Consider the following 114,823-nt stretch of genomic DNA (forward strand, 5'->3'; position numbering starts at 1 on the left):
GGAAATCTCTCCGCCGCCAGCAGTGCCATACCAATCGCCACACCTGCCTGGGGTGTCAGTGCCAGACCGATGTTGCCTGGTAGCGCCTGGTGTTTTGCGCGGCTGAAGGTCACTGCAAGATAGCCCCCCAACACCCGGCCGGCCAGGCGCAGGGCAATATAGGCAAGGGTCAGCAGTATGGCGTCATCCGCCTTGTACAGATCAATGCTGGCCCCGGACAGCACAAAGAAGAACACCAGGAATGGCCATTCAATATGCTCAATCTCCTGGAACGACCGGGTATGGTGGTAGGACAGATTGGCTACCAGGCAGCCGGCGATCATGGACGCCAGCAAAGCGGATACGCCGAGCAACGAGGAGAGCCCCGCGAGCAGGAGTATCAACGCGATCGCTTCAACCTGGGTGGGCTCGCCAGGCCTGAGGCGGCCGGTGAGCCATGCGGCTGGCAGGCCGATGGCGACACCTGCCAGGACGGCACCGCCCAGTTCCCATAGTGCATGTAGCAAAGCCAGCTGGCCGTCGCCGCCAACCACCCAGCCCAGAACCGCCATGCTCAGGCCGAAAACGACAATACCCCAGCCATCATCAATAGCAACAATGCCCAGCAATACCCTGGGTACCACTCCTTTTTCCCTGGTCTCGCGAATGGTTTCACTCACAGCGGCAGGATCCGTTGCCACTGAAATGGCAGCCAGTGATACTGCAACCACAAGGGGGAACCCCAGCACCAGCAAGCCGGCACCAACCACCAGGCCGCCCCCGATAATCACAAACAGTGAAATAATCAATATCAGCGGACCGGTATTGCGAAGCCGGTCGAGCTTCAGTTCGCTGCCCAGCAGAAAAGCCACCATCACCAACGCCAGATGGATCAAAGGCTCACTCAGTCCCCCCAGCAAATCAGCACCCGGATGACCAAGCCACACCTGTTGAACAAAGGCAATGCCAATCCCCACCACCATCAGGATGGAGATCCGCGGGACGCGCGTGCGGTCGGCAATGGTGTCGGCGAAAATGCTGACCGACAGAATAACGCCCAGCAGAATGATGTTGATGGTGGCCTGGGAAGCCTCAACGGGGACCCAGTGGGGGAGGTACTCAATCATCTGATCGTCTCTACGTCTTTTTTTGTGAATTCAGTTTGTCGCTCGCGGCAACAGCCGCCAGCTTTCCCAGCTTCTGCCCGCTGACGAGATGCCTGAAGATCTGGGAGGTTACGTAAGGTGCCAAACCATCCATATTGGGTGCGCCAGCACCGCCGGCCATATCATGGCAATTGACAGTGCGGGTTTCAAAAGACAGCCGTGTCAGGTTCGTCGTATTGGGCACGCTCGCATGGAGGTGGGCACCTGAGAAGCACAGCAGATCACCGGGTAGCAGACTGACTACCAGGGCGTCGTCCCAGCCTGGGGCTCTGGCGGCTGTCGGCAGAAGCGGGTAACCGGGAACGCTTTTTTCCCGGTGCGCCTGCACCATGTCCTGAAAATTCCAGTCATCACTATCATTCTCGACGATACGGCTAAAAAAGCTCGGGAACAGCACAAGCGTTCTCTCCGGCGTGGTGTCGTAGAGAGGGGCCCACCAGTTAATCTGTGCCTGTAGATTGGAGCCCCAGGTGTCCCTGTGGGCGCGTAGCGGTTCCGTTCGCTCGCCCTCTGATCCCGACCGCGGTGGCTGGACTCGAATGACGACTCCGTCACCGTACGTTTCGTTCAGATCGGTATCGATTGCAGCCAGCACCTGACGCCACGCTAGGTGTACGTCATCGTCTTTCCTGATCGCTGCGTGCAGATTTTCAGCGGCCCGATCAATCTCGGGGGAAGACATTGATTGGTGCGCCCTGGTCGGATCATCACCGAAATAGTCGACGCAATATGCTCGTAACCTGTCGGTGAGCTGACCCATCGCATCAAAACCCCGGAAAACAATCAGTTCGCCCTGGTAGATTCTGCTGTTTCGTTCGGCCTCCGGGAGAGGTGTTGCCAGTTGGTATAAAGCAGTCATGGTCTGAAATCTTATCCAGGATAATGGCGGGTCAGATGCCCCACAAACAACAAACGACCCAACTGACTACACCCGACCCTGTCGCCGGAGTACAATTGAATGGCAGGTGCAGCGCTGACCAAAGGGTGTGGCAAGTATAGCAGCACGGATTGTTCTAACAGGGAATGGTTATGGCGACAAGCAGGACGACCCCGGATCACCGCGATGCGATTATGCTCCTTGCCCGTGCGGGTTATGGGGCGCGGGGTATTGTCTATCTGCTGGTGGGTGGGCTGGCAGCTCTGGCTGTACTGGGACAGGGCGGCCAGACCACCGGTAGCCGTGGAGTACTGCAGCGTGTCATGCTGGCGCCCTGGGGAGATGTTCTGATCGGGATCATGGTTGTCGGCCTGCTGGGGTTTGCCCTGTGGCGCGGTATCCAGGCGATCAAGGATACCGATCATCACGGCACCACCGCCAAGGGCCTTTTGGTCCGTTCCGGTCTCTTCGCAAGTTCCATATCTCACATCATGCTGGCAGTCTTTGCGGCCAGCCTGATTTTCACTCTGGGAGGTTCCTCCGGTGGCTCAGGGAGTGGGGCGGCAGGCATAGCCACCTGGCTGATGAGCCAGTCCTACGGTCGATGGCTGGTTGCCGCGGTTGGAGTTGCACTTGCGGGAGCCGGGTTCGCTCACGAGATCAAGGCATGGAAAACGCAATTTGATCGCCACTTCAACATGCCCACGCGGGTCAAGTATTGGGCCTATCCCATCTGCCGGTTCGGCCTGGTGATCCGCGGACTGGTGTTCGTCATTGTCGGGGTCTTTTTCATTATGGCCGCCTACCAGCTGGATCCTGACGAGGCCGGTGGTATTGCCGAGGTCTTCACTATGCTGAGCACTCAGGCCTTTGGCCAGAGCCTGCTGGTGCTGGTGGCTTCCGGTCTGTTTGCGTTTGGTATCTACAGCTGGCTGGAAGCGGTGTATCGCCGCATCGAACCCTAGGCCGGAGCGCACATTGATGGTATTCAAATCCAGGCGCGCACAGCGTTGGTTTCAGCGTATCAACGGCTCCAACCACATGCTCTGGTTTCTGGCAGTGGTGTCTTTCCTGGAAACCATCATTGTTCCCATCCCGATAGAACTGGTGCTGATCCCGCTGATGGCCCTCAACCGCGATCGTATCTGGCGGTTGGCTGCGGTGACCACTCTTGGTTGTCTGGTGGCAGCATTGGTCGGTTACGGGGTGGGGATGGCGCTGTATCAGTCTGTGGGCGTCTGGTTCATCGAGAGTATGGGCATGCAGGGTGGCTACGAGTCGTTCCAGGCATTTTTCGATCAGTACGGCTTTGTCGCCATACTGGCTCTCGGCATAGTACCTGTTCCCTTTCAGATCGCCATGATCACTGCCGGCGTTTCTGGCTACCCCATTTACCTGTTCGTGCTGGCGGCCTTGATCGCCCGCGGTATTCGCTATTACGGCCTGGCGTGGCTGATTCTGAGGTTTGGCAGGGGAGCGGAAGAGTTGTGGCGGCGCCATGCGATCACTGCCAGTCTCGGGGCTGCCGCGGTTGTCATTACCATTTCGCTAGCGTTACAGACGCTTGCGGATCGCATAATCTAGGGCGGCCTTGCAGACACCGGCTGCTACCCCCAACATTGGACGTAAAGCCTCTTTAAACGGAGAAAAGCCAAAGTCCATGGAACCCATCACCAAGAAACCCTGCATTGACCTGTGCGAATTCAACAAGAAAGACATCTGTAAAGCCTGCGGGCGAACGCGGCAGGAGAAGAAAGAGTGGAAAAAGCTGTCCGCCGACGAGAAGCACGCGATTTGGGCGCGCATTCTCGAGTCGCACGGCTCAGGCAAGGGCAAAAAGCCCAAGGCATTGCGGGAACTTTACGAAAAGGCCAAGCGCAAACAGCGTGAAAAGGACTGACAATCAACCAGCCTTTTCACGGCGCATTCAGCTGAAAGTTGCATTTAAAGGCCTTCATCGCACCCGTAACCATGTAACTCAAGCCCCTCACGCAGGTAGTCTGCGAGTAGAGGGTGATCCATGAGGTATTGCGCAGTTTCCGGTGACCATTGTTCCTTTGCCTGCTGCACGATGCTGTCCCATTCATCCAGGGCGTAATCGCCTCTGCCCAGCCAGAGCAGGGCAACCACTTCATGTTGCTGATCGGGCTCCAGATCCTTGATGATGGTTTCGAACTCGTCGTAACTGGTATTGTCTTTATGGTCAGCCAGCATGTGCTGGGACCAGTCGTCCGCCGCGCCGTTACCCTCGTCCGGAATGCTGACGGGTTCCCGGACATTATAGGCCTGAGCCAGTTCAATCAGTCTGCAAACGGTGTCTGGATTAACGTTTAGCATATTGTTCCTCCCCGGTTCTGATTTCTGGTTTTCCCCTGTAACTATGCTTGGTCCGGCCGCAGGCAGTTTCAATGGCTGAGGCCGAACTGCTTTCCGACTGCCTTGAAATTCGCCAGGCATCATCCGATGAAGCGCGCGAAATACACAACGCCGAAGCCCAGATAGAAAAGCCCTGCCAGACCCATGCTGATCGTGGCTAGCCAGCCCGGTTTTAAAGCCGCTGGCAATCGCAGTTGATTCACCAGCAGTGCCGTCAGGACGATAAACGGTGTATGTGCGGCTGCAATGATGCCCGAGACAGACATGACTTCCACGGGATCTCGGAACAGGAGAATGATCAGTGCCGGCACCAGTCCGGTGATCACGACAATAAAAAGCCGTTTAAGGAAAATCCGCTCCAGCGTTTGCCAACCGGTTCTGGCCTCCAGCCACCGCAGCGAGCCCAGCATGAAACCCGGTGTATCGGCGTGGCGCCTGTGCCGTATAAGAATGAGAGTCATGTCGGCAAAGCTGCGCCCCCAGCCATCCTGGTTGGCCAGCACGCTTCCTCCAAGGGCAATAAAAATAGCTGCCAGCATCAGCCAGGTTCCGGTTGTGCCCCAGATGTCGGCGTATAAACGGGTCAGGTCGCTGGCGACGTTGGTGCCTTCCGGCATGAGACCCTCCGGGGCCAGGAGTTCCGCGCCCAGAACCAGGAACGAGCAGATGACGGTTGCGCCGGCAACGACCCCCAATAGTGCGGTCCGTGTCATGATCCTTATCCATGCCCGTGCGCGATATATGTCGAGCTCCGGAGGCTGGAACTCCGTCTTGGCTTTTCTGTCCTCTGCCTCTGCTTCGGCGGGGATTTCGTCATCTTTTTCATGTCCTTCCAGGCCACCGCCATAGCCCCTGGTAGCGGTCCAGTAACCGAACCAGACAATACCCATGGAGCCGGCGAGAATAGTGCCAACCCACGGCATGATCACGTAAAGGTCAGCGTCGGATGGCCATGATGCGGCAAGCCCCGGGGAAACCTCGGACAGCCCAGGAAACACCAGCGCGGCTGCAACCACGGTAATCACAAGCAGCGCCCCCGCCAGAACGCGGGAAACCTTCTCGATAAACAGATATCGCCCGGTGGTGGTCAGCAGAGTACACAGACCCACGGTAGCGAGTGCGTAAACGGTCATCCCGCCCGGCAGAAAGGTTCCGGCCGCGCTGCCGACCACTGCGGACAGCCCGGCAATGCCAACGGACGCGGCAAGAAGCTGTGGTACGAAAATCAGCCATACAGCCCAGTTCCGCGGACCGGGGAGGGTATGCATGCCCTCCAGCATGGTACAACCGCTGACAATGGAGAACCGGGCCATTTCCCGAATCATGACCCACATGAAGAATACAACCAGAATCAGCAGCCATAGCAGCTCGTATTGGTAGGCGGCAGCCACCCGTGGAGTAAAAAGAATAGAACCGGTCCCAACCGCAGACAACATCCACAGCAGCCCGGGGCCATACCACCGAATGCGGGCGAGGCCTTCCGGAGCAAACGGGAATTTTTCTCGAAACATCTTACGAGTCAAAAGGTTTCTCCTCAGGTAACAATAAATCTTTCCGGGGCTGACACAACTCTGGCGAAATGTCCGGGTCTGACTGCAGCCGCCCAAGGTACCAATATCTTTTAGCTGTTGAAATCAGGGCAAACGGCCTCAGGATTGCCAGTAAGCTGTTATTCATTACGCAATTTGAAGGAGTGCTTGATGCAATCCAGTATCAATATCGTCGACCACAACATCAAAACCATTAATACCTGGCTCAATGACATCTCCAATGAGCTTGACGGCATAGGTGAGGAAGAGGCCTGGGCCCGGCTGAAAGCGGTACTGCAAACCCTGAGGGATCGTATTACGGTGACTGAGGCTGCCGATTTTGCCGCCCAACTGCCAATCATTGTCCGTGGTCTTTATTTCGAGGGATGGCATCCCGCGGAAACGCCGCATAAATGGCGGGACAGAGCGGACTACATGGATGCCTTCAACCATAAACTGGAAGGCGAAGCCAACGGCGAGGAAACCCTGAAAGCTGTCCTGAGGGTTCTTGATCGCCACCTGGACAGTAACGAACTGATCCAGATCAAGGAGATGCACCCGAAAGAATTGTGGGATCTCTGGCCGCAATAATCAGTTTACCTTTCGACTCTTTTCCGTTTAAGGGGGCTCTGGCGCCACGCCGGGGCGCCTGAATTCCGGAACCCGCCTCAGACACTGAAAACGCGTTTCAAATTCTCCATACTCGCTAAACAGACCAGTTGGAGGATGAAACCCGTCATGCCGACTATATTCTAAAAGACCCAGCACAAAAGCAGGTTGTTTGCCGGACTGTGGAATGCGGGTTACAGGGACTTTCAATACGAGTGGTGCTGCACTGATTGCTTGAATCCAGGAAAGGAGGAAAGTCATGGAGATGCCCACGTTCGATGAGCTCAAGGATCTGGCTGAGCGCGACCCGGAAGGTTTCGAGGTATTGCGCGCGGAATTGATAGAGGACTGCATTCGTCGCAGTTCGGGGTGCAATCAACGGCGGCTGCGCGGACTCCAGTTTGTGATAGAGGCGCGGCGGCGGGTAGCTGGCAGCCCCATGAAAGCACTGCTGGACATTCAGGCCATGATGTACGATTCGTTGCTCGGGCTGCAGCAGGCCCTGCATGTGCCGGAACGCCCCCCTGAACCGTCAGCACCAGCCACCGCCCGTGTCCTGCAATTCGGAGAGTCAAAGCCCTCCGCGGATTAATGGTTCCCCTATCTGCCAGTTACAGGCGTTTGGCTCGGCTGGCGAGCGCGATCATCCAGATGCCCGTGAAAATGAAGTCGATACCCAGCAGCAGGCCCAGGAACCAGGGGTAGGCTTTGCTAAGCTGTAACAGGACCAACAGCCCCAGGGCCAGGGACAACAGCCCCCCGACAAGGAGCCAGCCCCAGCCCAGGGCGGGCTTCACCTGAAACGCAAACGTCGTTTTAAGGATGCCGGTAACGAGAAAAAATGCAGCAACCAGGGTTGTCAGGGTTATTACGCCTGCCAGAGGATAAAAGAGCATCAGCAGACCGACAATCAGTGCAAGGGCTGAGAGTCCCAGGCTGAGAAAGAAACCTGCCCAGCGGGGAATGGAAAAGGACTGCACCGCCTGCGCGATGCCCGCGATGACAAACAGGATGCCTATGGCAATTTCCAGGGACATGGTGGCAACAAAGGGAAAGGCAATGGCGGCAATCCCGAGCACCAGAAAAACCACGCCAAGCCCTGTGAACCAGCGGGTATGATGCTTGATATCATTAATCAGATTGGTCTGGACGCTCACCTCGTAACGCCTGGTTTCCATGTGATACTCCTTTCTTGACGATGATAGGGGTAGCCGAAGGGTCCGCCACTTACAATTTGTTATGGCTTCAATGGCTGGTATTTCAACCGCGCGGACTGTTCCGGTTTTCCCCAAAGCCTTATGATACCGAAGCTTACACTCCCGGCGATGGGCGCAAGTCTGTCTTGAGAATTTAAAAAGAGGAACTGATGTCGCTTCAGAATCGTTTGCACCGTTATGCGCAATCCCTTCGCAGTGGGCTTCATGTGCTGGCGGCTCCTGTAAAAGGCGATAATGGGAGGGGCGGCCTGTTTATTCAGTCCTACCGGGGCTATGGCTCCCGCAATCGCGTGTGCCTGATAGGAAGGGTTTTCCGGCAGCCCCATTTCGGGGCATCGTGGCGGGAGGACCGGCTGCGCCGGGACCTCATCGACCTGACCCGCAGGCTCCTGCGCAAGCCTATTGTCGGAGCCCGCGTGCGGATACGGTACAAGGACACCAACACCATCGTCCATACCGACCGTCATGGCTACTTTCGCGTCGATATGGAGCTGGGTACCATGCCCTCAGACGTTGCCTGGCATGAGATGGAACTGTCTCTGGACAGTCCCGTTGACGAGCGAGCCACTACCACCGGCGAATTCTTCACCCCGCTGTCGAGCGCCCGTTACGGTGTGATCAGCGACATTGACGATACCGTGGTCTACACAGGCGTTGCCAATACCGCCATGATGATGTGCCGCCTGTTTGCACAGGGTGCCGAAAGCCGTGTGGTTTTTCCCGGTGTGCCGGCCCTGTATCAGGCATTTCATGCCGGCAGCGATGAGAAGGAGCGAAACCCGCTGTTCTATGTTTCCCGGGCTCCCTGGAGCATCTACCAGGTACTGGTGGAGGTGTTCCACCGCAACCGGCTCCCCAATGGACCGATCCTGATCCTGCGGGAATGGGGAATGAAGCGCGGCAGTCTGCTGCCACGGAGGGCCAAGGACCACAAGCAGGACGCAATTTGCCACATCCTTGAGGTATACCCGGACATGCGATTTATCCTGGTTGGCGATTCCGGGCAACGTGACCCGGAGATCTACAACCACATTCTGCGTGAACATCCCGGTCGTATCCTGGGTATTTATATTCGCGACGTCAGCAATACGCCGGAGCGTTCCGAGGCCATCGACAGGCTGGCCCGGGAAGCCCGTGAGGCGGGCTGTGATCTGATACTGGCAGCCGACAATCTGGCGATGGCAGAGCATGCGGCCGGGCAGGGGCTTATTGCCGACCACGCAGTGAGGGGGGTGCGCGAAGAGCAGGAACGCGCCCAACAGAACGAAGACTGATTCTGGCAAGGCCCAACTGATCGTTCATGACTAAGATTCGCTGATCGGACTCTCCAGATAGAATTCATCGAACCCTGCCACGGACTGCAGACCATTTATATCCAATAACTCCAGATGGGCGTTGCCCGTATTCAAAAGGCCTTCCTGACGAAATTCCTGGAATGTCCGGCTCACATGCACCGCACTGAGGCCCAGGGCATCGGCCAGTACACTCTGACTCAGGGGCAGAGACAAGTGGTTCTCGACAAAAGCATTGGTTCGCAGAAGACGGTACGAAAGTTCCACAAGAAAATGCGCCAGCTTCTCCCGGGCCGAGCGGCGGCCGAGATTCACCAGCCTCTCCAGCAGAATCGCCTGGTCCCTTGAGGTAATCATGAACATGACGCTGCACAGCACCAATGAGCTGGAAAAAATATGGTCCAGATGGTGCCTCGGAAAGGCGCAGAGTTCGGCATCACTGAGCATGACGACGCTGGTGATGCGCTTGCGGAAGGAAAATTCCCGCAGTCCCACAATATCTCCGGGCACGTAGACATCCAGTACCTGCCTGGTTCCGTCTTCCAGGTCGCGGAAAGAACAGGCCCAGCCTTTGCTGAGGGTGTAGAAGCTGTCGGACTGATCACCCTGCTGCCACAGAATGGTATTTTTGGGCCACTTTTCCGGACCCTCTTCCAGGGAAAGTAAAAGCTGCTGGCTATTTTCATCGAGCTCCGCATAGGACTCGAAGTGCTTGACGATACAGCTATCGTCGGAATCGTTGCTCATTTTATTTCCTCATTTGACACCGCACAGTTGCTTGGCCCCTCGTGGAGTATGAATGCACCCGCACTTCGACCCTATAACCTAGGTTATCTCTTGCCCGCTTGCTCCCATGCTACCGTCAATTCGACATTTAACGTAACAAAATCAATGAGGATTGAGCAGCAATGTTACAGACAACCGATTTCTATCCGACCCGGGAAGGCTATACCAAAGGACGCTTCCCCAGGAATGAGCCGGTGATTCACGCAGACGCTGTCCAACGTGCTGAAGGACCGCTGAGCGAAAACGAGCTGGGAAAATATGAACGCGACGGGTTCCTGTCTCTGGAAGGTTACTTTTCGCCGGAGGCGGTTGCGCCTTTCTTTGATGAGCTGGATCAGATCGAAAAGGATCCGGTGATGTGCCAGAAGGACCAGGTGATCATGGACCCGGACCAGAAAAAGGTTCGTTCGGTCTTCGACATGCATAATCTCTCCAGTGCTTTCGATCGGATGACCCGCGACCCCCATCTGCTGTCCATGGTGCAGCAACTGCTCGGAAGTGATGTGTATATCCATCAGTCCCGCATCAACGACAAGTCCGGCTTCTGTGGCAATGGTTTCGAATGGCATTCGGATTTCGAGACCTGGCACAGCGAGGACGGCATGCCGGCCATGAGGGCAGTCAGTGCCTCCATTATGCTGACCGACAACAATGCCTTTAACGGGCCCCTGATGCTGATCCCGGGGTCACACCAGTCTTTCGTTCCCTGCCCGGGGGAGACTCCGGATAACAACTGGACCGAGTCACTCAAGAATCAGACGGTTGGCGTACCTCCCCGTGAGGCAGTCGCCGACCTTGCTAACGCCCGGGGCATCGAGCAACCCCTTGGGCCAGCCGGCTCGCTGCTGTTGTTCGAGTGCAATACCCTGCACGCGTCCAATGCCAATATGTCGCCATGGCCGCGGTCGAACCTGTTCTTTGTCTACAACAGCGTTGATAACCGCCTGGAAAAACCGTTCTCCGGCAAGTCACCGAGGCCAGGTTTCCTGGGTGCAAGGGAGAATACCCGTCCGCTCACGCCCGTTTCCGACTGAACTGGAAACGACGGTAGTTTGCGGCTTCTGCAGTGTTGACAACAGGAGGGCAAAGTATGCTTAGCTAAATTGGTGTATTTGAAGTTCGTATTCAGTCTCAATTCATATCACGGATATTTCGTGAGGAGGAAGATATGAAATTCATCGCAAAAAACAGAACTCTACTACAAGCAACAAGTGCAATTGGTGCAGCCACTGCAATTACATTAGCGGCACCAGCAGCGGCACAGGTTGAAGGTAAGCCTGATGGCAGCTGGGTGTCATTGAGCGGTCAGGTGGCATCACATACTCCCAGCGAATTTACGTTGGATTATGGAGAAGGCACGATAACCGTCGAAACTGATGACTGGGACAGTATCGGCGATGCCTGGATGATAAACGAAGGCGACAGCGTTACCGTTTATGGTCGGGTCGACGATGGTTTTTACCAGAACCGAAGAATCGAAGCCGGTAGTGTATATGTTGAGGATCTGGACACCGTGATTACCGCCCCGTCGGCGGCCGATGAGGAAGAGGTGTTGCCGGTAACCTATACTTATCTCAGTGTGCCTGCTGACTACGATTTCCAGGTCGCTGGTACCGTTACCTCGGTTTCCGGCCGTGAATTTACCGTAGATACCGGGGACAGAGAGGTCTCGGTTGACACCATGCAAATGGGTTACAACCCACTGGATGATGTCGGTTTAGTGCAGATCGAGGAGGGCGACTTTGTCAGCGTTTCGGGTGATCTTGACCTGGGCGTCTTCGATGAAACCGAGATTTCCGCTGAGACTATCGTCTCCTACAACTAAAACGTCACTGGCAGGCTATTGGCCCTGGAGTGCGAAAAGGGCGCGCTCCAGGGCCAGCGCCTTTATACCTTCGCGATTATTTAACCACAATCCGATTACTGACATCATCCACGCTGCTGTTTTCCCGCACCAATTCTTCGGCGCGCTGCCGTTGAGTGGCCGTTTCCACAAAGCCCTCCAGCAGGATCTCGCTCTCGTCGATTGTGATGTTGATGGCAGAACCGGCCAGGTCCTCCGTCTCAAGCAGAACAGCCTTCAGCCGCACCGCTTCTGCGGTATCCTGTCTCGCCATGACGGAGCCATCGAACCCAGCGCAACCACTGGTGAGCATTAGCCAGAGCACAAGATAACGACTGTCAGCGTTCATTGTTTTCAGACTTATTTTTGCCTTCCGGGTTTTCACTGATGGCCTCCATACTCCGGCCTATCAGTCCGTCGCAGTACGGAAGTTCGTTTCCCGTGCCAAGGTCGAGCAGAGGCAGAAGGGCAGCAACTGGAGTGGTGACGGCAGCCAGAGCGACACTGCTGGCTAACTGCACGGCCATATTCCCGGTCTGCAGCCCGGGCTCCGGGTCATTGAAGGTGCCGCCAAGATGAAGCGGACTGCGCGCCGACAGAACGCTGACATCCTTGGGATGGGCAAAAATGGTGATATCCAGGCGCTCGTTGTTGAAGTTTACGGTACCGATACCCGAAAAGCTGGTATCTGTGGTATCCACAGCGAGAGTGTCGAACCTGACGACACCGTCCCGGGTTTGCAGATCAGCGTAGGCACAGTCTATGGGGATAGGATCCCGCCCACGCGCCCAGCTCAGAAAGGACTGGGTGGCATCCAGCCCGGCCAGTTCGACCATTAGGGCATCCAGCTTGCCCTGGGTCATCAGCATGACCATGCCGCCATCCGCGGAGCCGAGCAGGTCTGCGATGGAGCTGCCGTTCACCCAGAACTTGCCCTGACCGGCGACAGTGCCCACGCTGTCATTAGCCAGGTCCCAGTTACTAAGCGCCTTGTCGAGATTAACCGCCTGCACCTCCACCTGCAGTGTCCCTTCCGGAGGCGCCGGTCTGGAATCGATGTCGAGATTGAAGTCCACCTGACCATCTCCTACCCCGAAACCCAGCGGCTCGAACAAGGCACGGCCGTCTGCGAGCTCGAAATCGATGACCACGTTGCTCAGGGGGATACCCGCAGCCCGCACGGATTTTCCCCGGTAACGGACCTCCGCGGATAGATCCTGCCAGGCAGATGTGATGAGGGATTGGTCAGGCAGCACGAACCGTTTCCCATCGCCCCCTGTTGAGTCCGTTTGCGACTCCCTGTCAGCAGAGTCCGGTTCCGCACCTGCAAGTACTCCAAGATCCTCCAGCTCGACGGAATCGGAGTATAATTCTCCCGTCAGGTGCGGAGGGCTCGAACTGATATCCAGACCAACCTGTCCACCCAGGTCACTGTCACCAACTACCCCATCCATATTTTTGAATGTCCAGCGGTCATCCCTGTAGGACAGATCGCCCGCCAGAGAGTAAGGGGGCAGATCTGGCAGCGGTACACCCAGCAGGCGGCTAAGGCGGTTCGGGTTGGGGCCTTCCAGATCAAGCAAGAGATCCAGGCCCTTCAGCGCAAACGGCCTCAGAACCGTGCCCCGAACCTCGATTTGGCTATCAACCACAGCGCTTGTAAGTTCAAGTGAGTAGGGGCGATCCGGATGCCGCGCTGCTAAAAGGGGATCGCCGCGAAACCGTAGCGTAAAGGGCGAGCCGTCATACACACCATCACCGTCGATCAAGAAGGTCTGCTCATTGGCCTCAGGGGAATCCAGGCCTTCGGTGCGAAGGCTCAAGGTCATATCCGTGTCGGCTTCCGGGTCGGTAAACGTCAGTTGCGAGGGCTCGAAAAAGAGGCGGCCAATAAAGGGCAGGACCAGATCCTCCTGCTGATCCACCGCAAGGGACTCGGTCATACCCAGGTGAAGCCGTCCGGAAAGTTTGCCCAGGCGATCCTCAAGGGGTGTAAAGGTGTCTCCGAGCAGGCTCAGGGAGATGTTCTCGAACGTGGCGTCAATGATGCCCGAGGCAGGCTGATCGGCGGCATCCAGAGCCACTGAGCTGCGCCAATGGCCCCTGGCGATATCGAAGTCCAGTGGTTCGACCCGGAGCCTGGCGGAATCCAGACTGGCGGACAGTGTCAGGTTTGTCACCTCCGGCGTCTCCGGGAGCACCAGCGCTCCTGCCCGCAGATTCAGTTGGCCATCGAATCTGCGCAGGGCTGACAGGGGCGAATCAGCGCTCCGTGGCTCTGCCAGGCCGGTTGCTGCCGGGGTGCGCTGAGAGCTTTGCGCCATAAACTGCGCGAGTTCAATGCGATCAGCCTGAAGGTCAACATTCACTACGAGCCGGTCCGTAGTGCGAAAGTGGAACTCGCCGTCCAGGTAGCTGACCCCGATGTGGCCATCCAGGGAAGTGACAGACCACAGTTCCCCGTCACGGCTCAACCGCCCCGACAGTCGGTACGCCGGCAGGGTGGGCAATGGTACTCCAATCCAGTCTTCCAGATCCTGACCGTCATCGCCCTGGAGCACAAGATTACCGCCGAAGCTTTCGGGTGTCAGGAGCGCTCCCAGCTGTGTGTCTGCCCAGGCGAACAGTTCACCGCTTTGAGCCTGCGCCTGTAGCCGGTAGTTTGTGAGATCTTCCGCCAGCTCCGTCAGGGGGGCACCCTCGAGGGTCATGTCCAGTGGCTTGCCCTGGAAGCGCCCGGTTAACGAGAGTACCGGAGCCTGGGGGTCTCCGGCCTGCTGCAGGTTGAGGTCCAGGTCACTGCCAGCCGCCGTGTCCGGACCCCTGGTCCGGTAGGACGCCCTGGCAACCTCAACGTCGAGGTGCTCCAGAAGAGTTTTCAGCTTCAGGGAGGGAGTCTGCTGCATCTTGCTGAGACCGAGTTCGAGTTCGGCATCCAGGGTTGTTGCGGGTTCTGCGTTCTGGCCAGTGCCATCCAACCCCACTTGTTGCAGGTCCAGCCGGGCCTTCGCGTTGAGAAATCCGGCGTTGCTGACCAGGTGGGCCCTGGCTTCGCCCCGGCCCCTGGCCACGTCAAAACTCAGAGTCTCCAGTATCAGTTCGTGCTGGCCCGGACGCAGCCGGGCCTCTACGTTGCTGAATGTTGCCGGCTTCAGGATGAGCTCGTCGACCGCGAGACGGATGTCCCCCCTCAGGTCTGGCAGCACTGGTATGGATACCGCCGTGGGCTCTTCGCTTGCCCGGGATTCAGGCAGTGCCGCCAGAATCTCGGTGACGTTGATGGAGGGTGAATGCAGTTTTCCGGTTATCGACAGTGGGCTGGAACCGGTATCCACATCAATATTGCCGTCGATACGGACCTCGCCCGCCCGGGCCTGAATATCAGATAACCCCCACTGGCTATTGGCAAACCCGGGGTCTGCCGCGGCCGAAAGTTCGACGGGCACAACCAGGCGTTCGCCGCCTGACCATATTCCGGCCTCCCCGTTCAGGGACAACCTGTCACCGTCCAGCACCAGCGAGGCGAGGGATAACATCTGCGGCCGTTCCGTTTCAGGTGGGGAGTAACGGATCTTTGCGTCATGGACATTGAGCTGCTCGACAGCGAGGGGCAGACCGGCGCCTCCGTCAGCCTTGCCTGAATCTGTCATTTCAGGTAGAACCCAGTTGCCCGGCTTGTCCTCGCGGCTTTCGAGGTTGAGTGTGGGTTCCGTTACCGTTAAGGATTTCAGGGCTGGCTCGCCCCTGAAGAGACTGGTGATGGAGGGTTCAAGCTCAAGGCTCCCAACGGTGAGCATTTCCGGGGTCTGCGCCCAGTCGGCATTGGCCAGCGTCATTTTGCCCACTTCAAGGTGTGGGCGGGGCAGGACGCTCACCGAAATGTCACCGGTAATCTCCATGTCACGGCCAGTCATGGCTTCAACCTGATCGGTGATGGGCCCCTTCAGGAAATTCCAAGACATCAATTCAATGGCAAGAACCGCGACCACCAGCAGCGCCAGGAAAGCGGCCAGCGCCCACTGCAGAACTCTCAACGTTATTTTTAAAGGGGTGCGGTTCTTCGTCATATCCATGACTGGTTCGGTCTTGAGCAATGGGTGAAAATCCAGAGCGGATTGTGACTATATTTCCTTTACCTTAGTTGAAGTTTGCGGGTGCCGTCGTTTTTCATAAGAATGCTCCCGGATAAAGGTTCAGCCAGAGCCGAACACACGGCTGGCCTCTTCCACGACGATTCCGTGGCGCCTTGCCAGTTTGACCCGATCATCATCGTAGCCGCCACCGATCACTGTCGCCACCGGAATACCGCGACGTTTCAGTTCGCTTAGCACCTGATAATCCCGCTCCCGAATGCCGGGTTCCGAGATGTTCAGCTTGCCTAAAGGGTCACCCTGAAACACATCCACTCCTGCATCGTAGAGGACAATGTCTGGCCTCGACAACTCAAGCGCCTTCTGCAGAGTCTCACTGACCACCGCCAGATAGTCTCTGTCACCCATTCCATCCGGTAAGGCCACATCTAGATCGCTGACCTGCTTCTGGAACGGGAAATTGCGCTCGCAGTGAATGGAGCAGGTAAATGCCCCTGGTTCAACGGCCAGCAAGGCGGCGGTGCCATCCCCCTGATGCACATCAACGTCGAAAATGAGTACCCGCTTTATGCCGCCCTGCCGGAGAAGTACGTTGGCGGCGATGGCAAGATCGTTCAGTATGCAGAAGCCGGCGGCATAGTCGAAATGCGCGTGGTGGGTACCACCGGCCAGGTGGCAGGCAACACCATGTTGCAGCGCCAGCTGCGCTGTCAGAACCGTGCCGGACGGTGCCAGAAACGTACGCCTGACCAGCCCCGGGCTCCAGGGAAGATTCATCTGCCTGGTTTCCCGGGCCGAGAGCCGGTTGCCGGCGAAGCGGGCAAGGTAATCCGGGGAGTGAGTCTGCGTCAGCCAGGCCTGGCGACAGGGCGCAGGACGGTAGCTGTTGCCAGCAGTAAGCAGCCCTTGTGAGCGCATGTGATCGGCCAGCAGCCCGAACTTCTCCATGGGGAAGCGGTGCCTTTCCGGGAAAGGAAAGCTGTAGTCAGGGTGGTGAACTAAGGGAATGGGCATGCGGTTTTCCGGTGGCGATGGGTTTGGCGAAGATGTACGGGGCCGGTTGCAGCTGGGATTGCATCTCACTCACACTGGGCTGGTCTGTAAAACGTTCCGTATTTTAACCTGTTCGCGACTTCCAACATCCCGAAGAAAGGTGCCTTTGTGTCCACCAGTGTGCAGATGAGTGATATTCACCTCGCCTACCCAACAGAGTCGGGCACCGTTTCGGTACTCAATAATGCCTCCCTCACGGTTCCGCCCGGCGAGACCCTGGCCATTACCGGCCCTTCCGGCAGCGGTAAAACCTCTCTGCTTCTGCTGCTTTCAGGCCTTCAGCGCCCGGACAGGGGCGAAATCCTGGTGGGTAGTCGGCGCCTGGGGGATATGGATTCCAACACGCTGGCCGACTGGCGCAGTGAGCACCTTGGTATCATCTTCCAGTCGTTCCATCTGCTACCCGGCCTCACCGCGCTTGGCAACGTCAGCCTGCCGCTGGAAATTGCCGGGCAGGGCAGCGCCCGCGAGCAGGCCCTTGCAATGCTGGATGCCGTGGGCCTGAGCCACCGATTGCAGCATTACCCGGGGCAGCTTTCCGGCGGTGAGCAGCAGCGAGTGGCGATTGCCCGGGCACTGGTCCACCAGCCCAGCCTGCTGCTGGGTGACGAGCCAACAGGCAACCTGGACCAGGAAACCGGCGAAAAGGTGCTCTCGCTGCTGTTCGACCTTCACAAGGAGAGCCGGTCCACACTGATACTGGTAACCCACGACGAACGCGTTGCCGGACGTTGTCAGCACCGGGTGCGGATGGAAGGCGGTCGCCTGTATGACGTCTGATGCCGCGAATCCCCTGTGGATGCTGAAATTCGCGATCACCGATTTGCGATCGCGCATCTCTGCTCTCAAGGTCTTCCTCGCCTGCCTTATCCTTGGCGTTACCCTGGTGGCAGCGACGGCAAGTCTTTACCGGGTCATCGAGCAGAGCCTGCTGGCCGATACCCGCGCGCTGCTGGGTGGCGACGTCGAGCTTGAGGCCAGTAAGCCGTTACCGGATGACGTCCTCGAGTGGATCGGCCGTACCGGTAGACTCTCGCTGGTCAGGGAGTTCGACACCATTGTCAGTGGCAGCGACGGTGAAGGCTTCTTCAGGGCCGATATACTGGTTCCCGACGCAGCCTATCCACTCTACGGCGAGCTGCAACTGACGCCAGACAGGCCACGCACCGAGCTTAATGCAAAAAACGACGGTCTCTGGGGCGCCGTCATCGACCCCATGCTGGCCGAGCGCCTGGGCCAGTCAGTTGGCGACGAAATCGGGATCGGTGCAGCCACCTTTCGCATCAGCGGTCTGATTCAGGCGCAGCCCGATCGCAGCCTGAATGCCAACTGGCGCGGCCTGCCAATCATGATTTCCGAACAGGCGCTGGAGGCAACGCAACTGATCCGGCCAGGCAGCCGGGTCGACTACGAGTACCGGGTACAGACCGACCAGAATCTGCCCGTCTGGCTGGAGGAATTCGAACAGGCGTTCCCGGAGACAGACTGGGACACCACCACCTTTGCCGAGCGCAGCGAACGGATTTCGGAGCGACTTGACCAGATTGCAACGGCGCTCATACTGATCGCGTTCACCACGCTGTTCATCGGCGGCCTGGGAGTTGCCAACAGCATCCATGCTTACCTGGATGAAAAACTGGGTACCATTGCCACGCTGCAGACCCTGGGCCTTCGCCGCAGACGATTGGTCGGAATCTACCTTTTCCAGATTGGCATATTGGGCAGCCTGGCCGGTCTTGTCGGCGGTGGCATCGGGCTGGGGCTTTCGGCAGTGGCAATCAGCATGGCTGGCGAGGCCTACGGGCTGGCCGGGCCGGGTGGTGCCGGTGACTGGATTTCCCTGTGGTTTGTGCCGTTGATCCTGAGCTGGCTGTTTGCGGTGCTGACGGCCTATGTGTTCGCGTTGCCGGCGCTGGCCAGGGCTCTTGCAGCTCCACCGGCCGGGCTTTTCCGGGGCCAGGTTCAGGCCGCCAGCCATGAACCGCAGAGCTGGCGGATAGCGAGCTATCTGCTGCTGGCCGTTTACATTTCCGCGACCCTGTTATGGTTGCCGTCTCCGCAATTGGGATTCCTGTTCCTGCTCGCTGTCATGGTGCTCTGGGCTTTGCTGGAAGGTCTGATCAAGGCACTGCGCCGCGGGTCCAAAGCGCTGGAGGATAGCGGCTTTGCCGATCGTAACTTTGCCCGTCGGCTGGCGCTGGCCAATCTCCACCGGCCGGATTCGCCGCTGCGGGCCACACTGCTTTCGTTGGGCACGGCGCTGACCTTGGTGGTGGCCTGTACCCTGATCGTGGCCACGCTGCTGCGAGCCTTGGAAACCACCATACCAGCGGATTCACCTGCGCTGATTCTGTACGAGGTGTTCCCGGATCAGATGGACTCACTGGAGTCCGGCCTTGCCTCCCTTGATGCCTCCAGCAGGGTTGAGCTGCTGCCACTGGTTCGCGCCCGTATGGCGAGTATTAACTCTGAACCCTTATCTGAAGTGCTGGCGGACAGCCCTCAGGCGAGGCGAGAGGCCATGGGTGATGAATACAAGCTCAGCTACCTGTCGGGGAATCCGGAAGGCCTTGAGCTGGTTGCAGGTAGCTGGTGGGATTCACCGGCGCCAGAGGGAGAGCCCGCCTTCATGGCCATGGAGGATCGCGAAGCCAACGAACTCGGGCTGACGGTGGGCGACCAGATAGAGTTTACCGCCCAGGACCAGCCAATGGCGGTCGAAATCCGGGCGATCTACCGGCAAAAAGGCCTGCAGACCCGTTTCTGGTTCGAGGGTATCCTTCAGGACGGCGCACTGGATGAGTTGATCAACCTGTATGTCGGTGCGGTCTATCAGAGCGACCAGGCCGCAAAAGAATCGCAGCAATGGCTCGCCAGAAACATCCCCAACGTCATCACGCTGCGCACGGCGGACTGGCTTGAAACCGCCGGTGACCTGCTCAACAAGGCGGCGGCCGGGCTGGCAACGGTTGCCGCCGTCAGTCTTATGGCCAGCCTGCTTGTGCTGTCGAGCGTGGTCAGTGTCAGTCGCAGGCGACAGCTGTATGAGGCCAACCTGCTGCATTGCCTAGGTGCCAGGCATCAGGCCATTCGGCTATCCATGCTGCTTGAAACCGGGTTGCTGACCTTGCTTGCGACAGTTTTTGCGACAGCACTCGGGGCCCTGATCGCCCTGCCACTGGCGGACCTGGCGCTGAAACTGCCGGCAGGAGATCTGTGGTGGCTCGGGGCTCTGGTCGCGGGTACCGTCAGCTCAATGGCTTTGCTGGGCGGCCTGGTACCTACATTGAGGGCCATGCGGCTTGATCCGGCGGATTTATTGCGGGATGGGTGAGTGGTCAGAGGTGAGCGGGGAGGCATTCAGGACCCTCCCCGGTCAGGCACCACTAGGACTCGGCGGCAACCGCCTCCACAAGTCGGCTGCAGAAAGCATCCAGGTCATCCGGCTTACGGCTTGTGATCAGACCGCCTTCGTGGCATAGCTCCCGATCAACCCAATGGCCGCCGGCATTGTTGATATCGGTTCGAAGGCTGGGGAAGGATGTCAGCGTTTTGCCCCGGACTACATCCGCCTCTATCAACAGCCAGGGGGCGTGACAGATGGCAGCCACAGGCCTGCCTTCTTCCACGAAGCGGGCGATCATGGACACGGCGTCCTTGTCCAGGCGCAACGCATCCGGATTTGCGACGCCGCCCGGCAGCACCAGTGCAGCGTAGTCTTCAACCGCTGCCTGCTGGACGGTTTTGTCCACGTTGAAGCTGTCAGCCTTATCCAGATGATTGTATCCATCAATGCTGCCGGACTTGATCGAAATCAGCTCAACCTTCGCTCCCGCTGACTCCAGCTCTTCCCTGGGACGGGTTAACTCGATTTGCTCTACACCGTCAGTTGCCAGCATGGCGACGGTTTTTCCTTCAAGGGGCTTACTCATACCTCTATCTCCATTCTGATGTGGTATTGGTATTACGCTTGAAAGCCTGTGTGTTTAATGTAACACGTGTGTGGAGCGGGCCGGAAACCTGGCTAGAGCGGTCGGGCAAACACCTGGGTCCAGAAAGGGGAGTGCGGCGAGCCCGGCGCCTCAACCCTCGCTGCGCCCATTTCGGTGAATTCGGCATTCATGATGTTGGCGCAGTGTCCCGGACTTGAAAGCCACCCCTCAATGACATGATCAACCGAGTTCTGGCCGCTCGCAATGTTTTCGCCCACCGCCGACCAGCTGTAACCTCTGTCACTCACCCGCCTGCCGGTCTGGACGCCGTCTGGACCGGTATGGCTGAAGAATTCCAGTTCCACCATGGCTTCCGCATGGGCGCGGGCAGCGTCTTCGAGCTTGCAGTTCCAGGCCAGGGGTGGCGCTGCCTCAAAGCTCCTGTCGCCGCATTGTCGGGGCTGGCTACGCGCTTCATTGACCTGATTCAGCAAAGCGCGATCGGTTTCGTCCATCTCGCAGACGTCGGCCACAGCAAGCCCGGAAAATCCGAGAAGAACCGGCAGGGCAACGGCGATTAAGGAGTGGCGTGATGGCCAAGTTATAACACACATAGGTTTACCTATCATCGACTCCGGTGCGGGCCGAATTTTCTGCTGCTGAAATTTCAGTTACGGTCCTTCAGAACCGTATAAATCCGGTATGCCGCCCCGTCCTCGCCCGGGTTCCTCACCACGTCCTCAAGCAGCTCAAGAACCCGTTTCTCATCGTTGCTTCGCAAACCGGGCCAATACACATAGGGCACCAGATCCGGATTCCTGATAAAGAAGAGGGCGGTCTCTTCCGGCTTGTCGGCCACGTCTCCCCGCAGGCCTACGGTGAAGCGATCGCCCTCGCTATCTCTCAAGGTCACCAGCAGTGAGTTGTCCTGCTCGATGAACCGGGTTTCCTCGACAGAAACAGGCTCGGAGAGACCGGGAACCGATGTTATGTAGTATTGAAAGCCGAGAAACGCCAACAGCACGACAATCAGTGTCGCCAGGGCAATGGACTTGATCATCAACAGGGTTCCGAATCGGTCAAAAAGGGGGTGTATGGTAACTCCGGCCACGGACGGATTCATCCCGAAACGGAGAGAATCCGGACTTTAGCCCGGAACTGACACTGGTTTCCGGGGCGGTTCTCTCGATCGTATTCACCAGGGTTTGAGCGCCAGCCAGAAGAAACCCGGACAATCCGAGAAGAACCAGCAGGGCAAGGGCATACGATAAACGGGGAAATAAGGACGTCATAGCGCACACCTGGTGCTGAACCTGTCCCGGTTTGTTATCAAAAAAACGGCCTGCGCGGGGAGCGAGGCCGGTGCAAAAAGGCGTTGCGGGTCCATAGCCATACTGCTAAAGAGGGGCCGTTAATAGCCCCAATCCTGAGCTTTGATCGCGCCTCATCTCTGCGGCGCATGATGTGACATCCTGTCCAGGCTGTTCCTTTGCCTCATCTGATCCCACAATAGGCTATTGGCTTTGTCCGGTCTGTTCGGTGGCGCACCAAGCGTAAAAACAGGGAGCTCAGCTATGGCCGGTAGCAGTCTCTCGGACACCGGATGGCAGGCAGGCATTCGGGGCGAGCGACGAACCATTTGCCCAGCAGCCCGGAATTTCTCAGCGAACGACGCCCGCGGTGCCTGAATCAATCAGAGCCTGAATCTCCTCCTGCGAATAACCGCAATCTGACAGCAGAGCTCTGGTGTGCTGCCCCAGAGCCGGAGCACCCCGTAGCTCCTGATCTTGTTCTTGCGAGAATTGCGACGGCGCACGGCTCTGGCGAATCGGTCCGGCTTGCGGGTGTTCGTAGTTCACCAGCAGGCCATTCGCCTTGACCTGGGGATGGGCCAGCACTTGGCTGCGGGTCAGGACCGGTGCGCAGGGCACCTGTTCTTTCTCAAGCCGCGCCAGCCAATGCTCCGCGGAATCTGTTCTGATTACCGACTGAATCAGGTCGAGCCTGGCGTCGATGTTTTCCTGCCGCAGCTCTGCGGTGAGAAACCTCGGATCCCCGGCCCATTCAGGCCGGTTGAGTGCGCGTATAATTGCCTGCCACTCGCGGTCACTCTGCACCGCAATCGTGATGTAGCCGGTAGTCGTCTCATAGATCAGGTCCTGGAAGCTCGCCGCCTCCTGTTGCGGAAGCTCCGCGCCTACAAAGGTCTGGCTGCCCATGTCCGAACTCCAGAGAAACGCGATGATGGCATCCAGCATGGATAATCTGACGTGCCGTGCCTCACCGGTGCGCTCGCGGGCAAAGAGGGCAGCGGTAATTGCCTGGGCTGCGGTAACACCGGTGAGCTTGTCCGGCAGGATGGTTCGGACCAGTTGCGGGCGATAACCGTCAGAGCCGGCCTGCACGGTGGCCAGGCCGGAAAGTCCCTGAATCAGCGGGTCATAAACCGGGCGCTGGGCATAGGGGCCGGAATCACCGAAACCGCTGATTGACACCATAATCAGGTTGGGTGCCACCTTGCGCAGTTCGTCCTCTCCCAGACCCATACGTTCGATAACCCCGGGCCGGAAATTCTGCACAAACACGTCGGCCGTCGCCACCAGCTTCAAAAGCGCTTCGCGGCCCTCCGGCTCTTTCAGGTTCAGTGCCACCGACTTCTTGTTGCGGTTGTTGTTCAGAAACAAAGCAGACATATCGCCCCGCCGGTTGGCCGCGGAACGGGTGAAGTCCCCACCCGCCGGATTCTCAACCTTGATCACCTCCGCGCCCTGATCCGCCAACATCATGGTCGCCAGAGGGCCGGATATCATCGCGGTCAGATCGATAATGCGAACGCCATCGAGAGGGCCGGTCATAGTAGTACTCCTGTTGTTGGAAAGATCAGTTGTTGGGCCTTTTGATCCGAAAATCGGGCGACGTTCCTGGCGAGGTTTTTCCAGGGCAGTTCAAACTCTTTATCGTTTTTTCCTTCAGCCAAATCGTCTCACCCTGATACGGGTGTTCTCTCCAGTTTTCCGTCACCTCGATACAAAAGCCGGGCAAATCAGGCAGACGTTTGATCAAGGTTCTTGGGTAGCCCTCGGGCTTCTCACCGATGATGGCAGAGTCCGAGTCTTTCACATTGAGGGCGGGTTGCGGCAGTGTGCAACCCATAAGGACCATGCCCACAAGCACGGTAAGAACGAGCTTCATCGGAGCAACCTTCTGATGTTTCGGCATACTAGTAATGCCCCCTTGAAATACCAGCCCCGCAGCCAAACTACCTATTAAGGGAAGCCGGCCCCCAAAAGTTGTCCATCACGGTTTCTACTGCCACTCACTGAGGAATCATAATGTCTTTTGACAACCACTATACGCCCGAATCCATAAGCCCGGAGGAGCTCGCCCATACCCAAGGCCCTTTGTTGATTGAATTCGGCACAAACTGGTGTGGATTCTGCCAGTCAGCGCAGCGACACATTGAGGCCGCCATGGAGCGCCATTCCGGGGTTGAACATGTAAAAGTGGAGGATGGAAAAGGTCGCCGGCTGGGCCGGACGCTTGGTGTGAAGTTGTGGCCGACTCTGATCTTTTTCAGGGATGGGCATGAAATCACCCGCCTTATCCGCCCTGATAACCGCGAGGATATCGAAACCGCACTGGCGCATATTCAAGATCGCTGAGTCAGACCGGGAAATCACGTAAGCGTAGCTCCGGGTAACACCCAGAGTGCACACGATCAGGGTCAGGTTTCTCGATACGCATCCAGGGCGGCAAAATTGTTCTCATGGTCTTTGCGGCCAATAACATCTGCAGCTACTCTGTTGTTGCTGAATCCCTTTGTCACGTAATCTGGACCAACGCATTGGCGTTCTTCTGATCCATGCCATTTGGATGAGAGAGCAAAGGCAACTCATGTTTTTTGGACTTTGGCTTTCGTAATGAACTATGGCGTGGATTTTCCGAAGCTCACGGACGCAAAGACTCATGCTCGGCAATATGTCTTAAACTCCCTGCTCTTCATACTCACGTTCTGGGCTCTGAATCAGGTGGCCTACCTGTTTACAGTGAACGAGGGCGTGAGTCTGTTCTACCCGCCTTCCGCCTATGCGATGTTTTTGATTTTTCTTTTGGGAGGGAAATATCTACCTGTTCATTTTTTGGCAATCTATCTGGGTGGCCTGCCTTATCGAGATATCTTTAATTATAACCTTGAGATGTTCATTCCGGATTTAAGGCAGTTTGTCATTTATGGTGTAGCCGGTCTGATACTAAGAAAAACAAACTCGCCGCAAAAGATCATCAATGCGAAGTTTTTTTACTCGGTAATGGTTGCCTCGCTTCTAACGGCGCTCGTATCGACTGTTATATTTTTGGTAGGCATAGGCTCAAATACCCTCTCCTTTTCGTCGCTTATTGATAGGTCATCCTCGTTTTTTGTCGGCAACCTCACGGGCGCTATCACTGCGATTCCTATATTTTTACTATTCTATCAATTCTGGAAGCATGGCTGGCAGGAGTTAATCTCATCGCTTTTGCAAAATATTTTAAAGCCGCAAAAAGTATTTGCGCTGCTAATTATTATTATATTGACTGCCCTGGTCATTCAGTTCGGGAAAATGGACGAGCAGTATTCAAGATATTACTACCTGATTTTAATCCCGGTCGTCTGGAGTACGGTTAAGTGGGGGCTTGGTAACGGACTGGTTTTCGCATTTATAGGTAACCTTTTTGCCCTGTCGCTATTCATTTTTTCAGGCTATTCGCACTACGGAATTTTCGAAGTGCAGATCATGTTTGCCATTTCCATAGTCACGGTCATATTGGTTGGTCTTGTTCAGGATGAAAGGGATATTTTCTACCACCGAGCTATGTACGATGACCTGACGGGTTTAGCGAATATGAGGATTTTCAGGGAGGTCTGCTTTACTTCCATCGCAAGAGCAAAAAGAAAGGGGCATAAAAGCTCCGTCCTGTTCATTGATGTTGATGGGTTTAAATCGGTAAATGATACCTTTGGCCACAAAGTGGGGGACGAAATATTGCACAAACTGGGGCAGGAAATAAAAGGCTGTGTGCGCGATTCAGATATTGTTGCCCGTTTTGGCGGTGATGAATTCGTAGTCTTTCTCGATGAGATTTCCGACGAGGAGGCCGCTGGGGTTTCTGAAAAAATAATCGAACAGCTGGCTTTCCTGTCCCGGATTCATACTGATGCCGTTGAACTTGGCGCCAGCATTGGTATTTCACTATATCCTCGAGATGGAACTGATATCGACACTTTGATACGTAAATCTGATGACGCGATGTACGTTGCAAAAAAAGACGGTAAGAATTCATATCGCATTTACGGCGATCATCACAGATAACAAGATTGACGAGTATATGGTGCCTTGGAGACTGGATATCCCTATGGGAGAGGTTACCGGCAATCTAGAGCCAGCGGCGAACCCGTTGCTCATAGGCGCGGAATTGGTCACCGAACAACGCCCGCAGGGCCCGTTCTTCAGGAGCAATCTGGAAGTGATTCATATACACCACAAAAAACACCACTCCGAGTAACCCCCAGCCAGACCCCAGGTACACCCCCCAGGCCAGCAACCAGAGCGCAAATCCCATATACATCGGGTTACGGGAATACCGGTAAATGCCGGAGCAGACCAGAGCTGAACTGGCCTCGGGCGTGCGTGGGTCTACCGTGGTTCTGGCACGCCGGAAAGCCACCAGGCCCGCTACCGGAAACAGTGCACCAACTACGAAAAGCACGCCAGCGGCAACTTTGCGGAGGGTATCGTCCAGCGGTACGGGTGAAGTCAGAGTAGCAATGCCCCACATGGCAGCACCGACGAACAGCACCAGAAGCAGGGGAGGTACGCGTTTTTCAAGCATGGGAATCAACCCTCTTCCTTCAAAACCAAGCTGACCAACTTGTGAACCACTGGCGACACTGCAATTATGGTGGGAAAGGCGACTGCAAACGCGAACAGCCAGGCATTCAGCCAGATGGAAAGGATATTGCTGACCCAACCCACGTTAAAAACACTGATTACCAGCGACATGATGCCGGACATCAGCAGTGACATAAAAAACGAAAATACGATTCTGTGATATTTGCGAGCAATCATTCTTTATCTCTTCACGACATTCGTGGGAGCTCAGCAAGGTTTTCTCAGGGTAGGGTCGCTGGCTTTCGTGCACCTGGTCACATCGCCCTTGCAAACAGCCCGAAGGGCAGGGCCTTCAGCACATAACTGAGCGGCGTCCACGGCCACCAGGGCACATACGCGCGGCGTTTTTCGGACTCGATGGCCTTCACCAATGCTTTCACGCCGGTTTCCAGGTCCACCCGGAAGGGCGCACTCTTCGTGTCTCGGTTGATGTCGGTGAGAATGTAGCCGGGCATGATGTTGCTGACGTTAATGGGTTTATCCTTGGTATCCAGTTGCAGGCCTTCGGCCAATGAAGCCACGGCGGCCTTGGTGGCAGCGTACACGTTAATCGGGCCGCGGAAACCGCGAACGCCGCTGACCGATGAGATCAGCACCAGATGTCCGCTGTTCTGTTCCCGGAAGATCTCCATGGCCGCCTCGCTCTGGGCAATGGCGGCGATAAAGTTGGTTTCTGCCGTCTGGCGGTTGGCCGTAAAGTGCCCGCGCCCAATGGGCTGGGAACTGCCGATGCCGGCGTTGACAACCACACGGTCAACACTGCCAAGCTCATCCCGGAAGCCGCGGAAAACCTCGAATACCTGTTCGTAGTCGCACACATCCAGGCTGCGGACCAGCACCCGAATATCGGGGTAGGCTTGCTGCAATTCCCGCTGCAGGGCCTCGAGTTTATCCGCCCTCCGCGCACAGAGCGCCAGATTACAGCCCTTGGCAGCCCATTCGCGGGCCATACCTTCACCGAGGCCGGTGCTGGCACCGGTAATCAGAATATTCTTTCGCATGGGTTGTACCTTGTGTGATTCAGGTTATTTGTGCCCGAGCTAGCATGATTGAGTGGTTTAGGAATGGGCCGAAAAGGCCCTGACCTGATACCCGCCTGATGCCGTGACAGGCTGCTACAAATCAGCCTCGCAACTGATCAGATCCAAGTTTGCTGCTTTGGTACGTAGAGGGACCAGGGCCTGGTACGCGGCGGAGTTGTGCCATTCAACCACCGACTCCATGTCCGGAAAGCGAATCACCACGGTATCGGTGTGAGGGTGTTGCCCGCTCAGCACTTTCGCCCGCGTGCCACGAAGTACAAGCTCGGCACCCCAGGGAGAAAGCGTGGAAGGTATTTTACCCCGGTATTCTTCCCATTTGGCTGGGTCTTTTACAGTGATTTGACCAATTACGTAGGCTGTCATTTTGTTCTCTAAGGCTCTCAGAGCAATCAGCAGTGTAGAGTAGTTCTCTTCCGCTTTCTCGGGCAAAAGGTTACAACTCCAGTACAAGGTTTCTGCCACCAAGAAAAAGTACCCAAGCCGTTAACGCAGCCCAGTGAATGATCACTGAAACCCAGATAGACCGGGGAAAGGACATAGGCGTAGCCATAGGTAACCCCCATAGCGCCTACGATAACCGGAAACCACGGCGGTGATTGGCGAATCCAGCCACTCGAACTGAAATAGATCGTCGCTGAAACCGACGTACATCGCTAAAATTGCGAACACTGACACCAGTGCCCAGGCCTTCAGCGGAGCCTCAAAAGGGGGGCCAGCAAACTCTGGCCGGGGTTGTTACCGAGGTATCTTCCAGGCTTTACTGAAATCATAGTGCTGCGGACTCACAAAATAGGTCTGTTCCGGTTTTAACACGACGCAGCCGTCGGGCACGGTCGGCTGAACCATACCCGACGGGCCTGCTTCAGCCACCGTTACGCTCTATACCGCATTCCGCATCCAGGGCGGCGTTCCTTTCCTCATTAACCGGAATGGTCAGCGCACCCTCGGCGGGCGCACCGAGGAGCACGGCAACCACCACGGTTTCCTCGTTGCGGCTCGGGTTGAGTGCCGTGTGGATGGTGTCGCCCGGATCCACCAGCGCATCCCCTGGGCCGTACTCGCGATCCACACAGTCTTCCGCGAAGATGAACACGAACTCGCCCTCGGTAACAGTGATAAGGACCGTGCCGGGGTGGGTGTGCCAGGGGAACACGGCTCCTGGCTAAATGGTGAACCGCACCACCGTGAGATGCGATGCATCGTCAAACGAGACAGCCTGTTCCGGCAGCCCCTCCAGGTCCTGGGTGATATTGATCGAGACATCACCGTCGAAGGCGTGCCGCTGGGTCAATGGCTCTGCCGCGATGGGCTTCGGTTCAGCTGCCTTGGCGGCGGCAGCTACAATCAAGGCCATGAGGGCCGCAGTAATTCCTGTTACTTTCAGCATACGCATCATAAAACATCTCCTGTTCACTCTTTTTGAAAACAAGCACACGCGTCGTTAGCTTCAGGGCGTCTGGTCGATTCGCCAATCGATGGTCACCTTCGTGCCGGCCTTGAGGGTTTTAAACACGACGCAACGGCGCTCCTCTGCTGACTTGGTTACGGGATCAGCATAGGTGGAGGCAGCCACCTGTTCATGAGGTGACTGTCCCGAATGGCGTGAATGAAATTGAGAAAAGCGGGACGAACGTCCCAAGGAACAAGCTGACCGATTTTCAGGAGATTACTCGATGCCGAAGCCGGCGTTACGGGCTTCAATTACCAGTTCGGGGCGAGTAGAGACGGCCAACTTCGCGCTGATATTGCTGACGTGGTTGCGCACGGTTTTCGGTGCCAGCGACAGCGCGCTGGCAATGGCCGCATTCGACTGACCTCGTGCAACGTGATTCAGCACGACCCGCTCGCGGCGGGTCAGTTCATGAAAACCCGCTGCCGCCGGCACGCCTTCGTGGGGTTCGTCGGCGAGGAACCGGCGCACCTCTTCGATGAACGTGCGCCACCCGGGGTCTCGGGGTTGCAGGATATGGTTCCGGCCCTCCAGCGGCAGAAACCGACAGCGAGGAATCCGCCCGGCCAGGTCCCGTCCGGCCTCGAACGGCACCATGGTGTCGCCCTTGACATGTGCCGCCAGGGTGGGACAACTCACCTGGGGAAGCAGATCGCGGATATCGATCTCGTGAAATCCGCGCCACAGCCGCGCCGCCATGGCCCTACCCGCCGTCAGGCGCTGCAGTTCGTCCCACCAGGTAATCTGATCCGCTGCATCAGAAGGCGACAGCAGGCGGGCGAACACCTCCCGAAAGGCGCCGGTTCTCCGGGCCCAGCCGACTTCGATCATGCGTGCCAGTGTCTCGGCCTCCTCCACGCGATAGCCAGCCATGCCCTCAGTAAAGGCCCCGTGCGCATAGGCATTGTAGAGCACCAGGTGCGTGACCCGTTCGGGGTGCCGCACCGCATAGAGCACCGCGATGGCCGCGCCCTGGCAGACGCCCAGGATCGGGAATCGCCGCCAGCCGAGACTGTCCACCACCGCCTCCACGTCGCGCACCCAGGCTTCCAATGTCTGCCCATTCACATCTCTGTCGGATAGGCCGGAACCACGAATGTCGAAGCGCGCCAGCGTGTGGTTGCGCGTCAATTCCCGCAGCCAGTGACTCCAAATCGGGCTGTCCAAATCATGTTCTATATGGGTCATCCAACCGCCCACGCGCAGCAGCGGTGTTCCCCGCCCGGCGGTTGCGTAAGCGATTCGCACATCATCCGTTGTGGTGCAGAAACCGATCCGCTGTCTCATACCTGTAGCTCAATGCTTGTCTACTCGAGGCCCAACGAGGCTCTAGATAAACCTGATTGAAACTTCATCAGTTGAAGCATAGCCCTTATCTTCAGCAGACACAGCCATCCAGAACCTTGTTCTGAACGTCATGGTTGTATGAACCAGAAAGCTCCCACTCGCTCATCGCATTGGGAATCTCTAAATCAACGCCCCATGAACAATAGCCCGCAATTCCTGACGGACCGGGTAGGTCGATGAGGGGATCAGTTGCGTCATGAAGATCACCACCATCTCCTCCACAGGATCAATAAAAAAGTTGGTACTCGCCAGGCCACCCCAACCATACTCGCCGACCGATCCGTTGATCTGGGATTTGGCGACGTCAGTCTTTATCGAAAAGCCCAGACCGAAGCCACTTCCGGCATAGGGTGTTTCGCTGAACGCGCCGACAGAGAGGCCAGGCAGGTCCTGATTGCCGGGCAGATGATTGCGACGCATGAATTCCAGAGTCTTTCGGCCAATGATCCGCCGCCCGCCAAACTCGCCGCCCTGACAGAGTGCCTGGGCAAAGTGGAAATAATCGTCAATGGTGGAAACCAGCCCGCCGCCGCCGGATGTTAACCTCGCTCTGTCCCGGAAAGGGGATGTCTGCGGATCGTCCTGCAGCTTGAACTGATCGACAGGATCGTACTGATAGCAGGCGGCGAAACGCTCAAGCTGATCGTCACGAACATGGAAGCCGGTGTCGGGCATGGCCAATGGTTCAAAGATGTGCTCGCGCAGGTACTCATCAAATGGCTTATCAGCCAGCAACTGCACCAGATACCCCAGCACATCCGTGCTGACCGAATAGTTCCAGGCGGTACCCGGTGAGAACTCCAGCGGCAGTTCTGCCAGGTGACCGACGAACGCCTCCAGTGTCATATCCCGGCTGCCATCCAGTTTCAGCTCCCGGTAGGCGGCGTCAACGTTGGTGCGGTTCATGAACCCGTAGGTCAGGCCTGACATATGGGTAAACAGGTCGCGAATGGTCATGGTGCTGGCTGCAGGTGTGGTCAGGAAATTGGGGTAGACACCGCTTTTGTAGACCCGCAGGTTTTTCCAGTCCGGAATATACTTGTGTACGGGATCATCCAGCAAAAACCGCCCCTGCTCATAGAGCTGCATCATGGCGACAGACGTAATCGGCTTGGTCATGGAATAAATGCGGAAAACCGTATCCCGGCAGACCGGCTTGTTGCGCTCCACATCCATCAGCCCCTGAGCTTTCAGATAGGCAATTTCTCCACGCCGGGCCACCAGAGTCAGCGTGCCGGGCAATTTACCCGGCTGGATATAGCGGCGGTCAAGATGGTCTTCGATGTGAGTAAGGTGGTCTGGCGCAAGGCCGATAACCTGTTTGGATTCCGTCATAGTGATTACAACTCCAGCACAAGATTTCTGCCACCAAGAAAAGTACCCAAACCGTTATCGCAGACCGCTGGAAGTTAAAGGCCTCTGGCTCTCAGGATACGAGTCTGATGGGTTTTGTAGGATCGAAGTCAAGCCAGTGACTGTCCTCAATTTTGCCGTCTGCTTCCTCGACGTCCTCGCCTCCGTGATCGCGAATCAGCTCCGCTACCTTATCCTTTTGCTCACGACTGAGCTCTGCGGCGACGTGTAGCCCCGATTTTCGGTCAGTCACCGGCCCCTGTTCTTTGGCGGTATCTGCGTCGTATTCTGGCTTATCGTCTGTTTTGGTAACGGCCCCGGTTAACGATCCGGCATACGCGCCGACCCCAGCGCCGATAAAGGAACCGACCGTCCCGCCGGTGGATCCGATGGCAGCTCCCGCCGCCGCACCCGCGCCGGCGCCGATCCACGCGCCTTTGCCTGCTTCTGACGCGCCGGGAGAATGATTCTCATCGCCGCCGAAAGGCAGATTGTGGTGCTGTCCTTCAGGATTGACAAAAAAGACCGACACCTTCTTTTTTGAAATCCCTGCGTGCTGGAGCGCTTGAGTGAGCTCCTCAGCTTTGTCTTGGTCCTCTAAACGACCAGCAATTATAAGAGCCATAAGCAATCCTCGGTTTTGCTAGTATAAATATTTGTTGATTTTTCACCGTTAAAGGTAGCAGAAGCTAAATAGATTGCTTTTTCAAAGAAGCTAGTCGTGGCCTCCTCAAGGATGTCTAGAGCCTTTTGCGATCAGTACGGCGGCAGATCATGCTTTTTTAGCCAGGCCTGAAAAGGCGCCGCCGAGTTCTCGAGTTCGATCTGGGTCAATCCCAATTGTTCGGGCCTGACGGCGTGAGTCTGACCGTAAAGTTGCTCTGCGATATTGCCGTCGGCGAAGCCGGCACGATTTGCCGTTTCTTGAGGCGCGGCAAACACAGTTCGGGGAATACGAGCCCAGTGAGTGGCAGCCAGACACATCGGGCAGGGCTCGCAGCTTGCGTACAGGGTAGCTTCCGGCATATGCGCGCTCCTCAGCATCCTGCCTGCCATGCGTATTGCCGCTACCTCAGCGTGGGCGGTAGGGTCGCAATCCAGCTTTGCCCGGTTACCAGCCCTGGCAATAACATTGCCATTGTGAACAACCAAAGCGCCAAAAGGGGCTCCGCCTTCGTCGACCGATTCTATGGCCAGTTGAATGGCTTGCTGGAGAAACGCTTTGTCAGTGTCGTCGGTCAGGGGATAGCTCACGTTCTGCCTCTCCTCATTGTTGGATTTTGCTTGCGGACGGTCATCACGAAGTAAATCAGTCCCGCTTTTTCGGGTTTTCCAGTTTCAGGGCCGGCGCGGGTGTGACCCCGCAGCAGGGATTCAATCGATGGGCGTGCCGGGGATGTTTTTCAGAAGCTCGGCATTTGTGGGGTATTTTTCAAGCAGCTCAACCAGCTTTTTTGTGCCCTCTAGCGGTTTGAGGCCGCCAAGCGCCCGGCGCAACGCTCTTATTTTGTCTAAATCTTTCGGATCCAATAACAGCTCCTCACGGCGTGTACTGCTTTTCGAAATGTCCAGCGCGGGGAATATTCGCTGATTCGCAACGTCTCTTGATAAAACCAGCTCCATGTTCCCCGTGCCCTTGAATTCCTCAAATATAACCTGGTCCATACGGCTGCCGGTATCAACCAGAACAGTTGCCAGAATGGTAAGCGAGCCGCCATTCTCAAGGTTTCGAGCAGAGCCAAACAACCTCCGCGGGATTTCCATCGCGCGAGCATCAACCCCGCCAGACATAGTACGACCGCTGCTCTTTCGCTCCGCATTGTGCACACGCGCAAGCCTGGTGAGAGAATCAATCACAATCATGACGTTGTGACCCTCGCCAGCCTGTTGGCGGGCGATATCAAGAAGCTCATCGGCAACGCGAGCGTGATGAGCATAGCTTTCATCCGAAGAAGAAGCGTGTACCTCAGCCGGAACGCTACGCCTGAAATCAGTGACCTCTTCAGGCCGCTCATCAATCAATAACGCGTAAAGTTTAATGTCGGGATAAGCCTTTCCCACCGCCTGGCAAATATCTTTTAAAATCGTCGATTTTCCAGACCCCGGCGGTGCAACTATCAAACCACGCTGCCCCATTCCAATCGGCGTGATCAAATCCATCGCGCGCACCGTGAGTTTTTCTGAACCTGACTCCAGGCGAATCCCCGGCGCTGGATTGATAACCACACCGTTTAGAAAACGTTTTTGTGGATCAGCCTCACCTTCAACCTCAACCATAGCTTCGGCTTCCTCAGCCCCTGGTTTGGCGTCTTTAATTGGCTTCCGGGTTAAACCTAATGTCTTTCTCGTCATGGGTATTTGATAGCTCTTGTTTGATAGGTATTTTTGAGATGGTAAGCTTAAGGTAAAAAAACCGTGTGCACACAATAAGTCTGTCCCGGTTTTGAGAGGCTGGTTCGCGTCTCGGGCGCCGGTCTCATTTTTTATGTAGCGCCCTGTAGCGTTCCTCGAGTTCGGCACGAATTGCCCGGCGTTCCTTTCCGTTGGCAAATCGCCGGATCTGATCATCGGTACGTGGAACCAGCTGCGGCACGGCGACGGCTTTGCCGTTGTCATCAACCGCCACCATGGTAAAAAAGCAGCTGTTGCTATGGCGAACCAACTTGTCGCGAATGTTCTCGGTGACTACTTTAATGCCGATCTCCATTGAGGTGCGGCCGGTGAAGTTCACACTGGCCAGAAAGGTGACCAGCTCGCCCACATGGATGGGTTGCAGGAACATCACCTGGTCGACGGACAGGGTAACGACATATGTCCCCGCGTAACGGCTGGCGCAGGCATAGGCGACCTCGTCCAGGTACTTCAGCAGGGTGCCGCCGTGCACATTGCCGGAGAAATTGGCTTTGTCCGGCGTCATCAGGACGGTCATGCTCAGGCTTGTTGAATGGTTTTCCATGGTGTTTCTCTGGTGGTTTGTTATCCAGTATAGGTGCCCGGGTGCTGGCAGGTGACAGTACTTATTAATCTCCCTCGAAAGTCACCAGATCCACATCGGTCACAAAAAACAGATCTGTCCCGGTTTTTTACTCGCACAGATCTCTTGGTGCCCGTTCAATCTTTTGTGTGTTCGAAGTTTTTCCGGCCACGGGAATTATCAAAAAGCCAGTCCCGGCGAAGGCAGTCGATTGGGTGATGCGGCCCTGGCCAGAGGCATCCAGTCCCAGGGTTGTCTTACTGGTCACCACACCAATGAAGGGATTGCCAGGCTCGCGGGCGCCGGAGGCGATGTATTCTCGCTTCAGCTCAAGCAGGCCGGCCTCAAACTCGAAATCTTCTCCTTCCTGGAATCGGGATTGTTTGAGCACGACACCATTCGAGATCGCAGAAGCGATTAAACTGTTGCCATCACCTTTCTGAATGTTGACCGCCTCTGGCCTCGTTTCTGAAGGAAACGCGTCCGGCCAAAGGATGGAGGTCAAACACGCGGGCGCTGAGCCGTCCGATGGGTTGCTGCAATTTCTGTAACAACCGACAAACGCATCAAGGTTGGGCGATTCCGCGAATCCGATGTCGTTTTCCGTCACTTCTGTGGAGGCGCAGCCCGCAAACAACAGGAACAGTGTCATTAGAACGGCTTGTTTCATTTCAACGCCAATTCCTTAGAGAGACCTTTTTGAAAAATAGCTCTATACCAGTGATTCGAACACTTGTCGCATAGCCCCGCCTTTTTAACCCCTCCGAAAACAAAAAGGCCCGAAGTTCTCGCTCCAGGCCTTGTCGTCACTCATCGCAGTCAATCACCTCAACCGCACTTACTATCGCCACAAGACAGGCAGGTCGCACACCCGTCCATCACGATCACCGCCTTGGTGTTGCACTTGCCACACATGGTGGCGTTGGGTGGGAAGTCGCTGGCTTTGTCGTCATTGGTGGCCGTGCTGTGGCTGGCTTCGAACTCGGCGCGTTTTTCGGCGAGGATGCGCTTGGTGGTTTCGCTCATTTCCTCGCTTTCCATCAGGCCGATGGCCTTCAGGTGCTTCTCGATCACGGCGCCGATTTCAGCCACCAGGGAGGGCATGAATACGCCGCCTTTCTTGAAGTAACCGCCGTTGGGGTCGTACACGCTGCGCAGCTCTTCCACCAGGAAGGTCACATCGCCACCCTTGCGGAATACCGCAGAGATAACGCGGGTTAGGGCGATGACCCACTGGAAGTGTTCCATCGACTTGGAATTGATGAACACTTCGTAGGGCTGCCGGCTTTCGTGGTCGGTGCCTTCGTTGAGCAGTATGTCATTGATGGTGATGTACATCGCGTGCTCGGCGATTGGCGGCTTGATTTTATAGGTCGTGCCCAGCAGGAAGTCCGGCCGCTCAATGTATTCGTTCATCTGAACGGGCTTGATTTCCGTCGGCGCGGCTGCCGGTTGTGCATTCGCTTCCGGGTCGGCTTTCTTGACGCGGTAGCCGACGATTTTGTTGCTGATTTTAACTGTCATGATGTCCTGTCCTGTGTCGGTTATCGCAGATCAATACTTACCGTAAGTGCCTTCTTTGAGCGCATCGAAGAGATTGGCGGCGTTGTGGATTTCGCCGTCGTACTCAACTTCCTCGTTGCCCTTGAGGGTTACTTTGCTGCCATCGTCCAGGGTGAACTCGTAGAGGGTATTTTCCAGATCCTTTTCCTGGACCAGTACGCCCTGGAAAGCTTCCGGGTTGAAGCGGAAGGTGGTGCAACCTTTCAGACCCTTGTCGTAGGCGTACATGTAGATGTCTTTGAAGTCCGGGTACGCAAAGTCCTGGGGGACGTTGGCAGTCTTGGAAATGGAGGAGTCCACCCACAACTGCGCAGCGGCCTGGATGTCCACGTGCTGCGCCGGTGTCACATCTTCGGAGGTGGTGAAGTAGTGGGGCAGGCGCTTGTCTTCTTCTTCGGAGAAGGGCATGGCACCGGGATTGACCAGGTGGCGGTAGGCCAGCAGCTCGAAGGAGAATACGTCGACTTTTTCCTTGGTCTTACGACCTTCGCGGATGATGTTGCGCGCGTAGTGGTGCGAGAAGCTCGGCTCGATGCCATTACTGGCGTTGTTGGCCAGTGACAGGCTGATGGTGCCGGTGGGTGCGATGGAGGTGTGGTGGGTAAAGCGCCCACCTTTCTCAGCCAGCTTTTCCACCAGCTCAGGCTCCACGCCGGCAATCTGCTGCATGTAACGGCTGTACCTGGCGTGCAGTACGCGACCCTTGAGCTTGTCGCCCAGCTTGTAGCCATCCTCGGACAGCTGCGGGCACTTGGTCAGCATCTTCGGCGTTACTTCAAACTCGTCGTCCATGATCGGCGCCGGGCCTTTCTCTTCGGCCAGGGCCAGGGACTGGCGCCAGCCTTCCACCGCCATTTCACGCACAACGTCTTCGGTGAACTGCACGGATTCGGAGGAACCGTAAGGCATGCGTAACATGGCAAGGGTGGAACCCAGGCCGAGGATGCCCATGCCGTGGCGGCGCTTGTAGGTGATTTCGTGGCGCTGTTCTTCCAGCGGCAGACCGTTGATTTCCACCACGTTGTCCAGCATGCGCGTGAAGATGGCCACTACCTTGCGGTACTTCTCGTAGTTGAAGCTGGCCTTGTCGGTGAACGGGTAGTCCACGAACATGGTCAAGTTCACGGAGCCCAGCAGGCAGCTGCCATACGGGGGCAGGGGCTGCTCGCCACAGGGGTTAGTGGCGCGGATGTCTTCGCAGAACCAGTTGTTGTTCATCTGGTTGACCTTGTCGATCAGGATGAAACCCGGCTCGGCGTAGTCGTAGGTGCTGGTCATGATGGTGTCCCAGATGAACTGGGCTTTCAGGGTGCGGTAAATCTTGCACGCCACCTTGCCTTCGTCGTTGACCACGTAGCCTTTCTGTATCGGGAAGTCGCGGTAGACAAACTGGCTACTGTCGTTCAGGTCCAGACCTTCGTCGGCGGCTTCTTTCTGGGTCACGGGGAAAGACAGGTGCCAGTCGTCGTTGTTGCGCACGGCTTCGATGAAGTCTTCGGTGATCAGCAGTGACAGGTTGAACTGGCGCAGGCGGCCGTCTTCGCGCTTGGCCTGGATAAAGTCGATCACGTCCGGGTGGTGCACGTCAAAGGTGGCCATCTGGGCTCCACGGCGGCCACCGGCAGAAGACACGGTGAAACACATGCGGTCGAAGATATCCATGAACGACAGCGGTCCGGAGGTGGTGGCGCCAGCACCGGCTACGTAGGCGCCTTTTGGGCGCAGGGTAGAGAACTCGTAGCCGATGCCGCAGCCTGCCTTGAGCGTGAGGCCGGCCTCGTGGTTTTTCTCCAGAATGTCGTTCATGGAATCCTGGACGGAGCCGGACACGGTGCAGTTAATGGTGGAGGTGGCCGGTTTGTGGGCTTCCGCGCCGGCGTTTGAGGTGATGCGGCCAGCCGGGATAGCGCCGTGGCGCAGGGCCCACGCGAACTCTTTCATGTGCTTGGCGCGGTCGGCCTTGTTTTCCACTTCCGAGAGGGCAGTGGCAACGCGGGTATAGGTTGCCTCGATGTCCTTGTCGACCGGCTCACCGGTCTTGGTTTTCAGCTGGTACTTGCTGTTCCAGATGTCCAGCGAAGCTTCCTGCATTGGAATGGTTGTTATCACGGCCTGTGCTTTTGCGTTCATTACTGCCCTCGAATGTCCGTTGTATCTTTCGATGACCGCTGCGAACCGCACCCGGCCATACCCCGATGTTTCTTCAAACTGTGTCAGCCCGGCAGGCTGTCGTGCTTCAGATCTGGTCAAACACTAGATCTGGTGTTTTTCTTTCCCGCCGCAAAGCCCGGGAAGGGCCTGGTGGCAGGTTTAAAGGAAAGAGGTTCACCCTCTGTTTAACGGGTCGTATCCTGTGCTCCGCGTAGTGGTGAGCGGGCAAGAAAACCCCATATATGGGTGAATAGTTGATGAGTATAACAGGATATAGTGGTCTGTGAATAAGAAGACGACTATAGATAGCGGCTGAAAGCGCAAGAAATTCAATGAAGGAATGCTTGAAAACAGGAAATTGCTCTGGAAACGCCGGCTTGAGCGGGTTCGCCAGAAACCACTAGATGTAGTGGTTAAAAACTGTGCAGGAGCGAGCCCGGAAAAATGTTCGGCGGGGAAATATTCGTCATTCCCCCGCCGGTGGGGCCTTAACCCAGCAGCAGGCTGTCGTCGGTAATCTCCAGCCCCCGCTGCTTCTCGAACAGTTCCAGAAGATCCTTCACTTCGAGGCCTTCACGGTCCTTGCCGGCAATGTCGAACACCACCTGGCCCTGATGCAGCATGACCGTGCGGTCGCCGACTTCCAGCGCCTGCTTCATGCTGTGGGTGACCATCAGTGCCGTGAGTTTCTGTTGCTCAATGATCTGGGTAGTCAGCGCCAGCACGAACGAGGCTGTTTTCGGATCCAGTGCGGCGGTGTGTTCGTCCAGCAGCAGAATGGCGGAGGGTGTCAGGCTGGCCATCAGCAGGCTCACGGCCTGGCGCTGCCCACCGGAGAGCAGGCCCATCTTGTCTCCAAGGCGATTCTCCAGGCCCAGGTTGAGAGAAGCCAGGCTGGATTTGAACTGCTCCAGGTAGCGGCCCTTGACCGCGGCGCTTAGCCCGCGGCGTTGGCCGCGTTTTATGGCCAGTGCCAGGTTTTCCTCGATGGTCAGGCCTTCGCAGGTACCTGCCAGCGGATCCTGGAAAACCCGAGCCACACTGCCTGCCCGCTTGTAGGTGGGCAGTTTGGTGACGTCCTGGTTATCCACGATAATCTTGCCGCTGTCTACCATCACCTCGCCGGCGAGGGCGTTGAGGAAGGTGGACTTACCGGCACCGTTACTGCCGATAACAGTGACGAACTCGCCCTGATTCACGGTCAGGCTCATGCCGCGCAGGGCCGGGTTTTCCAGGGGCGTACCCTTGCCGAAGGTCAGTGTCAGATCGGTTGCTGTAATCATGTGTCCCCCTTCAGGCTTTTTTGCGGGTCAGCCGCGCGATAACGGACGTGCGAACACCGGGCAACACAATGGCCAGTGTGACCAGCACCGCGGTGATCAGGTTCAGATCCTGCGCCTGCAGGCCCAGGAAGTCCGCGTTCAGTGCCAGGGCAATGGCCAGCCGGTAGATAATGGCGCCAATCACACAGGCGATCAGGGCGCGTACCACCGAGGAAGGGGTCAGCACGGCTTCCCCGCCAATCAGCGAGGCCAGGCCAATCACGATCACGCCCACACCCATGGTGACGTCTGCCGCCCCCTGGCTCTGGGCGAACAGGGCCCCTGCCAGGCCCACCAGGCCATTGGACAGGGCGACACCCAGAACGATCATGGCCCCGGTGGCGATGCCCTGTGCCCGGGCCATTCTCGGATTGGCACCGGTGGCACGCATGGCCAGGCCGGTTTCGGATTTCATGAAACGCCACAGCAGTACCAGACCCACCAGCACCACCAGGGTAAACAGCACCACCGGCACCTGATGAAATTCCAGATCCAGGTTGTACCAGGGTGTGAGTACGGTTTCTTCGGTCAACAATGCAATGTTGGGGCGGCCCATGATCCGCAGGTTCACCGAGTAGAGCGCAATCATGGTGAGGATGGAGGCCAGCAGATTGAGGATATTGAGCTTGACGTTAAGCAGGGCCGTTACGGCACCGGCGCCCATACCGGCGATCACGGCGGCGCCGGTGGCCAGCCAGGGGTTTACGCCCTCGATAATCAGCACGGCGGCAACGGCGGCGCCCAGGGGAAAACTGCCGTCTACCGTAAGGTCCGGGAAATCGAGTACGCGGAAGGAAATGTAGATACCGAAGGCAACGAGGCCGTAGATCAGGCCGGTTTCTATGGCGCCGTAAAAGGCAATATTGCTAAGCATGGGGCAGGTTCACCGTAAATGAAAACGGGCAGCCCTTGTGAGGCTGCCCGTGAACAGTGTGTTATTGGTCGCTGTTTACGACTTCTTCCGCATCGCCGATCAGGTCGTCGGATAGGGTAATGCCCATACGCTCTGCTGCAGCGGGGTTCACGAACAGTTCCAGGGTGTCGACGGACTCCACATCCATGTCACCCGGGTTTGCGCCTTCCAGGATACGGGCCACCATGGCACCGGTCTGACGGCCGTGGTCATAGTAGTCGAAACCGAGAGCGGCAACGGCGCCGCGGCTGACGGTGGCGGTGTCAGCGGCGAATACCGGAATGCCGGCACGTTCGCCGACCGAGATCACCGCCTCTACCGCGCTGATAACAGTGTTGTCGGTGGTCAGGTAGATGGCGTCTGCCTTGCCTACCAGGGAGCGCGCGGCACCAAGCACTTCAGAGGTTTTGGTAGCGGCAGCTTTAACCAGTTCCATGCCGCGGGCTTCCAGGCGTTCTTCAATCAGCTCCACCAAGGCGACAGCATTGGCCTCGCCGGGGTTGTAGACAGTACCAATGCGTTTGGCATCCGGAACCACGCGCTCAAGCAGGTCGAGATGGCTTTCAATGGGCAGCATGTCGGTGACGCCGGTAATGTTGGCACCGGGCGCCTTCAGGCTTTTAACCAGTTTGGCACCCACTGGGTCGGTCACTGCCGAGAACACTACCGGCGTGTTACGGGCTGCCGCGGCCATGGTCTGGGCCGATGGTGTGGCAATGGCGACAATCACGTCGGGGCCTTCCCCGACAAACTTACGGGCGATCTGCGAGGCGATGGCGGAGTTGCCCTGGGCACTCTCGTGCATGATGCGCAGGTTATCGCCATCCGTGTATCCGCGCTCTTGCAGCTCGTCCCTGACTCCCTGGTATACCGCATCCAGTGCCGGATGCTCCACGATCTGGGTGATGGCGACAACGCGCTGGTCATCACCCTGGGCAATAGCGGCCATTGCCAGCAGGGCAGTACCCAACAGCGTGCGCAGAATTCGATTGGCCATAAGCCGGTCTCCCGAGTCAGTTCAATATGTGTGGCGCGGCCTGGGTGCAATCGTGCCGTCTGAGTGCCGAACGCCCGTTTAATAACGGGGCGAGAGTTTACCACAGGCTATTGGCTTGCGGGGTAGCGGAAGCTACCTTATTAATCAATTTCACAGGGGAGAAGCGGCTACTAGAATGGAGGTGGGGATAGTTTTATTCGCATCACGTTTTGACGGCCAAGGATGTGTTCAAATAGGCTACTTAAGTCGAATACGTAAAACCCCTTACAAAAACAACCTCGATAACCCCAAGACGCACTGCAAGGAAGGCCCATGGACACCACCAACAAACTCCCCCTGGATATGCTCTATCACTGGGAAACTGCCAAGGCGGACACCCTTTACATGACCCAGCCCGTCGGTAACGGCAAGGTCGTCGAGTACACCTGGAAAAGGGCAGTGGATGAAGCCCGCCGTATGGCGTCCTATCTGAAGTCCCTGAACCTGCCCGAGAAGAGCCGTGTGGGGATCATTTCCAAGAATTGTGCCCATTGGATCATGTCGGACTGGGCCATCTGGATGGCCGGCCATATTTCCGTGCCACTGTATCCCACCCTGAACGCGGATACGGTGAACTACATCCTGAGCCACAGCGAATGCGAGGTTCTGTTTGTTGGTAAACTGGATGATTGGGACATGATGAAATCCGGGGTTCCGGAGAATGTTCGGTGCGTGTCCTATCCGCTGAGTCCACCCAACGACTTTGAAACCTGGGATGACATTATTGGCCAGTTTCCGCCGCTGGAGGGGAATATCCGGCGGGATGCGGACGAGCTGGCCACCATTGTCTATACCTCAGGCAGCACCGGCCGCCCGAAAGGCGTGATGCTGAGTTTCGGTAACATGGCCTTTGCTGCGGAAGGCGGCATGGAAGTGCTGAAAGTCGGTTCCGGGGAGCGCATGCTCTCCTATTTGCCGCTGGCCCACGTATTCGAGCGCACTTTTGTGGAACTGGCATCTTTGTATGCAGGGTTCCAGTTATATTTTGCCGAATCCCTGGATACCTTTGTACAGGACCTGCAACGGGCCCAGCCCACGCTGTTCCTCTCGGTGCCCCGCCTGTGGGTTAAGTTCCAGCATGGTGTGCTGCAGAAGTTGCCGAAAGAGAAGCTTGATAAACTGCTGAGGATCCCCCTGCTGAACCGGGTGATCAAGAAGAAGGTACTGAAGGGCCTGGGGCTGGACAAGGTCAAGCTGGCCGGCAGCGGCTCCGCGCCGCTGTCCCACGATGTACTGGACTGGTACCGCAACCTGGGCCTGGAGTTGCTGGAAGGCTACGGTATGTCAGAGAACTTTGCCTATTCCCATATGAACAAGCCCGGCCGGTCGCGTACCGGTTATGTGGGCGAAGCACTGCCCGGCGTGGAAGTGAAGATCAGTGACGAGGGCGAGATTCTTGTGAAGAGCCCGGCGACGATGATGGGGTACTACAAGGATGAAGAGAAAACCCGCGAAACCTTTACCGACGATGGCTTCCTGAAAACCGGGGACAAAGGCGAAGTCGACGAGCAGGGCCGGCTGAAGATAACCGGTAGGATCAAGGAAATCTTCAAAACCAGCAAGGGCAAGTACATTGCGCCGGCGCCTATCGAGAACCGGCTGATGTCCCATGAAGCCATCGAGATGGTGTGCGTCTCGGGCGCCAACCAGACCCAGCCCCACGCGCTGGTCATGCTGGCTGAAGAAATTCGCCCGAAGCTCGCGGACGAGGCTTACCGGCGGGAAATCGAGGAGAGCTTCAAGCAGTTGATCACTGATGTGAACAAGACGGTGGATCCCCATGAGCAGCTGGCGTTCATTATCGTGGTTAGCGACGAATGGTCCATCGAGAACAGCTTCCTGACCCCGACTCTGAAGCTGAAGCGTAACGTGGTCGAGGATGCCTACCAGGAACAGATCGAAAGCTGGTACGCCAAACGTCAGCCTGTCATCTGGCAGTAAACCGACGTAAGTCGCATAGGGAAAGGGTGAAAACGGGCCTAAACTGAAGTCACGTTCAGGAGGGAATATGACTCAGTTAGCCCGGTTTCAGAAACGCATTCAAAGCATGATACCGCTCTCGGAAGCGTTGGGTGTGAAACTGCTTTCCTACGATGGCCATGCACTACTGATCAGTGCTCCCCTGGAGCCCAACCATAATCATCAGGGGACCGGTTTTGGAGGCAGCGTTTATTCGGTCGCGGTGATTTCAGCCTGGGGTCTGGTCGAGCTGGTTTTGTCTGATCTCGGTTTGTCCGGCAAGGTGGTGATACAGGTGGGTGAAATCGAGCATATCGAACCCGTCGACAGTGACTTCTATGCCCTGTGCCGTCTCCCCGGTGGTGAGATTCCCGACCGATTTCGCAAGAGCCTGGCCCGCCACGGCAAAGGCCGCCTGTCGCTGATTGCGGAAGTCTATTGTGGTGAGCCTTCAACGGAGCCGGTCAGCGAACCGGTAGCCGTGTTCCAGGGCCGCTTTGTGGTGCAGGGTGCCCATTCCAGACCGGTTATCTAGCTCATGGGAATCAGCTGATGGATCGCGTGCCGGAAATGGATTTGCTCATCAGAATAATCGGTATGATGCCGGCCAGCACGATAATCAGTGCCGGCAGCGCACTCCGTGCCAGCTGTTCGTCTGAGGCAAACTGGTACACGTAGGTGGCGAGCGTCTCAAAGTTGAACGGCCGCAGAATCAGCGTGGCCGGCAGCTCCTTCATCACGTCCACGAACACCACCAGAGCAGCGGTAATCAGGGTGCCCCTCAACATGGGGAGATGCACCTTCACCAGCGTTTGCCCGGGGGTATGCCCCAGTGACCTGGACGCCATGTCCATGCTCGGGGTGATTTTCTGCAGGGCGCTTTCCACGCTGCCCGCCGATACCGCCAGGAACCGCACGGTATAGGCAAAGATCAGTGCGAAGGCCGAACCACTGAGCAGCAACCCGCTGCTGACCCCGAAAGTGTCCCTCATAATGCTGTCCACCCGATTGTCGAACGCCGCCAGGGGCACAATCACGCCTACGGCAAGCACGGCCCCGGGCATGGCATAGCCCAGGCTGGAAAGCCGCATCATGATCTGCATGCCACGGGTATTGTGAAGGCGGCGGCTGTAGGCCAGTGTTACCCCGATAATCAGCGTTGTCAGGGCAGCGGTGCCGGACAGGAACAGGCTGTTAAGGGTGTTACGGATGAAGTCTGTGTTCCAGCTTTCGTCAAAGTACTCCCAGGCGTACTGGCCAAGGGTGATGGCTGGCAACAGAAAGCCAAAAATGACGGGCAACGCGCAGACGGCCACGCAGATCAGCTGGCGTGGAAATGACATGGTGAAGCGGCGAATGGGCTCGCGGTTGTCCCGTGCTGCAAACTGCTGCTGTTTGCGTCGAGAGTATCGTTCAAGGGTGACCAGGATGACCACAAAGGTGAGCATGGTGGTGGCAATCTGCGCCGCACCGCCCAGGTTGCCGAGGTTCATCCAGGTGTCGAACAAGCCTGCGGTGAGCGTCTGGACGGCAAAGAAATCGACGGTGCCGAAATCGTTGAGTGTTTCCATCAGTACCAGTGAAAGGCCTACGGCGACCGCGGGGCGTGCTATGGGCAGCACCACCCGGAAAAAAGTGCTCAGTGCCGAGTGACCCAGGCTGCGGCTGACGGCAAATAATGAAGGCGACTGCTCGAGAAAGGCAGCCCGCGCCAGGAGATAGACGTAGGGGTAAAGCACCAGGCCGATCATCAGCGTAGCGCCCTCCAGGCTGCGGATCTCCGGGAACCAGTAGTCAGTGGCATTACGCCAGCCGAACCACTCCCGCAGGGTGGTCTGAACCGGCCCGGCGTAATCCAGCAGGCTGGTGTAAACATAGGCGATCACATAGGCCGGTACCGCAAAGGGCAGCAGCATGGCCCATTCGAAAAACCTGCGCCCGGGGAATTCGCACATGGTGACCGCCCAGGCAGTGGCCAGACCAATGGTCAACGTGATCAGGGCAACGCCGACCATCAGTTTGAGGGTCGTGGTCAGGTAGCGGGGAAGGGTGGTGTCCAGCAGGTGAGGCCAGATGTTTTCTTCGGGGAACAGGGCGAGGATGATCACTGAAAGAACCGGCAGAACCACAATGGCCGTGGTAAGAGCCGCGGTTATCAGCCAGCGCTTCGAGGTCCGCTTGGCCAGCAGGGGTTGGTCAGCTCCGGTCTGGTCTGCGGTAATAGCCTCGGTCATAGGGTCCCTTGGGGTTCATGAAAAGCTCAGGGCCGGGATTGTACAAAAAAGCCGGGACCATCGTCCCGGCTTTTTTGGGTGAAGCGCCTGAATCAGTTGTCGTAATCGACGCGGTCCACCATGCGCACTGCTGCATCGCGGTTATCTGCAATTTCCTGCAGGGAGAGATCGTCGGGATTGATGTCTCCCCACTCGGCCACGATGCCAGAGGGTTTGACGTCGGGATTGGCGGGGTATTCGGTATTCGCCTCGGCGTAAATTTTCTGGGCTTCGGGTTGGGACAGAAATTCCATCAGGCGAATGGCATTTTCCCGGTTGGGAGCGCTGTTGGTTAGTGCAACGCCGCTGATGTTGATGTGGGTACCACGGCCGTCGGCATTGGGGAATACCAGCCGCACCGCCTCTGCCTGTTCACGCTGGTTCTCATCGTTCAGCATGTTGCCATAGTAGTAGCTGTTGCCAATGGCGATGTCACATTCGCCAGCATGGATGGCCTTGATCTGGTCGCGGTCGCCGCCCTGGGGCCTGCGCGCCAGGTTATCCTTCAGGCCTTCCAGCCACTCTTCGGTTGCTTCTTCACCGTGATGGGCAATCATTGAGGAGAACAGGGCGATGTTGTAGGGGTGCTTGCCGCTACGGGTGCAGATGCGATCTTCCCACTTGTCATCGGCCAGGTCTTCGTAGGAGGTGATCTCGCCTTCTTCAACCCGCTCTTTGGAAGCAAAGATCAGGCGGCCACGGGTGGTCAGCGCAAACCACTTTCCGTCCGGGTGGCGCAGATTTTCCGGGATGTTTTCCTCAAGAGTCTCGTTGTCGACGCTTTGCACCAGGTTCCGCTCAACCAGCTCGCTGAGGCGGGAGATGTCCACCGTCATCACCAGGTCAGCCGGGCTGTTGCGACCTTCGCGTTCCAGGCGCTCTGCCAGGCCTTTCTTGGCAAAAACCACGTTGGTCTCAATGCCAGTTTCCTCTTTAAACGCATTCAGAAGAGGTTCCAGCAGATAGGCCTGGCGGTAGGAATAGATGTTGACCTCTCCCTCAGCGGCGCTGGCCTGGATTGGCAGGGCGCATGCTGCAGCGAGGGCGGTAACGGCTAGTTTCAGACGCATATTGTGGCTTCCTTGGTTTGTTCCGGTAAGCGATAGTGTGCTGAATCGGGCTGAACTGTATTGAGATTCAGCAATGTTTAAAAACGAAAACCAGTCTCATTACTGTTCAGTGTTATGTCAATACGCCGTTGCCAACTTCTTCGAAAAATGGTGCTATGCTTCGGAAGACTATAAAAACTATGCAAAAAGTGGCGGGCGCACAGACTATGGGTGGGAATGATCGCAGAATACACAACCGCACGGCGATGAGTGCCAAGGTCCGCGTGACTCATGATGAACTGGGTGACTTCGTGTTTTCGACCAGAGACATCTCCGACGGCGGTGTATTCGTGGTGGTGGACACAGAGCCGTTTGTGCCATCGATCGGCGACAGGGTCCAGGTCCAGGTTCAGGGTCTGCCGGTACCCGCCCCGGTGCTGGATATGGTTGTGGTGCGCAAGACCATCGATGGATTCGGTTTGCAGTTCGCAGACGCGTAGCCCGCAGTTCACAACCCGCCTCTCACAGGCGCTCAAGTGTGAGCGCTGTCACATTGCTACACTTTGTTTCCTGCTGAAAGTTTTCGTCACTCTCTGTCGCATTCGGGTTACTTTGCACTACAAAATTGTAATGGATTCTTTCGCCGGGGTGGTCACAATGGTGACTATCGATCCGTACACATGTAGGGGTGTTCCGTGGGAGTCCAACAAAAGAAAATAGCTGTCCACGATCTTGAAATCGGCATGTTCGTGTCGGATCTGGATCGCCCGTGGCACCAGACCCCTTTCCCGATCCAGGGTTTCCACATCCGCTCCCAGGATGACATCCGTTCACTGGTTTCCCACTGCAAATGGGTGATCATTGATGTTGCGGAAATCCGCGAGGGTATCGAGCAGAACAGAGCGAGTAATCGCCAGTTCGCGGACAGACCCCGGCGCCCAGGGAGCCATCGGGAAGCGATACAGCTACCGCCACTGAGCATCAGGGAGCCGGTCCGCTACGAAAATGTCACCACCATGAAGAAAGAGCTCAAGGTGTCCAGAAAGGTAATGATGGATGCCGAGGCTTCTCTTCATCATGTGTTTGAGGCTGTAAAAGAGGGGGCCGTCCCGGATTTGCAGGAGGTGGCCACCGTGACCCGCAGGATGGTCGCCAGTGCCGCCCGTAACCCGGATGCGCTGCTGTGGCTCAGCCGAACACGGCACCATGACAACTACACTTATCGTCATTCACTGAACACCGCCATATGGGCTCTGGTTTGTGGGCGTCAGCTTGGCCTGAATGAAGGCCTTCTGAACCACCTGGGGTTGGGATGTCTGCTGTCGCAGATTGGCAAACTGGACCTCCCGGACCATATTCTGCGCAATGAAGGCAAGCTGGACGCGGAAGATTTCACGACCTATCGCAATTATGTTGAGAAAGGCGTGGCCAGGTTGGCGGACACCGGGGTATCCCGGGCAGTTGTCAGCGTTGTCCAGGGACATCGGGAGCGCCATAACGGTTCAGGGTTTCCGGAAGGCGTTCGGGGCGACCGGATTCCACTGCTGGCCAAGGTTGCCGGGCTGGCGGAGTACTTTGAGACCCTGATTGGTCCCCGTGATGGCGAAGAGCCGATGACGCCCGCTCGCGCCGTGAATCTGCTGTATGACATGCGCAATATCGAGTTTCAGGAAGACCTGGTGGAGCAGTTTATTCAGGCCATTGGGATCTATCCGACGGGCAGTCTGGTTGAGTTGACGGATGGTCAGCGGGGCATCGTGGTTTCCCACACACCGGAGCGTCGCCTGTGGCCGAAGGTGATGGTGATGACTGATCGGGACCATCAGCCGCTCAAATCTGCCCGGATTGTGGACTTGGCCAAATACAACGAAAGCCGCGGCGCCCACGACGCCCTTTCCATCGCCGAGTGCCTGCCCCACGGCACTGAGGGACTGCATCCGGAACATTACGATGTGACCGGGGCTGAATCCCGCTGGAGCCTGGCCCGTATCGTTGGCGCCTGAGTGCACCGGTGATACGGATGATCAAAAAAGCGATGCCGGGCTATCGTTGATCAGCAGCCCGGATTTTCCTCCTGATTCTCTTCCCGATTTGCCGACGGCGCGCTGCCTACTTGAATTCCTCTTTTCCTGCCACAACCTATAGCTACCTGTTTTTATTCCTCTGGATTCCTTATGACCAACGCACTGGAAATTGAAGGTCTCGTCAAGACCTATGGCGACGGCTTTGAAGCCCTGAAGGGTATTGATCTTCATGTGGCCGAGGGCGACTTTTTCGCGCTGCTCGGGCCCAACGGTGCCGGCAAGTCCACCACGCTTGGTATTGTCTGTTCCCTGGTGAACAAGAGTGCAGGCAAGGTGCGTGTTTTCGGGTCCGACATCGATACCCATCTTTCGGACGCCAAGCTGAACCTGGGTGTCGTGCCCCAGGAATTCAACTTCAACCAGTTCGAGAAGGTGTTTGACATCGTCACCACCCAGGCTGGCTACTACGGCATTCCGCTGAAGAAAGCATCGGAGTCTGCCGAGAAGTATCTGCGTCAGCTGGGGCTCTGGGACAAGCGCAATACCCCGGCGATGATGTTGTCCGGCGGCATGAAGCGGCGTCTGATGATTGCCCGGGCGCTGGTGCATGAGCCGAAACTGCTGATTCTGGATGAGCCCACTGCGGGGGTGGATATCGAGCTGCGGCGCTCCATGTGGACGTTCCTGGAAGAAATGAACCGCCGGGGCACCACCATCATTCTCACAACGCACTACCTGGAAGAGGCCGAAGCCCTGTGTCGGAATATTGCAATTATTGATCATGGCCGTATTTTGCGGAACACCAGCAAGCGGGAGCTGCTGCAGCAGCTGAGTTCGGAAACCTTTGTACTGGATACCGCCGAGCCGCTCGACAAAGCGCCGGTACTTGATGGCTTCTTCAGCCATCTGGATGACGAGGGTGCCATGGTGGTGGATGTGCAAAAGGGCCAGAGCCTCAATGGCATGTTCATTCAGCTGGAAAAGCTGGGCATCCGCGTGGTCAGCATGCGTACCAAAGCCAACCGCCTGGAAGAGCTGTTCATTCGCATGGTGGAGGACAACAACACCAGTGCCGCCAGCAGGGGAGACGCGGCATGAGAACAGATGCGATGCTGACTGCCTACAAGACCATCGTCACCCGCGAGATCCGCCGTTTCACCCGGATATGGCCACAAACCCTGTTGCCGCCGGCGGTCACCATGACCCTGTACTTCATCATTTTCGGCAATCTTATCGGCTCCCGTATCGGCGTGATGGACGGCTTTGACTATATGTCGTTCATCGTTCCGGGATTGATCATGATGGCGGTGATTACCAGCTCCTATTCCAACGTGGTGTCGTCGTTTTTCTCCATGAAGTTCCAGCGCAGCATTGAGGAGCTGCTGGTGTCACCGGTACCCAACTGGATCATTCTGGCCGGCTATGTCACCGGCGGCATGTCCCGGGGGCTGGGGATTGGCCTGATCGTGACGCTGTTATCGCTGGGCTTCACCGACCTGTCGATTCATCATCTGCCCATGGTGATCCTGACGGTATTCCTTACCTCGGCCCTGTTCTCACTGGGTGGTTTCATCAATGCCATGCTGGCCACCAAGTTCGATGACATTTCCATTGTGCCGACATTTATTCTGACACCACTGACGTATCTGGGCGGGGTGTTCTATTCCATCGATATGCTGCCCGGTTTCTGGCAGGGAGTGTCGATGATCAACCCCATTCTCTACATGGTGAATGCCTTCCGCTATGGCATTCTGGGGGTGTCGGATGTCAATCCCTACATTGCCCTTGCTATGATTGTGGTGTTCATCACCATTCTGTCTGCTGTTTCCCTGCGCATGCTGGCGCGCGGCAAGGGCATTCGTCACTGATCTCTGGTTTCAGGATTTTTCATGGCCCTTTTCGATGCTCCGCTGGGCAAATCCAGCGACTACCCGGACGCCTACGATCCGCAACAGTTGTTTCCGGTTGCCAGGGATGAAAACCGGCGCCGTATTGGTCTGGGTGATGGCCGCTGGCCCTGGTTCGGTGAGGACCTGTGGCAGGCCTGGGAAATTTCCTGGCTGCGCCCCGGCGGTGTTCCCGCAGTGGCCTGGGCGGAACTGCGTGTGCCCTCGGCATCGCCATCCATCATTGAGTCCAAGTCCCTGAAGTTGTATCTGAATTCCCTGAACCAGACGGTGTTTTCCTCCGCGGACCAAGTCAGGGACGTCATCGCCCGCGATCTGTCCAGTGCCAGTGGCGCCTCGGTGGCGGTGACTCTGCACAGTGTCGACCAGGGGGCGAGGGCAGTCGGGCGGCCGGAGGGTTTTGTGCTCATCGACGACGAAGAGCCCGCTTCCGTGGGTTATGACTACAACCCGGACTGCCTGTCGGCCAGTGGCGATGTGGTTTCGGAGAAGCTTTGCTCGCACCTGCTGAAGAGTAATTGCCCGGTAACCGGCCAACCAGACTGGGCGACAGTGCTGATCGACTACACCGGCCCGGCCATGGACCGGGCCGGACTGCTCCAGTACATCGTGAGCTTTCGCCAGAAGCAGGACTTCCATGAACATTGTGTGGAAACCCTGTTTACCGACCTGATGGCACGTTGCCAGCCACAGCAACTGTCAGTCTGCGCGCGGTACACCCGACGGGGTGGCCTGGATATCAACCCGTGGCGCAGCACGCAGCCGGAGGATGCTGCGGGGCCCCGGTTGATCAGGCAGTAGGGTGAAATGCTTCAGTAACTTCCTTCCTGGCGCAGGCGGTCGGCGGCATCTTCCAGGGCGCTCAGGATGGACGCCCGTTCCCGCTCGGTAACTTTCTCGGAATCCAGGTACATGGCAAACCCGCTGTGCTCATGCTCCAGAAAGCTGCGGTTGGGACCCATGTCGCGGCGGAAATCCACCACTTCGTAGATGGCTACTGGGCGGCCGAAGCCTTTCACGGTAGTCTCACCCTTGTCACGGCACATGATGCGGTCTTTGATCAGCGAGAAGGTTTCATGGGAGATCAGGATCTCACCCGGCTCTGCGAGGGACTCCAGGCGGCTGGCAAGGTTCACTTCCTTGCCGATGATGGTGTAATCCATGCGGTTTTCGGCGCCGAAGTTGCCCACGGTGGTGTACCCGGTGCTGATACCCATGCGGATTTCCAGAGGCGTCTTGATGCCCTGGCTGCGCCATTTCTGGCGCATGATTTTCATGTGTTTGCGCATTTCCACGGCCATGGATACACAGGCGAAGGCATCCTCTTTCTGGCCGCGGCTGGAGGGGTCACCAAAGAAGATCATGATGGAGTCACCGACAAATTTGTCGATGGTCCCGCCGTATTTGAGGGCGACCTCAGACATCTCATTGAAGTAGTGGTTCAGTAGCTCGGTCAGTGCCTCCGGTTCCATCTCCTCGGACAGTTCCGTAAAACCCTTGATGTCGGAGAAAAACACCGCCAGTTTCTTGCGCTGGGTCTCCAGCCGCACGTCCCGCTCACCGGTAAAAATGGACTGCCATACCTGGGGAGAGAGGTATTTGGACAGCTTCTGGGACAGTGCGATGGACTGTTCACGTTGATTCTGAATCTGGGTCTTTGCCATCATCAAGGCACGAGCCTGCTGATGGGAATACAGGGCAGTGACGCAGATATAGAGGCCGGTGGCCACTATTGAGATAATGCTGGTAATCATCGGCGACTGGAACGAGTCTGCCGGGCCGGCAATGGCCACACCGATGGCGCAGCTGGCCGCCATGATAACTGTGCCGAACAGCCACTGGCGGATTCCGCCAATGATCAGGCAGCTGAACATCAGCATCAGCGCCACGGCGATCGATGGGATGGCAATCAGCCCGATGCAACCGGCGAACCCGCCGCCGATGGCGCAATCCACCAGGAGCATTTTCTGGCGGATACGGGATGAGTTGCGGAAAAAGGTGCGGCGGGTCAGCTGATTGGCGATGTGAGGCCAGATGAGAGCGCCGGCGAGTAGCCATAGCATCCAGAGGTCAAAGACCTTTTGTAGCATGCCCGAAACGATGATGGCCCCGGTCGCCGTGTATGCCAGAATTCTGCCGTTATAATCCGGCATGGGGGGAATGGCAATCGGGTTGTTCTGGGAATCCGGGGCAACATATTTGCCGGCGGCGGGGCTGGCCTTGCGCAAATCAATCGGTGCACTCATCATTTCAGGGACGAATCCGCGGGGTAGCGAAGGCTTTGTTGCTGGCTCATAAACCGTCTATTGATTGTTTTTTTGGTTTTCGGGGTGGATAAAACCGTGTTCATCGTGGAAAGTACTTAGACCAAAGACTAACAGCAAACCATCTGTCCCACAATTCGTAAGGGTGTTCAGCTCCGTCCAACGGTATATATCCGATCAAAGCGAGACATTATGACTGCAGTAATGGATGCATTGTTGAACCGCGCCTCTGAGCCGCGTCTGGAAGCACCAGCACCGGATGCAGAAACGCTCGAGAAAGTATTTGCCTGTGCTGCCAGGGCACCGGATCATGCCCTTTTGCGGCCCTGGCGCTACCTGGTTATCGAAGGTGATGCAGCGTTGAGTGCCCTGGGCGACGTGTTTGCGTCAACCTGCGACGATGATGCGCCGGAGAAAGCACGGGAAAAGCTCAGGAAGAAAGCGTTGAGAGCCCCCATGGTTATTGTTGGTATCGCCTCTCATCAGATGCATCCCAAGGTGCCGGAAATCGAGCAGACCATGTCGGCTGCGGTGGGTATGGGCTTTCTGCTTCTGGCCCTTGAGGCTGCTGGCTATGGTGGGATGTGGCGAACAGGTGATCTGGCTTACCACCCGGACGTTGCCAAGGGCCTGGGTCTGGGCGATCACGAAATCATCACCGGATTTCTTTATGCCGGCAGCGTCAGTTCGGAAAAGCCCGCAGTGCCAAGGCCCCACCAGAAAGAGTTTGTTAGTCGCTGGCCGCAATAGTTGCCGGCGGTTGCCCCTGCCAGTTCCGGCGGGGGAAACCCCTTGCCGCTTTAATAATAGTTCCCGCCCTCTGACTGCCCCGGGTTCCGCTTCAGGCCCCGCCCCGCAACAACTTCTGAAAACTGGCATTGCGATTGCTTTTGGTTTTGCGTAAAGCACAAACGGCAATACGAACAACGCCGGGTGCAGGAATCGGAGGAACTATGGCTATTTCCCTGGACAAAGCATTAGGCATTCATCAGCACGCCCTGGAAGGCCGGGTCAAGCGTGCCGAGGTGCTGGCGAACAATCTCGCCAATGCAGACACGCCGGGCTACAAAGCTCGGGATATCGACTTTCAGGCGATGATGCAAAAGGCTCAGGAGGGCATGAGCGGATTCGGCATGAGCCGGACTCACGAGTCGCACATGGATACGTCAACCATGGGCCAGGACAGCGAATTGCTGTACCGGATTCCGCATCAGCCATCAGTGGATGGCAATACGGTGGATTCGCAGCAGGAGCAGACCCGTTTCATGCGCAACGCCATGGATTACCAGGCCAGTTTCCAGTTCCTGAACGGAAAAGTCACCGGCATCAAAAAGGCACTCTCGGGTCAATGATCCGGGCGCAGTCATCTAACTGAGGAGCAACACCATGTCACTGGGTAGCATTTTCGATATCGCCGGGTCCGGCATGACAGCCCAGTCACTGCGGCTGAATACCACTGCGTCCAACATCGCCAACGCCGAGACTGCCAGTTCCAGTACCGAGCAGACCTATCGTGCCCGCAAGCCGGTGTTCGCCGCCATCCAGCAGTCCATGCTGAACCCGTCCCAGCAGGGCCAGGCCTTCGGCAGCGAAGAAGGTCCTGGTGCCGGCGTTCGCGTTGAGGGCATCGTAGAAAGTGATGCCGAGCTGCAGATGCGTTACCAGCCTGATCATCCCGCGGCCAACGAAGAGGGGTATGTGTATTACCCCAACGTGAATGTGGTTGAGGAGATGGCAGACATGATGTCTTCATCCCGCAGCTTCCAGATGAATGTGGACATCATGAACAGCGCCAAATCCATGATGCAGCGCATCCTGACCCTGGGTCAGCAGTAACCGAGCGAGGATTGAATCATGAGCGCAATTAACCCGGCAGACGCCTCGGATGTGCTGAGCAAGTTCAAGCTCGATCAGCAGCAGACCAAAAGCGGCAATGAGCTTGGCAAGAACGAGTTCATGGAGCTGATGATTGCCCAGTTGAAGAACCAGAACCCCCTGGAGCCCCAGGACAACGGCGAGTTCATCTCCCAGCTGGCACAGTTCAGCTCCCTGGAAGAGATGCAGGGGCTGTCCGGCAGTGTCGACGATGTGGCAAACCAGTTCCGCTCCACCCAGGCCCTGCAGGCCTCCGCCATGGTGGGCCGCAGCGTTCTGGCGCCATCCTCGGTGGGAATCCTGGGTGCTGACGGTGAGATCTCGGGCAACGTGGAGGTTCCGGCCAGCACATCCGGCCTGAGAATTTCCATCGAGAATCCGTCCGGCGAGCGTGTGCGACAGATTGACATGGGTTCACAGCAGGCCGGTGTGACCGGGTTCAGCTGGGACGGCAAGGACGGTAACGGCAACAGTTTGCCTCCCGGCCCCTACAAGGTGGTGGCTGAGGCCTCCTACCCGGAAGGCCCTGAACAGCTTGGCACCATGATGAGTGCCAACGTTGACAGCGTCTCACTGGGCAAGGGCGGCAGTATTACGCTGAATCTGGCAGGAATGGGCTCCATCGCTCTGTCAGAAGTCGAGCAGATTAATTGATACCGGTGAAAAATCAGGGGTGAAGTATGGCTTTCAATACGGGTCTTAGCGGCTTAAGAGCGGCATCGGTTGACCTTGATGTCACCGGTAACAACATTGCCAACGCCAGTACCGTGGGCTTCAAGGGCAGCAAGGCCCAGTTTGGCGATTTGTACGCCAGCGGCTTTCTGAGTGCCGGCACCAATCCGATTGGTGACGGTGTGCGGGTGCAGGACGTCAAGCAGTCCTTCAGCCAGGGTAATATCAGCTTTACCGACAACGGGCTTGACCTTGCCATCAACGGCGACGGCTTTTTTGTGCTCAATAATGGCGGCGAAGTCCGGTATTCCCGCGCCGGCCAGTTTGGCATCGACAAGGACGGGTTCGTTACCAACAACCAGAATATGCGGGTGCAGGGCTTTGTCGCCGATGATGACGGCAACCTGTCGGGTATTCGTGACGATTTGCAGGTAGAGACGGATAATTTGGCGCCTCGCCGCACTACCAACTTGCGCACAGATGTTAATCTCGATTCCCGGGAGTCGGTTCTTGAGCGTCGCGTGGGTGTTATGGGGGAAATTGAAGGGAACACTTTTGCACAGGACTTCGATCCGCTGGTTACCGATTTTCCGGAGGGAGATTTTGAGATAGCTTTTAATGATGGAACCTCATCGGTGCCTGTAAACATTCCTACGGGGTCATCGGCGAAGGACGTCGCCGGCATAATGAATCAGCAACGAGGTTTGAGTGCGTCAGCTACAACTACCATCGATTTCCCGACCAGTCCTGCCGGCGTGAATAACGAGTTTCTGAATGACGACTATGTGAGCACTCCGGGGTTCGACTTTACGCTGGAAATCGATGGTAGCGAGGTGCGTGTTGACACGGATTCAGTGAGTACGGTGCAAGAACTAGCAAAGGCCATTAACACCGCAAGCACTTCCAGTATTTCAGCAACTGCGGAAGGTAATCAGCTGAGGGTCACTGATAATCAGGGCAATACAGTGACTTATAAATACAGGAATGATGACGATACCGCGGGAGAAGTGGGAACCAAAATTGGTACAGTGCGACCGCAAGCGGATAGAATAATTGAAGAAATCACCGGCGATAATCCTTTTGATGCCTCTTGGGATGACAGAAAGGTAGAAATTACCAACGAGTTTAATCCTGATGACCAGCGCACGTACAACCACGCCACCTCAACCACCATTTATGACAGCTTGGGCAATTCCCATGAAATGACCCAGTTCTACGTCAAGCAGCCCTCGCCAGGCAACGGCGTGGGTGTCAGTGAATGGGCTGTCTACGCGCAGATTGACGGCGAGTTGGTTGGCGGAACGGACCAGACTCCCTACTTCGCTCGCTTCAATCAGGATGGGGTACTGGATTCGGTTAACGGCGATGCCAATGGCGAAATCCTGATTGCCGACTGGGTACCCAAGGATCCCAACGGCATGCCCAATGGCGCGGATGGTCCGCCGGCTCCCGGGGAGGAAATCACCACTCCGATTCCTGACCCACCTACCACCTCAGCCTTTGTGCTGGATCTGGGTAATACCACCCAGTACGGCAGTGATTTCGGGGTGAATGACCAGCGCCAGAACGGTTATGCGACGGGTCGTCTTTCTGGCCTGGATGTGTCCGACCAGGGGGTTCTGTTCGCACGCTATACCAACGGGCAGTCCCAGTCTCTGGGGCAGGTGGCACTGGCGTCGTTCAATAATACCAACGGGCTATCGCCGGTGGGTGAAACTACCTGGGTGGAAACCTTCGAGTCCGGCCAGCCCATTATTGGGCCACCTGACACCGGTACCCTGGGGTCCATCAAGGCCAGTTCCATTGAGGAGTCCAATGTGGATCTCTCCGCGGAGCTTGTGAACCTGATCATCGCCCAGCGTAACTATCAGGCCAACGCCAAAACCATTGAAACTTCCGATGCCGTCACCCAGACCATCATCAATCTCCGCTAACCCTGAAAACTGAACATGGCACAACTCCTGCTAGAACTATGGAAAGACTGGAAACAGTCAAAATTCCGGCAGGAGTTTTCCCATGGACAAAGCCCTCTATATTGGAATGTCCGGCGCCAAGCAGAACATGCTTTCCCAGCGCGCCCACGCCAACAACCTGGCTAACGTAAGTACCACCGGTTTCAAGCGGGATTTTGCCCAGGCCCGCAGCATGCCGGTTTTCGGTGAGCACCATCCCACACGGGCCTACGCCATGGCCGAAAGGCCAGGCACGGACCTGTCCGCAGGCGCTTTGATGGACACCGGCCGCAAGCTGGACGTTGCCCTCGAGGGTGATGGCTGGCTGGCGGTGCAGAACCAGCAGGGCCAGGAAGTGTTCACCCGCTCCGGCAGCATGCAGATTGATGTGAACGGCCTTATGCGCCTCTCCAGCGGCGAGATGGTGATGGGCAATGGCGGTCCCGTAGCCTTGCCTCCCTTCGATAATGTGCAGATCGGTGCTGATGGCACAATTTCCATCATTCCTGTGGGTGGCCCACCGGACCAGCTGGTTGAGGTGGACCGCCTGAAACTGGTGAACCCGCCGGCCGGCGCCCTGGAGAAGGGGGAAGACGGTTTTATCCGCCGTAAAGCCGACCAGGCACTGGACGGTCCGGAACCCCCGGATGCAGATATGCGGGTGGCCTCCGGGTTTCTGGAAAGCTCCAACGTCAATGCGGTGCAGGAGATGATCTCCAACCTGCAGCTGTCACGCCAGTACGAGATGCAGGTGAAGATAATGACAACCGCCAACCAGAATTCCGAGGCTTCGGCACGACTGTTGCAGAATCTCTGATAAACCTATTGAACATCGTCCGGGCGGGCGCCAAGGCGGCAAAAATCAGCCGCATTGAAGCGGTCCCGGCAAGGAGTAGACGACATGCATCCAGCACTTTGGGTCAGCAAAACCGGGTTGAGCGCGCAGGACACCAACATGTCCACCATCTCCAACAACCTGGCGAACGTGAACACCACCGGCTTCAAGCGCGACCGGGCGGTGTTTCAGGACCTGTTGTACCAGATCGACCGGCAACCCGGTGGTCTGAATACCCAGAATTCGGAGCTGCCGTCCGGCCTTCAGCTGGGCACGGGTGTGAGGATTGTTGGCACCACCAAGCAGTTCTCCCAGGGTAATCTGGAAGTCACCGAGCAGCCCCTGGATATGGCGGTGAACGGCCGTGGTTTCATGCAGATACTGCTTCCGGACGGGCAGATTGCCTACACCCGTGATGGCCAGTTCCAGCTCAACGCCGACGGGGATATCGTTAATCCGGATGGCTACACCCTGGAGCCCAACATCAATATTCCGGAGAACGCCACCAACGTCACCATAGGCAAGGACGGCACTGTGTCTGCTGTGACCGATGACCAGGCGGCCCCCGTCAATCTGGGCGAGATTACGCTGGTGGACTTTATCAACCCGCAGGGCCTGCAGGCGATCGGCAACAATCTTTACAAGGCAACCAATGCCAGTGGCGATCCCGCCGAAGGTGAGCCTGGTATCGGTGGGCTGGGAACATTAGAGCAGGGCATGGTTGAGGCCTCCAACGTGGAGGTGGTGGAGGAACTGGTCAATATGATCACCACCCAGCGTGCCTACGAAATGAACTCGAAAGTGGTCTCTGCAACGGATCAGATGCTGCAGTTCATCACGAACAATATCGGTTAATCGGTAGCAGCGTTAAGGAGCGGTCATCATGACATCCACCATCACTGGCAGATCAGGCGGACACGGCGCGGGCACCCTGGCCATCGTTCTGGCGCTGGTTGTGCTGCAGGGCTGTACCGCCATGAGCCGCCCCCGGGCAGTGCCGGACGACCCGGCCTATTCACCGGTCCGGGCCGAAGCCATGATGCAGAGGGACCCCGAGTCCGGTGCTATTTACCAGTCGTCACGGAACTACAATCTTTACGGCGATACCGTGGCACTGAACGTTGGCGATATCCTCACGGTGACGCTTGAGGAATCCACCCGCGCCAGCAAGAACGCTGAAAGCAGCATTACCAAAGACAACGAAATTTCCATCCTGGACCCTCGAATCCTGGGCAGAAGCAACATTGACCTGGGTACCGATATCGATCTGGAGCGGGATTTTTCGGGCCAGGCGGAAGCCGACCAGAGCAATAGTCTGGCGGGCAACATTACCGTAACCGTCACCGAAGTACTGCCGAATGGCGTTCTGCATATTCGTGGTGAGAAATGGCTGTCGCTCACCAATGGCGATGAATATATCCGCCTCACGGGCCTCGTTCGCCCCCAGGACATTTCCCCGGATAACACCATTGCGTCCAACCGCATTGCTGATGCCCGTATTGCCTACGGTGGTACCGGCGATTTTGACCAGGCCAATCAGATGGGCTGGCTGGCCCGTTTCTTTAACAGTGAGTGGTTCCCGCTATGAAAATGCTTAGATTCGGGGTGTTGGTATTAGCACTGTCGGTCATAGCTGCGCCGGTGCTGGCGGACCGCCTCAAGGACCTGGCCCGTATCAAGGGTGTCCGTAGCAACCAGCTGGTTGGTTATGGTCTGGTTGTGGGTCTTGATGGCTCTGGTGACAAGGCACCGTTTACCAACCAGACTTTCCGTAACATGATGAATCAGTTTGGAATTACCTTGCCGCCGGGAGTGAATCCCAACCTGGCCAATGTAGCAGCAGTGACCGTGACTGGAAGTCTGCCGCCGTTTGCCAAGACCGGTCAGGCCATGGATATCACGGTGTCATCTATCGGCAACGCTGACAGCTTGCGGGGTGGAACCCTGTTAATGACACCTCTTAGAGGTGCTGATGACCAGGTGTATGCCATGGCCCAGGGCAGCCTTGTGGTCGGCGGCTTCGGAGCTGGTGGAGCCGACGGTTCGCGAATCACGGTTAATGTCCCGAGCGTTGGCAGGATACCCAACGGGGCTACCATTGAAAGGGAAGTAACCTCTCCGTTCGCGAGGGGCGATACCATCACCTTTAACCTGCTAAGGCCGGACTTCACCACCGCGCGCCGAGTGGTGGAGGCTATCAACGGCTACTTGGGGCCAGATATGGCCTACGCCCACGATGCCACGGCCATATCCGTGAAGGCGCCCCGGGACCCGTCCCAGCGCGTAAGTTTTTTGTCGCTCCTAGAGAACATTAATGTGGACCCCGCACAGGATGCTGCCAAGGTCGTCATTAACAGCCGCACAGGCACCATAGTAGTAGGGCAGAATGTACAGGTCAGCGCGGCCGCGGTCACCCACGGCAACCTGACGGTGACAATTCAGGAGAACCCGGAGGTGAATCAGCCCAACCCCTTCAGCGATGGCGAGACCGTTGTTGAACCCAATTCCCAGATTGCGATCACCGAAGAGCCGGCAAGGATGTTCAAGTTCGGCCCGGCGGTCACTCTGAACCAGATTGTTCAGGCGGTAAATCAGGTTGGCGCGGCACCGGGGGACGTCATGGCGGTTCTGGAAGCGCTTAAACAGGCCGGCGCGTTGCGGGCCGAGCTGATCGTGATATAGGTGGCGTGATGCAGGATCTCAGTCTTCAGAAAGCACAGGTCTATACCGATTTCGGAGGTCTTAATGACCTGAAGACCCAGGCCAGGACCGACAAGGATGCGGCGCTGCTGGAAGTGGCCAAGCAGTTCGAGGGCCTGTTCCTGTCTGAAATGGTCAAGTCCATGCGTAAGGCGGGCGATGTGTTTGCCGAGGGCAACTACCTGAACAGCCAGCAGTCGGAATTCTATCGCGAGATGTTTGACAGTCAGCTCAGTCTGACACTGTCACAGAAGCAGGGCACCGGGCTTTCCGAAGCCCTGGTTCGCCAGCTTAGCCGGCAGATTCCCGGCATGGATGAGAAAGGCGAACCCATGGCAGCCCATAAAAAGGCGCTGGGTGATTATGACCGCAGTTTGCCTGTGCTTTCGCCGCGTCTGCCGGAGCAGGTGGACAAGGTGAATGAGGTGGCCGAGACCGCCATGCCCATGACCGCGCCGGAGGTAGGCGAGGTTGGCAGAGTTATGCCGGACCGCTTCGACTCGCCGGAACAGTTCGTGCGCGAACTCCTGCCAATGGCCGAGAAAGTGGCCGGTGAGAGTGGCATTAATCCTCGCCTGATGGTTGCCCAGGCAGCCCTGGAAACCGGTTGGGGCCGGCACATGATCGAAGGTGATGGCGGCTCACCCAGTTTCAATCTGTTCGGCATCAAGGCGGACAGCCGCTGGCAGGGTGAATCGGTGAATATTGCCACTACCGAGTTCAGGGAAGGTGTCCCGATGAACGAGCGGGCCGCATTCCGGGCCTACCCTGACTATGAGTCCAGCTTCCGCGACTATGTGTCGTTCCTTGAGTCCAATCCCCGTTACCGGGACGTTCTGGCAGCCGCGGACAACCCTGACGAATTTGCCGACAGGCTGCAGCAGGCCGGCTACGCCACCGACCCGAACTACGGCGCCAAGATTCGCCGCATCATGAATAACGACTCCATGACAACGCTGTCCATGGGCTCCCGCGGGGCTGAGGAGTAAAAGTTATGGCAGGGCTTATCAATATTGGTCTCACCGGTATCCTCGGGCACCAGGCCGCGCTGAATACTACCGGCAACAACATAACCAATGCCAACACGCCGGGCTATAGCCGCCAGGAGGTTCAGTTCGAAACCCAGGCGGCTCAGCGCACCGGAGCGGGCTCGGTAGGCACCGGGGTCAATGTGACCAATATTCGCCGGCTGGCGAACGAGTTTCTGACCCAGCAGGTACGCGAAGACAGCACGTTGTTCGGTGAGCAGGAGGCCCTCAATTCCGAACTGTCACGGCTGGATAATCTGCTGGGGGGAGAGTCCACCGGACTGAGCAATGCCCTCAACAACTTCTTCGCCAGCATGCAGAATGCCGCGGAAGATCCTGCCTCGTTGCCCCAACGGCAACTGGTTCTCAGTGAAGCGCAGCAGGTGGTCAACCGGTTTGAGGCCCTCAATCAGGAATTCATTCAACAGCGGGAGTCAGTCAAGACCCAGATGCAGCAGGGCGCCAAAGACGCCACCACACTGCTCAAGAGCATTGCGGAACTGAACAACGCCATCTCTGAATCGCCGGGCCTGGCCCAGGGGCGCGAGCCCAATGAATTGCTGGACAAGCGGGGTGAGAATCTCCGGCAACTGTCGGAGCTGGTCAGCATCCGCGTGACCCAGGCCGAGGGTAGCCAGGTCAACGTTTCCCTGAGCAACGGTCAGTCTCTGGTCGTTGGGTCCCAGGCCGCGCAGCTGGGCACCCGTGCAAATTCCGAAGACCCCACGTCGCTGGAATTTACCCTCACCACCGGGGGCCGGACCCTGAACGTGGATGAGCAGATCAATGGCGGCAAGCTGGGTGGTTTGCGACGCTTCGAGTCGGAGGGCCTGCAGCCGGCATTTGACGAATTGGGGCGGGTTGCCATTGCGCTGTCTGACAGTGTCAATCACCAGCATGAAATCGGGATGGACCTGGAGGGCGACCTGGGCCGATTGTTCTTCAGTGATATCAACTCGGAAGCCGCGCAACGGGGCCGGGTGGTTGCTAATGCCAACAACGCGGCGCCCCAGAATGCGCAGCTGGCAGTGGAAATTACGGACAGTGCGGCGCTGGCGGCAGGCAGCTGGTCACTGGAGTTTGGCGGTGACGGCCGCAACTTCGAACTGGTTAACCGGGCGACCGGTGAGGTGGTCAATCAGGGCCGTTTGCCGGACCCGGTACAGTCCGAGATCTCCATGCCCGGATTCAACATTCGCGTGGAAGGCGGCACTTTCAATGCCGGTGATAAGTATCTCGTCCAGCCCAGCAGGAATGCGGCAGGGAACATTGGCCTGGAAGTCAATCGGGAAGAGGATCTGGCATTCGCAAGCCCGGTAAGGGCAGAGGGTGGTGACGCGAATACCGGTGATGCCACCATCACCCAGGGCAAGATGCTTAATGTACGGGATCCGTTTACCAACTCACTGCTGGAGAACTTCCGCCAGGACGGTCAACTGGATCCACCATTAAGAGTTGAGTTCGAGCAGGTTGGTGATGATCTGGTATACAACATTGTCAATGCGGATACCGGAGCTTCGGTACCGGCCGGGGCTCCGGCTTCTGTGTTCGAAAGGGGAATCTCCAACAAGCTGTTCAGTGAAGACCCAAGGGATGACAACTATTTCGGTTTCCAGTTCGAGATTTCCGGAAATCCCAGCCCCGGCGACTCTTTCAGGATTGAATACAATACCAACGGTGTTTCCGACAACCGGAACGCCGAGTTTATGGCGGCTCTGGGCACCAAAAATACGCTGAACAATGGCAGCCAGAGTTTCGCCGAAGGCTATGCCGGGCTGGTCGAGGACATTGGTGTGAAGACCCGCCAGAGCCAGCTGGACAAGGATGCCGGTAAAACACTGCTGGAGCAGTCCAGCAATCAGCGGGAATCGGTGTCCGGGGTCAATCTCGATGAAGAAGCCGGCCGGCTGATCCAGTACCAGGCCGCCTATAACGCCTCGGCCCAGGTAATGACCGTGGCACAGGATTTGTTCAATACCCTGTTACAGAGTTTCCGGTAACAGTGCGAGGTGATGTGACATGATCAGAATTTCATCACAACAGATTTTTTCCGGCGGGATCAACCGGCTGCAGGATCTGAACAGCAGCCTGAACCAGACCCAGGAGCAGATCTCCACCGGCAAGCGGGTGAACAAACCGTCGGATGACCCGGTTGCGGCGGCCCGTATTCTCAAGCTGGACCAGGAACTGTCACGGATTGAAACCTACCAGCGCAACGCCGGCCTGGCTGAAAATCGCCTGCAGCAGGAAGAGAGCGCACTGGCCAGTTCAGTGGACATTATCCAGCGGGTGCGGGAACTGACTGTTCAGGCCGGCAACGGATCGCTGTCTGCGAACGATCGTCAGTCAATTTCGTCCGAGATCAAGGAACGGTTGGGGCAGCTGGCCAATGTTGCCAATACCCGCGACGCTTCGGGTGAATACATCTTCAGCGGCTTTCAGGGCTCTACCGCTGCGTTCGGTAAGGATGCGTCCGGCAGCTGGGTATATCAGGGCGATGAGGGTCAGCGGGTTCTGGAGATTGACGATGGGGTAACGGTTCCCATCAGTGACCATGGCAAGGGCATTTTCGAAAGTGTCGCGAGTACCCCCACGTTTAGCGCCGAAGTGGCTCCCGGAGATACCAGCGGCGCATCTATTAGTTCTGCAATGGTTGTCAACCAAGAGGCTTTCGATGCCTTTTATAATGGAAACAAGGAGGATCTGGTTGTAAACATTATCAACGGTACACCCGATGATGAGTATCAGATTCAGACTCCTGCCGGCGCCACACTCGCCACCGGAACCTACGAAGATAGTCAGCCCATTCAGTTCAATGGTATTCAGTTCGAAATATCTGATGGGGTGCCCGGCTCCGGTTTTGTTCTAAAAACGTCCGAAAAGCAGTCTGTTTTCAGTACGATGGAAACACTTGTTAACGGACTGGATAACATCGATAAGAGTTCGCCCGAGGGCCAGACCGCTTACGATGATCTGATAGCCACCTCCCTGCAGAATCTGGATAACGCCCAGGAAAGCATTTTGCAGAAGCAGACAGAGCTGGGTGGGCGCCTGAACGCGGTGGAGTCCACCAGCTCATTCCTGGAAGACTCTTCTGTGTATAGCAAGGAGATCCGGTCGGAATTACAGGATGTGGATTACGCCGAGGCGATCAGTAACCTGAGCTTCCAGAGCTTTGTGTTGCAGGCGGCGCAGCAGTCGTTTGCGCAGGTCTCCAAGCTTTCACTGTTTGATCGTCTGTAGGAAAAGCCTGCCGGAACAGGGAAGTCCGGCACTTGTTATTGCTTTCAGATTCAACCTCAGTATAATTCCCGGCACTTCCCGATGGCGGCGTGGTGAAATTGGTAGACACGACGGATTCAAAATCCGTTGGGGTAAAACCCGTGGCGGTTCGAGTCCGCCCGCCGCTACCACTTACAAGCCGCCCAACGCGGTGTCGTGAACAGTCCATCCAATGAACGTCTCCGATTTTCACTTTGATCTGCCGGATGAACTCATCGCCCGGTACCCACTCAAAGAGCGCAGCGCATCACGCCTGCTGAGCCTTGATGGCCTCTCCGGCAAAGTCTCTCATCGACAGTTCTCCGACCTTCCAGGGCTTTTGCAGCCGGGCGATTTGCTGGTGTTCAATAACACCCGCGTGATACCCGCACGGTTGTTCGCGAAAAAAGAGACCGGTGGCCAGGTTGAAGTGCTGGTGGAAAGGCTGCTCGGGGAGCACGAATTGCTTGCCCATGTGAGGGCGTCCAAGGCGCTCAAGCCGGGGCAGCGGATTATTCTGGAGGACGGTACCTCCATGATGATGAAGCAGCGGGAGGATGCGCTGTTTCATCTGGTATGCGATAGCAGCGAACCGCTGCTGGAACTGCTCGAGCGAATCGGGCACATGCCATTGCCTCCCTATGTGGACCGCCCCGATGAGTCTACCGACAGGGAGCGCTATCAGACAGTCTATGCAAAGGAAGCCGGCGCTGTGGCCGCTCCGACTGCGGGATTGCATTTTGATGACCGCATATTCAAGGAACTCAAGGCCCGGGGTATCGAGAGCACCTTTGTAACCTTGCACGTGGGCGCTGGTACCTTTCAGCCCGTTCGGGTGGACCGTATAGAGAACCACGTGATGCACAGCGAAGTGGCCCAGGTCTCCCAGGCCACCGTGGATGCGGTCGATGCGGCCCGGGCCCGGGGTGGCAGGGTGGTTGCCGTAGGGACCACCTCGGTCCGCTCCCTGGAGTCAGCAAGCCGGGGTGGTGTATTGAAGCCGTTCAGGGGCGAAACAGACATTTTTATTTACCCGGGTTATCGCTTTCAGACCGTGGACGCCATGGTGACCAATTTCCACCTGCCGGAATCGACGCTGATCATGCTGGTGAGTGCCTTTGCGGGCTATCAGAACGTCATGGCGGCCTACCGGGAGGCGGTTGCCGAGCGCTATCGTTTTTTCAGTTACGGTGACGCCATGTTTATCACAGGGCAGGCACCAAGTCTGGGCGCCCTCAAATGCTATGCCGGGGAAGAATCATGACCGAACAGTGTTTTATGTCCTTTGAAAAGCTGGGCGAAGATGGTCGTGCCCGCCGCGGACGACTGACGTTTCCCCGTGGCACCGTAGAAACGCCTGCTTTTATGCCGGTGGGCACCTACGGCACCGTCAAGGGCATGCTGCCAAGGGATATCAAGGATATCGGCGCGGAGATCATTCTCGGTAATACCTTTCACCTGATGTTGCGCCCGGGCACTGAAGTGGTGAAAGCCCACGGCGACCTGCACGATTTCACCCAGTGGCACGGTCCGATCCTGACGGACTCCGGGGGCTTTCAGGTATTCAGCCTGGGGGAGATGCGCAAGATTACCGAGGCAGGTGTGACCTTCCGCTCACCGATCGACGGCTCACCGGTGGAATTGTCGCCGGAAATTGCCATGCAGGTGCAGCGGGACCTTGGTTCCGACATCGTGATGATTTTCGATGAATGTACACCCTATCCCGCTACCGAAAAGCAGGCCAGCGAGTCCATGGAGCTGTCCCTGCGGTGGGCTGAGCGCAGCAAAAACGCGCATGCGGATAATCCGGCAGCACTGTTCGGTATTGTTCAGGGCGGTATGTACGAATCCCTGCGTGATCGTTCACTGGAAGGTTTGACGGAGATCGGTTTCGATGGCTATGCCATCGGTGGGCTGTCTGTGGGCGAGCCCAAAGAGGATATGATCCGGATTCTGGATCATCTGCCACCCCGAATGCCGGAAGACCGGCCGCGCTACCTGATGGGCGTTGGCCGGCCGGAAGATCTTGTGGAAGCGGTTCGCCGCGGTGTGGATATGTTCGACTGTGTCATGCCCACCCGTAATGCCCGCAATGGTTATCTGTTTACTTCCACCGGCATCGTCAAGATCCGCAATGCGCGTCATCGCCATGACATCGCCCCGCTGGACGATCAGTGTGACTGTTATACCTGTGAGAACTTTTCGAGAAGTTATCTGCATCATCTGGATAAATGTGGAGAAATGCTCGGCTCGCAACTCAACACCATTCACAATCTGCGTTACTACCAGAACGTCATGGCCGGATTGCGTGGCGCAATTGAAGCAGGTACATTGTCGGACTTTATTAGCGACTTCTATGCACGCCGCGGTGAAACTGTGCCGCCGCTGGCGCAATAACTGCCGGGCAAGCCGGTACTGAACCGCTACCCGAACTTTTCTTAAAAACGGAGATAGTCAATGAAATCAATCAAGTTACTTGTTGCTGCACTGTTTGCTGCGATGCCGGCACTGGCAATGGCACAGGATCCCGGTGCCGGGGGTATGGGAGTGATGGGGCAGGTGATTTTCTTCGCCGGCTTTATCCTGATTTTCTACTTCCTGATCTGGCGCCCGCAGTCCAAGCGTGCGAAAGAGCACAAGGCTTTGATGGCAGGCCTGAATAAAGGCGACGAAGTGGTTACTTCCGGCGGTATGGCGGGAAAGATCACCAAGGTAACTGACGATTTTATCGTGGTAGAAATTGCCGATAACGTTGAAGTGAAAGTTCAGAAAGTTGCTGTTGCAGCTGCACTTCCGAAAGGAACTCTGAAGGACATCTGATCGACCGGTTTTCGACTCAGGTCTGAATTTGCCAAGCTGAAACATCATAGCTGGCCCCCTGGCCGGCTTAAAGGGACCCCATGCTGAACAAGTATCCGCTCTGGAAAAATCTGGTAATCCTGGTCGCACTGGTGATCGGGTTCATCTACGCCCTGCCTAATGTCTTTCCTGATGACTACGCCGTGCAGATTACCGGTGCAAGAAGCAGCACCCAGGTCGATCAGAGAATTCTGGAAAGGGCTGTTGATGCGCTCGAGGCCAAGGGGATTACCGTCAAGGAATCCGAGATCCAGGAGCGTGATGCCCTGATCCGGCTCAATGACGCTGAAGCCCAGTTGCGGGCGCGGCCAATTGTTCAGGATGCGCTGGGCAGGGACTACCTGGTAGCCCTGAACATGGCACCTTCCACACCGGAATGGCTGGAAAGCCTGGGTGCAGGGCCGATGAAGCTGGGCCTGGATCTTCGCGGTGGTGTCCACTTCCTGCTGGAGGTGGATATGGAAACCGCAGTGGAGCAGCGTCTTGAATCCATGTCGAGCCAGATCAAGCGAGAGTTGCGGGAAGAGCGTGTGCGCTATCGCGGTGGTGATCTTGAAGGCGACAACTCCATCGTGCTGACCTTCCGGGATGAAGAATCCCGTAGTGAGGCCTTCGATCTGGTCCGCGACCAGTACAACCAGTTCACCATGGATGAGCAGACCGAAGACGGTGAATACCGCCTGGTACTCACCATCTCGGAAGCTGAAATCAAGTCGATCCAGGATTATGCCCTGGAGCAGAACCTGACAACCATCCGCAACCGGGTGAATGAGCTGGGTGTCGCGGAGCCCCTTGTTCAGCGCCAGGGCACCGACAGGATTATCGTCGAACTGCCGGGCGTTCAGGATACTGCGGCAGCGAAGCGTGTGCTGGGTGCCACCGCCAATCTCGAGTTCCGGCTTGAAGCCCGGCAGGATGCCTCAGCCGCAAATACCGAAACCTACGAGTTCCGTGACAACCCCAACCGCGAGGCCCGTCTGGAACAGGAGGTCATCGTAACCGGCGACAACGTGTCCAATGCCCAGCAGGGATTCGACGAGAACGGTCAGCCCCAGGTCAATATCACCATGGATTCCGTGGGCGGTGACCTGATGAACCGGGCCACCCGCAATGCCATTGGCCGTCGCATGGCAGTTCTGTTTATCGAATACCGGACCGAAACCGAAGAGGTGGTGGTGGACGGCGAAACCCGTACCGTCGATAACCGCGTTGTTGAAAAGGGCATAATCAGTCTCGCCACAATCCAGTCCGCGCTGGGAAGCAGTTTCCGGATTACCGGTCTCGATTCCATTCCGGAAGCTTCAGAGCTGGCACTGTTGCTGCGAGCCGGCTCACTGGCCGCTCCCATGTACTTCGTGCAGGAGCGAACCATTGGACCAAGCCTTGGCCAGAAGAACATCGACGCCGGCATGATGTCGGTGCTGCTCGGCTTCGTTCTCGTGCTCTGCTATATGGTGGTCTACTACCGTGGATTTGGCATGATCGCCAACGTGGCCCTGACCCTTAACCTGATGCTGTTGGTTGCCTGCATGTCGATCCTGTCGGCAACCCTGACACTCCCGGGCATCGCCGGTATCGTTCTGACGGTGGGTATAGCGGTTGACGCCAACGTGCTTATCTTCGAGCGGATAAAGGAAGAGTTGAAGGCCGGCGTTCCACCCCAGTCGGCAATAAATGCCGGTTATTCCCGGGCATTTGTGTCTATTTTCGACGCCAACATCACCACCTTGCTGGTGGCAGTGATCCTGTTTGCCATGGGGTCCGGGCCAGTGAAAGGCTTCGCGGTAACGCTGTCGATCGGTATTCTTACATCGATGTTCTCAGGGCTGATGGTCAGCCGCAGCATCGTGAACCTTGTATACGGCGGTCGAAAGATCGAAAAACTCTCGATCGGAGGAAAGCTGGCCCATGTCTGAAGTTGAGAAGAAAACTATCGATTTTATGGGCGCACGGAAGATTGCTTCCGCGGTGTCCATCGCCCTGGTTGTGATCGCGGTTGCGTTACTGGCGACACGCGGACTGAACTTCGGGCTTGATTTCACGGGCGGCACCTCCGTTGAGATTGAATACCAGCAGGCTCCGGCCCTGGATGAGATCAGGGGGGCTCTGGACAGCGCCGGCTACGAGCAGTTTGTCGTGCAAAATTTCGGTTCGGATACCACGGTTCTGATCCGGATGGCCGAAGCAGAGAATGACCAGCTGGCCAATGAGGTGATGCAGGCTCTCGCAGGCAGTGGCGCTGAAATGCAACTGGTGAGCTCTGAGTTTGTTGGCTCCCAGGTTGGTGACGAGCTGAAGGAGGACAGTGGGCTGGGAATGCTCATTGCGCTTGCGGTGGTACTGATCTACGTGGGTATGCGCTTCCAGTTCAAGTTCGGTATAGCGTCGGTGGTGCCGCTCGCCCACGATGTCATTATCGTGCTTGGGGTGTTCTCACTGTTCCAGTGGACGTTTGACCTGAGTGTACTGGCTGCCTTGCTTGCGGTTATCGGTTACTCCCTGAACGACACCATTGTTGTCGCGGACCGGATCCGTGAAAACTTTCGCAAGATGCGGGAGGGGGACTCCGAGCACGTTATCAACGAATCCATCCACCAGACCATCAGCCGGACGATCAACACATCCGGGACCACGCTGGTGGTTCTGTTTGCCCTTTATTTCATGGGGGGCGAGGCCATCAACAACTTTGCCCTGGCCTTGATTATTGGTGTGGTTGTGGGTACCTATTCATCCATTTATGTCGCCGCCAATATGCTGGTGGCTTTGGGTGTTGACCGTGAGGACCTGATTGTACCGCCGAAGGAAGGCCTGGCGGGGCAGGAAGAGGAAGAAGAGCAACCGCCCGAGTGGCTGAACCGGATGTAGACCTTATTTAGGACAAGTGCCCGGTCGTAAAAAAGCCGCAACGCCTGAGAGGGGTTGCGGCTTTTTTGTGCCCGGCCGGTCTAGCGTGGCAGGCGACCCCGGAAGGGGTGAAGCGTTTTCAGGACTTCCCGGAACAGCTTGGGGTTGGCAACAATAAGCTGCTTGGCTTTCTCCGTTGACGGGTTGCCGGAGAAGTCGCCGGTCAGAGCGCCGGATTCCAGTGCCAGGGTCACGCCAATAGCCAGATCGGCGGGCTCCGGGCGGAATATGACGGCTGCATCCAGATGGCCGGATGAAACCCTGGCAATATCCAGCGCAACGCAGCCGGCTGTGCGGAACATGCTGCTGTCGCGGGCCAATAAGGATGCCATCTCACCCCACATCAGCGGGTCATCGCCGTATCGGGTCTGATCAAGAAGGTTGCTGACCACGGCAGCCCGATCGGCGTGCTTGATTTCGCTGGTGCGCACGCGCCGGCTATTCAGGGCTGCGCCATGGCCACGGCTGGCAGAGTATTCCTCGCCGGTGACCGGGTTGATCAGCAACAGATTCTCGGTGCGGTTATTTTTCTTCTGGAGTAGTGCCAGTGCGAAATCAGGAATACCCCGTAGAAAGTTTTCACGACCGAGGACCGGAAATATATGCCAGCTTTTGTCGTTGTCGCCGGCGTCCGCTTCGTTCAGCGGTGCGATCATGTGGTCTTTGTAGGATTTTTCGAGCTGCTCTGAAAAATTGTCGTAAACAGACTGCTCGACCCGCTCCAGTTGCTTGCGGCGATCCTCGCTGTCGCCATTGGGTTCCTGGCGCTCAAAGTGTGCTTTCAGATAGTCGGACCCCTGACGCGCGACGCGCAGGGCCATTTTGATAGCTGGTTGCATCTGAGTGTTCATTATCCGGGTGTGTGAAGGCCGCATAGCATATCAAAAACAAGCGCCTCTTGTATGTTTTTCGACTCCGCAATGTCACTGAGGGCGCCGTATCAGGGGTTATCCGGGGAGGCAGAAGCACGGCGAAATCTGGTATCATGCGCGCCTTTCCAGCGTACTATCGACAGATCACCAGAGAGACACGAGCGCCATGCACAAGTCAGCGATGCCCCAGGAGGGCACCGACACCTTTGACGACCAGATCAGGATCGTTCTGGTCGAGACGTCTCATTCCGGCAATATCGGGGCTGTCGCGAGGGCCATGAAGAATATGGCGCTGGGCAGCCTCTGGCTGGTCAATCCCGCCTCGTTCCCCGATGAGACCTCCTATGCTCGCGCCGCGGGAGCTTCCGATGTCCTGGACAACGCCCGTGTTGTTACCTCTCTTGACGAGGCCATTGCTGACTGTGTCTGCGTGATGGGCACCAGCGCCCGTGGCCGCAAGGTTCCGTGGCCGGTCATGGCGCCGCCGGATGCTGCCGCAAAGGCCGCCGAGCACTCTGCCGCAGGGCCTGTTGCAGTGGTGTTCGGCCGCGAGAACCATGGATTGAGCAATGAGGAGTTGCAGCGCTGCAACTTCCATATCCACATCCCGTCAAATCCGGACTACAGTTCTCTGAACCTGTCCATGGCGGTTCAGGTCATGTGTTACGAGTTGCGCATGGATTATCTGAGGGGGCTTGAAGGTGGCGACGGCAGCCCCTATCTGAAGCCCATGAATGCCCCGGGAGATGCTGGCTGGGACGTCCCGCCGGCCCCGGTAAAGGACGTTGAGGGATTTTTCGAACATCTGGAGCAGGTGCTGGTCGATGTTGATTTTCACCGTCGCGAGAAGCCCGGTCTGCTGATGACCCGGTTGCGCCGCCTGTTTCAGAGAGCGAAACTGGACCGGACGGAAATCAGCATTCTCCGGGGCGTTCTGACAGCCGTTCAGAAATCGGCCGGTACGGATCAGCCCGGATCAAACACGTCAAAGGCCCGCTCGGCGGCCGGTGAACAGGAATAGGGTTATGTTTGAACGTTTAAGGGAAGATGTGAACAGTGTGTTTCATCGTGATCCCGCGGCTCGAAATACCTTTGAGGTTCTCACTAACTACCCCGGCCTTCATGCGCTCCTGTGTCACCGGTTTTCGCACCGGCTCTGGAACCTCGGCCTGAAATGGTTGGCACGCACCTTCTCGACGATCGCCCGCTGGCTGACTGGTATCGAGATTCACCCCGGAGCAACGATCGGCCGTCGCTTTTTCATCGATCATGGCATGGGTGTCGTTATTGGTGAAACCACCATTATCGGCGACGATGTAACGCTTTATCAGGGGGTGACCCTCGGCGGTACCAGCTGGAACAAGGGCAAACGCCACCCGACGCTGGGTAACGGTGTTGTGGTTGGTGCCGGTGCCAAGATACTCGGCCCGTTCGAAGTGGGAGAAGGCGCCAAGATCGGCTCCAATTCGGTGGTCACAAAGGCGGTCCCTGCCGGTGCGACGGTGGTTGGTATTCCCGGCCGTGTGGTTGCCAAGCGCAAAGACGACGATACGGTGCGCCGCAAGGAAATGGAGGAGCGCATGGGCTTCGACGCCTACGGCGTCACAGAGGAAATGCCGGATCCTGTTGCCCGCGCCATGCGGAGCCTGCTTGATCACATGCACGCGGTGGATGACCGCATTGAAAACATGTGCAAGGCTCTCAGAAAGGTTAACAGTGAGTACCAGAACGGTGAGTTGCCGCCGCTTCAGGAGGAGGATTTTGATTGTGTGCGGGATGATGAGCCATCCCAGCGGTGAATACTTGACTGAAATGGTTGGTCAATTCATACTCGGCTCTGCTAAAGCCTAATCAATCCCTGACCGGGGCTGAGTTTATGAGACTGACCACCAAAGGCCGCTATGCGGTGACAGCAATGCTGGATCTGGCCCTTCACGGGGATCAGGGGCCGGTCAGTCTGGCGGATATATCGTCACGGCAGGAGATTTCCCTCTCTTATCTTGAGCAGCTGTTTTCCAGGCTTCGCCGCCATAAGCTGGTGACCAGTATCCGAGGCCCCGGCGGGGGTTACCGCCTGAGCCGCGAACCGGATGCCGTCTACATTGCAGAAGTAGTGGACGCGGTCAGTGAGTCTCTGGATACCACCCGCTGCGGCAACAAGGGTGATTGCCAGAATGGCGAGAAATGTCTGACTCACCACCTATGGTCTGATCTCAGTGACCAGATCCATCAGTTCCTGAGCGATATCAGCCTCGGTGACCTGATGAGAAAGCGCGAAATTCAGGTGGTTGCTACCCGGCAGAACAAACGCCATTCCGAAGGCGATTCACAGACGATTAACACCGAGCGCCTTTCGGATCAGGCGCCGGCCTGAACGATTAGCCTGAAGATTCTATGAAAAAACCCGTCTACCTGGACTATGCGGCCACCACGCCGGTGGATCCCGTCGTTGCCGACGAAATGTGCAAATACCTCACGCTCGATGGCGTTTTCGGTAACCCGGCCTCGCGCACACATGCCTACGGCTGGCAGGCTGAAGCGGCAGTGGAAGGTGCCCGGCGGCAAGTGGCCAACCTTATCCATGCGGATCCGCGAGAGATCGTGTGGACATCCGGTGCCACCGAGTCCGACAACCTGGCCATCAAAGGCGCGGTTGCGGGCAGGGACAATCCGCACATCGTGACTTCCCTGATTGAGCACAAGGCGGTACTCGATACCTGCAAGTGGCTTGAGCGGCAGGGTGTCAGCGTGACCTGGCTGGCCCCCGAACGTGACGGCCGGATCTTGCCCGGGCAGGTGGAGAGCGCACTGCGTGACAATACCGTGCTGGTGAGCCTGATGATGGTGAACAACGAGCTCGGTTGTCAGACGGATATTGCAGCAATTGGCGCCATGCTTCGCGAGCGCGGGGTGTTGTTCCACGTGGATGCGGCTCAGGCAGCGGGGAAAACCGAAGTGGACGCCACCCTCGCGAAGGTAGACCTGCTTTCGCTGTCCGCCCACAAGGTATATGGTCCCAAGGGCATCGGTGCGCTTTATGTTCGCCGGTCACCGGACGTTCGTATCGAGTCACAGATTCACGGCGGCGGGCATGAGCGAGGAATGCGTTCGGGCACGCTGCCGACTCACCAGATCGTGGGCATGGGCAAGGCGTTCGAACTTGCCATTGAGCACCTTGAGCAGGAGTGCGAAATGCTGGAAAGCATGCGCAGTCGGTTCCTGGCAGGGGTTAATAACCTTGATGGCGTGACGCTCAACGGCAGTGACCAATACCGGGTACCGGGGATTGTGAATCTGTCGTTTGCCGGCGTGGATGCGGAGTCCCTGATGCTGGGCCTGCGGAATCTGGCCGTGTCGTCCGGCTCCGCCTGTGCGTCCGCGACGATCGAACCATCCTTTGTTCTGAGGGGCATTGGTCTGGAAGACGAACAGGCCCACCGGGCCCTGCGGTTTTCCTTCGGGCGTTTTTCCACAGGCGAGGAGATTGACTACGCCGCGACGCAAATCGTTGACGTTGTTACCCGTCTCCGTTCAGTGCGGTAGGCAGTTGCCTCCGGACTGCGTATAATCCGAACCCTGAATTTTTTCTGAACCTGAATGGAGACAGATCATGGCAAACGAGCGCACGCTCTCGATTATCAAGCCCGACGCAGTCGCAAAAAATGTGATCGGTGAGATTTACACCCGTTTTGAGAAAGCAGGTCTGGAGATCGTTGCTGCCAAGATGATGCATCTGACCCAGGAGCAGGCAGAAGGATTCTATGCCGAGCACAAGGAGCGTCCGTTTTTTAATGACCTGGTTGCTTTCATGACGTCCGGGCCGGTTGTAGTTCAGGTTCTGGAAGGCGAAGGTGCTATCCTGAAGAATCGTGACCTGATGGGGGCTACCAATCCGAAGGAAGCGGAAGCAGGCACCATTCGTGCCGACTTCGCATCGTCCATCGATGCCAACGCCGTTCACGGTTCGGATTCGGCACCATCGGCCGAACGTGAAATCGCGTATTTTTTCAATGACAGTGAGATCTGCCCACGTGGCTGATTGAGCTGCCCCGGGCCGGAACGTTTTCCGGCCCGGATTGGTTATCTGATCGAGGTTATGAAATGACAGCTGTTGCTGAGAAAACCAACCTTCTGGGAATGCCGAAGGCCAAGATGGAGGCTTTCTTCGAATCCCTGGGGGAGAAGCGTTTCCGGGCAACACAAGTGTTGCAGTGGATTCATCAGCGTGGTGCCGATGACTTCGATCAAATGACCAATATGAGTAAGGTACTGCGGGACAAACTGAAGGAAGTGGCAGAGATTCGCGGGCCCGAGGTGGTCTACGATGAATCGTCGAAAGATGGCACCCGCAAGTGGGTCATGCGCATGGACAACGGCAACAGTGTCGAGACCGTGCTGATTCCCGATGGCGAGCGCGGCACACTGTGTGTCTCTTCCCAGATTGGTTGCAGCCTGGACTGCACGTTCTGCTCCACGGGAAAACGGGGCTTCAACCGCAACCTGACCGCCGCCGAGATTATCGGCCAGGTATGGGTCGCCCGCAAGGCGTTCATGCCCTTTGCGCCGGGGCCCGATCGCCCGATCACCAATGTAGTGATGATGGGCATGGGCGAGCCGCTGCTGAACTTCGATAACGTAGTTGACGCCATGAACCTGATGATGGAGGACCTGGCTTACGGAATCTCCAAACGGCGGGTCACGGTGAGCACCTCGGGCGTGGTTCCGGCAATCGACCGGCTGGGCGAGGTTACCGATGTGTCACTGGCCATTTCCCTTCATGCCCCCAATGATGAGTTGCGTAACCAACTGGTGCCACTGAATAAAAAGTACCCGATCGCGGAGTTGCTCGCCGCCACGCGCCGCTATCTCGCCCGCTTGCCGGATAAACGCAAGGCAACAATCGAGTACACGGTGATTGAAGGAGTCAACGACCAGCCCGAGCACGCAAGGGAGCTCGCCATTGTGCTTCGCGGGTTGCCGTGCAAGATCAACCTGATTCCTTTCAACCCGTTTCCGGAGAGTGATTTCCGGCGCCCCAGCATGAACGCCACCCGCCGTTTTCAGGCCGTTCTCAATGAGGCGGGCTACATTGCAACCGTCAGAACAACCCGTGGCGACGATATTGATGCCGCTTGCGGACAGCTTGTAGGCAGGGTGGATGACAGGACCAAGAGAAGCCAGCGTTACATCCAGGTGCAACAGGTCAGTCCATGAATCCGGGTGAGGTTTCACCCCTGCACACAAGAGGAATTGCCAACTGTGACATCTGAACCAGTAAACAGGGTCCGGGCTGTGTTTGCCATGGTGTTACTGGCAATGCTTGTCACTGGCTGTGTGACCAAAACCGATAGCCGGTTTGCGCGCGAGGCCGATCGTGATAAAGCGGTAGAGAACTACGTCCAGCTGGCAACCGCCTATATCGGACAGGACAATATAGACCGGGCCCGAAGCCACCTGGACCGCGCGCTCGAACTGGCACCGGAAAACCCGGGCGCCCTGGCAGCGCAGGGTCTGGTCTATCAATCGGAAGGCGAACCGGAACTGGCCGAGCGTGCCTTCAAAGACGCCCTCGACAGCGATCCGGATTATACCCGTGGTCGGGTTTATTACGGCGCTTTTCTGTATGGCCAGCGTCGATTTGAGGAGGCCCGCGATCAGTTTCTCGCCGCCTCCAGGGATACCGGCTACCCTGAGAGGGCGTCGGTATTTTTCAATCTCGGCCTGACAGAAGAACGAGTGGGAGATCTTGACGGCGCTGTTACGGCGTACCGGCGGGCCGTAGAGTTGTCCCGCGGTGATGCCAGATCGTTGCTGGCTCTTTCGCGAACTCTGGTGGAAAGCGGCGAATACCAGGCTGCGGCACGCCACTACAGCCGTCTGATTACGCTGATGCAGCGAAACCGCAATCTTCGCCATTCCCCGGAAAGCCTTTATACAGGCATTCGCATTGCTCGCCAGCTGGGCGACCGGGACCAGGCATCAAGCCTGGGGCTGCAGTTGAAGAACAATTTCCCGAACTCTGTCGAATACCAACAATACAGGGTGATGACGTCAAATGGACAGTGATGACACACAACAGCCAGTGGTGACCGAACCCGCCGGCCAGCAACTGAAACGCGCGCGGGAGCAGAAAGGTCTCACTGTTTCGGCCGTTGCCGATGCCCAGCACCTGCGTCCGGCAGTCATTCACGCCATTGAAGACGGTGCCTACGAGCAGATCGACAGTGAACTGTTCCTCAAAGGGTATGTCAGAGCCTATGCGCTTCAGGTGGGCCTCAACCCGGACACTGTGATCGCGACTCTGGATAGGGAACTTGAACCGCTGCGGCAACAGAAAGCCCAGGCAGAAGAGTTGAATCCCCTGGTTGATATTGAACGCCGAAGGCGCCAGAAACGCCGGATTGCCAAGTTGCTGTTTTTCGCCCTGGTTATCGCCATCCTGGTGGTTGTGGGTCTGCGTTTTCTGGATACCCCGGGCAGCAGTGTCGCACCCGATGAGCCCGACACCTCCGAAGCACCGGCAGACATGATAGAACCGCTGGAGTCCGGGCCCGAGGGAGGCGATGTGTCAGAGACCGTTACAGACACTGGAGAAAATGCCGATGTCGCTGAAACGATACCGGCGGGTACTGAGCCGGCCAATGATACCCAGAACGACCAGCGCGTAAGTACGCCGGCACCGTTAGAGGGGCAGGAGGAGATCCCGCTGGTTGCAGACCGCGATTCCGGCGAAGCAAGCAGGCCTGTCCGGGAGCCCGCGCTTGAATCACCCAGAGCTCTCGACGAAAGCCGTGTCCCGGTTGTTACCAGTGCTCCGGAACCTGCGTTCCAGGAAAGCGCAGAGCCGGATGCTGCCGCTGGGCGCGCGCAGTTGGAAATGACCTTCAGGGATGAATGCTGGGTTCAGGTGACCGACTCCGCCGGCAACCGTCTGGTGGGCTCTCTGCAGCAGGATGGTGACCGGGTAGAGGTGTCCGGCAGGGTGCCGATCCAGGTAATTGTTGGCGCCGTTGATGCTGTCGAATCCATTCGTTTTGATGGGGAACCGGTAGATATGTCGGATTTCCGGGTCGTCAATAACCGCGCTGAATTCGCGCTGGACATCTGACACTTACGAACACAATTTTCGGTTGGCAGGCTATGAATCACGAATCTCCGATCAAAAGACGTAAATCCCGTCAGATAATGGTGGGTGATGTTCCCGTTGGCGGGGACGCTCCGATTGCTGTGCAGAGCATGACCAATACCAACACCTGCGATGTGGATGCCACCGTGGGCCAGATCCGCGCGCTCCAGGAAGCTGGCGCCGACATCGTGCGGGTGTCCGTTCCCACCATGGACGCCGCCGAAGCGTTTGGCAAAATCCGCTCCCTGGTGTCGGTGCCGCTGGTGGCCGACATTCATTTTGACCACAAAATCGCGCTGCGGGTGGCGGAGCTGGGTGTTGACTGCCTGCGCATCAACCCGGGGAATATTGGTCGGGATGATCGGGTTAGCGCAGTCATCAGCGCTGCCCGGGACCGCAATATTCCGATTCGGATCGGTGTCAACGCCGGTTCGCTGGAAAAGGCCCTGCAACGCAAATACGGCGAGCCCACACCAGAAGCACTGGTGGAATCGGCGATGCGCCATATCGACATTCTCGACAAGCACGATTTCCAGGACTTCAAGGTCAGCCTGAAAGCGTCCGAGGTGTTCATGACCGTAGCGGCGTACCGCCTGATTGCAGCGCAGATTGAACAGCCGCTTCACCTGGGTATCACCGAGGCGGGCGGTTTTCGTTCCGGCACCGTGAAGTCGTCCATCGGCCTTGGCATGTTGTTGATGGATGGTATTGGCGACACGATCAGGGTTTCCCTGGCGGCAGATCCGGTTCAGGAAATCAAGGTAGGCTTCGATATACTCAAGAGCCTGCGCCTGCGTAGCCGCGGTATAAACTTCGTTGCCTGCCCCAGCTGTTCGCGCCAGAACTTCGACGTTATCCAGACCATGAACGACCTCGAGGCCCGCCTGGAAGACGTCAACGAACCACTGGACGTGGCCATTATCGGCTGCATAGTGAACGGCCCGGGTGAGGCCAAGGTGGCAGATCTCGGCCTCACCGGTGGTAGCCCGAAGAACCTGTTCTACATGTCGGGCAAGCCCCACCAGAAACTCGATAATGCCAACCTGACCGACGACCTGGAACGACTGATCCGTGAGGAAGTTGCCCGTCGCAAGGAAAAAGAAGACGCGATCATTACCCGCTCGGCTGACTGAGTGCAGATCGCCAAATCACTGAAAATGAAAAGGTAGTAACTTGGCTAAGATCCAGGCAATTCGCGGGATGAACGATATCCTGCCAGAACAGACGCCGGTGTGGCAGTTTGTTGAAGACACGGTCAGGCGGGTGCTTTCGCAATACGGTTACCAGGAAATCCGCATGCCGGTGGTGGAGCAGACAGATCTGTTCAAGCGCTCCATCGGCGAAGTAACGGATATTGTCGAGAAGGAAATGTATACCTTCGACGACCGCAACGGCGATAGCCTGACGCTGCGCCCGGAAGGTACCGCTGGCTGTGTTCGCGCCGCAGAAGAGCATGGCCTGCTTTTCAACCAGACCCGCCGCCTGTGGTACACAGGCCCGATGTTCCGTCACGAGCGCCCGCAGAAAGGGCGCTATCGCCAGTTCCACCAGATCGGTGTGGAATGTTTCGGGATGAACGGCCCGGATATCGATGCGGAACTGCTGGTACTGACTGCCCGTCTATGGCGGGCTCTTGGGTTAAGCGAGCATACCCGTCTGGAGATCAATTCCATCGGTACGTCGGCGGCCCGTCGTGAATACCGGCAGGCGCTGGTGGCCTACCTTTCGGGTTATCGAGACCAGCTCGACGAGGACAGCCTGCGTCGCCTGGAATCCAACCCGCTGCGTATCCTTGATAGCAAGCACCCCGGCACACAGCAGTTGCTGACAGATGCACCCAGGCTTGAGAATTACCTCGACCAGGAGTCGCTGGATCATTTCAGCGAGCTTCGCAGCTTACTGGACGCCGCCGGTGTTGGGTACACCGTGAATCCACGATTGGTGCGGGGGCTCGATTACTACGGCAAGACCGTGTTCGAATGGGTTACCGACAGCCTCGGGGCACAGGGCACCGTCTGCGCCGGTGGCCGTTACGATGGACTGGTTGAGCAGCTGGGGGGCAAGCCCACCTACGCAGTGGGCTTTGCCATGGGGCTCGAGCGCCTGATCCTGCTGCTGGAAACCCTCGATCTTGTCCCGGCAAGTGCCAATGGTGATGTTGATGTGTATGTCACTGCCATGGGGGATTCAGCAGTGCCGCCGGCACTGGCACTCGGCGAGTCACTGCGCACTGCCTTGCCGGCAGCCCGAATAATGAGCCATTGTGGCGGCGGTAGCTTCAAGAGTCAGATGAAAAAAGCGGATCGGAGCGGCGCCCGCTACGCGGTGATTCTGGGAGAAAACGAGCTGGCTACTGCGTCGGTTGGCCTTAAGCCACTGCGCTCGGACGAACCACAGCAGGACGTTGCTCAGGCTGAACTTGCTGGCGTACTGAAAGAGTTGCTGGGCCCGCTGACGGCGGGTCGATAGGCTAAAGGCACAATAATCATCAATTACAGGAGTCATCATGGCTGAAATTCGCACTGAGGAAGAAACGGTCCAGGCAATCAAGGACTGGTGGAAGAAAAACGGCAGCTCGCTCCTGATTGGTATCGCCGCAGCGCTGGCCATCGTATTCGGTTGGCAGGCCTGGCAGAACCATCAGATGCAGCAGCGCACCGAAGCGGCTTCCCAGTTTGCCGACCTGATTAACGCCTACAGCGATGAAAGCGATGAAAACCGTGCCGAGACGGTAGCCTACGTGGCAGAAAACCTGCGCGAGGAATACAGTGACAGCGCGTTTGCCATCTACGGCATGTTGATGCTGGCCCGGCAACAGGTCATGGATCAGGGCGATCCGGAGGCTGCCATTGAGTCGCTGACGTGGGCACAGGAAAAAGCCGGCGAATCACGGCCTCTGGCGCTGGTTGTCCGTAACCGGCTGGCGCGGGCCCAGTTTGCGGCCGAGCAGTATGAAACTGCCCTCAGTACCATTGAGAACGTGGACGATGCCGGCAGTTTCAGCGCCATCTTCACCGAACTGAAAGGCGACATCCTGCTGGCTCAGGGTGATCGCGACGCCGCCCGCGAGGCCTACCTGGCAGCCAGAGAGCAGAACCAGCAGGGGCGTAGCGGCATTCTTGAACTCAAACTGTCAGATCTTGGCGTAGGGGAGGGAGCCTGATGCCCCTGTTGTGTAAAGGGCAGATCCGTTGCACTTCAGTCATCGGCCTGTTGGTGGTTGCACTGCTGGCAGGCTGCAGTGCCAATGACACTTTTGAGCAGCCCGCCCCTGTGCCGGAAATTTCTGCCTCCGTTGAGCTGGAAAACGTCTGGACCATGTATGTAGGTGAGGGACACGGTGACAACTTCCTTTACCTGGCACCACTCAATGCCGGCGAGACCCTTTACGCGGCCTCGGCCGAGGGTGAAATCTGGTCTGTCAAACCCGAAAACGGTGAGGTAGTCTGGTATCAGGACCTTGAGGAGGAGATCATTGCCGGTGTTGGCGGGGATCAGGGCAACCTTTACCTGGTTACCCGCGATGCGCAGCTGAAAGCCCTCTCGCGCCAGAATGGCACCGAGTTGTGGCAGCAGCCTCTGCCTAACGAAGCGCTGGCCTCTCCACAGTCAAATGGCCGCCTGGTGGTGGTACAGACCATTGACGGTAAAGTGCTGGCTTTCGACACCACCAGTGGCGAAAGGGCCTGGCAATACAACAGCGATGTGCCGGTCCTGTCCATGCGGGCTGCGGCATCACCCCTGGTCGGGGCAGACCTGGTACTGGCGTCACTGGCCAATGGCAAACTGATGGCGATTTCCGCCGAGACCGGTCAACCAATCTGGCAGTACGAAGTGGGTCAGCCTCAGGGGCGCACAGAACTGGAAAGATTGGTGGATGTTGCCAGCGAACCTCTGATCCTTGAAAGCGCTGCCCTGGTGGTGGGGTACCAGGGCAAGCTGGCACTGGTCGACCTGCAGAGTGGCCAGGAAATCTGGAGCCGGCAGGAATCAAGCCTGCAATCACCCATGATTGGTGATGGCAACATCTTTATAGCCGGGGCTGATGGCGACATTACCGCCTATCGCGGCTCTGATCGCCGCGAACTTTGGGTGCAGGACAAGTTGTCCTGGCGCCAGCCCACGCAGCCAATTGTTTATGGCGATTATCTGCTGGTTGGAGACTACGAGGGTTATATCCACATGTTGTCGCTGGAGGACGGGACCCTTGAGGGGCAGCGAGAGTTTGACGACGAAGGCTTGCGGGTGCCCTTCCAGCGTTTGCAGAATGGGAACCTCCTGGTTTATGGCAATAGCGGAAAGATGTCCGTGCTTAAAATACGGGAGCGCGACTGAGCGCTCCTTACCGGCCATATCGCTGTGAAGCGCTGGCCCTGTTTACTGTGTAGCGAAAGTTTATGACCCCTGTAATTGCACTTGTCGGGCGTCCCAACGTTGGCAAGTCGACATTGTTTAACCAGATGACACGGTCCCGGGATGCGCTTGTAGCGGATTTTCCGGGTCTGACCCGTGACCGTAAATACGGCGAGGGTGATTACGAGGGCCAGCGGTTTATTGTGATTGATACCGGTGGCCTCACCGGTGGCGAGGAAGGCCTTGACGCGGAAATGGCCCGCCACTCCATGCAGGCGGTTGAAGAAGCCGATATCGTACTGTTCCTGGTGGACGGTAAGGCCGGCCTCAATGGCGGTGACGAACTGATTGCCGACCATCTGCGAAAAACCGGCAAGCAGGCGCATCTGGTGGTCAACAAGACGGATGGGCAGGACCCCGACATTGCCGCCTCTGATTTTCATGGTCTCGGATTCCAGTCCACGTTTCTGATTGCAGCCTCCCACAACCGGGGTGTCCGCTCGATGCTGGAGGAGTTGTTGCCCTCCGAGGAGGAGCGGGAAGCCCAGGACAGGGCGGATCGGTATCCGGGTATCCGGATCGGTATCGTCGGTCGCCCGAATGTGGGCAAATCCACCCTGGTCAACCGCATGCTTGGCGAAGACCGGGTTGTGGTCTTTGACATGCCCGGAACCACCAGGGACAGCGTCTACATCCCCTATGAGCGGATGGATCATCAGTACACGCTGATCGATACTGCCGGCGTTCGTCGTCGCAAGAATGTCAGTGAAACGGTAGAAAAATTTTCTATTATCAAGACCCTGCAAGCCATTGACGACGCCCATGTGGTGATTCTGGTGATTGATGCCCGGGAAGGCCTGGTGGATCAGGATCTGCACCTGATCGGTTTCGTGCTGGATGCGGGTCGCTCCCTGGTTATTGCCGTCAACAAATGGGATGGCATGGACCCGGAAGACAAGGCGAAAGTCAAAGAGCAGGTACAACGCCGGCTGGACTTTCTCGACTACGCCGACAAGCATTACATATCCGCACTTCACGGCTCCGGCGTCGGGGTGATGTACGATTCGGTCCATGACTGTTACGAATCCGCTATGGCCAAGTGGCCCACCAATCGCCTGACCGCCATACTCCAGGACGCCACTGCCCAGCATCAGCCGCCACTGGTCCAGGGCCGCCGTATCAAGCTCCGCTATGCCCATCAGGGCGGTTCCAATCCACCGGTTATCGTGGTGCATGGTAACCAGACGGACGCGTTGCCGGGTGCGTACAAGCGCTACCTGGAAAATACGTTCCGCAAGGTTCTGAAGGTGAACGGCTCACCCATTCGCTTTGAGTTCCGCTCTGGCGAGAACCCGTACGCCAACAAGGTCAGCCGTCTGACACCTCGTCAGAAGGTGAAACAGGACACTGACCTTAAGAAAGGACGGCCGGTGAAGAAAAAAGCGCGAATGAAGAGCAAGAAACGCTGATTCCGCGAGAGGCGGGGCCGATCCGTCAGATCAGCCCGGCATCTTCCACCTGCTTGGCCTGTACCGCAGTAAGGGCAATGGTAAAGACAATGTCTTCCACCTCGGCGCCCCGTGAAAGGTCATTGACCGGTTTTCTCAGGCCCTGAAGCATGGGGCCAATGCTCACCACGTTAGCGCTTCGCTGGACTGCCTTATAGGTCGTGTTTCCGGTATTTAGATCCGGGAAGATAAAGACCGTGGCCCTGCCGGCCACCTTGCTATCGGGTGCCTTGCTCCGGGCAACGCTTTCTATGGCGGCGGCGTCGTACTGCAGCGGCCCGTCAATCAACAGGTCAGGGCGTCTTTCCCGGGCAATTCTGGTGGCTTCCCGCACCTTTTCCACATCCTTGCCACTTCCGGACTCACCGGTGCTGTAACTGATCATGGCGACTACCGGCTCAATACCGAAAGCGGCTGCTGAATCGGCACTCTGGATTGCTATATCCGCCAGCTCTTCCGCGTTCGGATCCGGGTTGATGGCGCAGTCACCGTAGACAACAACCTGTTGCGGCAGCAGCATGAAGAAAACGGACGATACCACCCGGGCATGGTCGTGGGTCTTGATCAGCTGCATGGCCGGGCGCACGGTATTGGCAGTGGTGTGCGCGGCACCGGATACCAGGCCGTCGGCCTTGTCCTCAGCGACCATCATGGTGCCTAGCACCACGTTATCTTCCAGCATTGCCTCGGCCATGTCGGGGGCCAGGCCTTTGTGTTTGCGTAGCTTTACCATGGCTTCGACATAGTTTTTGCGAACCTCGGCGGGATCAATAACCTCGATGTCGTCAGGCAGCTCCATTCCCTGGGAGCGGGCAACCGTGGCGATATTGTCACGGTTGCCCAGCATGATGCAGTGGGCCAGCTGACGCTGGTGACAGATAATGGCGGCCTGTACGGTACGCTGTTCATTGCCCTCGGGGAGCACAATGCGCTTGCCTGCTGCGCGGGCACGCTCTGAAAGCAGATAGCGGAAAGCCGGTGGCGACAAATGGCTCTGCCGTTCCACCTTCAGATGCTCCCGGAGCCACTCGGCGTCGATCCGGGTTGCCACGGCTTCCATGGCTTTTTCGATCCGGCCCGGATCATCCACAGGTATAGCCGAAGAGAGGTTGGCCAGGCGGTGGGCGGTTTCATAGGTGTTGGTTTGTGCCTTGATGACCGGAAATCCCATTTCCATGGCACGGCGGCAGAGTTCGATCACCCGGTCATCGGGCATCAGGCCGCCGGTGAGCATTATGCCTGCCAGGGGCACGCCATTGAGAGCAGCAACCGCCGTGGTCACGATGATGTCCTCCCGGTCTCCGGGCGTGACTATAAGGGTGCCTGGCTTCAGGGTATCCACCATGTTGCGGATGGTACGGGCACTGACAGTGACGGTCTGGACACGACGGGTGCGCATGTCGCCCTCGTGAAGCACTTCCAGATCCATTTCACGGACGATGTCAGAAACCCGTGACGCCATCAGTTCCGGTTGCCAGGGGATGACTGCCAGCAACCGGTAACGTCCGTCACTGAAGACCTTGCAGGCCTGGCCGTAATCAATGGTTTCTTCAGGGACCCGGGCATTCACCCGCGGGGTGAACCCTGATCTGTCAGGTTCTCCCACTTTATTGAGAACGACGCCGATCACGTCCGGGTCGGAGGGGCTGGAGAACAGCCGTGCGTAAAAATCCAGCTCCTCGTCCAGACTTTTCGGATCGGTATTTCCGGGGGTGCTGACCAGAACAACTTCAGAACCCAGGTTGCGGGCAACTTCCACATTCAACCGGGCAATGTAGGCTTCGGTGCGATCCGGTACCAGGCCTTCGATGATAACCACATCGACCGTCCTGGCGACTTTCTGGTACTCGCCGACGATGGTTTCCAGCAGTTGGTCGGCCTTGCCGGTGTTGAGAAGGTTCTGGGCCGTCTTCAGGCTCATGGGCTCGGGAGGCTCGAGGTGGCTGCGGGCCCGAACGAATGCCACAGAGGTGTCCTTGCCGTGGTTATGATGCGCCTCACCTTCGTGGACTGATTGGGAAAACGGCTTATAAAAGCCCACGCTGACACCCACGCGTTCAAGGGCACGGAGCAAGCCCAGGCACACGGATGTCAGCCCGGAATTCAGAGAGGTTGGTGCAATATAGAGATTCTTTGCCATGCAAGGCTTCCTGCGTTGGTTGCTGTTAGTCAGCCTTTTCGGGAGGCCAGGGCTTCACGGGCAATTACAAGTTCTTCGTTGGTGGGGATGACCAGGACACGGAAGCGGCTGTCCGCCCCCTCGATCTGTCCGTCGCTGATGCTGCCGTGGTGGCTGTTCAACTGGTCGTCGATGGTGAATCCGAACAGGCGCAGGTGCCCCAGGGTCTGCTTTCTTACCAGGCTGCTGTTTTCGCCGATGCCTCCCGTGAAGACGAGGGCATCGAGTTGATCCAGCGAGGCCATCATGCCACCGATATAGCGTGCAAGCCGGAAACAGAACACATCAATGGCCGTTTGAGACGGTTCATGGCCGTGATTGGCAAGCTCGCAAAGAGAGCGCATATCGTTGGTCTGTCCCGAGAGCCCGAAAAGGCCACTTTCCTTGTTCAGAAGCTGATGAACCTCTTGCGAGGACATGCCTTTATTGGCAAGGAAATCGAACAGCCCGGGGTCTACATCGCCACTTCGCGTTCCCATGACAAGCCCTTCCAGCGGCGTCAGCCCCATACTGGTATCGACACTGTTTCCGTCACGGATGGCAGTAATACTGCAGCCATTGCCAAGGTGGGCCGAAATAATGGAGGTGGTAGCGGGGGTTTTACCCAGTATCCGGGCTGCTTCACGTGCCATGAACTGATGGCTGGTGCCATGAAAACCATAACGCCGAACACCCCAGTCTTTGTAGAGCCTCGTGGGCACAGCGTAGAGATAGGCTCTGGGCGGTAGGGTCTGGTGAAAAGCGGTATCAAATACCGCTATCTGCGGAACTTCCGGGAACAGCGCTGTGGTCGCTTCGATCCCTGTCAGGTTAACCGGATTGTGAAGTGGTGCCAGGCTCGCGCAGTCTTTTATGGCAGCCAGCACATCGCGGTTGATGAGAGCGGCCTCGCGAAAGGTCTCTCCACCATGGACGACCCGGTGCCCGATGGCAGCCGGTTGTCCCTCAAGCAGTCCACTGTCCCGCAGTGCGGCAACCAGTGAGTTCAGCGCTTCCTTGTGGTCTGCTCCGGCGGCAAGCTCGACGTGGTCCTTATGGTCTTTGATGGCCCCAAAGGCATCGTCTTTGCCAAGTCTTTCAGCGAGTGCGCTGGCCAGCTTTGTCAGCCGTTCGTCAAACAGGGCGATCTTCAGCGATGAGCTGCCACAGTTAACGACAAGTATCGGTCCTTCCATTATTAATCCGTATCGAATGCGTGGTTTTCAGCGGACGCGATGGTTGGTTTCGAGCCATTCCCGGAAAGCATCTTCCGGCAGCGGCCGGCTGTAGAAGTAGCCCTGGGAGTAGTCGCAGCCCTCATGTTGCAGGAAGTGGGTCTGCGCTTCTTCCTCAACGCCTTCTGCAATCACCCGCAGGCCAAGGCTGTGGGCCATATTGATAATGGCTTTGACCAGGGCTGCGTCGTCCTGCTCTGTCATTACGTCCCGAACAAAGGATTTGTCAATTTTCAGGGTATCAAAGGGATAGCTCTTAAGGTAGCTCAGCGCGGAATAGCCGGTGCCAAAGTCATCCACTGACAGGCGGACGCCGGACTGGTCCAGTTGACGCAATATGTCGGCAGTTTCAATGGTGTTATCCAGTATCAGGCGCTCTGTGATTTCCAGTTCCAGTTGTTGTGGATTGAGGCCGCTGGCTTCGAGGGCATTCATGACGGTGAAAATGAACCCGGGATCCCGGAACTGGCGCGGGGATACATTCACCGAGATGCCGATGCTGATGCCCATGGTTTCTTTCCAGCGCACCGCTGCAAAGCAGGCCTCCCGCATTACCCACTCGCCGATGGGGGTAATAAGACCGGTTTCCTCTGCCAGGGGAATAAACCGGTCGGGCATAACCATGCCCAGCCCGGGATTGTTCCAGCGCAGAAGTGCCTCTGCCGAGCAGAGTTCGCCGGAGTCTGTACGGACGATGGGCTGATAGTAAAGCTCGAATTCGTTCTGCTCCAGCGCCCGGCGCATCAATGACTCCATCTGCAGCCGTTCGTGGGATACTTCGGTCATTTCCGGGGTGAAGAGGGCATAGGCGCTTTTGCCCTTGTGTTTCGCCTGGTACATGGCGGCATCCGCGTGCTGGAGCAGGGTACCGCTGTTATCGGAGTCGTTGGGGAAGATGGCTATGCCAATACTGGTGGTGACAAACACTTCCTGGCCGTTGAGCAGGTAGGGTGGGGCGAAGGTCTTGAGAATACGCTCCGCTACCTGGGCGGTTGCCTCGGGGCCGGTCAGCCCGGGCAGTATTACCAGGAATTCGTCACCGCCAAGTCTTGCGACGGTGCTGGTGCCGCGAAGACAGCTCGAGATACGGCGCGCTGCTTCAATCAGAAGATTGTCGCCGGCATCGTGTCCCAGGGTGTCATTGATGTGCTTGAAGTTGTCCAGGTCGAGGAACATGACGCCTACCAGTGAGCTTTCGCGCCGCGCCTGAGCCAGAGCCAGTTTGAGCCGGTCAAGGGCCAGCATCCGGTTGGGAAGGCCGGTGAGGATATCGTAGTTGGCCTGCCGCAGGAGCTGCTGTTCGTAGCGTTTGCGGATACTGATGTCCTCGCCGAGGATGAGGTAGCCGGTTGCCTCACCGTTGGAGTTCTTGATGGGTGTGACAATCAGCTGTTCCCAGAATCGCTCACCGTTTTTGCGCACGCTGTTGATTTCCCCCTGCCAGACGCCGACCCGCTGAACCTGGAGGCGGATGGACTGCCATAGCTGGCGGTTCTCGCGATGGGCGCGGGCATCCTCGGAGAGCATACCGGGGTGTTTGCCGATGATTGACTCGGCATCGAAGCCGGTGAGCTGGGCAAACTTATGGTTTGCGAATTCGATGTGCCACTGGCGGTCACAAATCAGCACTGATGAGGGGCTCTGCTCAATCGCCTTGGAGAATTTGCGAATTTCTTCGGCATCCCGGGCCTGGCGCTCTACATCGGCAACGAGCCGTTCCCGCATCTGGTTAATGGCATCCGTCACCTGGGCCAGTTCGTCATGTCGGTTCAGCGGACTGTCCGGACGGTCCAGCTTGAGCGGCTGCGACAGGTTGTTGAGGGAAAAGTTGCGGGCATAGCTGGCCATGGTGCTGAGATGACGGGCGACGAAATGCTGGAATATCAGGATGATCAGGATCGATATCAGGAAGGTTTTGAGGAACTGGGTTGTCAGTACCTCTACCACTCTCTGCCGCATGTCCGAATAGACGCCTCTCAGGTCGGCGGTAACAGTCAGCTCACCGAGGGTGAACATGCCATCGCCCCGATGGGTCAGTTCAAAAGCATGACTGATGGTCTTCCCATCACGGGGAATGGTGCCCATGACCAGCTCGGAATCCGGCTCGATCTTGAGCCGGAGGTGGACAATATCCGGAAGGCTCAGTATGCCCTCAAGCTGGGTCTGCAACAGTTTCTGGTCAAGCGCCCAGAGACTGCGGGCAAGGCTGGAGGTGTAGCCGGTCTCGATAACCTTCATGCGCCGGTCTATCTGGGACAGATCCTTGCGATAGTCGGAATGTATCTGGATGGCTGAAGAAATCAGCGTGAACAGGGAGCTGAACACAATGATATATGCGAGCAGCCGGAAGGACAGCGGGGACCCGGTTCTAAATCTTTGCAGGCGAGTCAGCAGTTTTTGCATGTCCTATACTTTGATCGCGCAGGAAGAATGAGTTGATATTGGTCAGGCCATCATATCCTCAGGACTATAGCAGCAGTTGCTTTCAAACGCTTTGCAAATACCGGAAATATTGGAAGAAATGTGTAGCGGTTCAGAGTTTTGGAGGGGTAAAGCTGTCGGTACCGTTGACCCAGATCAAGATGCTGCGGAGGTCGCAGGCGTAATCTGAATCCAGTTAATCAGGATAGTTCAGGAGAGCTTGGCTATGTATACCGACGCAGTTGTTATCGCGGGAATTGTAACCGTGCTACTGATGGTAGGCTTTTTTATCGGAGTAGGGGTTTTTGTAATGAAGGATGCCAAACACCAGCTTGGTGACCACGGCAGGGACTCCGAGTCACCGGAACACGATAGCCGCGGGCAAAAACAATCAGGCTGAAAAGGTGGCGTCCCCTAGGGGGTTCGAACCCCTGTTGCCGCCGTGAAAGGGCGGAGTCCTAGGCCACTAGACGAAGGGGACGCATCGCTTTAAAACCTTGCCTCGTCGAGGTGGCGCGTATATTAAGTAAGGCATTCCGGACTGTCAAACGGTTTTTGAAAAAACTGTCCCTGACATTCGCTCTTCAGTATCGAACCGCATCCGCGAGGGCAGGGCTTAGATCCGGGAACCGGAACTGGAAACCCTCCGCCTGAAGCCGCTCGGGTACTGCCTTTTGCCCTGTCAGTAGCAGCCGGGACATTTCTCCAAGGGCAATTTTCAGTACCGGCGCCGGTGCCGGAAAGATCGCTGGCCGCCCGAGTACCCCTGCCAGGGTTTTGGTGAATTGCCGGTTGGTCACCGGATTCGGGCTGACAACGTTGTAGGCTCCTCTGGCGCTTTCGTTGTCCATCATCCAGATCAATGCCGCAACCACGTCGTCACGATGCACCCAGGGCATATACTGCTCGCCGCTGCCCAGTCGGCCCCCAAGCCCCAGCTTGAATGGCAGCAACATGCGCTGTAGAAAGCCCCCTCCGGGTCCGGCAACCACCCCTGTGCGGGAGAGGCACACTCGCACTCCGGCAGGCTCCACTTGCAGGGCTGCCTGTTCCCAGTCGCTGCACATCCGGTGGGTAAATTCGTCATGGGGGGGAGTGTCCTCAGTGACACGGTTGCTACCCTGATCGCCATAGAATCCGACCGCCGAACCGGAGACAAGAACCGCCGGAGGCGATTTCCAGCTGGCTATGATATCCGCGAGCTGATTGGTCAGGGCGATGCGGCTATCCCTGAGTTCCTGCTTGCGGGCCTCGGACCATCGCTTATCTGCGATGCCTTCACCCGCCAGGTTGACCACCGCCTCGAAGCCCTCGTGCTCCCGGAGTTTTTCAAGGTCATTCACCGCTTCTACGCGCCCGCACAGCGACTGGACGTTGTGCGCCGGCTGCCGACTCAGGACGGTCAGGGTATGACCGTCCGCAATCAGGTTCTGGCACAGTAACTGGCCAATGAACCCCGTGCCCCCGGTAATCAAAATCCGCTTTTTCATGATCCTTCACTCCTTATGATTTGCCGGTCTCAACGTGTACGTGAACACCATGCTCGACCATCACGCAGGTTGTTTCTGACGTTCCAGTTCCTGATTCACGACGTCCCGGATTGCGTCGCCCAGTTGCGGGTTTTCCCCGATTGGAGGCGCGAGGGTAATACTGACATCGTGGGTCGCCTCGAGTTCGTCTATCATTCCGGGTACGTCTTTTCTCAGGTGACGACCGGCAGCCAGGAATAGGGGAATGATGGTGAAGCTGGTAATTCCCTCCTTCTTTCCCTGCGCGATGATGGTCTCCAGCGAGGGCTCTGCCAGTTCCATATAGGCAATGCGAGAACCGGCGACGGAATCGAGCGTTGGCGTGGCCAGTTTTTCAAAAGTCTGGCACCAGCGCTGGTCACTGCTTCCGTGCGCAAGAAGGATGATTCTGGGGTCGTCACTCATGGTATCTCCTGATATGACCGAAAGCCTGATAGTTATCGTAGAGTGTAGCACTGCCGGCACCGTAGCCGGCCTTCCGCAATGTCACAGGGTAGACCATATGTTCGATTGGAAAGAGATTCTGGATTTCTGGTTCGGTGAACTTGATGAGCACGGGCTGCCGGACAGTGAGCATCGCAATCGCTGGTTCCGGTCTTCCCGTGCCTTTGACCAGGAGATCCGCCGGCGTTTCATATCCATGGTGCTGTTTGCGTCCGAAGACGGTTTACGGCACTGGAGGCGTGTGCCGGGTGGTGCATTGGCCGAGATCATTCTGCTGGATCAGTTCTCTCGCAACATCCACCGTGGTGGGGCACTGGCGTTCGACAACGATAAGCTGGCCGTGCAGTTGTGTAAAAGTGCCATGCGAAGTGGCCATGACATGGCATTGCCACCGGTCCAGCGGGCATTCCTTTATATGCCACTTCAGCATTCCGAAAAAATGGAAGACCAGAACCTTGCTGTGGACTGTTATGAGCAATTGGCGTCAGCCACTGGCGGCATTGCCGGTGATTTCATGAGCAGTTTTCTGCAATCCGCGAAAGATCACCGGGAGATCATCCGCCGCTTCGGCCGCTTTCCCCACCGGAATCAGGCGTTAAAGCGGACCTCCAGCACGGACGAGGAGGCCTACCTCAAGTCGGGAAAGCGATTCGGCCAGTAACGCCCGGTCGGAACGGCAAAAAACTGTTGACGGGCAGGGATGAATCCGTAAAATACGCCTCCGTTGATCAAGCGGGAATAGCTCAGTTGGTAGAGCACAACCTTGCCAAGGTTGGGGTCGCGAGTTCGAATCTCGTTTCCCGCTCCATTTCACGATCAGCAACTTTCTGCCATATCCCCTTTTCTCACAAGTCCGCAATCGCCAGCTCCCGGTCAGAGCCCGAACGGAAAGGTTTCAGGCACACCTGGCTCCGCCTCCAGTTCCAGCGCATCAACCGCCCGGGTTTTATCAAACCAGATATATTCGTCAAACTGGCGCGACAACGAGGCGTTGAAATAATGACTCGCCATCTCCGTCTCGGGACGATAGATCACACCGATGGCGCGTTCTAGCCTGGGCTCCCGTAATTGTCTTGCCAGCTCCTTGCTGCCATGACGCAGAGGCAGGAAAAAGGCGTCCAGCCCCGTATCATGGCACAAGCGCTCGATGCTGCCTGGCAGTGACGGTACGACGCTCTTAATTTCCATAGGCGCTCCCCAGTCGGAGGCTGCTGCCACCTTACCCTCATGGGTGCCGAACCCGATCAGATAGGCGCTGTCACCAAACCGCTGGCGACACAGGGAGCCCACGTTGATCTCGCCGCGATTGCCCATTTCCGTTGCTTCCGCGTCTCCAAGATGGGAGTTATGAGCCCACACAACGGCTTTGCTGTCAGGCCCATGAAAATCAAGCAACTGCTCCAGCGTGTCGAACATGTGCTGATCCCGCAGGTTCCATGATTTGACCGAGCCCTGGTACATGGAGCGGTAGTAACGCTCGGCGTCCTTCACCAGGCGTGCGTTGGATATCGCATCAAGAAATTTACGGCCATCGTGCTGCGAATAGTCCAGCCGCTTCTGCATCAGCGTGTCCAGCATCGACACGACATCCTGCTCGCAGTTGCCGTGTTTCGCGCTCAGTACCAGCCTGCCGTAGGTTACCGGGTCCCTTTCCCAGGGGGTCAGGCAACCGTAGCGCTTGCGGGCGATGTCAGCGGTTTCCCCGTCCACCTGTTCCAGGTATCCGATGATAGCATTGATGGATGAGTTGAGACTGTAAAGGTCCAGGCCATAGAAGCCGACCGCATCGTCCTCGCTGCCCGTATGGCGGTTGTGGCCGCGTAGCCATTGCACGAACTCCAGCACCTGGCGATTGGCCCACATCCAGGTGGGAAAGCGTCTGAAAGTGGGCTCCTCCGTTGGACCCTTGCGGGTATCCCGGACAAAATGATCCACCTGTGCGGCGTCAGGCCAGTCCGCCTCCACGGCGACAAACCGGAATCCTTTTTTCTCGATCAGTTCGCGGGTGATACGGGCCCTCATGTCGTAGAACTCAGCGGTGCCATGGCTGGCCTCCCCCAATAACACCAGCCGGGAATCCCCGATCCTCTCCAGCAGGCCCTCAAGGTCCGCGGTCGCGATCGAGGAAATATGGATGGCTTCATCCTTGATGCGTCCGGACAGTGAAGCCGGACGGTCAGCCTTCTTTTCCGGGGGCGGCACACTCACACCCCCTTCAGTTTCCTGCCATCCCTCTTTGCCGATAAGGGGAACAAACCGGACACCACCGAGATCCTCGGTTTCTGTTTTGTCCTCGCTGATGCGGGTAACCCGCAACAGTCTCTGCTGGTGAACAGCCGCACCGGCCGGGATGACGAGACGCCCGCCGATGTCCAGTTGCCGGACAAGGGATCCGGGGACGCTGGGCGCTCCGGCAGTGACAACGATAGCGTCATAGGGGGCATGTTCGGGCCAGCCCAGGGAGCCATCGCCACAGAGCACTGCGACGTTGTCGTAACCCAGCTTTGCCAGGCGTTGGCGGGCCACTTTTGCCAGCGCCGGGTGCCGCTCGACCGTATAGACCTGCTTCACAATCCTGGAGAGCACTGCCGCTGCGTAGCCGGAGCCGGTCCCGATCTCAAGCACGGTATCCTCCGGGTCGAGCTGCATCGCCTCGGTCATCAGGGCGACAATATAGGGCTGGGAAATGGTTTGCCCCTCTTCGATGGGCAGGGGGTTGTCATCGTAGGCAAATTCGGTCTGATGGACGCTGACAAAGGCTTCCCGCGGCACCGCCTCCAGGGCATCCAGTACCCGTTTGTCCTTGATGCCCCTTCTCTTCAGCGTATCGAAGAATTCCTGTCTGGCTCGTTGTAGATGGCGCTCTCTGGTCATGTTGCTTCTCCCTGCAGCGTTGGCTGGTGATTCTCGGGTATACTCCGCAACCACATGACACTATTTAATCACGTTCCGGGAGCCCTCATGCAAGTGCATTCATTGTATGTCTATCCGGTGAAATCCCTGGCCGGCATTCAGGTTTCTTCGTTCCATATCGATGATTTTGGCCCCGCCGGTGATCGGCGCTGGATGATTGTTGATGCCGAGCGGCAATTTGTGACTCAGCGCAGTAACCCGGAGATTGCAAGGATCGAAACTCGCCTGGACGCGGGCCGGGTTATTGTGGCCATCCCCGGTGCGGGCGAATTCCCGCTGGTTGCCGGCGACGACGAATGTCGGGTCAGGGTCTGGCAGGATTGGGCAAAAGCGGTTTATGGCGGCAAAGCTGCCTCTGAGGCGCTATCCCGGTATTGCGGCAAAACATTCCGCTTTGTGTTCATGCCCGACGAATCCTTTCGCCGCGTTGATGCCAGCCGGGTTACCGAGTATCGTCGTGTCAGTTTTGCGGATGGCTTCCCATTACTGGTCACCAATCTGGCATCGCTGGATGAGCTCAACTCGCGCCTCGGCACGCCGGTGGAAATGCGCCGTTTCAGGCCCAATATCGTGGTCGAGGGCGCCGCTCCCTGGGATGAAGATCTGTGGCCGGCCGTGTCTATCGATAACATCACGTTCAGCCTGGTCAAACCCTGTTCTCGCTGTGTCGTCACCACCGTCGATCCTGATCGTGGCGTAAAAGCCCCTGATTTACAGCCCCTCAGGGAGCTGGGCAGCTATCGGCGAACCACTGATGGAGTAATTTTCGGGATGAATGCCGTTCACGAATCCAACGGAGTTATCCGGGTGGGTAGTCCTGTCACTTTCGCGGATAACACAACGACCGCAACAACGGAGAATCAATAACGTGCCATTGTTAACCCTGGATGCCGTTTCCCTGTCATTTGGCATGCAGCCACTGCTTGATAAGGCCTCCATGACCATGGAGCCCGGAGAGCGGGTGTGCCTCCTGGGCAGGAACGGTGAGGGAAAATCCACCTTGCTGAAGATCGTCACTGGTGAGGTGGTACCGGATGGCGGAACCGTGCGACTGGAAGACGGTGCAAAGCTGTCGGTATTGCCCCAGAACCTGCCTGTCAACGATACGCGTACTGCCTATGAAGCGGTCTCCGGCGCGTTCCCCGAGACCGGTGACCTGCTTGCTGAGTTTCACAAACTGACGCAGAACGCGGATGAGGCAAGTCTTGACCGCATGATGAAGGTGCAGGAGCGCCTGGAGGCACTTGATGGCTGGCGGCTGGACCAGAAAGTCGGCGCCATTCTCGCCCAGTACGGCATTGACCCGGACCAGACCCTGAATACCCTGTCCGGCGGCTGGCAACGTCGGGTTCTACTGGCGCGGGCACTGGTTACAGAGCCCGATGTATTGCTGCTCGATGAGCCGACCAACCATCTGGACGTGCCAGCGATCGCATGGCTGGAAGAAGCGCTGTCCCAGTTCCGGGGCGCGATACTGTTTGTCAGCCACGACCGGGCCTTTATTCGCAGAATGGCAACTCGAATCGTGGAGCTTGACCGGGGACACCTGGTGAGTTTTGCCGCTACCTATGACCGCTACCTGGATCTCAAGGAAAAGGCGCTGGAGGAGGAAGAGCGCCAGAATGCCTTGTTTGACAAGCGCCTGAAGCAGGAAGAGGCGTGGATACGCCAGGGTATCAAGGCACGACGGACTCGTAATATGGGCCGGGTGCGGGCGCTCAGGGCGATGCGTGAGGAGCGCATGCAGCGGCGTGAGCGTGGCGGTACCGCCAGCTTTTCTGTGGAGGACGCGGCCCGTTCCGGCAAACTGGTGGTGGAGGCCAGTCACGCCGGATTTTCCTATCCGGATGGCACCCCGGTTATCCGGGATATGAACATGACGGTTCTCAGGGGCGACAAGATCGGTCTGGTTGGCGAGAACGGAACCGGCAAAACGACACTGGTTCGCTTGTTGCTGGGAGATCTCAAGCCCACGGAAGGTCGCATCCGGTTGGGTACCAACCTCCAGGTTGCCTATTTCGACCAGCTTCGCGGTGAACTGGATCTGGAACGCAACGCTCTGGACAACCTTTCCGAGGGACGTGAGTTCATTGAAATCAACGGCCAGAGCAAGCATGTCCTGGGCTATCTGCAGGAATTTCTGTTCAGTCCGGAACGCGCGCGCTCTCCTGTCCGTGTTTTCTCTGGTGGCGAAAGGGCGCGATTGCTGTTGGCCAAACTGTTCAGCAAGCCAGCCAACATCCTGGTGCTGGATGAGCCAACCAACGACCTGGACGTGGAGACCCTGGAGCTGCTGGAGTCCCGCCTGGTGGAATTTGCCGGCACCGTAGTCGTGATCAGTCACGACCGGGAATTTCTTGATAATGTGGCCACCGACACTGTATTTCTGGATGGCACTGGTAGGGTAGCGGAGTTTGTCGGGGGTTATACCGATTGGCGAAGGCAGGGCGGGCGATTTCCCTCCGAGGGCGGGTCCAGAAAGGCCTCCAGGCCGCCGATGAACGACAAGCCCGCGCCAGCCCGGGAACCGGCGAAGGCAGCGTCCGGGACCGGTTCAGCCAAGGTGAAACCCTCCAAGCTCAGTTACAAGATCAAACTGGAACTGGAACAACTGCCGGGCCAGATCGAGAAGCTGGAGCGGGAGCTGGAAGAGCTCCGGCAGCGCATTTCCGATCCGGAGTTCTACTCCGGCCCGGCAGATGACGTATCCGCGACCCTTGCAGAGCTCAGTGATAAGGAAGCGCGGCTGGAAAAGGTTATGGAGCGGTGGATGGAGTTGGAGGAACAGGCGAATCAATGAACGTAACGTATCAATTCACGTTTGCAGATGGACGATCCGGGGATTTCAAGGTGACGGATCAGCCAACAACAGCCAGTGGCAGTCTGCCTGCATGGACCAGGCTGGAACATTGCCAGTGTTCCAACTGCCCCCTGAAACCGTCGGAATCTCCGCAATGTCCGGCGGCTGTAGAAATACTGCCGGTGGTGAATGCGTTCCAGGCCGAGGATGCTTATCAAAAGGTGAGCGTTGTTGTCACTGACGACCACAGGACCTACTCCAAGTCGACCACGCTGGAGGAGGCGCTGCGCTCTCTGTTGGGCCTTAAAATGGCCACCAGCGGTTGCCCGGTGCTGTCCGAGCTTAAGTCAATGGCGGTGCATCATCTGCCATTTGCCAGTAACGATGAGTTTATAATGCGAAGCGTTTCCCACTACTTGCTGCAGCAGTATATGGTGAAACGGAATCATCGGGAGCCGGACTGGGATCTGAAAGGGCTGGTGGAAAGAAACCAGCGTTTGCAGCTGGTGAACCAGGCGCTGTGGCAGCGTATTCACGCTGTGTGCAAGGGTGACAGCAACCTCAAGGCGTTGCTGAACTTCTTTTCCATGGCCTCCAGTGTGAGTTTTTCCCTGGAAAGCCAGCTTCGCAAGCTGGAAAACAGAATGCAGGGGGAGGGGAGTGCCTGACGCCCTCTCCCGTAGTAGCGGCCGGCCCTAGTGAATCCTGACGGCAAGCACGTCGCACACAGTGCCATGCAGCACCCCATTTGCGGTGGAGCCGAGAAGCAATTGAAAACCTTTTCGCCCGTGGCTTCCAACAATGACCAGGTCCACGTCCTGTTCTTTTGACAGTCGGTGAATTTCAGACTCGGGGCGGCCAACAGTCACCACCTGGTTCTCCTTGGACACACCGTATTGATCGCCATACTGTGAAAGCTGATCCTTGGCTGCCTTGTCCAACTGATCCTGCAGTTCCGTCAAGTCCATGGGAATATCGCCACCATAGGCGTAACCCACAGGCTCAACCACGTGTGCCAGAATCAGTTGTGCACCGAGAGCCTTGCTGACTTCCACGGCCTTGTTGAGAACCTGAGGGGCCTCTTCTGTCAGGTCGATGGCCACCAGAATTTTTTGATATATTGACATCGCATCGCTCCTTCGCGGATGAAGTCTGAATAGGGCTTGTCCAGGCAATATTTTACCTGGAAAGTGTAAACCAATAATGATGGGTATCAAAACAGTCAGGTATTGGTGTTATTTTGCTGAAGCAGATCGATGGTGGTGGCCAGGCTCGCCAGAATGCCTTTGGAATAGCGGTCAATTACAAAGGCGACGTTGTTGTCGTTGTAATTGATGTAGGACGCACGGATGAATTCCCACTTCGATGTCAGGTCGTTCAGCGTCTTTTCCAGCTGTCCCTGTGCGTTGCCTTCCGTCACCTGCGAAAGCAGGTCATCAAACAGCCGTGCCTGTTCGTCCAGTGCGACGTCATCGGATGAGCCCTGAAATGTCTGGGCAACCGAGGAGTTGGTTCGCGCAGAGTACTTCGCCATCATCTGGGCAATAGTGACTGCAGCAGAGCGGGCGGCCTCTACCCGGCTGCCAATTTCGGTTTCGGTACTTTCCTGGGCCAGGATGTACATTTCGGTGGCAACCTGATTCATCAGCAGTGCCTGGTTAGCCATGTCGGAAACCAGGCGCAGGTCCGGGTAACCGGTGTTGCGTACATCGTTGATATTGCTGCGCATCAGATCTTTGAACCTGTCGAACTCCCGGTTGAGGCTATCTACCTGTTCTGCGGAAAGTACGCCGGCGGTGCTGTCTGCGACAGAATTCATGGCTCCGTTGGCCTCGTTGATGGCGGCCACGATTTCATTGAGAGTCTCGGTATCGCCGGTGGCGCTGAAACGGTAGTAGGCATCCAGTGCCATGTAATTGCTGATGCGGAAACTGTGAAGATCGGAGAGGAAATCATCTCCGCCCTCTTGAGCACGCACATTAAGGGAAGCAATCAACAACAAAATCAGGGCTGTGACCAGTGAGCGTACCCGCAGGCGAGCGTCTGTCATCGGATGGGTCTCCGTAAGGCTGTTTTATTATTGTGGACTAAAGTCGCAGTCCGAAGGTAAAGTAACTGCGCTGGCCAATCAAGCAGTTTTGCGTGACATTCGGTCGTAATTGCTTGATCAAAAACAATTCCAGTCACCTCGAGGCGCCGTTCGGCTTTTCATTCGGGGTCGGGCCAGCTTGATTCTTCCAGAAACAAATTGACAAATGAGCCAATTTTTCTCATCGTGTCACATCACGATTCAAACGACTGTATGAATAATGGATCGATTGATCGGGGTAGTGACCGAAAATAGAGACCGAAATCTCGCTGCATCAGCGGCCGCAAGGCGAGCACGCTTGTGCGGCTGTTTCAGCAGTTCCAAACACAGACTGGAGATCAGTTGATGATTTACGAAGGTAAAGCCATCACGGTTAAAGAGATCGAAGGCGGGATCGCTCAGTTGAACTTCGACTTGCAGGGCGAGTCAGTGAACAAGTTCAACCGTCTGACGATTGAAGAGCTCCGCGCCGCGACTGACAAGCTGGAAGCGGAAAAAGGCCTGAAGGGTCTTGTCGTCACCAGCTCCAAGGACAGCTTTATTGTTGGCGCCGACATTAATGAATTTACCGAGCTGTTTGCCGGGCCGGAAGAAGACCTGGTTGCCAATAACCTGAAAGCGAACGAAGTATTCAGCGCTATTGAAGACCTGCCTTTCCCCACGGTTACCGCCATCAACGGTATGGCTCTGGGCGGCGGTTTTGAAATGTGTCTGGCTACCGACTACCGGGTGATGGACAAGACAGCCAAAGTGGGTCTGCCGGAAGTAAAACTGGGCATTTTTCCGGGCTTTGGCGGTACCGTGCGTCTGTCCCGCCTGGTAGGTGTTGATTACGCTGTTGAGTGGATTTGTGGTGGCACCGAGAACCGTGCTGACAAGGCCCTGAACATCGGCGCTGTAGACGCCGTGCTTGAGGGTGAAAAGCTGGTGGAAGCCGCAATCGGCATTATTAACCAGTGCAACGCGGGCAAGCTTGACTACAAGGCCCGTCGTGAAGAAAAGAAAGGCAAGATCAAGCTGAATGCCATGGAAAGCATGATGGCGTTCGAAATCTCCAAGGCGTATGTCGCCGGCCAGGCAGGCAAGAACTACCCGGCACCGGTAGAGGCCATCAAGGTGATGCAGAAGCACGCCGGCCTCACCCGTGACAAGGCGATCGAGGTCGAAGCCAAGGGCTTTGCCAAGATGGCCAAGACCAATGTTGCCGCGTGCCTGGTTGGCCTGTTCCTGAATGATCAGGAACTCAAGAAGAAAGCCAAGGCCTGGGGAAAAGAAGCCAACGATGTAAAGCTGGCCGCCGTGCTGGGCGCCGGTATCATGGGTGGCGGCGTTGCGTTCCAGTCGGCGCTGAAAGGCACGCCCATCCTGATGAAGGACATCAACCAGGACGGTATCGCCCTGGGACTGAAAGAAGCCAAGAAGCTTCTGACGAAGCGCATCGACAAGGGCAAGATGAAGCCCGACCAGATGGCGGACGTTCTCAACAATATCACGCCGACTCTGAACTACGGCGACTTCAAGAACGTTGACCTGGTCGTGGAAGCCGTCGTCGAGAATGCCAAGGTCAAGGATGCGGTACTGCGTGAAACCGAGGAATCGGTTCGTGAAGACACCATCCTGACCTCTAACACCTCGACCATTTCCATCAACAAGCTGGCGGCGAACCTGAAGCGCCCGGAAAATTTCTGCGGCATGCACTTCTTCAACCCGGTACACATGATGCCGCTGGTTGAGGTGATTCGTGGCGAGAAGACCTCCGACCGTGCCATCGCCACTACCGTTGCCTACGCCAAGGCCATGGGCAAGACCCCGATCGTGGTCAACGACTGCCCCGGCTTCCTGGTCAACCGCGTGCTGTTCCCGTACTTCGGCGGTTTTGTAAACCTGGTACGTGACGGCGCTGACTTCCAGCACGTCGACAAGGTTATGGAAAAGTTCGGCTGGCCGATGGGTCCTGCGTATCTGCTGGATGTCGTGGGCATGGACACCGGCAAGCACGCAGGCGAAGTGATGGCCGAGGGCTTCCCGGACCGGATGAAGCACGAAGGCACTACCGCCATTGACGTGATGTACGATAACAATCGTTACGGACAGAAGAACGACAAGGGCTTTTACAAGTACGAACTGGACCGCAAGGGCAAGCAGAAGAAGGTTGTCGACGAAGAAACCTACAAGCTGCTTGAGCCGGTTGTTCAGGGTAAGAACGACTTCAGTGACGACGATATCATCGCTCGCATGATGCTGCCGCTGTGCCTGGAAACCGTTCGCTGCCTGGAAGATGGCATTGTTGAAGACCCGGCAGATGCCGATATGGGTCTGATCTTCGGTATCGGCTTCCCGCCGTTCCGTGGTGGTGCCCTGCGCTATATCGACGACATGGGTGTCGACAAGTTCGTCGAGCTGGCAGACAAGTTTGCAGATCTTGGTCCTTTGTACCACCCGACCGAGAAGCTGCGTGAAATGGCCAAGACTGGCGAAAAGTTCTTTGGCTAACCCTGAACGAGATTTCCGAACGGAGAAAGATCTATGAGCCTTAATCCGAGAGACGTTGTCGTCGTCGATTGCGTGCGGAGTCCGATGGGTCGTGCCAAAAATGGCTGCTTCCGCAATGTACGTGCGGAAAACCTGTCGGCTGCGCTGATTGAAGCACTGTTTGAGCGCAACCCGAAACTCGACCCGAAAGAAGTTGAAGATGTGATCTGGGGCTGTGTAAACCAGACCAAGGAACAGGGCTTCAACGTGGCACGTCAGATTTCACTGCTGACGCGCATTCCCCACGAATCTGCGGCGCAGACCGTCAACCGTCTGTGTGGTTCCGCCATGAGTGCGATCCACACGGCGGCCCAGGCCATCCAGACAGGCAATGGCGACGTGTTTGTTATTGGTGGTGTCGAGCACATGGGCCACGTGCCCATGACCGAAGGCTTCGACCACAACCCGGCTGCATCCAAATATTCTGCCAAAGCCTCCAACATGATGGGCCTGACCGCAGAAATGCTGGCGAAAATGCACGGTATTACCCGCGAACAGCAGGACGAGTTTGGCGCACGCTCACACCGTCTGGCTCATGAAGCGACCCAGGAAGGCCGTTTCAAGAATGAAATCGTGCCTATTGAAGGTCACGACGAAAACGGCTTCAAGGTGCTGATCGAAGAGGACGAAACCATTCGTCCCGAGACTACGGTTGAATCACTGGGCCAGCTCAAGCCGGCCTTTGATCCGAAGAACGGCACGGTGACTGCAGGAACCTCTTCACAGCTGACTGACGGTGCCGCTGCCATGGTGCTGATGTCCGCGGAACGCGCAGAAGCCCTGGGCCTGAAGCCGATGGCCAAGATCCGCAGCATGGCGGTTGCCGGTTGTGATCCCGCGATCATGGGTTACGGCCCGGTTCCGGCCACCAAGAAGGCGTTGAAGCGTGCGGGCCTGAAAGTCGAGGACATCGACTTCTGGGAACTGAACGAAGCGTTTGCTGGCCAGTCCCTTCCGGTGCTGAAAGACCTGAAATTGCTGGGCGTGATGGAGGAGAAAGTGAACCTGAACGGCGGTGCGATTGCCCTCGGCCATCCGCTGGGCTGCTCTGGTGCACGAATCTCTACAACCCTGCTGAACGTAATGCAGGCCAAAGGCGGCAAGCTTGGTGTTTCCACCATGTGTATCGGCCTTGGCCAGGGCATTGCAACTGTGTGGGAGCGCCTCTGATTCGGTAAGCCGGATTGGTAGCAAACCCTTAGGAAGCCCGGCAAACGCCGGGTTTCCCTGTCTCTGGGCTGGCAAAAAAGCCGGGTCTGAAGAGAAGAATGGGTTGTCTTGCTTTTCTTGACCCTGTAAAACAATGCACTTATACCAATATGACGGCTACGAAGCGTTTTCTAGCCGACTGATTTTACAGCGAGTTTACGGTCTGCTAGTTTTTTGACCGATTTTCGCCAAGGACACAGATCTCCGATATGGGTAAAAGTCTCGTTATTGTCGAGTCGCCAGCGAAAGCGAAGACCATCAACAAATACCTGGGCTCCGACTTCATCGTAAAGTCGAGCGTCGGGCATATTCGCGACCTGCCGGTCAGTGGCAGCGGCTCAACCTCGGACCCGAAGGAGCGCGCCAGACAGGCAGCGCTGACCCGTAAGATGAGCCCGGACGAAAAGGCGGCTCACAAGAAGCGGAAATCCAGGCAGCAGCTGGTTGCCCGCATGGGTGTAGACCCGGACCACGACTGGAGCGCCCGCTACGAGATCCTTCCCGGGAAGGAGAAAGTCGTCAGTGAACTCAAGCGCCTGGCCAAATCCGCTGACCACATCTATCTGGCAACGGATCTGGACCGTGAAGGTGAGGCTATCGCCTGGCACCTTCAGCAGACCATTGGTGGAGAGCCGGAAAAGTACCGTCGCGTGGTATTCAACGAGATTACCAAGCGCGCCATCCAGGAGGCCTTCCAGGATCCCGGTAACCTGGATACCGACCGTGTTAATGCCCAGCAGGCCCGTCGCTTCCTGGATCGTGTCGTGGGTTACATGGTTTCGCCTTTGCTGTGGGCCAAGATTGCCCGCGGTCTCTCCGCCGGTCGGGTCCAGTCGGTAGCGGTCAGGCTGATCGTCGAGCGGGAGCGGGAAATCCGCAAGTTCATTCCCGAGGAATTCTGGCAACTGCATGCGGACCTTGCTTCGAAACAGGCTGAGCAGCCGGTTCGCTTTGAAGTCACGCGCTATGACGACAAGGCCTATCGTCCCGTCAATGAAAAGCAGAGCAGCGAGCATGTCGAACGCCTGAAAGCGGGTGCTTTCAGGGTTGCCAAGCGTGAAGACAAACCCACGAAATCGCGGCCCTCGGCACCGTTTATCACCTCGACGCTGCAGCAGGCCGCCAGTAACCGGATGGGGTTCAGCGTCAAGAAAACCATGGTGCTGGCCCAGCGCCTGTACGAGGCCGGTTTCATCACCTACATGCGTACTGACTCCACCAACCTGAGTCAGGATGCTGTTGCTGGCTGTCGCGAGTTCGTCAAAAAGCAGTTTGGCGAGAAATATCTGCCTGAGAGCCCCAGGGTTTATGGCAGCAAGGAGGGCGCCCAGGAGGCCCACGAGGCAATCCGCCCGACAGATGTTGGCCGCAGGCCGGCGGACATCAGCGGCCTGGAGAAGGACGCTGAGAAGCTCTATGATCTGATCTGGCGCCAGTTTATCGCCTGTCAGATGGCGGACGCAGAATTCCTGAGTACGTCCATTCTTGTCGCCAACGGCGGTTACGAGCTCCGTACCCGCGGCCGTATTATCAAGTTTGAGGGCTTTCTCAAGGTGGCGCCCCCGTCCGGTAAAAAGGATGAGGATATTGCGCTTCCGGATATCCAGGTTAATGAAACCCTGGAGCTGAAGAAACTCGAGCCCACCCAGCATTTCACCAAGCCGTCGCCGCGTTATACCGAGGCAAGCCTGGTCAAGGAACTGGAAAAGCAGGGGATTGGCCGGCCCTCCACCTACGCCTCGATTATATCCACCATCCAGGATCGTGGGTACGTTCGTCTGCAGAACCGTCGTTTTTATGCAGAAAAGATGGGGGAAATCGTTACCGAGCGCCTGTCTGAATCTTTCCCCAACCTGATGGATTTTGACTTTACCGCCAGAATGGAAGACGAGCTGGATGAGATTGCCGGCGGTGAGGTTGACTGGAAAAAGGTGCTGAACGACTTCTACAGCCGGTTCCGTCAACAGCTGGAAACCGCCGAGAAGGATGAAGACGGTGGCATGCGGGCCAACACCCCGACAGAAACCGACATTCCCTGCCCAACCTGCGGGCGACCGATGCAGATCCGTGTGGCCAGCACCGGCGTGTTTCTGGGCTGCTCAGGTTATTCGCTGCCGCCGAAGGAGCGCTGCAAGACCACCATCAACCTGGTTTCAGGCGACGAGGTGGTCAGTGCCGACGAGGATGTGGAAGGCGAGGGCGAAAGTCGCCTGTTGCGTAAAAAGCGCCGCTGCCCGAAGTGCGGTACCGCCATGGACAGTTACCTGGTGGACGAAACCAGAAAACTGCACGTGTGTGGCAACAATCCCGACTGCTCCGGCTATGAAGTGGAAAAGGGCACCTTCCGCATCAAAGGTTACGAAGGCCCTACGCTGGAATGCGACAAGTGCGGCTCGGAAATGCAGCTCAAGACCGGCCGCTTCGGCAAATACTTTGGCTGCACCAATCCCGAGTGCAAAAATACCCGTAAATTGCTCAAAAGTGGTGAACCCGCGCCGCCCAAGATGGACCCTGTGCCCATGCCGGAGCTTCAGTGCCAGAAAGTCGACGACACCTACGTGCTTCGTGACGGCGCATCAGGGCTGTTTCTGGCTGCCAGCAAGTTCCCCAAGAACCGGGAAACCCGTCCACCCCTGGTGATGGAGATCAAGCCCCACCGGAAGGAGATAGACCCCAAGTACGATTTCCTGATGGACGCGCCCGAGCGAGATCCTGAAGGCAACCCGACGGTCATTCGCTATAGCCGCAAGACCAAGGAGCAGTACGTCATGTCGGAGAAGGATGGCAAGGCGACGGGATGGTCAGCGTGGTATGTGAATGGCAAGTGGCAGCCGAAAGAGAAGTAGGGAAGAGGACCTCCCCCTCTCCCGCCAGGGGAGAGGGGGCTGGGGTCACCCCTTTTTCCTGAGCCGCTGAATCAACGACGACGTATCCCAGCGCTTACCGCCCATCTGCTGAACATCCCCGTAAAACTGATCCACCAGCGCCGCTACCGGAAGCCGGGCGCCATTTTTCCGCGCTTCTTCAAGGCAGATCGCCAGATCCTTACGCATCCAGTCAACGGCAAACCCATGTTCGAACTCGCCGTCAATCATGGTTCCCGAGCGGTTCTCCATCTGCCATGACTGGGCTGCACCCTTGGAGATAACGTCCACAACCTTGCGCACATCAAGCTCCGCCTGTTCGGCGAAGTGGAGCGCTTCGGACAGTCCCTGAACAAGGCCGGCTATGGCAATCTGATTTACCATCTTGGTTTTCTGGCCACTGCCAACCGGACCCATCAGATTCAATGCCTTTGCGTAATGTTCCATCAGTGGCTGAGCTTGCGAATAGGCCTCCGTTTCTCCGCCGCACATGATGGTGAGCTGTCCTTTTTCGGCTCCCTGCTGGCCACCGGAAACCGGGGCGTCAATAAACTCGAGGTTTCGCGCCCTGGCAAGCTGGGCAAGCTGTTCGGCGATGCCGGCGGAGGCTGTTGTATGGTCAACCAGGACAGCGCCGGGTTTTGCGTTGGCGATGATTCCGGCCGGCCCCTCGAACACTTCTACAAGATCGGGATCTGCACCAACGCAAGTGAACACGAAGTCAGCGTCGACAACGGTGTTGGCAATGGAGTCGCAGGCTTTACCCTTGTAGGTCGCGGCCCACGTCGAGGATTTTTCGGCGTTACGGTTCCAGACCCGTACGTCGATTCCGGCGGTTGCCAGGTGACCGGCCATGGGATATCCCATGATGCCCAGGCCGATGAATGCGGCGGTTACGCTCATAAAATCTGTCTCCGGAAATTGGTTATTGTTGGGGAAAACAGCGTCAATCATTACAGAATGAGCAGACACAAAAAAGGCCGCTGTGCAGCGGCCTTGGTCTGATAGCGCGATTCGGCCCTATTTTTTCGGGTATTCCCGGGCTTTTTCGCCCGTGTACAGCTGGCGTGGCCGGCCGATGCGGTAATCGCCACTGACCATCTCGTTCCAGTGGGAGAACCAGCCGATAGTGCGGGACAGGGCGAAGATCACGGTGAACATGGACGTCGGAATACCGATCGCCTTGAGGATCAGGCCGGAGTAGAAGTCCACGTTGGGGTAGAGTTTACGCTCGACGAAATAGTCGTCTTCGAGGGCGATTTTTTCCAGTCGTTGCGCGATTCTCAGAAGTGGATCGTTCTCCAGGCCCAGCTCAGTCAACACTTCGTGAGCCGTTTCTGCCATTACTTTCGCACGCGGATCGAAATTTTTGTAGACCCGATGGCCGAATCCCATCAGGCGGAATGGATCGTCCTTGTCCTTGGCCTTGGCGATGTACTTCTCGATGTTGGCCTCGTCGCCGATCTCTGCCAGCATATCCAGGACCGCTTCGTTGGCACCGCCGTGAGCCGGGCCCCACAATGCTGCGATGCCAGAGGCGATACAGGCATAGGGGTTGGCGCCGGTGGAGCCTGCCAGGCGCACCGTCGACGTCGAGGCGTTCTGCTCGTGATCCGCGTGGAGAATGAAAATCTTGTCCATGGCTTTTGCCAGGATCGGGTTCGGCTGGTAATCCTCACAGGGAACCCCAAACAGCATGTGCAGGAAGTTTTCGGCGTAGGACAGGTCATTTCGTGGGTACACGAATGGCTGGCCAATGCTGTACTTGTAGCTCCAGGCGGCAATGGTCGGCATCTTGGCAATCAGGCGATGGGCAGTGATTTCCCGCTGTTCGACGTTGGCAACGTCCATCTGGTCATGATAGAAGGCAGAAAGGGCGCCCACAACGCCACACATGATGGCCATGGGATGCGCATCCCGGCGAAAGCCCTGGTAGAAATTGCGCATCTGGTCGTGAAGCATGGTGTGGTTTTTAATGGTGTCGTGGAAGTGCTTGTTTTCCTCGGCCGTGGGCAGCTCGCCGTTCAGCAGAAGGTAGCAGACTTCAAGATAGTCGGAGTTCTCTGCCAGCTCCTCAATCGGGTAGCCCCGGTGCAGGAGAACACCGTTGGCGCCGTCAATGTAGGTGATCTGGGATTCGCAGGCCGCAGTGGATACAAATCCGGGGTCGTAAGTGAATACGCCTTCCTGGACCAGGCTTCTCACGTCAATGACGTCAGGGCCGACGGTGCCCGAATATATTGGTAGCTCGATGGACTTGTCACCCACCGAAAGCGTGGCTTTCCTGTCGGTCATGGTGCTCTCCTGTTTATCAGCATTTGGATGCGCTAGAAAGCGCGTATTATCGCAAAACTGGCGGCAAAATATAGGGCGTTGGCTTTTTTTGTCAATGGAGGAGCCAATAAAACCCATTATTTGACATTCGCTGTAAATCAGGGAAATCCAGAACACGCCCACCCGTGGCTATGAATTGGATTTGTCAATGATCTATATAGCGAGTGCCAGGCCCTGATTTAACAGGGTTTGGCGAGGTTGCGCGTTTGTAATTGACAGGGGTACTCCTTATAATCCGTATCCCGGAATCGGGGATATACCAAGCCGCAGCGTCAGACATAAAAAAGAACGCATGCCGGTTTTCTCCCTCCTTAGGCAATCGTGTGCCGGATTCGTTCAGCACCATGATCGTTACATACCAACCATCCGCAACCGGTTCTCCGGCCCGCGGAACCAAGAGAGAGTGTGAGAGCGCTGTGAATAGCAAACGACCAGTAAATCTCGATCTCAGCAAGTTCCATTTTCCGCTGCCAGCCATTACGTCCATCGTGCATCGCATCAGTGGCATCATCATTTTCGTGGGTGTTGCTTTCATGCTGTATGGACTTCAGCTTTCCCTTTCCGGGGAAGAAGGCTTCAGCCGCGTTAGTGGATTGCTGGACAGCTTCCTGGCGAAGCTGATTACCTGGGGCATTCTGTCTGCCTTGCTGTACCACCTGGTTGCCGGCATCAAGCACCTGCTGATGGACATGGGCATTGGCGAAGAACTGGAAAGTGGCCGGCTCGCGGCGAAAGCCACCGTCGTGATTTCCGTGATTCTCATCCTTCTTGCAGGAGTCTGGGTATGGTGAACAGTGTAGACAGTGTTACGAATCTTGGCCGCAGCGGCGTATTCGACTGGATGATCCAGCGTGTTACCGCCTACGTACTTGCTCTGTATACAATTTTTCTGTTCGGTTTCATGTTGACGTCTGACGTTAACTACGACACCTGGTCAGGACTTTTCGATCAGACCTGGTTTCGTATCTTTACCCTGCTTGCCCTGCTTTCAATCGGAGGGCACGCGTGGGTAGGTCTCTGGACAGTAACAACGGATTACATCAAGGCGACGCTGCCCCGGTTCCTGGTTCAGGCACTGTGTGGATTGACAATGTTCGTGTATGTAGTCTGGGGCATTCAGATTCTTTGGGGGCTTTAATTAATGGCTAATATCAAGACCATGTCTTACGACGCGATTGTTATCGGTGGGGGCGGTGCCGGTATGCGTGCCGCCCTTCAGCTAACTGAATCAGGCGTCAACACAGCGTGTATTACCAAGGTTTTCCCGACACGCTCCCATACAGTGTCTGCCCAGGGTGGTATCACCTGCGCGATCGCCAGTGCCGATCCCAATGATGACTGGCGCTGGCACATGTATGACACGGTAAAGGGCTCCGACTATATTGCGGACCAGGACGCCGTTGAATATATGTGTTCAGTAGGTCCGCAGGCCGTTTTCGAGCTTGAGCACATGGGACTGCCGTTTTCCCGCACCGAGCAGGGCCGTATCTACCAGCGCCCGTTCGGGGGTCAGTCCAAGGGTCCTGACAACCCTACGCAGGCGGCTCGTACTTGCGCAGCCGCGGACCGTACCGGTCACGCACTGCTGCACACCCTGTATCAGGCAAACCTGAAAGGCGGCACGACCTTCCTCAACGAGTGGTATGCGGTCGATCTGGTCAAGAACAGCAAGGACGAAGTGGTCGGCGTTGTTGCCATTGAAATCGAAACCGGTGAAGTGGCCTATATCAAGTCCAAGGCGACGGTTCTGGCGACCGGTGGTGCAGGTCGTATTTACGCATCGACCACCAACGCCCTGATCAATACCGGTGATGGCATCGGTATGGCCCTGCGGGCGGGCTTCCCGATGCAGGACATGGAGATGTGGCAGTTCCACCCCACCGGTATTCATGGGGCCGGTACGCTGGTCACCGAGGGTTGCCGCGGTGAGGGCGGTTACCTGATCAACTCCGAGGGCGAGCGCTTTATGGAGCGGTATGCCCCTAACGCGAAAGACCTGGCCGGACGTGACGTGGTTGCCCGGGCGATGGTTATCGAGATCCTCGAGGGTCGCGGTTGTGGCCCCGAGAAGGATCATGTTCTGCTGAAGCTGGATCATCTGGGTGAAGAAACGCTCAATCTGCGTCTGCCGGGCATCTGTGAACTCTCCCGTACCTTCGCGCACGTGGATCCGGTAAAAGAGCCGGTACCGGTTGTTCCGACCTGCCATTACATGATGGGCGGTATTCCGACCAACGTTGGTGGTCAGGCACTGACCCAGGACGAAAACGGCAACGATAAGCCGATTCCCGGCCTGTTCGCGTGCGGCGAAGCAGCCTGCGTGTCCGTGCATGGCGCCAACCGTCTGGGCGGCAACTCGCTGCTCGATCTGGTGGTATTCGGCCGAGCGGCCGGCTTGCACATTGAAGAGCAGCTCCGCGGTGGTTTTGAAGTGGATAGTGCCAGTGAGCAGGACATAAAGAATGCCATGGCCCGTCTTGATCGTCTCGACAGCGCCTCAGAGGGCGAGAGCGTCGCCGAGGTCCGCAAGGACCTGCAGAGCTGCATGCAGTTATACTTTGGCGTTTTCCGTGACGGCAAGAGCATGGAGGAAGGCCTGAAGAAGCTGGAGTCGATCGGTGAGCGCGTCCGTAATACCAAGCTGGCTGATACCAGTAGCGCCTTCAACACCGCCCGTATCGAAGCACTTGAGCTGGATAATCTTTTTGAAGTCGCTCTTGCGACTGCCATTTCCGCTTTCGAGCGCAAGGAAAGCCGCGGCGCACATGCCCGCAACGACTTTACCGAGCGGGACGATGAGAACTGGCTCAAGCACTCCATGTACTACCCGGTAGACAAGCGCGTTGGCAAGCGTGATGTAAATTTTGCGCCGAAGACAGTCGACGTCTTTCAGCCGAAGATCCGGACTTACTAAAGGGGACATCGAAATGTTAGTGAGCCTTTATCGTTATAACCCGGAAAGCGACAACGCGCCCTATATGCAGGACGTGGAAGTTGAGGTGCCGGAAGGCAAGGACCTGATGGTCCTTGATGTACTGAACCTCATCAAAGAACGCGATCCGTCAATGGCCTACCGCCGTTCCTGCCGCGAGGGTGTCTGTGGCTCTGATGGCATGAACATGAATGGCAAGAATGGTCTTGCCTGCATCACCCCGATGTCCGAAGTTGTCAAGAATAACAAGCTGGTACTGCGTCCGCTGCCAGGCCTGCCGGTTATCCGTGATCTGGTGGTCGACATGGGCCTCTTCTACAAACAGTATGAGAAGGTGATGCCGTATCTGGTCAATGACAATCCGGCGCCGGCTATCGAGCGTTACCAGTCGCCGGAAGACCGGGAAAAACTGGATGGCCTGTACGAGTGTATTCTCTGTGCCTGCTGTTCCACGTCCTGCCCGTCGTTCTGGTGGAACCCGGACAAGTTCATTGGCCCGGCAGGCCTGCTTCAGGCCTACCGTTTCCTGGCAGACAGCCGTGATACTGCCCAGGCAGAGCGTCTTGCCAACCTTGATGATCCGTTCAGCGTATTTCGCTGCCGTGGCATCATGAACTGTGTCAGCGTCTGTCCGAAGGGGCTCAATCCCACCAGGGCAATAGGCCACATCCGCAATCTTCTGCTTCAGCGGGCAACCTGAGCAGAATCTGAAACAAGCGCTATACTGTGCTGACATGCTTGGCACCTGGAAGGGCTCGCAAATTTGCGGGCCCTTCAACCAAAGGCTTATAGTCAAAGGTATTAGCAGGGTGCACACTACGCAGGCCGTGGCGGGAACCGATCATCTTTCACCGCGGTTTTGCTGAGTATAATAACCACCGGGGAGCGGAAAACATCCTTGTTGGGTGTGGTGGCCACAGTCGATCCCGTAAAAACCCGTATTGACTCGGATTTACCCCTGGCCGACCATAGCCAGCTCCCCGCACCAGCCCAAGGTGAGCTATTCAAAATGCACGAAAGCATAATGGAGCAGTTATGGCAGACTTCCCACCTTCAGGGTGGCAATCTTGCCTATGTTGAACAGCTTTTCGAAACCTACCTGACAGACCCCAATGCTATTCCGGAAGAATGGCGCAGCTACTTCGATAAACTTCCCAGTGTGGATGGCTACAAAGGCCGCGATATAGATCATTCATCTATACGTCAGCAGTTCGAGCATATTTCCCGTAATCAGCGTTTCCTTGCCACCGGTGGTGTGCCTGCCAGCGCGACCTCCGATGCCGACAAGAAGCAGATTCGCGTGCTCCAGCTGATCAACGCCTTTCGTTTCCGCGGCCATCAGGAAGCGAGGCTTGATCCCCTGGGAGTCTGGAATCGTCCCCAGGTGGAAGATCTCGATCCTTCGTTCCATGAGCTTTCCGAAGCGGACTACGATCTGGAGTTTCAGACCGGCTCCCTGAACTTCGGTTCCGAGGCCATGAAACTCAGGGACATCGTAAGCGGCCTTCGCGAGACTTACTGCGGAAGTATTGGTGCCGAGTACATGCACGTTGTGGATACGCGGATCAAGCGCTGGTTTCAGCAACGAATGGAGCCGGTGCGTTCGCGTCCGAATTACGAGGCGGCGACGCGCAAGCATCTTCTTGAGCGCCTCACGGCGGCGGAAGGCCTGGAGAAATATCTGGGTTCCCGCTATCCGGGTGTCAAGCGTTTTGGCCTTGAGGGTGGTGAGACCCTGATCCCCTGTCTGGATGAATTGATCCAGCGAGCGGGCAGTTACGGTGCCAAGGAAATTGTACTGGGCATGGCCCACCGTGGCCGCCTGAATGTTCTGGTCAACACGCTTGGTAAAAACCCGAAAGAGCTGTTTGACGAGTTTGAGGGCAAGAAACTCGCCGCTTCCGGTTCCGGTGACGTTAAATACCACCAGGGTTTCTCATCCAACGTGATGACCGAGGGCGGTGAAATCCACCTGGCACTTGCCTTCAACCCGTCGCACCTTGAGATTGTGTCGCCCGTGGTTGTAGGCTCCGTTCGCGCACGCCAGACCCGACGTGAAGATCCCAATGGTACCCAGTGTGTGCCCATCATCATGCACGGTGACGCAGCCTTT

Annotated in this window: 108 protein-coding genes and 3 tRNA genes (2 of these 111 cut by a window edge); 64 read left to right on the plus strand and 47 right to left on the minus strand. The window is 57.1% G+C overall.

The genetic code is table 11. The annotated features are described in order from the left end of the window. Both DIT71_RS06995 and DIT71_RS07000 read right to left on the minus strand, forming a co-directional pair. Positions 1 to 1,106, minus strand: partial view of a cation:proton antiporter gene (locus DIT71_RS06995; RefSeq protein ID WP_114612502.1) — the 5' portion only. 94 nt of this gene lie to the left of the window's left edge; 1,106 of the gene's 1,200 nt are visible here — the first part of the coding sequence; it begins with the start codon at positions 1,104 to 1,106; the stop codon falls past the left edge of the window. Positions 1,107 to 1,116: 10 nt separating this feature from the next. Continuing rightward, positions 1,117 to 2,004, minus strand: coding sequence for a phytanoyl-CoA dioxygenase family protein (locus tag DIT71_RS07000; RefSeq protein ID WP_114612503.1), 888 nt, complete (start codon positions 2,002 to 2,004; stop codon positions 1,117 to 1,119). Positions 2,005 to 2,174: 170 nt separating this feature from the next. On the opposite strand from DIT71_RS07000, the gene DIT71_RS07005 reads away from it, so the two are divergent. The 3 genes from DIT71_RS07005 to DIT71_RS07015 all read left to right on the plus strand — a co-directional run bounded on the left by DIT71_RS07005 (position 2,175) and on the right by DIT71_RS07015 (position 3,922). Beyond that, complete coding sequence (locus DIT71_RS07005) at positions 2,175 to 2,987, plus strand: DUF1206 domain-containing protein (RefSeq protein WP_114612504.1); 813 nt, start codon at positions 2,175 to 2,177, stop codon at positions 2,985 to 2,987. Between the two features lie 16 nt (positions 2,988 to 3,003). Then, positions 3,004 to 3,606, plus strand: coding sequence for a YqaA family protein (locus tag DIT71_RS07010; protein ID WP_114612505.1), 603 nt, complete (start codon positions 3,004 to 3,006; stop codon positions 3,604 to 3,606). 76 nt (positions 3,607 to 3,682) lie between these two features. Next, positions 3,683 to 3,922 (plus strand): DUF1289 domain-containing protein, encoded by a 240-nt coding sequence (locus DIT71_RS07015; protein ID WP_199490966.1) that lies wholly within the window; start codon positions 3,683 to 3,685, stop codon positions 3,920 to 3,922. Positions 3,923 to 3,966: 44 nt separating this feature from the next. Here the strand turns inward: DIT71_RS07015 and DIT71_RS07020 are convergent, their stop codons facing one another. Beyond that, positions 3,967 to 4,359, minus strand: coding sequence for a DUF3775 domain-containing protein (locus tag DIT71_RS07020; protein ID WP_114612506.1), 393 nt, complete (start codon positions 4,357 to 4,359; stop codon positions 3,967 to 3,969). Between the two features lie 119 nt (positions 4,360 to 4,478). Beyond that, positions 4,479 to 5,921 (minus strand): Nramp family divalent metal transporter, encoded by a 1,443-nt coding sequence (locus DIT71_RS07025; RefSeq protein WP_167507452.1) that lies wholly within the window; start codon positions 5,919 to 5,921, stop codon positions 4,479 to 4,481. Positions 5,922 to 6,098: 177 nt separating this feature from the next. Here DIT71_RS07025 and DIT71_RS07030 point away from each other — a divergent pair, with 177 nt between their 5' ends. Both DIT71_RS07030 and DIT71_RS07035 read left to right on the plus strand, forming a co-directional pair. After that, entirely contained in the window at positions 6,099 to 6,518 is a 420-nt protein-coding gene (locus tag DIT71_RS07030) for a DUF2267 domain-containing protein (RefSeq protein WP_114612507.1), read from the plus strand. 277 nt (positions 6,519 to 6,795) lie between these two features. Then, positions 6,796 to 7,128 carry a DUF3135 domain-containing protein gene (locus DIT71_RS07035; protein WP_114612508.1) on the plus strand — a complete coding sequence of 111 codons (333 nt, stop codon included), beginning with the start codon at positions 6,796 to 6,798 and terminating at the stop codon, positions 7,126 to 7,128. A gap of 19 nt (positions 7,129 to 7,147) precedes the next feature. On the opposite strand, the gene DIT71_RS07040 is transcribed toward DIT71_RS07035, so the two are convergent. Next, positions 7,148 to 7,714 carry an HdeD family acid-resistance protein gene (locus DIT71_RS07040; protein ID WP_114612509.1) on the minus strand — a complete coding sequence of 189 codons (567 nt, stop codon included), beginning with the start codon at positions 7,712 to 7,714 and terminating at the stop codon, positions 7,148 to 7,150. A gap of 188 nt (positions 7,715 to 7,902) precedes the next feature. Between DIT71_RS07040 and DIT71_RS07045 the strand changes: the two genes are divergently transcribed. Further along, positions 7,903 to 9,027 carry an App1 family protein gene (locus tag DIT71_RS07045; protein WP_114612510.1) on the plus strand — a complete coding sequence of 375 codons (1,125 nt, stop codon included), beginning with the start codon at positions 7,903 to 7,905 and terminating at the stop codon, positions 9,025 to 9,027. Positions 9,028 to 9,057: 30 nt separating this feature from the next. On the opposite strand, the gene DIT71_RS07050 is transcribed toward DIT71_RS07045, so the two are convergent. After that, positions 9,058 to 9,792 (minus strand): Crp/Fnr family transcriptional regulator, encoded by a 735-nt coding sequence (locus tag DIT71_RS07050; protein WP_114612511.1) that lies wholly within the window; start codon positions 9,790 to 9,792, stop codon positions 9,058 to 9,060. Positions 9,793 to 9,953: 161 nt separating this feature from the next. Between DIT71_RS07050 and thpD the strand changes: the two genes are divergently transcribed. Together thpD and DIT71_RS07060 are read left to right on the plus strand one after the other, a co-directional pair. Next, positions 9,954 to 10,865: an ectoine hydroxylase gene (thpD, locus tag DIT71_RS07055; RefSeq protein WP_114612512.1), complete on the plus strand. Its 912-nt coding sequence runs from the start codon at positions 9,954 to 9,956 to the stop codon at positions 10,863 to 10,865. A 134-nt stretch (positions 10,866 to 10,999) separates the two neighbouring features. Further along, positions 11,000 to 11,656 (plus strand): DUF5666 domain-containing protein, encoded by a 657-nt coding sequence (locus DIT71_RS07060; protein ID WP_114612513.1) that lies wholly within the window; start codon positions 11,000 to 11,002, stop codon positions 11,654 to 11,656. 76 nt (positions 11,657 to 11,732) lie between these two features. Here DIT71_RS07060 and DIT71_RS07065 read toward each other — a convergent pair whose 3' ends face one another. The 3 genes from DIT71_RS07065 to DIT71_RS07075 all read right to left on the minus strand — a co-directional run bounded on the left by DIT71_RS07065 (position 11,733) and on the right by DIT71_RS07075 (position 16,779). Continuing rightward, on the minus strand, positions 11,733 to 12,023 hold the full coding sequence (locus DIT71_RS07065; RefSeq protein ID WP_114612514.1) for a BON domain-containing protein: 291 nt from the start codon (positions 12,021 to 12,023) through the stop codon (positions 11,733 to 11,735). Next, entirely contained in the window at positions 12,013 to 15,747 is a 3,735-nt protein-coding gene (locus tag DIT71_RS07070; protein ID WP_144114486.1) for an AsmA family protein, read from the minus strand. The genes DIT71_RS07065 and DIT71_RS07070 overlap by 11 nt, the downstream gene beginning before the upstream one ends. A gap of 120 nt (positions 15,748 to 15,867) precedes the next feature. Further along, a complete protein-coding gene (locus DIT71_RS07075) occupies positions 15,868 to 16,779 on the minus strand; it encodes a histone deacetylase family protein (RefSeq protein ID WP_114612516.1) in 912 nt (303 codons plus the stop codon). 165 nt (positions 16,780 to 16,944) lie between these two features. Between DIT71_RS07075 and DIT71_RS07080 the strand changes: the two genes are divergently transcribed. Together DIT71_RS07080 and DIT71_RS07085 are read left to right on the plus strand one after the other, a co-directional pair. Next, a complete protein-coding gene (locus DIT71_RS07080; RefSeq protein ID WP_114612893.1) occupies positions 16,945 to 17,598 on the plus strand; it encodes an ABC transporter ATP-binding protein in 654 nt (217 codons plus the stop codon). After that, positions 17,588 to 20,152 carry an ABC transporter permease gene (locus tag DIT71_RS07085; RefSeq protein WP_114612517.1) on the plus strand — a complete coding sequence of 855 codons (2,565 nt, stop codon included), beginning with the start codon at positions 17,588 to 17,590 and terminating at the stop codon, positions 20,150 to 20,152. The genes DIT71_RS07080 and DIT71_RS07085 overlap by 11 nt, the downstream gene beginning before the upstream one ends. Before the next feature lie 52 nt (positions 20,153 to 20,204). Here DIT71_RS07085 and DIT71_RS07090 read toward each other — a convergent pair whose 3' ends face one another. The 5 genes from DIT71_RS07090 to DIT71_RS07110 form a co-directional block, all read right to left on the minus strand. Beyond that, positions 20,205 to 20,750 (minus strand): type 1 glutamine amidotransferase domain-containing protein, encoded by a 546-nt coding sequence (locus DIT71_RS07090; protein WP_114612518.1) that lies wholly within the window; start codon positions 20,748 to 20,750, stop codon positions 20,205 to 20,207. Between the two features lie 92 nt (positions 20,751 to 20,842). Next, positions 20,843 to 21,364: a CAP domain-containing protein gene (locus DIT71_RS07095; protein WP_227537988.1), complete on the minus strand. Its 522-nt coding sequence runs from the start codon at positions 21,362 to 21,364 to the stop codon at positions 20,843 to 20,845. A 53-nt stretch (positions 21,365 to 21,417) separates the two neighbouring features. Beyond that, positions 21,418 to 21,810 (minus strand): hypothetical protein, encoded by a 393-nt coding sequence (locus tag DIT71_RS07100; RefSeq protein WP_114612894.1) that lies wholly within the window; start codon positions 21,808 to 21,810, stop codon positions 21,418 to 21,420. 601 nt (positions 21,811 to 22,411) lie between these two features. Then, positions 22,412 to 23,605 (minus strand): CaiB/BaiF CoA transferase family protein, encoded by a 1,194-nt coding sequence (locus DIT71_RS07105; protein WP_114612520.1) that lies wholly within the window; start codon positions 23,603 to 23,605, stop codon positions 22,412 to 22,414. Between the two features lie 25 nt (positions 23,606 to 23,630). Then, a complete protein-coding gene (locus DIT71_RS07110) occupies positions 23,631 to 23,969 on the minus strand; it encodes a hypothetical protein (RefSeq protein ID WP_227537989.1) in 339 nt (112 codons plus the stop codon). 113 nt (positions 23,970 to 24,082) lie between these two features. Here DIT71_RS07110 and DIT71_RS07115 point away from each other — a divergent pair, with 113 nt between their 5' ends. Both DIT71_RS07115 and DIT71_RS07120 read left to right on the plus strand, forming a co-directional pair. Beyond that, positions 24,083 to 24,412, plus strand: a complete 330-nt coding sequence (locus DIT71_RS07115; RefSeq protein ID WP_114612521.1) for a thioredoxin family protein — start codon at positions 24,083 to 24,085, stop codon at positions 24,410 to 24,412. A 258-nt stretch (positions 24,413 to 24,670) separates the two neighbouring features. Then, complete coding sequence (locus DIT71_RS07120; protein WP_114612522.1) at positions 24,671 to 26,098, plus strand: diguanylate cyclase domain-containing protein; 1,428 nt, start codon at positions 24,671 to 24,673, stop codon at positions 26,096 to 26,098. A gap of 64 nt (positions 26,099 to 26,162) precedes the next feature. Here the strand turns inward: DIT71_RS07120 and DIT71_RS07125 are convergent, their stop codons facing one another. The 18 genes from DIT71_RS07125 to DIT71_RS07205 form a co-directional block, all read right to left on the minus strand. After that, complete coding sequence (locus DIT71_RS07125) at positions 26,163 to 26,624, minus strand: methyltransferase family protein (RefSeq protein ID WP_227538028.1); 462 nt, start codon at positions 26,622 to 26,624, stop codon at positions 26,163 to 26,165. After that, complete coding sequence (locus DIT71_RS07130) at positions 26,624 to 26,854, minus strand: DUF2798 domain-containing protein (protein ID WP_114612523.1); 231 nt, start codon at positions 26,852 to 26,854, stop codon at positions 26,624 to 26,626. Before DIT71_RS07130 ends, DIT71_RS07125 begins: the two co-directional genes overlap by 1 nt. A 77-nt stretch (positions 26,855 to 26,931) precedes the next feature. Next, positions 26,932 to 27,678: an SDR family oxidoreductase gene (locus DIT71_RS07135; RefSeq protein WP_114612524.1), complete on the minus strand. Its 747-nt coding sequence runs from the start codon at positions 27,676 to 27,678 to the stop codon at positions 26,932 to 26,934. A 114-nt stretch (positions 27,679 to 27,792) separates the two neighbouring features. Further along, on the minus strand, positions 27,793 to 28,149 hold the full coding sequence (locus tag DIT71_RS07140; RefSeq protein WP_227537990.1) for a DUF1330 domain-containing protein: 357 nt from the start codon (positions 28,147 to 28,149) through the stop codon (positions 27,793 to 27,795). A gap of 433 nt (positions 28,150 to 28,582) precedes the next feature. Beyond that, on the minus strand, positions 28,583 to 28,873 hold the full coding sequence (locus DIT71_RS17995; RefSeq protein ID WP_199490967.1) for a cupin domain-containing protein: 291 nt from the start codon (positions 28,871 to 28,873) through the stop codon (positions 28,583 to 28,585). Between the two features lie 9 nt (positions 28,874 to 28,882). After that, positions 28,883 to 29,116, minus strand: a complete 234-nt coding sequence (locus tag DIT71_RS18000) for a hypothetical protein (RefSeq protein ID WP_199490968.1) — start codon at positions 29,114 to 29,116, stop codon at positions 28,883 to 28,885. 270 nt (positions 29,117 to 29,386) lie between these two features. Then, complete coding sequence (locus tag DIT71_RS07150; protein WP_227537991.1) at positions 29,387 to 30,457, minus strand: alpha/beta fold hydrolase; 1,071 nt, start codon at positions 30,455 to 30,457, stop codon at positions 29,387 to 29,389. A gap of 180 nt (positions 30,458 to 30,637) precedes the next feature. Beyond that, positions 30,638 to 31,852 (minus strand): serine hydrolase domain-containing protein, encoded by a 1,215-nt coding sequence (locus DIT71_RS07155; protein ID WP_114612525.1) that lies wholly within the window; start codon positions 31,850 to 31,852, stop codon positions 30,638 to 30,640. A gap of 91 nt (positions 31,853 to 31,943) precedes the next feature. After that, on the minus strand, positions 31,944 to 32,495 hold the full coding sequence (locus DIT71_RS07160) for a glycine zipper domain-containing protein (protein WP_114612526.1): 552 nt from the start codon (positions 32,493 to 32,495) through the stop codon (positions 31,944 to 31,946). A gap of 131 nt (positions 32,496 to 32,626) precedes the next feature. Then, complete coding sequence (locus DIT71_RS07165) at positions 32,627 to 33,124, minus strand: nucleoside deaminase (RefSeq protein WP_199490969.1); 498 nt, start codon at positions 33,122 to 33,124, stop codon at positions 32,627 to 32,629. 120 nt (positions 33,125 to 33,244) lie between these two features. Then, positions 33,245 to 34,222, minus strand: coding sequence for a transcription termination factor Rho (gene rho, locus DIT71_RS07170; protein ID WP_114612527.1), 978 nt, complete (start codon positions 34,220 to 34,222; stop codon positions 33,245 to 33,247). A 124-nt stretch (positions 34,223 to 34,346) separates the two neighbouring features. Continuing rightward, a complete protein-coding gene (locus DIT71_RS07175) occupies positions 34,347 to 34,826 on the minus strand; it encodes an acyl-CoA thioesterase (protein WP_114612528.1) in 480 nt (159 codons plus the stop codon). Positions 34,827 to 34,953: 127 nt separating this feature from the next. Next, positions 34,954 to 35,514, minus strand: a complete 561-nt coding sequence (locus DIT71_RS07180) for a hypothetical protein (protein ID WP_144114485.1) — start codon at positions 35,512 to 35,514, stop codon at positions 34,954 to 34,956. A gap of 158 nt (positions 35,515 to 35,672) precedes the next feature. Next, positions 35,673 to 36,368, minus strand: coding sequence for a TSCPD domain-containing protein (locus tag DIT71_RS07185; RefSeq protein WP_114612530.1), 696 nt, complete (start codon positions 36,366 to 36,368; stop codon positions 35,673 to 35,675). Positions 36,369 to 36,398: 30 nt separating this feature from the next. Then, a complete protein-coding gene (locus DIT71_RS07190) occupies positions 36,399 to 38,537 on the minus strand; it encodes an adenosylcobalamin-dependent ribonucleoside-diphosphate reductase (RefSeq protein WP_114612531.1) in 2,139 nt (712 codons plus the stop codon). 509 nt (positions 38,538 to 39,046) lie between these two features. Beyond that, positions 39,047 to 39,841, minus strand: coding sequence for an ABC transporter ATP-binding protein (locus DIT71_RS07195; RefSeq protein ID WP_114612532.1), 795 nt, complete (start codon positions 39,839 to 39,841; stop codon positions 39,047 to 39,049). 10 nt (positions 39,842 to 39,851) lie between these two features. Further along, positions 39,852 to 40,754, minus strand: a complete 903-nt coding sequence (locus DIT71_RS07200; RefSeq protein WP_114612533.1) for an ABC transporter permease — start codon at positions 40,752 to 40,754, stop codon at positions 39,852 to 39,854. 61 nt (positions 40,755 to 40,815) lie between these two features. Next, a complete protein-coding gene (locus DIT71_RS07205) occupies positions 40,816 to 41,790 on the minus strand; it encodes an ABC transporter substrate-binding protein (RefSeq protein WP_114612534.1) in 975 nt (324 codons plus the stop codon). Between the two features lie 312 nt (positions 41,791 to 42,102). Between DIT71_RS07205 and DIT71_RS07210 the strand changes: the two genes are divergently transcribed. After that, complete coding sequence (locus DIT71_RS07210) at positions 42,103 to 43,770, plus strand: AMP-binding protein (protein ID WP_114612535.1); 1,668 nt, start codon at positions 42,103 to 42,105, stop codon at positions 43,768 to 43,770. Positions 43,771 to 43,837: 67 nt separating this feature from the next. Continuing rightward, on the plus strand, positions 43,838 to 44,323 hold the full coding sequence (locus DIT71_RS07215) for a thioesterase domain-containing protein (RefSeq protein WP_114612536.1): 486 nt from the start codon (positions 43,838 to 43,840) through the stop codon (positions 44,321 to 44,323). 10 nt (positions 44,324 to 44,333) lie between these two features. On the opposite strand, the gene DIT71_RS07220 is transcribed toward DIT71_RS07215, so the two are convergent. Further along, a complete protein-coding gene (locus DIT71_RS07220; RefSeq protein WP_114612537.1) occupies positions 44,334 to 46,022 on the minus strand; it encodes an ABC transporter permease in 1,689 nt (562 codons plus the stop codon). Between the two features lie 92 nt (positions 46,023 to 46,114). Beyond that, positions 46,115 to 47,131: a Fe(3+) ABC transporter substrate-binding protein gene (locus tag DIT71_RS07225; protein ID WP_114612538.1), complete on the minus strand. Its 1,017-nt coding sequence runs from the start codon at positions 47,129 to 47,131 to the stop codon at positions 46,115 to 46,117. Positions 47,132 to 47,337: 206 nt separating this feature from the next. On the opposite strand from DIT71_RS07225, the gene DIT71_RS07230 reads away from it, so the two are divergent. From DIT71_RS07230 to queF, 5 genes are all read left to right on the plus strand, one after another. Then, complete coding sequence (locus DIT71_RS07230) at positions 47,338 to 47,610, plus strand: PilZ domain-containing protein (protein WP_114612539.1); 273 nt, start codon at positions 47,338 to 47,340, stop codon at positions 47,608 to 47,610. Between the two features lie 195 nt (positions 47,611 to 47,805). Next, positions 47,806 to 49,113, plus strand: coding sequence for an HD-GYP domain-containing protein (locus tag DIT71_RS07235; protein ID WP_114612540.1), 1,308 nt, complete (start codon positions 47,806 to 47,808; stop codon positions 49,111 to 49,113). Between the two features lie 171 nt (positions 49,114 to 49,284). Continuing rightward, positions 49,285 to 50,232: an ABC transporter ATP-binding protein gene (locus DIT71_RS07240; protein ID WP_114612541.1), complete on the plus strand. Its 948-nt coding sequence runs from the start codon at positions 49,285 to 49,287 to the stop codon at positions 50,230 to 50,232. Next, positions 50,229 to 51,002 carry an ABC transporter permease gene (locus DIT71_RS07245; RefSeq protein ID WP_114612542.1) on the plus strand — a complete coding sequence of 258 codons (774 nt, stop codon included), beginning with the start codon at positions 50,229 to 50,231 and terminating at the stop codon, positions 51,000 to 51,002. Before DIT71_RS07240 ends, DIT71_RS07245 begins: the two co-directional genes overlap by 4 nt. A gap of 21 nt (positions 51,003 to 51,023) precedes the next feature. After that, a complete protein-coding gene (queF, locus tag DIT71_RS07250) occupies positions 51,024 to 51,842 on the plus strand; it encodes an NADPH-dependent 7-cyano-7-deazaguanine reductase QueF (RefSeq protein WP_114612543.1) in 819 nt (272 codons plus the stop codon). 11 nt (positions 51,843 to 51,853) lie between these two features. Here the strand turns inward: queF and DIT71_RS07255 are convergent, their stop codons facing one another. After that, entirely contained in the window at positions 51,854 to 53,290 is a 1,437-nt protein-coding gene (locus tag DIT71_RS07255) for an adenylate/guanylate cyclase domain-containing protein (RefSeq protein ID WP_114612544.1), read from the minus strand. A gap of 207 nt (positions 53,291 to 53,497) precedes the next feature. Here DIT71_RS07255 and DIT71_RS07260 point away from each other — a divergent pair, with 207 nt between their 5' ends. From DIT71_RS07260 to secF, 18 genes are all read left to right on the plus strand, one after another. Further along, positions 53,498 to 54,055, plus strand: a complete 558-nt coding sequence (locus DIT71_RS07260; protein ID WP_114612545.1) for a nitroreductase family protein — start codon at positions 53,498 to 53,500, stop codon at positions 54,053 to 54,055. 203 nt (positions 54,056 to 54,258) lie between these two features. After that, positions 54,259 to 54,657, plus strand: a complete 399-nt coding sequence (gene flgB, locus DIT71_RS07265) for a flagellar basal body rod protein FlgB (protein WP_114612546.1) — start codon at positions 54,259 to 54,261, stop codon at positions 54,655 to 54,657. Between the two features lie 34 nt (positions 54,658 to 54,691). Then, the gene (gene flgC, locus DIT71_RS07270) at positions 54,692 to 55,141 is read left to right on the plus strand and encodes a flagellar basal body rod protein FlgC (RefSeq protein ID WP_114612547.1); all 450 of its coding nucleotides are present in this window, start codon (positions 54,692 to 54,694) and stop codon (positions 55,139 to 55,141) included. 18 nt (positions 55,142 to 55,159) lie between these two features. Further along, complete coding sequence (locus DIT71_RS07275) at positions 55,160 to 55,834, plus strand: flagellar hook assembly protein FlgD (protein ID WP_114612548.1); 675 nt, start codon at positions 55,160 to 55,162, stop codon at positions 55,832 to 55,834. 26 nt (positions 55,835 to 55,860) lie between these two features. After that, positions 55,861 to 57,786: a flagellar hook protein FlgE gene (locus DIT71_RS07280; RefSeq protein ID WP_114612549.1), complete on the plus strand. Its 1,926-nt coding sequence runs from the start codon at positions 55,861 to 55,863 to the stop codon at positions 57,784 to 57,786. 82 nt (positions 57,787 to 57,868) lie between these two features. Continuing rightward, the gene (locus DIT71_RS07285) at positions 57,869 to 58,621 is read left to right on the plus strand and encodes a flagellar basal body rod protein FlgF (RefSeq protein WP_114612550.1); all 753 of its coding nucleotides are present in this window, start codon (positions 57,869 to 57,871) and stop codon (positions 58,619 to 58,621) included. A gap of 84 nt (positions 58,622 to 58,705) precedes the next feature. Continuing rightward, complete coding sequence (gene flgG, locus DIT71_RS07290) at positions 58,706 to 59,494, plus strand: flagellar basal-body rod protein FlgG (protein ID WP_114612551.1); 789 nt, start codon at positions 58,706 to 58,708, stop codon at positions 59,492 to 59,494. A 28-nt stretch (positions 59,495 to 59,522) separates the two neighbouring features. After that, positions 59,523 to 60,227, plus strand: a complete 705-nt coding sequence (gene flgH, locus DIT71_RS07295; RefSeq protein ID WP_114612552.1) for a flagellar basal body L-ring protein FlgH — start codon at positions 59,523 to 59,525, stop codon at positions 60,225 to 60,227. Continuing rightward, positions 60,224 to 61,321 carry a flagellar basal body P-ring protein FlgI gene (locus DIT71_RS07300; protein ID WP_114612553.1) on the plus strand — a complete coding sequence of 366 codons (1,098 nt, stop codon included), beginning with the start codon at positions 60,224 to 60,226 and terminating at the stop codon, positions 61,319 to 61,321. Before flgH ends, DIT71_RS07300 begins: the two co-directional genes overlap by 4 nt. An 8-nt stretch (positions 61,322 to 61,329) precedes the next feature. After that, positions 61,330 to 62,328 (plus strand): flagellar assembly peptidoglycan hydrolase FlgJ, encoded by a 999-nt coding sequence (flgJ, locus tag DIT71_RS07305; protein WP_114612554.1) that lies wholly within the window; start codon positions 61,330 to 61,332, stop codon positions 62,326 to 62,328. A gap of 5 nt (positions 62,329 to 62,333) precedes the next feature. After that, the gene (gene flgK, locus DIT71_RS07310; RefSeq protein WP_114612555.1) at positions 62,334 to 64,367 is read left to right on the plus strand and encodes a flagellar hook-associated protein FlgK; all 2,034 of its coding nucleotides are present in this window, start codon (positions 62,334 to 62,336) and stop codon (positions 64,365 to 64,367) included. 19 nt (positions 64,368 to 64,386) lie between these two features. After that, positions 64,387 to 65,610 carry a flagellar hook-associated protein FlgL gene (gene flgL, locus DIT71_RS07315; RefSeq protein ID WP_114612556.1) on the plus strand — a complete coding sequence of 408 codons (1,224 nt, stop codon included), beginning with the start codon at positions 64,387 to 64,389 and terminating at the stop codon, positions 65,608 to 65,610. A gap of 83 nt (positions 65,611 to 65,693) precedes the next feature. Then, positions 65,694 to 65,780, plus strand: a tRNA-Leu gene (locus DIT71_RS07320). A gap of 41 nt (positions 65,781 to 65,821) precedes the next feature. Next, entirely contained in the window at positions 65,822 to 66,892 is a 1,071-nt protein-coding gene (gene queA / locus DIT71_RS07325) for a tRNA preQ1(34) S-adenosylmethionine ribosyltransferase-isomerase QueA (RefSeq protein WP_114612557.1), read from the plus strand. 14 nt (positions 66,893 to 66,906) lie between these two features. Continuing rightward, positions 66,907 to 68,025, plus strand: a complete 1,119-nt coding sequence (gene tgt / locus DIT71_RS07330) for a tRNA guanosine(34) transglycosylase Tgt (RefSeq protein ID WP_114612900.1) — start codon at positions 66,907 to 66,909, stop codon at positions 68,023 to 68,025. A gap of 60 nt (positions 68,026 to 68,085) precedes the next feature. Next, positions 68,086 to 68,448, plus strand: coding sequence for a preprotein translocase subunit YajC (gene yajC / locus DIT71_RS07335; protein ID WP_114612558.1), 363 nt, complete (start codon positions 68,086 to 68,088; stop codon positions 68,446 to 68,448). A gap of 80 nt (positions 68,449 to 68,528) precedes the next feature. Continuing rightward, complete coding sequence (gene secD, locus DIT71_RS07340) at positions 68,529 to 70,403, plus strand: protein translocase subunit SecD (RefSeq protein ID WP_114612559.1); 1,875 nt, start codon at positions 68,529 to 68,531, stop codon at positions 70,401 to 70,403. Then, the gene (gene secF, locus DIT71_RS07345; protein WP_114612560.1) at positions 70,396 to 71,352 is read left to right on the plus strand and encodes a protein translocase subunit SecF; all 957 of its coding nucleotides are present in this window, start codon (positions 70,396 to 70,398) and stop codon (positions 71,350 to 71,352) included. Before secD ends, secF begins: the two co-directional genes overlap by 8 nt. A gap of 80 nt (positions 71,353 to 71,432) precedes the next feature. Here the strand turns inward: secF and DIT71_RS07350 are convergent, their stop codons facing one another. After that, positions 71,433 to 72,230 (minus strand): inositol monophosphatase family protein, encoded by a 798-nt coding sequence (locus tag DIT71_RS07350; protein WP_114612561.1) that lies wholly within the window; start codon positions 72,228 to 72,230, stop codon positions 71,433 to 71,435. Between the two features lie 199 nt (positions 72,231 to 72,429). On the opposite strand from DIT71_RS07350, the gene trmJ reads away from it, so the two are divergent. The 13 genes from trmJ to der all read left to right on the plus strand — a co-directional run bounded on the left by trmJ (position 72,430) and on the right by der (position 85,211). Continuing rightward, the gene (trmJ, locus tag DIT71_RS07355) at positions 72,430 to 73,284 is read left to right on the plus strand and encodes a tRNA (cytosine(32)/uridine(32)-2'-O)-methyltransferase TrmJ (RefSeq protein WP_114612562.1); all 855 of its coding nucleotides are present in this window, start codon (positions 72,430 to 72,432) and stop codon (positions 73,282 to 73,284) included. 4 nt (positions 73,285 to 73,288) lie between these two features. Then, positions 73,289 to 74,062: a serine O-acetyltransferase gene (cysE, locus tag DIT71_RS07360; RefSeq protein ID WP_114612563.1), complete on the plus strand. Its 774-nt coding sequence runs from the start codon at positions 73,289 to 73,291 to the stop codon at positions 74,060 to 74,062. Between the two features lie 77 nt (positions 74,063 to 74,139). After that, entirely contained in the window at positions 74,140 to 74,637 is a 498-nt protein-coding gene (gene iscR, locus DIT71_RS07365) for a Fe-S cluster assembly transcriptional regulator IscR (RefSeq protein WP_114612564.1), read from the plus strand. Between the two features lie 20 nt (positions 74,638 to 74,657). Next, positions 74,658 to 75,806 carry an IscS subfamily cysteine desulfurase gene (locus tag DIT71_RS07370; protein ID WP_114612565.1) on the plus strand — a complete coding sequence of 383 codons (1,149 nt, stop codon included), beginning with the start codon at positions 74,658 to 74,660 and terminating at the stop codon, positions 75,804 to 75,806. A gap of 67 nt (positions 75,807 to 75,873) precedes the next feature. Continuing rightward, positions 75,874 to 76,302: a nucleoside-diphosphate kinase gene (ndk, locus tag DIT71_RS07375; RefSeq protein ID WP_114612566.1), complete on the plus strand. Its 429-nt coding sequence runs from the start codon at positions 75,874 to 75,876 to the stop codon at positions 76,300 to 76,302. Positions 76,303 to 76,364: 62 nt separating this feature from the next. Further along, on the plus strand, positions 76,365 to 77,477 hold the full coding sequence (rlmN, locus tag DIT71_RS07380; protein WP_114612567.1) for a 23S rRNA (adenine(2503)-C(2))-methyltransferase RlmN: 1,113 nt from the start codon (positions 76,365 to 76,367) through the stop codon (positions 77,475 to 77,477). 87 nt (positions 77,478 to 77,564) lie between these two features. Continuing rightward, complete coding sequence (pilW, locus tag DIT71_RS07385; protein ID WP_199490985.1) at positions 77,565 to 78,329, plus strand: type IV pilus biogenesis/stability protein PilW; 765 nt, start codon at positions 77,565 to 77,567, stop codon at positions 78,327 to 78,329. After that, entirely contained in the window at positions 78,319 to 79,371 is a 1,053-nt protein-coding gene (locus DIT71_RS07390; protein WP_114612569.1) for a RodZ domain-containing protein, read from the plus strand. The genes pilW and DIT71_RS07390 overlap by 11 nt, the downstream gene beginning before the upstream one ends. 32 nt (positions 79,372 to 79,403) lie before the next feature. Continuing rightward, a complete protein-coding gene (ispG, locus tag DIT71_RS07395; RefSeq protein ID WP_114612570.1) occupies positions 79,404 to 80,522 on the plus strand; it encodes a flavodoxin-dependent (E)-4-hydroxy-3-methylbut-2-enyl-diphosphate synthase in 1,119 nt (372 codons plus the stop codon). Positions 80,523 to 80,562: 40 nt separating this feature from the next. Further along, entirely contained in the window at positions 80,563 to 81,858 is a 1,296-nt protein-coding gene (gene hisS, locus DIT71_RS07400; protein WP_114612571.1) for a histidine--tRNA ligase, read from the plus strand. 37 nt (positions 81,859 to 81,895) lie between these two features. Next, complete coding sequence (locus tag DIT71_RS07405) at positions 81,896 to 82,552, plus strand: YfgM family protein (RefSeq protein ID WP_114612572.1); 657 nt, start codon at positions 81,896 to 81,898, stop codon at positions 82,550 to 82,552. Next, entirely contained in the window at positions 82,552 to 83,724 is a 1,173-nt protein-coding gene (gene bamB, locus DIT71_RS07410) for an outer membrane protein assembly factor BamB (RefSeq protein WP_114612573.1), read from the plus strand. The genes DIT71_RS07405 and bamB overlap by 1 nt, the downstream gene beginning before the upstream one ends. Positions 83,725 to 83,786: 62 nt before the next feature. Then, positions 83,787 to 85,211, plus strand: a complete 1,425-nt coding sequence (der, locus tag DIT71_RS07415) for a ribosome biogenesis GTPase Der (protein ID WP_114612574.1) — start codon at positions 83,787 to 83,789, stop codon at positions 85,209 to 85,211. Positions 85,212 to 85,236: 25 nt separating this feature from the next. On the opposite strand, the gene pta is transcribed toward der, so the two are convergent. Genes pta through DIT71_RS07430 form a run of 3 tightly spaced genes read right to left on the minus strand, consistent with a single transcriptional unit; the run spans position 85,237 to position 91,046 of the window. Continuing rightward, on the minus strand, positions 85,237 to 87,390 hold the full coding sequence (pta, locus tag DIT71_RS07420) for a phosphate acetyltransferase (RefSeq protein WP_114612575.1): 2,154 nt from the start codon (positions 87,388 to 87,390) through the stop codon (positions 85,237 to 85,239). Between the two features lie 29 nt (positions 87,391 to 87,419). Beyond that, positions 87,420 to 88,604, minus strand: a complete 1,185-nt coding sequence (locus tag DIT71_RS07425; protein ID WP_114612576.1) for an acetate/propionate family kinase — start codon at positions 88,602 to 88,604, stop codon at positions 87,420 to 87,422. 27 nt (positions 88,605 to 88,631) lie between these two features. After that, positions 88,632 to 91,046, minus strand: a complete 2,415-nt coding sequence (locus DIT71_RS07430) for an EAL domain-containing protein (protein WP_114612577.1) — start codon at positions 91,044 to 91,046, stop codon at positions 88,632 to 88,634. A gap of 244 nt (positions 91,047 to 91,290) precedes the next feature. Here DIT71_RS07430 and ccoM point away from each other — a divergent pair, with 244 nt between their 5' ends. Further along, on the plus strand, positions 91,291 to 91,464 hold the full coding sequence (gene ccoM / locus DIT71_RS18530) for a cytochrome c oxidase subunit CcoM (RefSeq protein ID WP_158538958.1): 174 nt from the start codon (positions 91,291 to 91,293) through the stop codon (positions 91,462 to 91,464). 5 nt (positions 91,465 to 91,469) lie between these two features. On the opposite strand, the gene DIT71_RS07435 is transcribed toward ccoM, so the two are convergent. The 3 genes from DIT71_RS07435 to DIT71_RS07445 form a co-directional block, all read right to left on the minus strand. Next, positions 91,470 to 91,545, minus strand: a tRNA-Glu gene (locus DIT71_RS07435). Between the two features lie 103 nt (positions 91,546 to 91,648). Beyond that, entirely contained in the window at positions 91,649 to 92,554 is a 906-nt protein-coding gene (locus DIT71_RS07440) for a TIGR01777 family oxidoreductase (protein WP_114612578.1), read from the minus strand. Positions 92,555 to 92,614: 60 nt separating this feature from the next. Continuing rightward, the gene (locus tag DIT71_RS07445; protein WP_114612579.1) at positions 92,615 to 92,998 is read right to left on the minus strand and encodes a sirohydrochlorin chelatase; all 384 of its coding nucleotides are present in this window, start codon (positions 92,996 to 92,998) and stop codon (positions 92,615 to 92,617) included. Between the two features lie 97 nt (positions 92,999 to 93,095). Between DIT71_RS07445 and DIT71_RS07450 the strand changes: the two genes are divergently transcribed. Together DIT71_RS07450 and DIT71_RS07455 are read left to right on the plus strand one after the other, a co-directional pair. Beyond that, entirely contained in the window at positions 93,096 to 93,698 is a 603-nt protein-coding gene (locus DIT71_RS07450) for a DUF924 family protein (RefSeq protein ID WP_114612580.1), read from the plus strand. A gap of 71 nt (positions 93,699 to 93,769) precedes the next feature. Next, positions 93,770 to 93,845 (plus strand) — tRNA-Gly (locus tag DIT71_RS07455). Positions 93,846 to 93,910: 65 nt separating this feature from the next. Here the strand turns inward: DIT71_RS07455 and DIT71_RS07460 are convergent. Then, positions 93,911 to 95,911, minus strand: a complete 2,001-nt coding sequence (locus DIT71_RS07460; RefSeq protein WP_114612581.1) for a protein-L-isoaspartate(D-aspartate) O-methyltransferase — start codon at positions 95,909 to 95,911, stop codon at positions 93,911 to 93,913. A gap of 87 nt (positions 95,912 to 95,998) precedes the next feature. Here DIT71_RS07460 and DIT71_RS07465 point away from each other — a divergent pair, with 87 nt between their 5' ends. The 3 genes from DIT71_RS07465 to DIT71_RS07475 are packed head-to-tail and all read left to right on the plus strand — an operon-like array spanning position 95,999 to position 99,418. Further along, positions 95,999 to 96,817: an MOSC domain-containing protein gene (locus DIT71_RS07465; RefSeq protein ID WP_114612582.1), complete on the plus strand. Its 819-nt coding sequence runs from the start codon at positions 95,999 to 96,001 to the stop codon at positions 96,815 to 96,817. Position 96,818: 1 nt separating this feature from the next. Continuing rightward, positions 96,819 to 98,750 carry an ATP-binding cassette domain-containing protein gene (locus tag DIT71_RS07470; protein WP_114612583.1) on the plus strand — a complete coding sequence of 644 codons (1,932 nt, stop codon included), beginning with the start codon at positions 96,819 to 96,821 and terminating at the stop codon, positions 98,748 to 98,750. Next, complete coding sequence (locus DIT71_RS07475; protein ID WP_114612584.1) at positions 98,747 to 99,418, plus strand: DUF6901 family protein; 672 nt, start codon at positions 98,747 to 98,749, stop codon at positions 99,416 to 99,418. Before DIT71_RS07470 ends, DIT71_RS07475 begins: the two co-directional genes overlap by 4 nt. A 27-nt stretch (positions 99,419 to 99,445) precedes the next feature. On the opposite strand, the gene DIT71_RS07480 is transcribed toward DIT71_RS07475, so the two are convergent. Together DIT71_RS07480 and DIT71_RS07485 are read right to left on the minus strand one after the other, a co-directional pair. Beyond that, positions 99,446 to 99,877: a universal stress protein gene (locus tag DIT71_RS07480; RefSeq protein ID WP_114612585.1), complete on the minus strand. Its 432-nt coding sequence runs from the start codon at positions 99,875 to 99,877 to the stop codon at positions 99,446 to 99,448. Between the two features lie 95 nt (positions 99,878 to 99,972). After that, complete coding sequence (locus tag DIT71_RS07485; RefSeq protein ID WP_114612586.1) at positions 99,973 to 100,800, minus strand: hypothetical protein; 828 nt, start codon at positions 100,798 to 100,800, stop codon at positions 99,973 to 99,975. Positions 100,801 to 101,184: 384 nt separating this feature from the next. Between DIT71_RS07485 and fadB the strand changes: the two genes are divergently transcribed. From fadB to topA, 3 genes are all read left to right on the plus strand, one after another. After that, the gene (gene fadB, locus DIT71_RS07490; RefSeq protein WP_114612901.1) at positions 101,185 to 103,332 is read left to right on the plus strand and encodes a fatty acid oxidation complex subunit alpha FadB; all 2,148 of its coding nucleotides are present in this window, start codon (positions 101,185 to 101,187) and stop codon (positions 103,330 to 103,332) included. A gap of 33 nt (positions 103,333 to 103,365) precedes the next feature. Then, a complete protein-coding gene (fadA, locus tag DIT71_RS07495; protein WP_114612587.1) occupies positions 103,366 to 104,541 on the plus strand; it encodes an acetyl-CoA C-acyltransferase FadA in 1,176 nt (391 codons plus the stop codon). A gap of 248 nt (positions 104,542 to 104,789) precedes the next feature. Next, positions 104,790 to 107,426 (plus strand): type I DNA topoisomerase, encoded by a 2,637-nt coding sequence (gene topA, locus DIT71_RS07500; RefSeq protein ID WP_114612588.1) that lies wholly within the window; start codon positions 104,790 to 104,792, stop codon positions 107,424 to 107,426. A gap of 45 nt (positions 107,427 to 107,471) precedes the next feature. Here the strand turns inward: topA and DIT71_RS07505 are convergent, their stop codons facing one another. Continuing rightward, a complete protein-coding gene (locus DIT71_RS07505; protein ID WP_114612589.1) occupies positions 107,472 to 108,347 on the minus strand; it encodes an NAD(P)-dependent oxidoreductase in 876 nt (291 codons plus the stop codon). 117 nt (positions 108,348 to 108,464) lie between these two features. After that, positions 108,465 to 109,739: a citrate synthase gene (gene gltA, locus DIT71_RS07510; RefSeq protein ID WP_114612590.1), complete on the minus strand. Its 1,275-nt coding sequence runs from the start codon at positions 109,737 to 109,739 to the stop codon at positions 108,465 to 108,467. Positions 109,740 to 110,194: 455 nt separating this feature from the next. Between gltA and sdhC the strand changes: the two genes are divergently transcribed. The 5 genes from sdhC to DIT71_RS07535 form a co-directional block, all read left to right on the plus strand. Further along, entirely contained in the window at positions 110,195 to 110,569 is a 375-nt protein-coding gene (gene sdhC, locus DIT71_RS07515; protein ID WP_114612902.1) for a succinate dehydrogenase, cytochrome b556 subunit, read from the plus strand. After that, on the plus strand, positions 110,563 to 110,916 hold the full coding sequence (gene sdhD / locus DIT71_RS07520) for a succinate dehydrogenase, hydrophobic membrane anchor protein (protein WP_114612591.1): 354 nt from the start codon (positions 110,563 to 110,565) through the stop codon (positions 110,914 to 110,916). Before sdhC ends, sdhD begins: the two co-directional genes overlap by 7 nt. Positions 110,917 to 110,919: 3 nt before the next feature. Beyond that, positions 110,920 to 112,692 (plus strand): succinate dehydrogenase flavoprotein subunit, encoded by a 1,773-nt coding sequence (gene sdhA, locus DIT71_RS07525; RefSeq protein ID WP_114612592.1) that lies wholly within the window; start codon positions 110,920 to 110,922, stop codon positions 112,690 to 112,692. Positions 112,693 to 112,705: 13 nt separating this feature from the next. Then, positions 112,706 to 113,410, plus strand: coding sequence for a succinate dehydrogenase iron-sulfur subunit (locus DIT71_RS07530; protein WP_114612593.1), 705 nt, complete (start codon positions 112,706 to 112,708; stop codon positions 113,408 to 113,410). Between the two features lie 309 nt (positions 113,411 to 113,719). Then, on the plus strand, positions 113,720 to 114,823 hold the start of the coding sequence (locus tag DIT71_RS07535) for a 2-oxoglutarate dehydrogenase E1 component (protein ID WP_114612903.1). Its footprint extends 1,734 nt past the window's final position; only the first 1,104 of its 2,838 coding nucleotides appear in the window; its start codon is at positions 113,720 to 113,722; its stop codon lies beyond the right edge, outside the window.

It is taken from the genome of Marinobacter vulgaris, assembly GCF_003344045.1.
Taxonomy (GTDB): domain Bacteria; phylum Pseudomonadota; class Gammaproteobacteria; order Pseudomonadales; family Oleiphilaceae; genus Marinobacter; species Marinobacter vulgaris.

Coding starts and splice junctions, on each gene's coding strand:
- flgB (WP_114612546.1), top strand. CDS start 54,259: ATGGCTATTTCCCTGGACAAAGCATTAGGCATTCATCAGCACGCCCTG.
- trmJ (WP_114612562.1), top strand. CDS start 72,430: ATGCACAAGTCAGCGATGCCCCAGGAGGGCACCGACACCTTTGACGAC.
- DIT71_RS07000 (WP_114612503.1), bottom strand. CDS start 2,004: ATGACTGCTTTATACCAACTGGCAACACCTCTCCCGGAGGCCGAACGA.
- DIT71_RS07405 (WP_114612572.1), top strand. CDS start 81,896: ATGGCTGAAATTCGCACTGAGGAAGAAACGGTCCAGGCAATCAAGGAC.
- DIT71_RS07085 (WP_114612517.1), top strand. CDS start 17,588: ATGACGTCTGATGCCGCGAATCCCCTGTGGATGCTGAAATTCGCGATC.
- flgJ (WP_114612554.1), top strand. CDS start 61,330: ATGCAGGATCTCAGTCTTCAGAAAGCACAGGTCTATACCGATTTCGGA.
- DIT71_RS07075 (WP_114612516.1), bottom strand. CDS start 16,779: ATGCCCATTCCCTTAGTTCACCACCCTGACTACAGCTTTCCTTTCCCG.
- sdhA (WP_114612592.1), top strand. CDS start 110,920: ATGGCTAATATCAAGACCATGTCTTACGACGCGATTGTTATCGGTGGG.
- gltA (WP_114612590.1), bottom strand. CDS start 109,739: ATGACCGACAGGAAAGCCACGCTTTCGGTGGGTGACAAGTCCATCGAG.
- secF (WP_114612560.1), top strand. CDS start 70,396: ATGTCTGAAGTTGAGAAGAAAACTATCGATTTTATGGGCGCACGGAAG.
- DIT71_RS07090 (WP_114612518.1), bottom strand. CDS start 20,750: ATGAGTAAGCCCCTTGAAGGAAAAACCGTCGCCATGCTGGCAACTGAC.
- DIT71_RS07060 (WP_114612513.1), top strand. CDS start 11,000: ATGAAATTCATCGCAAAAAACAGAACTCTACTACAAGCAACAAGTGCA.
- DIT71_RS07390 (WP_114612569.1), top strand. CDS start 78,319: ATGGACAGTGATGACACACAACAGCCAGTGGTGACCGAACCCGCCGGC.
- DIT71_RS07445 (WP_114612579.1), bottom strand. CDS start 92,998: ATGAGTGACGACCCCAGAATCATCCTTCTTGCGCACGGAAGCAGTGAC.
- DIT71_RS07255 (WP_114612544.1), bottom strand. CDS start 53,290: ATGATGAGTGCACCGATTGATTTGCGCAAGGCCAGCCCCGCCGCCGGC.
- DIT71_RS07260 (WP_114612545.1), top strand. CDS start 53,498: ATGACTGCAGTAATGGATGCATTGTTGAACCGCGCCTCTGAGCCGCGT.
- DIT71_RS07350 (WP_114612561.1), bottom strand. CDS start 72,230: ATGCAACCAGCTATCAAAATGGCCCTGCGCGTCGCGCGTCAGGGGTCC.
- pta (WP_114612575.1), bottom strand. CDS start 87,390: ATGGCAAAGAATCTCTATATTGCACCAACCTCTCTGAATTCCGGGCTG.
- sdhD (WP_114612591.1), top strand. CDS start 110,563: ATGGTGAACAGTGTAGACAGTGTTACGAATCTTGGCCGCAGCGGCGTA.
- DIT71_RS18000 (WP_199490968.1), bottom strand. CDS start 29,116: ATGATGCGTATGCTGAAAGTAACAGGAATTACTGCGGCCCTCATGGCC.
- DIT71_RS07190 (WP_114612531.1), bottom strand. CDS start 38,537: ATGAACGCAAAAGCACAGGCCGTGATAACAACCATTCCAATGCAGGAA.
- topA (WP_114612588.1), top strand. CDS start 104,790: ATGGGTAAAAGTCTCGTTATTGTCGAGTCGCCAGCGAAAGCGAAGACC.
- DIT71_RS07050 (WP_114612511.1), bottom strand. CDS start 9,792: ATGAGCAACGATTCCGACGATAGCTGTATCGTCAAGCACTTCGAGTCC.
- DIT71_RS07005 (WP_114612504.1), top strand. CDS start 2,175: ATGGCGACAAGCAGGACGACCCCGGATCACCGCGATGCGATTATGCTC.
- fadA (WP_114612587.1), top strand. CDS start 103,366: ATGAGCCTTAATCCGAGAGACGTTGTCGTCGTCGATTGCGTGCGGAGT.
- DIT71_RS07070 (WP_144114486.1), bottom strand. CDS start 15,747: ATGGATATGACGAAGAACCGCACCCCTTTAAAAATAACGTTGAGAGTT.
- DIT71_RS07530 (WP_114612593.1), top strand. CDS start 112,706: ATGTTAGTGAGCCTTTATCGTTATAACCCGGAAAGCGACAACGCGCCC.
- yajC (WP_114612558.1), top strand. CDS start 68,086: ATGAAATCAATCAAGTTACTTGTTGCTGCACTGTTTGCTGCGATGCCG.
- DIT71_RS07155 (WP_114612525.1), bottom strand. CDS start 31,852: ATGACGGAATCCAAACAGGTTATCGGCCTTGCGCCAGACCACCTTACT.
- flgG (WP_114612551.1), top strand. CDS start 58,706: ATGCATCCAGCACTTTGGGTCAGCAAAACCGGGTTGAGCGCGCAGGAC.
- DIT71_RS07450 (WP_114612580.1), top strand. CDS start 93,096: ATGTTCGATTGGAAAGAGATTCTGGATTTCTGGTTCGGTGAACTTGAT.
- DIT71_RS07440 (WP_114612578.1), bottom strand. CDS start 92,554: ATGAAAAAGCGGATTTTGATTACCGGGGGCACGGGGTTCATTGGCCAG.
- pilW (WP_199490985.1), top strand. CDS start 77,565: ATGGTGTTACTGGCAATGCTTGTCACTGGCTGTGTGACCAAAACCGAT.
- DIT71_RS07150 (WP_227537991.1), bottom strand. CDS start 30,457: ATGAGACAGCGGATCGGTTTCTGCACCACAACGGATGATGTGCGAATC.
- thpD (WP_114612512.1), top strand. CDS start 9,954: ATGTTACAGACAACCGATTTCTATCCGACCCGGGAAGGCTATACCAAA.
- DIT71_RS07020 (WP_114612506.1), bottom strand. CDS start 4,359: ATGCTAAACGTTAATCCAGACACCGTTTGCAGACTGATTGAACTGGCT.
- secD (WP_114612559.1), top strand. CDS start 68,529: ATGCTGAACAAGTATCCGCTCTGGAAAAATCTGGTAATCCTGGTCGCA.
- DIT71_RS07425 (WP_114612576.1), bottom strand. CDS start 88,604: ATGGAAGGACCGATACTTGTCGTTAACTGTGGCAGCTCATCGCTGAAG.
- DIT71_RS07225 (WP_114612538.1), bottom strand. CDS start 47,131: ATGCGTCTGAAACTAGCCGTTACCGCCCTCGCTGCAGCATGCGCCCTG.
- DIT71_RS07485 (WP_114612586.1), bottom strand. CDS start 100,800: ATGACAGACGCTCGCCTGCGGGTACGCTCACTGGTCACAGCCCTGATT.
- DIT71_RS07370 (WP_114612565.1), top strand. CDS start 74,658: ATGAAAAAACCCGTCTACCTGGACTATGCGGCCACCACGCCGGTGGAT.
- DIT71_RS07065 (WP_114612514.1), bottom strand. CDS start 12,023: ATGAACGCTGACAGTCGTTATCTTGTGCTCTGGCTAATGCTCACCAGT.
- DIT71_RS07015 (WP_199490966.1), top strand. CDS start 3,683: ATGGAACCCATCACCAAGAAACCCTGCATTGACCTGTGCGAATTCAAC.
- flgL (WP_114612556.1), top strand. CDS start 64,387: ATGATCAGAATTTCATCACAACAGATTTTTTCCGGCGGGATCAACCGG.
- DIT71_RS07245 (WP_114612542.1), top strand. CDS start 50,229: ATGAGAACAGATGCGATGCTGACTGCCTACAAGACCATCGTCACCCGC.
- DIT71_RS07110 (WP_227537989.1), bottom strand. CDS start 23,969: ATGCCGAAACATCAGAAGGTTGCTCCGATGAAGCTCGTTCTTACCGTG.
- DIT71_RS07160 (WP_114612526.1), bottom strand. CDS start 32,495: ATGGCTCTTATAATTGCTGGTCGTTTAGAGGACCAAGACAAAGCTGAG.
- DIT71_RS07275 (WP_114612548.1), top strand. CDS start 55,160: ATGAGCGCAATTAACCCGGCAGACGCCTCGGATGTGCTGAGCAAGTTC.
- DIT71_RS07115 (WP_114612521.1), top strand. CDS start 24,083: ATGTCTTTTGACAACCACTATACGCCCGAATCCATAAGCCCGGAGGAG.
- der (WP_114612574.1), top strand. CDS start 83,787: ATGACCCCTGTAATTGCACTTGTCGGGCGTCCCAACGTTGGCAAGTCG.
- DIT71_RS07480 (WP_114612585.1), bottom strand. CDS start 99,877: ATGTCAATATATCAAAAAATTCTGGTGGCCATCGACCTGACAGAAGAG.
- queF (WP_114612543.1), top strand. CDS start 51,024: ATGGCCCTTTTCGATGCTCCGCTGGGCAAATCCAGCGACTACCCGGAC.
- fadB (WP_114612901.1), top strand. CDS start 101,185: ATGATTTACGAAGGTAAAGCCATCACGGTTAAAGAGATCGAAGGCGGG.
- DIT71_RS07465 (WP_114612582.1), top strand. CDS start 95,999: ATGCAAGTGCATTCATTGTATGTCTATCCGGTGAAATCCCTGGCCGGC.
- DIT71_RS07430 (WP_114612577.1), bottom strand. CDS start 91,046: ATGCAAAAACTGCTGACTCGCCTGCAAAGATTTAGAACCGGGTCCCCG.
- DIT71_RS07505 (WP_114612589.1), bottom strand. CDS start 108,347: ATGAGCGTAACCGCCGCATTCATCGGCCTGGGCATCATGGGATATCCC.
- tgt (WP_114612900.1), top strand. CDS start 66,907: ATGTCCTTTGAAAAGCTGGGCGAAGATGGTCGTGCCCGCCGCGGACGA.
- DIT71_RS07180 (WP_144114485.1), bottom strand. CDS start 35,514: ATGAAACAAGCCGTTCTAATGACACTGTTCCTGTTGTTTGCGGGCTGC.
- DIT71_RS07120 (WP_114612522.1), top strand. CDS start 24,671: ATGAACTATGGCGTGGATTTTCCGAAGCTCACGGACGCAAAGACTCAT.
- rlmN (WP_114612567.1), top strand. CDS start 76,365: ATGACAGCTGTTGCTGAGAAAACCAACCTTCTGGGAATGCCGAAGGCC.
- DIT71_RS07080 (WP_114612893.1), top strand. CDS start 16,945: ATGAGTGATATTCACCTCGCCTACCCAACAGAGTCGGGCACCGTTTCG.
- ndk (WP_114612566.1), top strand. CDS start 75,874: ATGGCAAACGAGCGCACGCTCTCGATTATCAAGCCCGACGCAGTCGCA.
- DIT71_RS07010 (WP_114612505.1), top strand. CDS start 3,004: ATGGTATTCAAATCCAGGCGCGCACAGCGTTGGTTTCAGCGTATCAAC.
- DIT71_RS07240 (WP_114612541.1), top strand. CDS start 49,285: ATGACCAACGCACTGGAAATTGAAGGTCTCGTCAAGACCTATGGCGAC.
- DIT71_RS07210 (WP_114612535.1), top strand. CDS start 42,103: ATGGACACCACCAACAAACTCCCCCTGGATATGCTCTATCACTGGGAA.
- DIT71_RS07175 (WP_114612528.1), bottom strand. CDS start 34,826: ATGGAAAACCATTCAACAAGCCTGAGCATGACCGTCCTGATGACGCCG.
- bamB (WP_114612573.1), top strand. CDS start 82,552: ATGCCCCTGTTGTGTAAAGGGCAGATCCGTTGCACTTCAGTCATCGGC.
- DIT71_RS07030 (WP_114612507.1), top strand. CDS start 6,099: ATGCAATCCAGTATCAATATCGTCGACCACAACATCAAAACCATTAAT.
- DIT71_RS07475 (WP_114612584.1), top strand. CDS start 98,747: ATGAACGTAACGTATCAATTCACGTTTGCAGATGGACGATCCGGGGAT.
- DIT71_RS07230 (WP_114612539.1), top strand. CDS start 47,338: ATGGGTGGGAATGATCGCAGAATACACAACCGCACGGCGATGAGTGCC.
- DIT71_RS07185 (WP_114612530.1), bottom strand. CDS start 36,368: ATGACAGTTAAAATCAGCAACAAAATCGTCGGCTACCGCGTCAAGAAA.
- DIT71_RS07135 (WP_114612524.1), bottom strand. CDS start 27,678: ATGCGAAAGAATATTCTGATTACCGGTGCCAGCACCGGCCTCGGTGAA.
- DIT71_RS07105 (WP_114612520.1), bottom strand. CDS start 23,605: ATGACCGGCCCTCTCGATGGCGTTCGCATTATCGATCTGACCGCGATG.
- rho (WP_114612527.1), bottom strand. CDS start 34,222: ATGACGAGAAAGACATTAGGTTTAACCCGGAAGCCAATTAAAGACGCC.
- queA (WP_114612557.1), top strand. CDS start 65,822: ATGAACGTCTCCGATTTTCACTTTGATCTGCCGGATGAACTCATCGCC.
- DIT71_RS07200 (WP_114612533.1), bottom strand. CDS start 40,754: ATGCTTAGCAATATTGCCTTTTACGGCGCCATAGAAACCGGCCTGATC.
- ccoM (WP_158538958.1), top strand. CDS start 91,291: ATGTATACCGACGCAGTTGTTATCGCGGGAATTGTAACCGTGCTACTG.
- flgC (WP_114612547.1), top strand. CDS start 54,692: ATGTCACTGGGTAGCATTTTCGATATCGCCGGGTCCGGCATGACAGCC.
- flgH (WP_114612552.1), top strand. CDS start 59,523: ATGACATCCACCATCACTGGCAGATCAGGCGGACACGGCGCGGGCACC.
- DIT71_RS07220 (WP_114612537.1), bottom strand. CDS start 46,022: ATGACCGAGGCTATTACCGCAGACCAGACCGGAGCTGACCAACCCCTG.
- DIT71_RS07035 (WP_114612508.1), top strand. CDS start 6,796: ATGGAGATGCCCACGTTCGATGAGCTCAAGGATCTGGCTGAGCGCGAC.
- DIT71_RS07040 (WP_114612509.1), bottom strand. CDS start 7,714: ATGGAAACCAGGCGTTACGAGGTGAGCGTCCAGACCAATCTGATTAAT.
- DIT71_RS07130 (WP_114612523.1), bottom strand. CDS start 26,854: ATGATTGCTCGCAAATATCACAGAATCGTATTTTCGTTTTTTATGTCA.
- DIT71_RS07280 (WP_114612549.1), top strand. CDS start 55,861: ATGGCTTTCAATACGGGTCTTAGCGGCTTAAGAGCGGCATCGGTTGAC.
- DIT71_RS07100 (WP_114612894.1), bottom strand. CDS start 21,810: ATGATCAAGTCCATTGCCCTGGCGACACTGATTGTCGTGCTGTTGGCG.
- DIT71_RS07460 (WP_114612581.1), bottom strand. CDS start 95,911: ATGACCAGAGAGCGCCATCTACAACGAGCCAGACAGGAATTCTTCGAT.
- ispG (WP_114612570.1), top strand. CDS start 79,404: ATGAATCACGAATCTCCGATCAAAAGACGTAAATCCCGTCAGATAATG.
- DIT71_RS07095 (WP_227537988.1), bottom strand. CDS start 21,364: ATGTGTGTTATAACTTGGCCATCACGCCACTCCTTAATCGCCGTTGCC.
- DIT71_RS07285 (WP_114612550.1), top strand. CDS start 57,869: ATGGACAAAGCCCTCTATATTGGAATGTCCGGCGCCAAGCAGAACATG.
- DIT71_RS07045 (WP_114612510.1), top strand. CDS start 7,903: ATGTCGCTTCAGAATCGTTTGCACCGTTATGCGCAATCCCTTCGCAGT.
- DIT71_RS07205 (WP_114612534.1), bottom strand. CDS start 41,790: ATGGCCAATCGAATTCTGCGCACGCTGTTGGGTACTGCCCTGCTGGCA.
- DIT71_RS07215 (WP_114612536.1), top strand. CDS start 43,838: ATGACTCAGTTAGCCCGGTTTCAGAAACGCATTCAAAGCATGATACCG.
- cysE (WP_114612563.1), top strand. CDS start 73,289: ATGTTTGAACGTTTAAGGGAAGATGTGAACAGTGTGTTTCATCGTGAT.
- iscR (WP_114612564.1), top strand. CDS start 74,140: ATGAGACTGACCACCAAAGGCCGCTATGCGGTGACAGCAATGCTGGAT.
- DIT71_RS07195 (WP_114612532.1), bottom strand. CDS start 39,841: ATGATTACAGCAACCGATCTGACACTGACCTTCGGCAAGGGTACGCCC.
- flgK (WP_114612555.1), top strand. CDS start 62,334: ATGGCAGGGCTTATCAATATTGGTCTCACCGGTATCCTCGGGCACCAG.
- DIT71_RS07300 (WP_114612553.1), top strand. CDS start 60,224: ATGAAAATGCTTAGATTCGGGGTGTTGGTATTAGCACTGTCGGTCATA.